This window comes from Lysobacter changpingensis (assembly GCF_017308985.1).
GTDB classification, from domain to species: domain Bacteria; phylum Pseudomonadota; class Gammaproteobacteria; order Xanthomonadales; family Xanthomonadaceae; genus Lysobacter_J; species Lysobacter_J changpingensis.
Genome location: NZ_JADWPE010000006.1, coordinates 224,278 through 339,620, shown reverse-complemented (window position 1 = coordinate 339,620; position 115,343 = coordinate 224,278). Strand labels below are relative to the sequence as shown.

Genomic DNA, 115,343 nt, shown 5'->3' with positions numbered 1-115,343 from the left:
CCTTCGACCGGATGCGTCTTGCGATGCGTGACGCTGGGCGTGGAGGTGTAGACCAGGCGTGCGATGCCGTGCGCGCGGCAGGCGTCGATGACGTTCCGCGTGCCGACGACGTTGGCCAGGTGGTAGCTCTCGTAGCTGCCCCACGCGCCGGCCTTGGCGGCGTTGTGGAAGATCGCCTCGCAGCCGGCCGCGGCGGCGGCGACGGCGTCGCGCTGCGCGAGATCGCCCTGCACCTGGGCCACGCCGAGCCGGTCGAGCGCGTCGTATCGGCCCCGGTTGAAGCTGACGACCTCATGCCCCCGTTCGCGCAGGCCGCGGCACAGCGCCTGCCCGAGGAACCCGCCGCCACCGGTCACCAGGATCTTCATCGGGCGTCTCCGTTCGCAAAGGGGTCACACCATAACGGGGCCGGCGGCAGGTTCCAACGCCCGGCCCGGTGGGCGCGAGGGCCGTCGCAACCCGTCCTTCATGAATCTTCATTCGCATTTCAGGCGCTTCATACGCGCATCGGCGCCAATGGCCGCTCCACCACCGGAGTCCGCCCGATGCGTCGCCTGCTCGCCCTGCCGTTCCTCGCCCTGCTCGCCGCCACCGCAAGCGCCGCACCGCCCACCGCGCGGGACGATGGCTGGCGCGTGGCCGATCCCGCCCGCGCGGGCTTCGACGTCGCCACGCTCGCCGCCCTGGAAACCGCGGTCGTAGGCGGCGAGGCGCCCGACACGACCAGCGTCCTGATCGCCCGCGACGGCCGCCTGGTCTACGAGCGCTATTTCGGCCAGGGCGGACCGGACGTGCTCAACGACACGCGCTCGGCGACCAAGTCCGTCACCGCGCTGCTGGTCGGCGCGGCGGTCGACCGCGGCTTGATCGATGGCGCGAAGGCGCCGGTCTACGGATTCTTCGCCGATCGGCAGTGGGACCATCCCGACCCGCGCAAGAGCGCCTTCACCGTCGAGGACCTGCTGACGATGAGTTCGCAATGGGAATGCGACGGCGACAACCAGTTCTCCGCCGGCAACGAGGAGCGCATGTACCTCAGCGCGGACTGGACGCAGTTCGCGCTCGATCTCCCGATCAGGGGCTACGCGCCGTGGACGAAGCGGCCGGAGGACAGCCCGCACGGGCGCGCGTTCGCGTACTGCACCGCCGGTTCGTTCCTGCTGGGCGCGATCGTGGAGCGCGTGAGCGGGCGGCCATTGGCGACATTCGCGCGCGACGTGCTCGAAACACCGCTGGGAATCACCGAAAGCCAATGGCAACGTTCGTCGGAAGGCGTCGGCATGGGCGGCGGCGGCACGCGTTACCGCAGTCGCGACCTGGCGAAACTCGGGCAACTGCTGCTCGATGGCGGTCGATGGAACGGCAAGCAGGTGATTTCCGCCGACTGGATCCGCGCGATGACGACGGTGCAGGCCCAGGCACGCGACGACGCGGATTACGGCTATTTGCTGTGGCGATTCCGATTCGACGCGCGCGGCACGGAACACGCGGCATGGGCGATGTCGGGCAACGGCGGCAATTACGTGTTCGTCGTGCCGTCCGAACGCCTGGTCGCCGTGATCACGCGCACGCGCTACAACCAGCGCGACATGCACGCGCAGTCGCAGCGGCTGATGTCGGAGTACATCCTCAAGGCGCTGCGCTGACGTCCAGCTTGCGCGCGCGAACCGCCTCGCGTTCGCGCGCGATGGCCGTGTCGATGGCCGCGATCAGCGCATCGAATCGCGGCGACCTGCGCACATTCGCGAGCAGCGGCGTCGCGCGCAGGTAGGCCGCGTCGCGATAGCCCATCGCCACTGCATCGGAGAGTGCGACGATCGCGGCATCGCGGTCGTCGATCATCGCCAGCAACAATGCGGCGTCGAGCCCATCGAACGGATCGCTGCCGGCGCGCAGCCCCGCGCGCAGCGATTCGGCACGTGCGCGGAGCAGGTGCGCGGGCGGCTGCACCGGCGACATAGACCACAGCACGGTCCTGGCGAAGCTGCCCTGCGGCCGAAGTTCCGCCGCACGCGAGGCTTCGCGCCAAGCTGCATCGCGGTCGCCCCGCGCCCACGCGAGTTCGGCCGCGAGCAGATGCAGGCCCGCGTGATCGGTGCCGCGCTTCATCGCCTCGTCGAGCGCGACCTGCGCTTCGGCGTTGCGGCCGTGGCGCATCAGGAACGACGGCCACGCGAGGTTGGAGAACACGTTGTCGGGATACAACTGGAAGCTGCGGCGATAGCGCGTCTCCGCTTCGGCGGCATAGCCCAGCAGGTCGAGATTGGCCGCGATCTGGATCTGCAGGAACCGCGCGCGCGACGGATCGCGGACGGCGAGGTTGGCGGCCAACGCGTCCGCGAGGCGTCCGCGTCGTTCGTACAGATACGCCGCCGAGGCACGCGCACCGTCGTTCGATGGATCCAGCGACAGCGCGCGCTCGTAGCCACGCAGCGCGTCGTCGATGCGGCCACGGCAGTCGAAGGAATACGCGACCGCGGCATGCGCGGCGGCATGGTTCGGATCCACGGCGATCACACGCTCGGCCAGCGCCTGCGCGCGATCGATCTGCGCGGCCTCGCCGTTGTAGAGGCACACCTGCGCGCTGAACGCACGGCTCAGGCCGACGAGTGCGTCGCGATCGTCGGGCGCTTCCTGCAGGCGTTGCCGATAGAGCGCGATGGCGCGCTCGTTGTCGTCGCGCTGCCCGATGCCGGCGTAGTACGCGGCACGCTGGAGCAGCGGCGAAGGCGGTTGCGCGTGTTGCTCGTCCCCGCGTTGCAGCCACCACGCCACCGCACCGACGACGAGCAGCACGACCGCGATGCCGACGTAGACGGGGTTGCGTTTTGCGCTGCGACGAAGCGTCGTGTCGCCGCTGGTGTCATCGATGCGCTGCGGCGGCACACACAGCTGATAGCCACGCCCGCGCACCGAGCGCAGGTATCGCGGATTCCGCCCGTCATCGCCCAGCGACTGGCGCAACAGGCGTACGCGCTGCGTGACGGTCTCCTCGTTGACGACGGCCGGCGCCCACACGCGCTCGATCAGCTCGTCGAAGCCGACCACGCGCTGGCCCTGCTCCAGCAGGAATTCCAGCAGCCGGAAGCTCAGCCCGCCGACGTCGAGCAGCACGCCATCGCGCTCCACGCGCTGGCGCGGCACGTCGATGAGGAGATCGTCGAGCCGGTAGCGCGTCGTCATGCGTCAGCGCACGCGGCCCGCGGCCCAGACGGCGAGCTTCTCGCGCCCGATCTTGGCGTTGTGGCGGATGTCGACCGGGAATTTCGGATGGCGCAGGAACGTGTCGATGCGCGCCGTATGCGCGTGGCGCGAACCGATGTCGCGCAGCTCGCGCTCGATGCGCGGCCATTCGCGATCATCGTTGCCGTTCGCCAGCTCGACGCACAGCACCGGCCGCTGCGCACCCATCGGACCGACCCCCACCAGCGCGGTGCGGCGCACATCGGCGTGCGTGTTGAACACCGGTTCGACCTGCTCGGTGTACAGCGGGCCCTGCGCGGTTTCGACGCGATGCGATTTGCGCCCGCAGAACCACAGCCGGCCTTCCGCATCGAGATAACCGACGTCGCCCATGCGATGCACGACGCGTTCGCCGCCGTCGCCAACCGGCTCGCGGATCTTCGCGGCTTTCGTCTGCGCGGGACGATTGAAGTAGGTGTCGGTTGCGGTGGGACCGGCGACGGTGATCTCGCCGACCACGCCCACTTCCACGATGCGCGCGTCGCGCCAGTGCGCGATCGCGTTGTCGGTGATCGCGATGATGCGCACCTCGTTAGGCGCGACCGCGCGACCGACGCAGGTGCCGGCGCCGGCCTCGGTGGCCGCACGCGTGGATTGCAGTTCGCGGCTTTCGATCACCGCGACGGGCAGGCATTCGGTCGCACCATAGGGCGTCCAGAAGCCGGCGTCTTCGGGCAGCAGTTCGCGCATCTTCGCCACGACGTCGGCCGGCACCGGCGCGCCTGCGGAGGTCACGCGTTTCACCGTCGGCAGCTTCGCGCCGAAGTTCGCCAATACCGCCATCAACGCGGGCGAGCCGAACAGCTGGTCGACGTCGAAGCGCGCGATGGCGTCGTGCAACTTGCGCGGATCGGCAAGCGCGGGCTTGGTCGGGTCCATGTCGGGGATGATCGAGGTGAGCCCGAGCGCGGGATCGAACAGCGCGAACGGCGGGAACGTCGGCAGGTCGACGCCGCCCGCCTGGATGCCCAGCGCGTCGCGCAGCATGGCGATCTGCGCGACGAAGTGGCGATGCCGGTACACCACGCCCTTCGGCATGCCGGTGGAGCCGCTGGTGAAGAGGATCGCGGCAACGTCGTCGGGTTGCGTCGCGGCGAGCTGCGAGCCGGCGTTCGCGCCATCGCGTTCGATCTGCGCGAGCGTCGCATCGCTCAGCCATGCGCGCGTACCGGTCGTGATGCGGATGCGCGCGGACGTCGCCCAGCGCAGCACGGTCCGCGCGACGTGCGCGAGCGGGATGCCGATGAAGGCCTCCGGCTGCGCTTCGTCCAGACACTGCTTCAGCGCGCGCTTGTCGATGCCCGGATCGACCAGCACCGGCACGGCGCCGGCCTTGAACAGCGCGAACATGAGCAGGAAGAACTCCGGGGACGGCCGCACCATCACCACCGTGCGGGTGCCACGAACGATGCCGCGCCGCGCCAGGCCGGCGGCGATGGCGTCGCTGCGGGCGTCGAGATCGCGGTAGGTCAGGGTCAGGTCGAAGCGGGCCAGGCCGTCGGGGCCGCGCGTGCCGGGGCAGCGCATGGCGATGCGGTCGGGGAAGCGGGCGGCCAGCCCGGGCAGGGTCGCGGCGATGTTGCACGGCTCGTTCATGCATTCATTTTCGCCCGAACGGCGCCGCGCTTGCGCCTGCCGCTGGAAGCCTCAGAATTCCGCACCCGCCCCATGTCTCCGGACCCCGCGACGGTCCACCCATGCGCCACCCCTGCCTGACCTGCGGCGCCTGCTGCGCCTTCTTCCGCGTGAGTTTCCACTGGTCGGAGGCCGACCCCGAGCTCGGCGGCCAAGTGCCCCCCGAGCTGACCGAAAGCCTGCGCACCCACGAACGCGTGATGCGGGGTACGTCGCAATCCAATCCGCGCTGCGTCGCATTGGACGCGGACATCGGCCGCTACAGCCGCTGCACGATCCACGACCGCCGTCCGTCCGTCTGCGCGCTGGTGCCGGCGTCGTGGGAGTTCGGGCAGGCGAGCGCGCAGTGCGACAAGGCGCGGCTGGCGCACGGGCTGGCGGTACTCACGCCGGAGGATTGGGTGGGCGTGGACGAGGGCGAGAAGAATCCGTTGCCGGAGGTTTGAAAGCCGCCGCTTTTCCAACGCGGGCAAGCGAAGCGCGCCCGGGGAGGTGGCCGGTGCCCCGGGTGCGCTTCGCTTACCCGGGCTACAAGAACATCGTCATCCGGCGCGAGAACATCGTCATCCCGGCGAATGCCGGGATCCAGGCTGATGGCGTTTCAGCGAAAGCGGGTGTCGGTGATCGTCGATGCAACGCACGTCCCTACTCCACCCCCGGAGGGAGAGGGGCTCAACGCAAAAGCCCTAAGGCCAAAGGCGGAAGGCAAAGCCAACGCTCAAAGCGGATTCGAATCCAGGAACGCCCGCATCTTCGGCACCAGCAGGTCGCCCTTGTCTTCCATCACGTAATGCCCGGCGTCCTCGAACGCGTGCACCTGCGCGTTGGGCAGCGCATCGGTGAAGCCTTGCAGGAAGTGCCTGTCGAACACGAAATCGCGCAACCCCCATGCGATGAAGGCCGGCCGATCGGCGTACTCCGGCAGTTTGCGGCCCATCGCCTGCACCAGCGGCCACGCGGCGTCGCCTTCACCCAGCGGGATGTCCTGCACGAAGCGCGAGGTCGCGATGCGGTTCGCCCAGCTGTCGTACGGGCCCACGTAGGCGCGGCGCACGTCCGCGGGCATCTTCTTCTCGACGCCGACGAAGGACGCCACCGACGAGAACGCGTTGAAGCCGCGGATCAGCAACGTGCCCAGGCCCGAGTCGCGGCCGAACTTCAGCGACTTCGGCAGCGGCTTGCTCGCCGGCAGCGGGAACGAACCGGTGTTGGTGACGATGAGCCGGCGGATACGGTCCGAATGCCTGAGACCCCAGCCGAAGCCGATGCCGCCACCCCAGTCGTGCACGGCCAGCGTGACGTCGCCCTTGATGCCGAGGTGATCGAGCAGGGTTTCCACGTCATCGATGCGCGATTGCAGCGTGTAGCGGTAGCGCTCGTCGGTCGGCTTGTCGGACAGCCCCATGCCGACATGGTCCGGCACGATGCAGCGGTAGCGTTCGCGTAGACCGAGCACCAGCTTGCGCCAGTAGAAGCTCCACGACGGATTGCCGTGCAGCATCACCACCACTTCGCCGTCGCGCGGGCCTTCGTCGAGATAGCTCATCGTGATGCCGGGGCGCACGTCGAAACGCTGCGGCGTGAAGGGGTAATCGGGAAGCGGCAGATGGATCGTCATCGGTGTTTCCTGCTCGTCGTTCCGCTTGTGCGGAATTCCCGGGCGCCTCGGTGGATCGCTGGGCCCCGCCTCGCGGGACGACGCTGGATGTTCGGTGGATGGTGCGGTGCGCGGCATCAACGGGCGCCGCTCAAGAAAAACCCGGCGCGCGGCCGGGTTCTTCGTACTGCGTGCGCGTCGCTTACCAGACCACTTCGGCCATCGAGCAGTTCAGGCCCGAGCCGATGCCCAGCAGCGCGATGCGCGTGCCCTTCTTCACGCGACCGCCCTCGCGCAGCTTGCTCAGCACGATCGGCACCGACGCCGGGCCGATGTTGCCGTGCTCGCCGAAGATGGTCAGGACCTTCTTCGGGTCGATGCGGAACGCCTTCAGGAAGGCCTTGGTGTGCGCCTTGCTGACCTGGTGGATGACGAATTCGTCCAGCTCTTCCACCACCCAGCCGAGCGCGGCGCGTGCGGCGGCGAAGGTCTTCTGGCCAAGCTTGAGGCCTTCGATCATCAGCATGCGGCCGTCGGCGATCATGCGGTCGTGCACGAGGTCGCCGCGGCAGAGCTGGTTCCACTCGGTCGCCGAACGCGTGACGCTGCCGCGGTAACGCGGCGCGCCGGGGGCGAGTTCGCTGCGCGCCAGGACCATCGCGGCGGCGCCGCTGCCCAGCGTCAGCGTGGCCATCTCGTCGCGGAACTGCTCTTCGGTGACGTCGTCGCGGCTGAGGCGGTCGAGCGTCTTCTCGTAGGCCAGTTCGGCCGTCTCGCCGTTGACGACCAGTGCGTAGTCGATCTCGCCGCGTTCGATCATCCGGCTGGCGATGTCCATGCCGTTGAGGAACGCCAGGCACGCGTTGGCGACGTCGAAGTTCTGGCAGGTATCGGGCAGGCGCAGGTTGCCCGACACGATGGACGCCGTGGACGGCTCCAGGTAGTCGCGGCTGACCGAGGTGTTGACCAGCAGGCCGACGCGATCGGCGTCGATGCCGGCGTCGGCCAGCGCCTTGACGCCCGCAAGCGTGGCGGCGTCGGAGGCCTTGACCTCGCCGTCCCACAGGCGGCGTTCGCGCACGCCGGCGACTTCTTCAAGCACGTTGTACTTGATGCCCAGGCGATCGAGCGTGGGCTTGAGGCGGGCGTGGATTTCGTCCGAGGTCAGCCGGCGGGGAGCATCGATATGGGCAAGACCGGCGATGGCGACGTGCTGGAACAACATGGGCGGCTGACCGGAAACGGAAACGAACACGCCATGTTAACGCTTAATTTCCCTCCGCCGCCATCCGGTTGCGTATGGTGGGTGCGCTCCTGGCGACGGACGGCGGCTGGGATTCAGCGGTGTGATGAGGGCTGCGGCCCCGGGGCCGGCGCTGGCACCCACTGGATGCCTCGTCGTCTGGCGGAGCTGCCACTTGCTCGCGGGCCGCCTGACAGGAACCACTGGGGGCTGCCCTCCCCCCGCGCCGGCCAGGCTTGCCCGCCGTCAACCACCCAGCGGATAGGTCTGCGCGCTACCCGTGGTCTGCGCCGGAGCCGGCACGACCGCGCCGCGTCGCGCAGCGCCGCAGCGCCAGGCGGCGAACCGCTGCGAACCGTTGATCGGGCCACCCATCGGCTGCACGGTGTCGGCTTGCAGGCCGAGCGCCTCGTTGCGGGCCAGGGTTTCCAGCTCCTCGCGCACGCGCAACTGGTTGCGCTCGTAGAAGGCGACCTTGTTCTTGACGGTCACCTCGACCTCGCCGCGCTTCTCGCAACCGGCCGGCGGGCCGTTGCCGTCGATCACGCGCACCGACGAGGCGCCAGGGGCCATGTCGACCCACGTGCAACCGCCGGCGACCAGCGCCCCGAGCAGAACCATCCCGAACATCGACTTGCGCATCGTTACCCCGTGTTTCGCGCGACGCGGTCGCCGCGCTTGAATGGACGGGCGCGATTGTCGCCGCACCGGCCACCGTTGTGAACGCCAGGCAGTGAACCGCGACTGAGGCCTTTGTCGCGGTTCGACTGTTTGCAGGTGTCGCGTTCTGCCAGATGCGCCGTCACGGCGAGGCGATGACGCCACCCGTCATGGCGTGCTCGTCACCTTGTTGCCGTCGGCGTCGAGCACCTGCACCTCGCCCAGCCTCAGCGCGCGCACGGGCTTTTCGATCTGCTTGAGGTCGCCGACCACCACCCAGGTCAGCGCGTTCGGATCGAGCGTCGCCGCAGCGGCCTTCACCTGCTCCGGCGTGAGCGCCTCGATCTGCGCCTTGCGCTGGAACACGTAATCGTCCGGACGGTCGTAGCGGACGATGCCGCTGATCGCGCCCATCACCGACGAGGCCGTTTCGAATGCGCCCGGCAGGCTGCGGATTTCCGTCGCCTGGATCTTCGCCACTTCCTCGGGCTTCGGCGGTGCCTTGCCGCTGGCGTAATCGGCGATTTCGCGGCTGAGTTCCTTGAGCGAGTCGGCGGTCCTGTCGATCTGCACCGGTGCGAACGCCATCCACGGGCGCTGGCCCAGCGCGTTGGCCGAGAAGCTGTAGGCGCCGTAGGCCCAGTGCTTGTCCTCGCGCAGGTTCATGTTGAGACGCGAGGAGAACTCGCCGCCCAGCACGGAATTGGCGATGTCGAAACGGACCGAGTTCTCGTCCTTCGTCGACGGCACGACTTCACCGGCGAAGATGTTCGCCTGCACCGCGCCGGGCTGGTCGATCAGATACACGCGTGGCTTCGCCGGACGTGCGACCTCGCCGATCTGCGGACGCGCCGGCGCATCGCCCGCGGGCTTCCAGTCGCCCAGGTGCTTGTCGAGCAGCGGCACGATTTCCTTCAGCGTGGTGTCGCCGACCACGATCAGCGTCGCGCCGTCCGGGCGCACCCAGTCGCGGTGGAAGGCGACCAGATCGTCGCGGGTCAGCGCGGCGATCGAAGCCTCGGTGCCGCTGCCGCTGAACGGAATCGCATATGCGTGGCCCGCCCCGTACAGCAGCGGCGGCAGCACGCGCATCGCCGCGCCGTTCGGGCGCGCCTTCTCCTGCTTGATGCCGGCGACCCAGCTCGCCTTCACGCGGTCGATTTCCTTCTGGTCGAAGCGCGGATCGCGCAACATCTTCGCGAACAGCGCGACCGACGGATCGAGGTTCTGCTTCAACGCCGACAGGTAGGCCTTGCCGCCATCGAGCGACGCGCCGGCACCGAGGTTGGCGCCCAGCGACTCGGCGCGATCGCCGAAGGCCAGCGCGTCCAGCTCGCCCGCGCCTTCGTCCATCATCCCCATCGCGAAGCTCGACGTGCCCAGCTTGCGGCCCTGGTCGGCGCTGTAGCCGCCGGCGAATTCGTAGCTCATCTGCACCACCGGGATGTCGTGGCGCTCGGCCAGGATCACCGTGGTGCCGTTCTTCAGCGTCGCGCGCTGCAGCTGCGGGAATTTGAGGTCGGGGAACTGGCTGGTCTTCGGCGCGCCGGCGCTGCGGTCGACGGTGGCCGGAAGCGTCGTGTACTTCGGATCCACCGCCGGCAGCTGCATCGGCGCCGGCGTGACCGACGCGTCCTCGGCGACGATGGTGCGATCGCCCGGCACCACGACCAGCGTGTGGCTGCCCTTGGTCAACCAGTTGCCGGCGACGGCGGTGAGGTCGCGGGCGCTGGCGGTGTCGATGATCTTGAGGCTGTCGCGGAAGCAGCCCGGATCGCCGGTGTAGACCGTGCATTCGGCCAGGGCGTCGGCCTTGCCGCCGAAACCGCCGATGCGCTCGATGCCGCGCACGAAGCCGGCCTTGAACACGGTGCGGGCCTGTTCCAGCTCGCTCTTCGTCGGACCGTCCTTGAGCAGGCGGGCCAGTTCCTCGTCGATGATCGCCTCGACCTTCGCCGGGTCGACGCCCTGCTTCACGTCGGCGGTGATCACGAAATTGGAGCTCAGCTGCATCGCGTACGCGGCGGCGGAGACGTTGTCGACGAGCTTGTCCTCATGCAGCAGGCGCTTGTCCAGGCGCGAGGACTTGCTTCCGCCCAGCACCTGCGCGAACAGCTGCAGCTTGTCGAGGTCCGGCGTGCCGGCCTGGGCGACGTTCCACACGCGGTGGATGCGCGCCTGCGGCACCTTGTCGGTCATGGTCGCGCGCGTGGATTTCGCGAGCGGCGCGACATCGACCTGCGGCTGCGCCATGGTCGGCGTGGCCGGGATGTCGCCGAAGTACTTCGCCACCTTCTGCTTCGCGGTGGCGACGTCGATGTCGCCGGCGAGCACCAGCACGGCGTTGTTCGGCCCGTACCAGGTGCGGAACCAGCCCTTCACGTCGTCGAGCGAGGCGGCGTCGAGGTCCGCCATCGAGCCGATGGTGCTGTGGTGGTACGGATGCGATTTCGGGTACAGCGCCTTGCCCAGCGCGTCCCAGACCTGGCCGTAGGGCTGGTTCTCGCCCTCGCGCTTCTCGTTCTGGACGACGCCGCGCTGCTCGTCGAGGGTCTTCTGATCGATCGCGCCGAGCAGGTGGCCCATGCGGTCGGACTCCATCCACAGCGCCATGTCGAGCGCGGTGCTGGGGACGTTCTGGAAGTAGTTGGTGCGGTCGGAATTGGTGGTGCCGTTCATGTCGGTGGCGCCGACCAGTTCGAACGGCTCGAAGTATTCGCCGCGATGGTTCTCCGAACCGTTGAACATCAGGTGTTCGAACAGGTGCGCGAAGCCGGTGCGTCCGGCCGGTTCGTCCTTGCTGCCCACGTGGTACCACAGGTTCACCGCGACGATCGGCGCCTTGCGATCGGTGTGCACGACCACGCGCAGCCCGTTGGGCAGGGTGAATTCCTCGAAGGGAATGTCGACCGTCGCCTTCGGCGCGGCCCACGCGTGCGCCGGGGCGAGCGCGACGCCTCCGAAGGCGGCGGCCAGGGCGAAGGCAAGCGCGGCGATGCGCGGGCGGGACGAAGCGGGCATGGGGGACTCCTGTGGTTCGAACGGGCATCCTAGCCGCCGCCCATGAGAGGGGGCACTAGGCCACAAGTCCCACCGGCCGTAGGAATTTGGCTCGCGTTGGGGTGGGAGGCCGTCGTCGGACGCTCACGCTCCGGCCCCTACACTGGCCGCCCCTTCCCGCCGGAGCTTCGCGATGACGCCTGCGCACCCGCCTCGCCGCAGCCTGGTCACCGGCGCCAATCGGGGGTTGGGACTGGAGTTCGCCCGGCAACTGCTCGCCCGCGGCGACCACGTGGTCGCGACCTGCCGACATCCGGGCAAGGCGAACGCACTCAACCAGCTGGTGGGCGAACATCCGGGACGCCTCCACGTCCTGCCGCTGGACGTGGCCGACCCCCGGTCCCACGCCGAACTGGCGCGCGAGCTGCCGCTAGTGATGGACGGCATCGACCTGCTGATCAATAACGCCGGCGTGCTGCATTCGGGCGAGCGCTTCGGCCATGTGCCGGCGGCGAACCTCGACGACAGCCTCCGCACCAACGCGACCGGCCCGTTCCTGCTCACCCAGGCGCTGGCCGAACGCCTCGTCGATGGCGCGAAGGTCGCGAACCTGTCGTCGGTGCTCGGTTCGGTGGCGTCGGTGGAGGGCTTTCATACGCCCAGCTACGCGATGTCGAAGGCCGCGCAGAACATGGCGACGGCCCTGCTCGCCTCGGCGATGCGCGAGCGCGGCATCGCGGTGGTCGCGCTGCATCCGGGGTGGGTGCAGACCGACATGGGCGGCAGCGGCGCGCAGATCGCGCCCGCCGAATCCGTGCGCGGATTGCTAAAGGTCATCGACGGCCTGCGCATCGCCGACGCCGGGGCGTTCTTCGATTACCGCGGAAAGCCCGTGCCGTGGTGACGTGGGCGCGCGTCGCGGCGATCATGCACGCATGTTCGACGTCATCCTCTTCCAGCCGGAAATCCCGCCCAACACGGGCAACGTGATCCGCTTGTGCGCCAACACCGGCGCGCGGCTGCATCTGATCGAACCTCTGGGCTTCACGCTCGAGGACAAGCAGCTCAAGCGCGCGGGACTGGATTACCACGAGTACGCGACGCTGCGGGTGCATGCGGACCTGACCGCGGCGCTGGCGTCGATCGCCGCCGCCAACGGCGCGCCGCCGCGGCTGTTCGCGCTGAGCACGCGCGGCACGGTGCGCTTCGATACGCCGCGTTACCAGGCGGGGGATGCCTTCCTGTTCGGGCCGGAAACACGCGGATTGCCGGCGGACGTGCTGGACAGCGTGCCGGCCGCGCAACGCCTGCGGCTGCCGATGCGGCCGGACAACCGCAGCCTCAATCTTTCCAATGCGGTGGCGGTGTGTGTGTTCGAGGCGTGGCGGCAGCGAGGGTTCGAAGGCAGCGCCTAGGCGCTGACGCCGTCCCGTCCAACCCTTCCCTTGAAGGGGAGGGCGTCGAAGCGCTACGTCTCAGCGCGCGTCGGCGACGGCAGCGCCCTGCGTAGGTGAATGCAGGTAATCCAGCGTCACCTGCAACAACGCGCGCAGGCCGAGGTCGAGCGCGGATTCGTCCAGCGCGAACTTCGGCGAATGGTTGCTCGGCGCGGTCACCGGATCGATGCCCTTCGCCGTCGCGCCGACGAAGAAGAACATCGACGGCACTTCCTTCGCGTAGTACGAGAAGTCCTCCGCGCCCATCTGCAGCGGCGGTTCGATGACGTTGTCGGCGCCGGCGACGGCCTTCAGGCTCGGGATCATGCGCGCGGTCAGCGCGGGATCGTTCACCGTCACCGGATTGCCGTCCTGGTCCGGCACGCTCGCCTCGGCGGTGGCGCCGTTGGCGACGCTCACGTGTTCGGCGACGTTCTTCAGGTCGGTGAAGATGCGCTGGCGCATGCCCTCGTCGAACGTGCGGATGGTACCGACCAGCTCGACCTCGTCGGGAATGATGTTGTAGCGGATGCCACCCTTGATCGCGCCGAAACTCACCACTGCCGGGAGCTTGGCGATATCGGTGCGGCGGCTGACGATGGTCTGCGCGGTGCCGATCACGTCGGCCGCGGCGACGATGGGATCGATGCCGCCCCATGGCCGCGAACCGTGCGTCTGGCGGCCCTTCACCTTGATGGTGAATTTGTCCGACGCCGCCATCAGCGGCCCCTGGCGAACGCCGATCTGGCCGGCCTGCAACGTCGAGAACACGTGCAGGCCGAACATCGCATCGGGCTTGAAGTCCTTGAACAGGCCTTCTTCCAGCATCAGCGACGCGCCGCCTTCCTCGCCATCGGGCGCGCCCTCCTCGGACGGCTGGAACACCAGCATCACCGAGCCCGGCAGGTCGGCCTTCATCTTCACCAGCGCATCGGCGATGCCGAGCAGGATGCCGGTGTGCGCGTCGTGGCCGCACGCGTGCATGACGCCGACGGTTTCGCCACGGAACGTCGCCGTGGCCCTGGACGCGAACGGCACATCGACCTGTTCGGTCACCGGCAGCGCGTCCATGTCGGCGCGCAGCGCGACCTTCGGGCCGGGCTTGCCGCCTTCGATGATCGCCACCACGCCGTGATGCGCGATGCCGGTCCTCGGCTTCAGGCCGAGCGCGCGCAGGTGTTCGGCGACCTTCGCCGCGGTGCGTTGCTCGCGGTTGGAGAGCTCCGGATGCTGGTGGAAATCGCGTCGCCACGCGACGACCTTCTGCTGCACGCCCTTCGCGGCGGCGGCGACTTCCGGCCGTTCCTGCGGCGCGGCAGCCTGCGCGTGGACGAACAACGGCGTGGCAAGCAGGGCGCTGCTCAGCAGCGCGGGCATCAGGCGCATCGACGGTGACTCCCGGAGTGATGCGCCGATCCTAACCCAGCGGGGGTTTGCGGCGATGGGCCGCCCGCACGCATTTGCAGCCGGGTCAGCGAAGCGAACCGCGCCTCGGTGCAACTCGGTTGCGGTAGTGATGAACGCGCCGCAGCGCGTTGCACCATCAACGTGCAGGCGTCCTTGTGGAACTCGCCACGGCAACCCGGGTGCGCTTCGCTTACCCGGGCTACAGAAGCGGGCTCAGCTTTTCTTTGCCTTGGCGAACGCGGCTGCCAGCGCGTTGTTCATCGGTGGCGGCGTGTTCGCGCGTGCGGCGTTGAAGCCGCCGCGTGCATCGCGTCCGCCACGCGGTGCGCCGCCGCGCGGTGCATTGCGATCGTCGCGATCGCCACGCGGCGCCGGCGCGCTGTCGTCGAGCCGACGCGTGAGCGCGATCCGCTTGCGCGCGACGTCGACCTCCAGCACCTTCACCTTGACGATGTCGCCGGCCTTGACGACTTCGCGCGGGTCCTTCACGTACTTGTCCGACAGCGCGGAAATGTGGATCAGGCCGTCCTGGTGCACGCCGATGTCGACGAACGCGCCGAACGCGGCGACGTTGCTCACCACGCCTTCCAGGATCATGCCTTCGCGCAGGTCCTTGATGTCTTCCACGCCGTCGGCGAAGCGCGCGGCCTTGAACTCCGGACGCGGATCGCGGCCCGGCTTTTCCAGCTCCTTCAGGATGTCGCGCACCGTCGGCACGCCGAAGGTTTCATCGATGAACTGCTCGGCCTTGAGCGAACGCAACAGCGACGCGTCGCCGATCAGCTGCTTCACCTCGCAGCCGCACTGCTTGAGGATGCGCTCGACCACCGGATAGGCCTCCGGATGCACCGACGAGGCATCCAGCGGCTGGTCGCCATCGGCGATGCGCAGGAAGCCGGCGCACTGCTCGAACGTCTTGTCGCCCAGGCGCGGCACCTTCAGCAACTCCTTTCGCGATTTGAACGCACCGTTCGCATCGCGATACACGACGATGTTCTGCGCGATCGTCGACGACAGGCCCGACACGCGTGTGAGCAACGCCGCCGAGGCGGTGTTCACGTCGACGCCGACGGCGTTCACGCAGTCCTCGACCTTCGCATCGAGCGCGCGCGCGAGCTTGAACTGGTCCACGTCGTGCTGGTACTGGCCGACGCCGATCGCCTTGGGTTCGATCTTCACCAGTTCCGCCAGCGGATCCTGCAACCGGCGTGCGATCGACACCGCGCCGCGGATCGACACGTCGAGGTCTGGGAACTCCTTCGCCGCGAACTCCGACGCCGAATACACCGACGCGCCGGCTTCGCTCACGACGATCTTCTGCATCTTCAGCTCGGGCGCGAGCTTGATGAGGTCGCCGGCGAGCTTGTCGGTTTCGCGCGACGCGGTGCCGTTGCCGATGGCGATCAGCTCCACCGAATGCTTCGCGCACAGCGCGCGCAGGATCATCAGCGACTGGTCCCACTGGCGCTTGGGTTCGTGCGGATAGATCGTCGCGCTATCGACGAGCTTGCCGGTGCGATCCACGACGGCGACCTTCACGCCGGTGCGCAGGCCCGGATCGAGGCCGAGCACGGCCTTCGGCCCGGCGGGCGCGGCGAGCAGCAGGTCCTTCAGGTTGTCGCCGAAGACGTCGATGGCCTCGGCCTCGGCCTTTTCGCGCGCCTGCGAGAACAGGTCGAGCGTGAGGTGCAGGTGCAGCTTCGCCTTCCACGTCAGGCGGCACGAATCCATCAGCCACTTGTCCGCGGCGCGCCCCTGCGCCTTGATCCCGGCGTGGTGCGCGACGCGGCCTTCGCCCTGCAGGTGACCGGCGTCGGCATCGGTGCCCGGGTCGAGGTCGATGAACAGGAATTCCTCGCGACGACCGCGGAACAGCGCGAGCAGTCGGTGCGACGGGATCTTCGACAGCGGTTCGGCGTGATCGAAGTAATCGCGGAACTTCTCCCCGGCCGCTTCCTTGCCTTCGGCCACGCGCGAGCGGATCACGCCGACCTCGCCCAGCCAGGTGCGCAGTTCGCCGACCAGCGCGGCGTCTTCGCCCCAGCGCTCCATCAGGATCGCGCGCGCGCCATCGAGCGCGGCCTTCGCGTCGGCGACGCCCTTTTCGGCATCGACGAAACCGGCGGCGAATTCCTCCGGAACGAGCGCCGGGTCGGCCATCAGTCCATCGGCGAGCGGTTCCAGCCCCGCTTCGCGCGCGATCTGCGCGCGCGTGCGGCGCTTGGGCTTGTACGGCAGGTACAGGTCTTCCAGGCGCGCCTTGCTGTCGGCAGCGATGATGTCCGCGCGCAGTTCGTCGGTCATCTTGCCCTGCTCCTCGATGCTGGCGAGCACCGCGACGCGGCGGTCTTCCAGTTCGCGCAGGTAGGTCAGGCGCGTTTCGAGGTTGCGAAGCTGCGTGTCGTCGAGGCCACCGGTGACCTCCTTGCGGTAGCGCGCGATGAACGGGACGGTGGCGCCCTCGTCGAGCAGCGCGATGGCGGCCTGCGCCTGCTGCGGTTGTGCGTTGATTTCCTCGGCGATGAGGCGGGCGATCTTTGCGGCGACTTGCTTGGTGTGCTGCATTGCTTCCAATCGTCAAAGCCCGGCGAATCCGGGAGAGGGGCGATTGTCGCAATGTGCACCGCGGCGCGGTACCCGTTGACATCGCCGCGCGCCCTCATTCGGACAGGTCCAGCACCGGAAGGCCGTATTCAGCGCACCAGGCCTCGTACGCGCGGCGTTGCGAATGCGCGTCCGCGCGGGATGTCACGCTGTTGTCCGGGCCGAGGAACTCCACCGCGCCGATCACGACCACCAGCGCGGTCATCTCCTCGTCGCCGGTCACGCGCCACCAGTCGGTGTTGCCGGGCGGCTCGTAGACGTAATCGCCCGGGCCGATCACCTCGCCGGTGCAGAGCGTGCGCGTGCCGGCGAGGTTGTAGGCGTGGATCTCGCCGGTGTGGCGGTGCAACGGCATGATCGCGCCGGGCGCCATGCGCAGCAGCTCGACGAAGCCGCGACCGCCTTCGAGGAAGCGCAGCGGTTTCCAGGATTTCTGCGGCGACATCGGGATCCACGGCGTGCCCGCCGCGGCGGCGACGCGAGCGGGGAGGAAGTCGTCGAGCGGGCGATGGCGTGCGGTCATGGGGCGCTCCGGATGCGGTGGTCGATGTCGATACCGTAGGCTTCGACTGGACCCATCGGCGGACCAGTTGCGATGACCTCTACAGAACCAGTTTTCGAGTTCCCCCTGGACCTGGGCGGGATCGCGGCGACCGGCCGCACGCGGGCGCTGCACGAGGCGCTGCGCGCGGCGATCCTCGACCGCCGCCTGCGTGCCGGGACCGGGCTGCCGTCCACGCGTCGCGTCGCGAACGCCTACGGGATCGCCCGAAATACCGTCATCGCCGCGTACGACCTGCTGGTCGCCGAGGGGTACGTGATCACCCGCGCGGGGGCGAAGACGGTCGTCGCGGAGGTCGCATCCCGCCCGGCGGCGCGGGCCCCGCGGCTCGCCGACGGCCACCTGCGCGCGCGCTGGCAGCCGCCGGCGTGGAGCAGCGCGGTGTCGAGCGGCGATGCGTGGACGCCCGGTTTCCGGCTGGGCGTGCCGGACCATCGCGAAGTGCCGTTCGACGTGTGGCGCCGGCTGCTCGCGCGCGCCTTCCACCCGCGTCACGGCGCCGCCTTCGGATACCAGCCGCCGCACGGCCGGCCGCGCCTGCGCGAGGCGATCGCCGGACACGTGTCGTTCGCGCGCGCGGTGGCGTGCCGCGCCGAGGACGTGGTGGTGACGTCCGGCGCGCGGCAGGCGTTCGACCTGCTCGCGCGATTGCTGGTGGTGCCCGGGCGCACCGTGGTCGCGGTCGAGGACCCGGGGTATCCGACCGTGGGCGCGACCATGGCGGCGGCCGGCGCCGATGTCGTGCCGGTACCCGTCGACGACGAAGGCCTGCGCGTGGACGCGCTGCCGCGCGAGGCGCGCATCGTCTACGTGACGCCGTCGCACCAGTATCCGACGGGCGTGGCGATGTCGATGGCGCGCCGCCGTGCGTTGCTGGATTTCGCGCGCGAACGCGATGCGCTGGTGATCGAGGACGATTACGACGGCGAATTCCGCTACGGCGCGCGGCCACTCGATGCGTTGCAGACGCTCGATCGCGAAGGTCGCGTGGTGTATGTCGGCACGTTCTCCAAGAGCCTGTTCCAGTCGTTGCGCATGGGCTACGTGGTGGCGCCGGAATGGCTGCGCGACGCGTTCGCCGCCGCGAAGGAACGCGCGGACACCTGCGGCAACGTGCAGGTGCAGGACGCGCTGGCGGAGTTCATCCTCGAAGGTCATCTCGCGCGGCATGTGCGGCGGATGCGGCGCGTGTATGCGGGCCGGCGGACGGTGTTGTTCGAGATGCTGGACGGGCCGTTGTCGCGGTGGTTCGAAGCGGTGCCCTCGGAAGCGGGGATCCACGTCGCGGCCCGGTTCGTCGATGCGGATTCCGCGGACGCGTTGCTGCCGCGCGTGCGTGAGCATGCGGTGGGCGCGATGCCGCTACGGACGTTGTCGCGCCGGGAAGATGCACTGCATGGGGTGGCGTTCGGGATCGGGTGCGTGGATGAATCGATGATCCGGGAGCGGTTGGAGGTGCTGGCGGGGGTGCTGCGGCGATGACAGGCGGCATTGCTTGTCCCCCTCCCCTGCCTGCAGGGGAGGGAGTGCGTGTGTCACGCGGCGATCGCCGCCAGATGACGCTCGAACGACGCATCCACCGCCGCGCGACCATTCCCGATGATGTTGCGACCCCACGTGAAGCCATATACGTCGGCGAAGTCGACGCCATCGAGCAGCGCGCGCATCGCATGCACGTCGCGCGTCTTCATCGGGATGTAGTTCGGATAGCTGTACATGAAGGTGACATGCCGCCGGTCGAGCACGACCTGCAACGCGTCGCCCGGGAAGAGCGCGCCGCCTTCGCGCGGGCCGCCGTTCCAGTGCAGCGCCGTACTGCCGTCAAAGTGGCCGCCGACGCGCAGCAGCGTGACGTCGTCCGACAATCGCAGCGCATCGCCGCGCCAGAACCCGATGCGATCGGAGGGACGCTGGACCCACGCGCGATCGGCTTCGTGCAGCAGGATCGGCACGCCGCCGAGCGCCTCGCTCCACTCCACCATCGCACTGTAGAAATGCGGATGCGAGATGACGATGCGATCCACGCCGCCGCGCGCGTTCAAAGCGGCGACCGCCTCATCGGTCACCAGGCTCACGCATTCCCACATCAGGTGGCCGGCGCCGGTGGGCAGCAGCAGCGCGCGTTGCGGGATCGCGAAGTCGCCGGCGATGCCGATGCCGAGCAGGCCCGCGTCGTCCTCCATGCGCAGCTTGAAGCGACGCGCGAGTTCCTCATGGGTGGTCCAGCGCTGGCCATGCCAGCCGACGTACTGGCGTTCGTCCTCGCAGATGGGGCAATGCGACGGCGGCGTGGCGCCTTGCGCGAACTGGGTGCCGCAGGTTTCGCAGATGAAGCGGGGCATGGTCGTGGCCTCGATGATGTCGGGGCCAGACTAGGAAGCGGGCGGTGCAGCGCGTGGGCCAGTTCGTGCGGAATGGCAGGAACCAGTCCGTCGTCGCGCCGTTGTAGCCCGGATAGGCGGAGCGATCCGGGGCTTGGGACGTCGGGGAAACCCGGGTGCGCTTCGCTTACCCGGGCTACAAAAGCTTCATTGCGGAGGTGCCAGCAGCTCCCGGGTATCGAGGAAGCCATCGCGATTGCCGTCCTGCCGCCCGAACCGCTCCGCCACCGTCCGGCGATGATCGGCGAGGCTCACCGGCCGGCCGCGTCCGCCGGGCAGTTCGTCGGGTGTCAGCACGCCGTCGCCGTTCGCATCCATGCGCGTGAAGGCGTAGCTGAGCCAGTCCTGGTATTCGGCAAGGGACACGCGTCCGTCCCCATCGGCGTCCATGCGAGCGAGGTAATCGGTGCTGGCGTCCACCGGACCGGCATTCACCGGCGCGACCGGTTCAGACGGAGCCGCAGGCGCTGGCGCCGCCGGCGCGCGATTCAGGCGCAACGGGATCGATTGTGCCGACGCGTCGAACGCGCACGCCAGCGCGAGGCACAGCAAAAGGCCCGCGCGTTTCCGCGCGGGCCTGCGTGTGGCGATGCGATCCATCGCGATCACCGGCAACGACCTCAGGCCGTGCGTGCCGGCACGATCGCGTAGCCCTTCAGGCGCGCGGAGAACTGCTGCAACGCCTGGATGCCGCTGGCTTCGGCTTCGGTGCACCACGCGTGCAGCTTGGCGAGCGTGGCCTGCGCGTCGTGCGAGCGGTCGTCGAGCACCTGCGCCAGGCGCTGGCGGAATTCGGCCAGCGTGGCCATCTTCGGGCGCTCGGCGAGCCACGCCTGCAGCTTCGCGCGCTTGTCCTCGTCGAGCCAGCGGCCGTCGTCGGCGAGGCCCTGGCGCATGTGGCGCGGCAGCTTGAGCTTGGCTTCACGCAGCGCGGGCAGGGTGACGTTGCGGTAGTAGTCGGTCATCGCCTGGAAGCGGATCGCCAGCAGCGCCTTGAGCGTTTCGCCGTCGGGAATGGCGATGTTCGGGCGCACGTCCAGCGTCGGCGCGACGCGCAGCACCTTCGCCAGGCGCACCTTTTCCAGCAGCTTGATCGCGCTCCAGCCGATGTCGAATTCCCACTTGCGCAGCGCGAACTTCGCCGACGACGGGAATGCGTGGTGGTTGTTGTGCAGCTCCTCGCCGCCGATCCAGAAGCCCCACGGCGTGAGGTTGGTCGCGGTGTCGGTGGTCTCGAAGTTGCGATAGCCCCACCAGTGGCCCAGGCCGTTGACCACGCCCGCGGCCCAGAACGGGATCCACAGCATCTGCACGGCCCACAGCGCGACGCCCCACATGCCGAACAGGACGAAGTTGACCAGCAGCATCAGCACCGGGCCCATCGTCGCGTGCGGCGTGTACAGGTGGCGCTCGATCCAGTCGTCCGGGCAGCCCTTGCCGTACTTCTCGATGTCCTCGCGCTGCGCGCGCGCCTCGCGGTACAGCTCCACGCCGCGCCACATCACCGTGTCGATGCCCTTGAACTGCGGGCTGTGCGGATCTTCCTCGGTCTCGCACTTGGCGTGGTGCTTGCGATGGATCGCCGCCCACTCGCGCGTGATCATCGAGGTGGTGAGCCAGCTCCAGAAACGGAAGAAATGCGCGAGCACGGGATGGAAATCCACTGCGCGATGCGCCATCGACCGGTGCAGGTAGAGCGTGACGGAAAAGATCGTCAGCTGGGTGACCACCAGCAGGTAGATCAGCAGTTCACCCCAACTGGCCTGCAGGAGGCCGGCGGCGATGAAATCGAGCAGGGACAGGGACATTCTTCGACTCCGCGAACGCCGGCGCAGCGCGCTTTCCGGCAAGGATTCCGACCGGGCTTGCGCGCGGCCTGGAAGGATGATGCCAGCCGTGCGCCACCGTTCGCGCCGGTATGGCGTGGTTGTGTGATGGGGTCGTTCAGTCCGTCGTGCAAGCGTCGCGGCGTTCAGCCACGTGACGCGCGATGCGCCGGCGCGCGCGCTGCAACGCCGGTTGCGCGCGCTCGCGCAGCGAGTGGCGATCGTCCTTGCTGAACGGGGAATCGCGGCGGCAATGGTCCAGCAGCAGGGCGAGGTCCTGCGCCTGCCCGAGGCGATGGGTGGTCTGCCGGTCGAAACGGTCCGAATCAGGCGGAACCGGCATGCCGACGGCCTCCAGCGCGCGGCGCTGGTGCGCGGCACGGCGGGCCCGGCGACGCCAGCGGTGCCAGTCCTCGTCCTCCCCGCTTTCGCAGGCGCGCAGGCGCGCTTCGTGCGAACGCAGGTCGCCGTCGGCGATCGCCATGCGCAGGCCGGCGGGCGTGGATCGCGTCCAGTCCAGCGCGGGCAGCGCGGCGCCGAGGACGTCGAGCATCGCGCGCCGCGCGTGCAGGCCCGGGTCCGAACGCGTGGCCGCTCCGCCGATGCGCGCACGCGCGGCGATGGCGGCCTCGCGGGCGCGCTGCAGCACCTTGCGCGTGTCGTCCTTGCGTTCGCGGGCGAGCAGCCGGTCGAGCACCTCGACCAGCGCGTGCGCGTCGCGCAGGAACGACAGGCTGCGATTGAGCGTGCGCAGTTCGCGATCGATCAGCCCCCCGCCGGGCCCGAGCAGGCCGTCGCCCAGCGCGAGGATGGCCCGCGCGCGGCGGATCGCCTTGCGCGCCTGGTGGACGCCTTCGTGAAGGTCGGGATCGGCCAGCGATTCGCGTGCGCTTTCCAGTTCGGCGCACGCGAGAGCGCACAGCGCCGGCCCCGGCACCGCCGGAGGCGTCGCGGACGCCTTGTCGAGCGCACTTGCCGCACCCATCCATCGGACTCCGGTCGCAGGCGGACAGCACGCAACCGATAGTACCCTCGCCCCGATGCCCGAACTTCCCGAAGTCGAAACCACCCGTCGCGGCCTCGCGCCGCACGTCGAAGGCCGTCGCGTGACCGGCGTCGTCCTGCGCCGGCCGGACCTGCGCTGGCCGATTCCCTACGAGGTCGTGAGCCTGCTCCCCGGCCAGCGCGTGCAGGCGGTGCGCCGTCGCGCCAAATACCTGCTGCTGGACACCGCGGCCGGCAGCGCGCTGCTGCACCTGGGCATGTCCGGCAGCCTGCGCGTGCTGCCCGCCGACACGCCGGTGCGCGCGCACGACCATGTCGACATCGAGCTCGATGCCACCGGTCGACAAGGCGCGCGCGTGCTGCGATTCAACGACCCGCGCCGCTTCGGCTGCCTGCTGTGGCAGCCGCCGGGCGAAACCCACGAACTGCTCGCCGGGCTGGGCCCGGAACCGCTTTCGGACGAGTTCGACGGCGATTACCTGTTCGCCCTGAGCCGAGGCCGCAACGCACCCGTGAAGACTTTCCTGATGGACCAGCGGGTGGTTGTCGGCGTCGGCAACATCTACGCGGCCGAGGCGCTGTTCGCCGCGGGAATCTCGCCGCTGCGCGCTGCCGGCAAGGTCTCGCGCGAGCGCTACCAGCGACTCGCCGACGAGATCCGCCGCGTCCTGGGCCACGCCATCGAACGCGGCGGAACCACGCTGCGGGACTTCCTGGCCCCGGACGGCGCGCCGGGCTACTTCGAGCAGGAACTCTCCGCCTACGGCCGCGGCGGCGAACCCTGCCCGCGTTGCGGACGGCTGCTGAAACAGGCGTCGATCGGCCAGCGCACCACGGTCTGGTGCGGCCATTGCCAGAAGTAGGTCGGACTCGACAGCGGTTCCGGACGGGCATTCCGACAGGAGCCTGTCGGAAAAAACTGAGGGTATTTCGAGTGAAATCCTGACGCGACTATTTCGTGGTGACAGTCACGGAAAAGCGTATAGTCCGGAGCACTGCGCACGGGGCTGCCCATGGCCGATACCGCCGATATCACGCTGCTGCTGGATGCCGCACGGGAAGGGGACCGTGGCGCCCTGGATCGCGTCCTGGCGACGCTCTACCAGGAACTGCACACGATGGCGCGCCGGCAGCTTGCCGGCCAGCATGGCCAGACGCTCGACGCGACCGCGCTGGTGCACGAGGCCTACCTCAAGCTGATCGGCCGCCGCGAGGCGCAGTTCGACGATCGCGCGCATTTCTTCGCCTATGCCGCCTCCGCCATGCGCAGCGTGGTGGTCGATTACGCGCGGCAACGCCTGGCGCAGAAGCGCGGCGGCGACCTGCATCGGGTGACGGAGCTTCCCGACGACGTCGAGGGCGGCCTGCGCCTGGACGAGGACACGCTCGGCCTCGACACCGCGCTGACCAAGCTCGCTGCCGTCGATCCGCGACTGGCGCAGGTGGTGGAACTTCGTTATTTCGCCGGACTGTCGGAACTGGAAATCGCCGCGCTGCTGGAACGTTCCGAGCGCAGCATCCGCCGCGACTGGCAGAAGGCGCGGTTGTTTCTGCTGGCATCCCTGAAGGAGTAACGGCGGGGAACGAGTGCGGAGGAACGTGAAACGAGTAAGTGCGCCTGCGCCGGCAGTGCCCCGGTTCGTGATTCCCCGATCGTCTCCCGCTCCTCGTTTCTAGTTCCTGAGCCCCCATGGATCCCGAGCGCTGGCAACGCATCTCCCCGCTGCTCGACGCGCTCTTCGAACTGGAGCCGCCGGCGCGCGAGCTGCGCCTGGCGCAATTGCGCGATGAGGATCCGGCGCTCGCCGATGAGCTGCAGACGCTCATCACGCTCGACGAAAGCCACGAGGATTTCCTTTCCGAACCGCTGATCCCGCCGCTGTCGGCGCTGCGCGCCGGCGGCGAGGTCGGACCGTATCGCCTGGAGCGCCTGCTCGGCGAAGGCGGCATGGGCCAGGTGTGGCTGGCCGCGCGCGCCGATGGTCTTTACCAGCGCCGCGTCGCGCTGAAACTGCTGCGCCCGGGCCTGGCCGACAGCAACCTGCGCCTGCGCTTCTCGCGCGAACGGCAGATCCTCGCGCGCCTCGCGCATCCGCACATCGCGCGCCTGCTCGATGCGGGCATCAGCAGCGACGGACTGCCCTATCTCGCGCTGGAGTACGTCGAAGGCGAACCGATCACCGATTACTGCCGCAACCACCTGCTGCCGCTCGAGCACCGGTTGCGCATGTTCCACCAGATCTGCGACGCGGTGAGCCACGCGCACGCGAACCTCATCGTGCATCGCGATCTCAAGCCGTCGAACATCCTGGTGACGCCCAGCGGCGACGTGCGGCTGCTGGATTTCGGCATCGCCAAGCTGCTCGATTCCGATGCGCCGATGATCGAGCAGACGCGCACCGGCGTGCGCGCGTTCACCCTGCACTACGCCGCGCCCGAACAGGTGCGCGGCGAGCCGGTCACGACGATGACCGACGTGTACGCGCTGGGCGTGGTGCTGTTCGAACTGCTCACCGACACCAAGCCGTATCGCCTCAAACGACAGACCGACGCGGAGTGGGAGGAGGCGATCCTCGCCGCCGATCCGCAGCGGCCTTCGCAGACCGTGCTGCGTAGCGCGGAGGACGCCGGCGCCGACGTGCACGCGCTGCGGCGTCAGGCGCGCATGCTCGCCGGCGACCTCGACAACATCGTGCTGAAGACGTTGTCCAAGCGCCCGGAACAACGCTATCCGTCGGTGGAGGCGCTCGCGCTCGATCTCAGCCGCTACGAAGCCGGGCGCCCCGTGCAGGCGCGTCCGCAGAACGTGGGCTACCGTTTCGGCAAATACCTCCGCCGGCATCGCTGGTCATTGGCGACCGGCGCGCTGGTGGCGATCGTGCTGAGCGCGGCGCTGGCGATCGTCGCCTGGCAGGCGCGCCAGGCGGTGGCCGAAGCGGGTCGCGCGCAGGCGATGCAGGACTTCATGGTCGGCGTGTTCGAAAGCGCGCGCGGCACGCCCGAAGGCCAGGCGCTCGACCTGCGCGGGCTGCTCGACGGCTCGCTCGAACGCGGCAATCGCGAACTCGCGCTACAGCCGCGCGCACGCGCGGAACTGCTGGGCGTGATCGCGCGGCTGCGCATCGGCCTGGGCGATTACCGCGAAGCGCTGGCGCTGCTGAACCGCCAGGCGGTGATCCTGGACACCGCCGCGGACGTGCCGGTGAGCCTGCAACTGGAATCGCTGACGCAACGCGGACAGGCGCTGCGCCTGCTCGGCGAGGCGCGGCAGTGCATCGGCCTGATGCAGCCCGCGCTGGCGACGGCGCGTCGCGAACAGGCGCAACTGCCGCCGCAGGTGAGCGAGTTCTACTCGCAGCTCGGCCGCTGCCGCCGCGACAACGGCGAGCGCCAGGGCGCGCGCCAGCTGTTCGAACGCTCGCTTGCGTTGCGGCGCGATGATCGCGACGACGTGGGCACCGTCGAGAACCTCATCGATCTTGCGAACCTGCAGGCCGACGCCGGTCAGTCGGGCGCGGCGTTGCAGGGCTACGAGCAGGCGCGCGATCAGCTTCAGCAGAAGGTCGGCGCGCGGCATGCGCTGATGGTGGAGATCGGATCGCGCATGGCGTCGCTGCGCCAGGGCCTGGGCCAGACCGACACCGCCGAACGCTCCGCCGCGGACGCCTTCGCGCTGGCACTGGAGGTGTACGGCGCGCAGCATCCGGCCACCCTTTCGCTGCGCCGCCAGCTCGCCGGCCTGCACATCGAACAGGGCCGCTACGCGCAGGCCGAGCGCGAACTGCGCGAGGCGATCGCCATGCAGAAGCGGCGCGTGGGAGTCGAAGGCGATCCGGGCGAGGCGCGACGCGGCGCCAGCGAACTGGGACGACTGGAGCGGCAACTCGGTCGGGTCGCGTGGGAACGCGGCAACGTCGCCATGGCGCTGGCGTCGATGCAGCGCGCGGTGACGCTCGCGCGCCGCGAAGGCGATGAGATGCGGCTGGCCGACGCGTTGTTCGACCAGGCACGCCTGCTGCATGCGAGCGGGCGCGATCGCGCCGCGCTCACCTCGATCGGCGAGGCGCGCGAACTCCGCATCGCGCAGTTCGGACCGCGCCATGCGCTGGTCGGCGACAGCGACCGGCTGCTGGGGCAGATCGAACTGTCGCTCGGCCAACACGACCAGGGCATGGCGCACCTCGCGCAGGCGGTCACGCTCACCCGCAGCGGTTATGGCAGCACGCATCCGAACACGCGCGAGGCGGAACTCGCCCTCGCCCGCGCGCAGGCGCTGGACGGCGACGATGGCGCGCTGACGCGGCTCGACGCACTCGCCGGCCTGTCGCACAGCGACCTCGACCTGCGCCGCACCGCGTGGCGCGCGCAGGCCTATGCCGCGCAGCTGCGCTGCCACGGACCCGATCGCGATCCGGCAATGGCGCGGCTGGACACCTTGCAGGAACAGCTGCGGGACGCACAGCCGGACGGCGGGGCGATTCCGCGGGAAGTGGCGGCGATCGTGCGCGGGTGTGGGTGATCTCGTCCGAGCGGCGCGAGTCGCGGGAAAATGTCGCCTCGACTATTGAATCAAGGCAGCCGACCTTGCGGACTTCATCGCAAGGAACGGGGTGTGCATGGCTGCTCAATCCGAAATCCGATTCCGATTCGAAGTTCCTGGCGGGCCCGTATTTGACGTCGTCCGGTTCGAACTGAGAGAAGGGCTTTCCGAACCATTCCGTCTGGAACTGGAGCTGTCCAGCGCGGATTCCGACATTGATCTGGATTCGCTGCTTGATGTCGACGCGACCTTTACGATCGAGCGGGACGACATGGCCGTGCGGGCGCTTCACGGAAGCGTGTCGTTGTTCGAGCAGTGCGTGGCCGGATTCAGACGCACGCGCTACCGCGTAGTCGTCGAACCGTCTCTGGCGAGGCTGCGCCTATGGCATGGCAGCCGCATTCATCAGCAACTTTCCGTTCCGGACATTCTCAAGATCCGGTTGAAGGACCGCGGCCAACAGGGTCGCTTCGTGGCGTCGCGATCGCACGAAGTGCGCGAGTACTGCATTCAACACCGCGAGACGGACTTCGCGTTCTTTGCCCGACTCGCAGCCGAGGAGGGCTTCGTCTTCTTCTTCGACGCTTGCGCGCAGTCGCAGCTGGTGCTGACCGATTCACTGTTGGCGGCTCCGCGACTCCCCGATCCGGACGATATCGGCAAGGTGGTGTACCAACCCCAGGCCGGTGGCGATGCGCCCGAACCAAGGCTGTGGCAGTTCGCGCTTCGTCGGGAACTTGCGCCGACGCAGGTCACCCAACGCGACAATACATTCAGGAATCCGGACTACTCGCTGGAACACGCCAGCATCGCGCGCGATGCGATCGGCCGGTACGAACACTACGATTTCCCCGGAAGATACAAGCGCGATCAATCGGGAAAACCCTTTACCGCGACGAAGCTGCAACAGCTTCGCACCGGTGCAACCATCGCCACGCTCGCGGGCGACGATGCGCGTCTCTGGCCCGGGCTCGCGTTCCTGCTGGAAGGACACCCGGGCGACGCGCTCAATCGCGACTGGCGCGTCATCGCCATGCGCCACTCCGGCCGGCAGGACGTCTCGCAGGAAGAGGACGGCGCGCAAGCGAACCAGGGAACGTATTACGAGTACACCGCCGAGGCCGTCCCCGGCCACATGGAATGGCGCCCTCCTGCATTGCCGCGCCCGGTGATGGACGGGGTACAGATCGCCCACGTTGTCGGCGAAAAAGGGGAGGAGATCTACCCGGACGAGCACGGCCGCGTGAAAGTCTGGTTCCCGTGGGATCGGCAAGCGCCCATGGAGAACAGCTCGTGCTGGATCCGCGTCTCGGAGAACTGGGCGGGGGCCGGCTTTGGTACGTTGTTCCTGCCCCGGGTGGGCCAGGAAGTCATCGTCGACTTTGTGAACGGCGATCCTGATCAGCCGATCGTAACCGGACGCACGTTTCATGCCGCCAATCGGCCACCCCTTGCCCTGCCTGGCCTCAAGACGGTCAGTACGATTCGCAGTCGCGAACACAAGGGCAGCGGTCATAACGAGCTGCTGATCGACGACACGAGCGGCGAATTGAAGGCACAACTGCACAGCAGCCACGGCGCGACGCAGTTGAACATCGGCAATCTCACCCACGCGCGAACACCCGACGGGCGTGGTGAGCCACGCGGCGAAGGCTTCGAGCTGCGCAGCGATCAGGCCGGAGCGCTGCGCGCCAGCTCGCTGCTGTTCAGCGCCTATGCGCGTGAACTCGCCCGAGGCCGTCAGCTCGACGTATCCGAGCTGCTGGACCTCCTGCACAAGTTCAACGAAAACGTTGCCGCCCTGTTGGATACGGCCGCACAACATCAGGCACCCGCCGCCGATCACTCGGCCCGATCAACGGCACTGGATGCGATACGACAGCTCGGTGCAGGTGCCAACGATCGGCCCGGGGAAGCCGGCGCCAAGGCGATCATCGCGCTCGGCGCTCCCGACGGCATCGTCGCGGGCACTCCGCAAACCATGCTGCTTGCCGCCGGTGAGAACATCGAGGTCTCCGCTCAGCACGACATGAGTGCGACGGCCAGTCAGCGCATTCGCATCACGGCAGGTCACGGCATCAGCCAGTTCGCCTACGACGGCGGCATCGCCCAGATCGCCCACCGCGACGACATCGACTTTCAGGCGCAACACGGCCACCTGCGCGCGCAGGCGGCCGAGAACATGCAGCTGGGCGCGAAGCACGTGGTCGTCCACGGCGCCGAGCGTCTGACGTTCATGTGCGGTGGCGCCTACCTGACCATGTCGGGCGGCAACATCGAGTTGGGATGCCCGGGCAAGTTCACCGTCAAGGCCGACGTCGATCGTACCGGCCCGGCATCGCTGGAAGAGGCGCTCGCCTCGTTCGGCCATGTGGACACCGCCGGCCGATTCGGCCTGGTCACGCCGGATGGAACGCAGCCCATCCCCGATCGGCGATTCCGGATCACGCTGGACGACGGTGCAGTCATGGAGGGCCGCACCGACGCGCAAGGATTGACGCCACTGCTGCAACGCGACGCGCTGCGCATCGCACAACTGGAGGTGTTCGATGACGAAGCCGAATGACGCCGCACCGGTGGCGACCGCGAAGCTGTGCACGCTCCCGGGCGGCACCACGGTGAAAGTACCGCTGCCGCTGCCCAAGCCGGGCATCGTGATCCTCATCCATGGCGTCAACGACGTCGGCGAAGCCTACGTTGAGCAGGAGAAGGGCCTCTGCCAGGGGCTTGGCGAACGGCTCGATCGGCAGTATCCCGGCATCCAGCTGCGCCCGGCGCAGTACCGTGTGCCCACCGCGAAGGACCGCGACGCGAGCGATCCCGACGCGGTGTACTTCCGGCGCGACCACACGAAGGGCGAGGTCAACAGTCCGGTCATTCCGTTCTATTGGGGATTTCGCGAAGAAGAAGGCGGCTACACCGACAAGAGCGGTCGATTCATTCCATGGATCGACAGAAGGCAGCGCCACGGCGAATACCTCGACCGCTACGGGAATCGCCTGGACAAGGACGGCGCCAAGAACGGTGGGCCGTTCGCCAACGCCACCACGACCGTGCCCGACATGTGGCAGCCCGGATTCAGCGGGAAGATGGGCCCGACGCCGATTTCGTCGAAGCACGTCAGCCCCGGCGCCACCCGTCCTCTGCTGCAGGCTCCATCGCGGCACTACATGGTGCTCGCGGCGCAGCGCCTTGCGATGCTGGTCCGCATGGTGCGCGGCAAATCGCCGGACGACACGATCAACGTCGTCGCACACAGCCAGGGCTGCCTGATCACCCTGCTCGCCAACGCCTTCCTGGAGGAGTCCGGCGACCGCCCCATCGATACGCTGGTGATGAATCATCCGCCCTACGGCTTGTTCGAAACGTTCGCCGAGGGCATGGAGCTGGGCCAGTTGCAGCAGACGACGCCTGCCCGGCTCGCCACGTTGCAGAACATCGTGCGCTTCATGACGGGCACGCAGCATTCACAGCCCGCCTTCGCGCGGCTGGGCGGACCGGGCTGCGCGAAGGGCGTCGTCGCGGGCGGCCAATGGCAACCCAACGCCGCCGTCAAACGCGTCGAGGGCAGGCCGGTGCCGTTCGTGGAGCGCGACAACCGCGGCAAGGTGTACCTGTACTTCTGTCCCGACGATCAGACCGTCGCCTTGTTCAACGTCCAGGGCATCGGCTGGCAGGGCGTACCGGACGAAGTCCAGGCGCTGGATGCCGCCGCGTACCAGCGGTGGGAGCAGGCGCGGCTCTACGGAACGGCGCCGCCGGCGGCGGAGTCCTACGCCCGCAAGGTGTCGGCCTTGCCGACGCTGGGCGAGCGCTTCCGCCAGCGCTGCTTCACCCGCCGCGTGCGCGACGGCCGTCCGCTGCTGGTCGGGGCGCCACCCGGCCCTTACGTGCTGGAAACCTGGAACGAGAACGCCTGGACCGGCACCACGCTGACCGCAACGGACAAGGCCGGTCGCGGCGGCTTCTGGTCCGGCCAGCAGGTGCGCATCACCGGCGAAGCACTGTCGCCGCCGCTCAAACCGCACCTCGGGCCGGCGTGGCAGGAACTCTCGCCGATCGACGCCTCCATCGCCATCACACAGGATCTGAAGCCGGAAGAGACCCCGGAACAGGGCCGTCGACGCTGGATGGACACGCAGGGCACCGACGACAACAAGAACTCCTTCCACTCCAGCATCGTCGCCAATGCGCAGCACAGCCGCTATGTCACCGCATACGACCTGGCGATCGGGCAGGCGAAGGCGATCGATGATCCGGTGTATCACCTGTATTTGTGTCTGGTGGCGGATTGGAGGACGGATTGGCACACGCGAAACGAACTAGATGAAAGGGCGGATCTTTCCATTACCGAAAGGAATCTGTACATCGCGGCCTTCGATCTGCGATCAAAAGAGTCCCAACAGGCTCGCGCGCTGATCGACGCAAACTTCGGCTACCGGAAGACGGGGCAGCTACCCGAGAAATGGGCCAAGTGCGATCTACCACCACTGGTGGTGAGCCAGACGCTCGCCGATCGCGCGGGCGGCCACGAACCGTTCACCGGCGACACGCGTCGTGCCACGACCGAGAAACACGCCGCTGACGAGCAGGCCCGCCTGGCCGCCCTACGGGAACAACACGATGCCCGCATCGCGGCTGACAACGCCGCGATCGACCACTTGCTGCGTGGAGGTTCAGGCGATGCGTGAGTCTCTGCGGCTGCTGTGGTTACTGCTGCTCTGCCTGGCCGCGTGCACCCCGGCCAGTTCCATGAACGACGACCAGCGTGCATGGCTGGCTGCGGCAGAGCGATGGAAACCCGATCCGCTGGCTTTCGATCGTGCATCGCCGCGCCCATCCGACTACGACCCTAAGCAATTGCCCAATGACTTCGCCGGCCTGAGCCACGCTTGGCCCGGCGCGCCGCGCCCCCCGCGCATTCCCGAGGCCCCACACATGAGTGCACAAGAACGGTTGACCACGTTGGACATTGTCGGCGTGGGCTTGTCGGTGGAGATGTTCCGGCAGGGCGACGTCTGGAATGAGGTCAAGAAGGCGCAGGTCTTTCATCAGAACGTGCTACCTCCGAATGAGGATCCCCGATGGGAGTACGCAGGCGGACCCGGAGTGGCAGAAAAGCGAAATGCCGACACCTTGGAGATGGCGCTATACGACATGGTCGAAGCATGGCCAATTCCGGCAGTAATGGTGTTTTCGCAGGAACAGATAAACCCGGAATCCGCGGGCTACAAGTACCGGCAAGCCAATTTTCCCAACGCAGACGCGGAATACCTAGATGGGTTGCGCATGCCCGCCGGCCTGCACTGGAGCAAGATCAGCCAGATCGGCACGGTGTACAGCAACACACCCGATGAAGTCGTCGAGGGCATCTTCCGGACGTTCGAGCGGCATCCCGACATGCCCGTGTTGCTCGTGTTTGCCAGTGGCGGCATCGCACCTACCCAGTCGTATGCCGCCCTGCTCCTCGCCCGTCGCGAACGCGTCGAATGGCTGCGCCCGTTCGTGCCTTACGTTCACATCAACTCGGAGCCGTTGAATCCGCTCTTCAACGGTTGGCGTGTGCCGCCGCCGCGTCCATTCAAGCCGACCCCTTCCTTTTCCGAACCGTGGACGCACAGGCAGTTCAAGCAATGGGACGAGATGCCCACTCTCGCGACGCTGCACCGCCCTGTCGTCGCGCGGCGCGTTGATGAACACGACAAGCCGCTCAGGCAACGCGAGCAGCAGGCCGCCTTGGAGCAAGCCTGGGCCACGATGGTCCAGACCGCCGCACCCGCACGCGTGTTCTTCGACGCCGGCCGTCCGGGCGCAGGCATGGCGGAGCTGGCACCGGTGCTGCGGCAGGCCGGCAGTCCGCTGGATCTGACCGAACCCGACGAGGGCATCGACGTGACCGCGCGCCTGGGCGACACCGGCACCGCCGCACCCTTCGTCGCCTTGGCATTAGCGACCATGGCCACCGCCGAATCCGGCTCGCCCAGTGCCATCATCCCGCTGCGACGAAAGGACGAAGCGAGCTTCTTCCTGATCACACCCGCGCAGGCGCAACCCGAAGGCCACTTCGAACCGAAACTGCGCCCGCAGCAGTCCACCGAACCCGACTTGCCCCGCAAGCGTGAAGCCGAAGTGTCGCGCGAGCCCATGATCTATCCGGATCGCCGCCTCATCGATGGCGAACTAGATCCGATCAGGATGCTGGGCGCTGGTAACGATGCCGATCCGGTCGCATAAGCGCAGGAAGGCGCTCGCAATTCCACCTTCGCGGAATGGCGAGGCGAACGCCGTCTGGGAACACGCAAGCGCAGCGACGAAGGCGTCCCTGCCTTCGCTTTGCCACCGCGGTTACTTCTTCAGCTCGATCACCAGCGTGCGCACCGGCTTGTCGCCCGCGTTCAGCGTGTCGTGCGTGGTCGGTGCGCTCCACGCGACCTCGCCCGCCTTGCGCGTCAGCGTCTTCGATTCGCCGTCGGCGCCGGTCTGCCGCGCGGTGCCGTCGGTGAGGAACACGACGAGCTGGTCGGTCTTGTGCTCGTGCTTGCCGGTGCTGGCGCCGACGGGCATGTTCAGTTCGATGACGCGCACATCGGCGTTGTCCAGCACGACCTTGGCGTTGCTGCCGGCGGTCTGCGCCAGGTCCTGGGCCGCGACGGTGCCGATGCACCCCGCGCAGGCGACGGCGCAGGCCATCGCGATCGGATGTTTCATGGCTGAGACTCCCTGCTCATTGCGGCGAGCGGGAACGTCCGGGCGTCAGGGCATGTCGCGGGGCAGGCCGGGCAGCATGTCGGTGGGTCGGTGCGCTCGCCAGCGGTGATCCCGACGTTGCGCTGCCCCGCGCGGGTCGGGTGGCCGCGCGGACGTGGAAGCAAACGCGGCACCGCACGCGGGCCGGCCGTCAGCCGATGCCCGATTCCTCGATGATCTCGTCCTCGAACTCGACGAAACGCTGCAGGTCCAGCCGGTCCAGCCGCAGCCGCTGGGTCGCCGTGGAGAACGCCATCGTCGCCAGGACCCGTTGCGGGTCGCGCGCCCATGGCGGCACGTACAGGGGCGGCGCGATCAGGCCGTTCTCGCGGTAAGGCGCCAGTTCGATCACGTCCGCCGTGGTCAGCCGCCCGGCGAACAGCATCGGCAGCAGTTCGCCGCGCCCTTCCTGCAGCGCCTTGCGCACGAACACGTGCACCAGCATCACGCCTTCCAGGTACGCACCGTCCTTGGTGAAGCACACGCGCCCGCGCACGTCGCCGCCGCGGAACACGCGCGCGGCGCTGCAGAAGCTTTCCTTCTCGCTCTGCCCGGCATCGAGGAAGCCCTTGAACACCTCGATGAAATCCGCGCCGTCCAGCGCCTGCTTCACCATCACCACGCGCAGCGCGATGCGGCGAAGGCGCGCGATGTCGAGCGCGCCGGTGACGATCTCGGAGAACGTCGCCAGCCCTTCCTGCACGCGCGTGGTGCGCGGCGCGCCGATGCCGAGCGAATGCACGTGCGGTTGATGAATCCCGTTGAGCAGGGTCGCGGTGTGGATGAAGGCTTCGTGCTCGACCAGCTGGTGCAGGTCGCGTTCGGAGAACATCGCGCTGGAGCGCAGCTTGATGCGACGGCTCCCGGCGGTGGCTTTCGACGGAAGCTCCGGATCGAGCACGACCTCGACATCGTCATGGTGGAAGAACGGCACGATGTGCTCGCGCAGCAGCCGCGCGAACTCGTCGGCGGGAATGTCGGCCGGCACGTCGGGCAGCAGGCGGCTGTCGATCAGTTCGTCGGTGATCGACAGCACTTCGCGCGCGCTGTCGACGTTGGTGATGTCCTGGCTGCGGTAGCGGTAATCGGGCCGCCCGTAGAGCAGCGCCGAGCAGCGGGTGAACTCCGGCGAACCGATCGCACCGAGCATCTGCGCGGCGACGTTGTAGCTCCACGCGGTCTTGTAGAGCCAGCGGCCGACGGGATGGCGGCGGTCGATCTCGCGCATCAGCGCACGCAGGCCGTCGAGGGTCGCGGACAGGTCGACCGGCTGCGTCGGCGGTTGGGGCAGTTCGGGCCGGCCCTGGCGCCACTGCTCGAGGAACTTCGTTTCCAGCGATGCGGGCCAGCCGATCGCCTTCAGCACGCAGACCTGGCGCCCCAGCGCGACCAGCGCGGCGTCCTGTTCCAGCAGCCGGGCGATCCCCGGCTCGTCCAGCACGGAAGCGAAGTGCGGATTCGCGTTCATGGTCGGCCCCGATCGATGCGCCCGGCTGGGTAGGAGAGCATCAGGATCGTTTCGGTGCCGTGAGGTTACCCGCCGCCACGAAGTCCTCACCGTTCGGGTAACGGAGCGTCAGGAGCAAAACCACAGCGCCTTGCTGCACTGCTGGTTCGCCGCGCTCACGCCGTTGCCGCAGCTCTTGTAGCCCGGGTAAGCGGAGCGCACCCGGGGTGCTTTCGGCGTTGACGCGCTTCGTCCCGGGTGCGGCCTTCGGCCTTACCCGGGCTGCAAATGCGCGTGATGCGGCCTCGCACGATGCAGCCAGCCGCCGCCATTCCTTCTTCGCCCCCGCTTGTCTTTGCCGCCCCTTCGTATCAGGACGATGCCGATGAATACGCGGTACTTATCGCGTGGCGAAGGGCTGATCGACTCGCGGCGCTGTCGCCCCTCGCCCCCACCCACTCTCCCCCAGGGAAAGAGGCTTGGCCCTCACGCCTTCGGCCGCGGCGGCGCCGTCGATCCCCGCACCACCAGCTCCGGGCTGAACCCCTCGTTCGGCACCGGCTTCGGCGCGTGTTCGCGGATTTCCTGCAGCAGCCGGTGCGCCGCGTGGCGCGCGATGTCCTGCGTCGCCTGCTTGGCCGTGGTCAGCGCCGGCCAGCTCTGCTTCGAGAACGGGCTGTCCTCGAAGCCGGCGATCGACAGGTCGTAGGGCACGTTCATGCCGCTGGACTTGGCCGCCGCCAGCACGCCGGCGGCGATCTCGTCGTTGCTGCCGAAGATCGCGGTCGGGCGGTCGGGCAGTGCGAGCAGGCGGCGCGCGCCGCGGAAACCGTCGTCGAAGGAGTAATCGCCCTCGACCACCAGCTCCGCATCGAGCGGGATGCCGTACTCGCGCAGCGCGTCCTCGTAGCCCTTGTAGCGCTCCCACGAGGAACCGTGCGACTTCCCGCCCCACAGGAAGCCGATGCGGCTGTGGCCGAGCTGGATCAGGTGCTCGGTGATGTCGTAAGCGGCGTCGCGGTCGTCGACGTAGACGCAGGCGCTGCCGTCCTGCGGATCGGCCGCCGCCGAGACGATGCGCACCAGGCGGATGCCGTGCGCGACCAGCTCGGTCACCAGTTCGTTGCGTTCCGACATCGGCGGCGCGAGGACGAGTCCGGCCAGGCGCGAATGCTGCACCAGCTCGATGAGCTCGCTGGCGAGGTTGGGCGAGGACGAATCGCAGGGATGGATCTGCAATCCGTAGCCGGTCTCGCGGCACACCGACAGCACGCCGTTCTGCACGGCGATGACGTAGTACGGGTTCGGGTTGTCGTAGACCAGCCCGAGCGCGTACGGCTGCGCGCTGCGCAGGCTGCGCGCGGATGGATCGGGCTGGTAGCCCAGCTCGGCGATCGCCTGCCGCACGCGTTCGCGCGTGCGTGCCTGCACGCTGGGTTCGTCGTTGATGACGCGAGAGACCGTCTTGAGCGACACCTCGGCGCGCTCGGCGACGTCTTTGATCGTGGGTCTGCGCACCGGAGCCTCGCGTGGTCCCGACTTCATGGCGATTCGATGGGAACGACTAGCCTAACCACCGCCATCCACGATGGGAATGACGTGCGGTGGCGTGTGGTCGGGCGGTCAGCCATCACCGGAATGCGGAAGCGGTCAGCCATGTTGCGAAGCGGCGGCGCCGTTCACCACGTCGTGCCGCTGCCCGGCTTTGTGGCCGCGCTTGGCGAAGTACAGGATGTAGAGGTAGCACGGCACCATCAGCGCGACGAACACCAGCTGGAAGTCGTGGTCCTGCTTGAGGTGCACGAACAGCTGCGGGATGACCGCGCCGCCGGCGATGCCCATGATCAGCAACGCCGAACCGTATTCGGTGAAGCGGCCCAGGCCCTGGATCGCGAGCGGGAAGATCGCCGGCCACATCATCGCGTGCGCGAAGCCGAGCGCGGCGACGAAACCCACCGACACGTACCCCTTCGTCAGGAACGCACCGACCGCCAGCAACGCGCCGAGCACGGCGGAGAAGGTGAGATAGCGTTCCTGCGAGATGAAGCGCGGAATCGCGATCAGGCCCACCACGTAGCCCAGCAACATGCCGAACAGGGTGAAGGAGGTGAAGAACTTGGTGCTGTCCACCGGCAACCCGAAGCCCTGCCCGTAGGTGCCGATGGCGTCGCCCGCCATCACTTCCACGCCCACGTACACGAAGATGCACAGCGCGCCCAGCCACACGTGCGGGAACTGGAACAGGCTGGTCTTGCGCGTGCTGCCGGTGTCGCCGTCGGCGTTGACGTCCTCGGCCTTGATCTCCGGCAGCGGCGAGAACACGATGCCGACCGCCAGCAGCGCCAGCAGGCCCGCCATGAACATGTAGGGGTCGTGGATGCGCGCGGCGAATTCGTTGAGCAGCTGCTCCTTCCCCGCCGCGTCCGCGTTGGCCACCTGCGTCGACAGGTCGCCCATGCCGTGCATCACCAGCGTGCCGATCACCAGCGGCGCGAGGATGCCCGCGACCTTGTTGCAGATGCCCATCACCGCGATGCGCTGCGCCGCGCCTTCGATCGGCCCGAGGATGCTGATGTAGGGATTGGACGCGGTCTGCAGGATCGCAAGGCCCGCGCCGATCACGAAGATGCCGGTCACCGCGCCGCCATAGACGCGCGCCGTCGTGTACTGGCCGAACACCACCGCGCCCACCGCCATCAGGAACAGGCCCAGCGCCATGCCCTTCTTCATGCCGGTGAGCTTGAGGATCACCGACGAAGGCAGCGCGAGCACGAAGTACGAGATGTAGAACGCGAACGGGATCAGGAACGCCGCCGATTCGCTCACGTTGAAGGCGAGCTTGGCGAAGGTGATCAGCGGACCGTTGAGCCAGGTGACGAAACCGAAGATGAAGAACAGCGCGCCGATGATCGCGATGGACCCGTAATGGCTGCGCGAGGCGGGCGTGGACGTGGACATGCGGATTCCCCTCCCAAGGAATGCGGTGTTGGATGGCGACCGGCTTGGCCTGCGCGACATCCGGTGGGCCAACGTTGTCACAACTTCCGTCCGCAAGCCAGCGAAGGGCTACAAAGTCGCTGCCGCGCAGCGATGGCGCCTTTTTCGCTGCTGCGGCGCAGCATGGATTTGGCCGTTCGTCGGGACTGACACCGGTGTTTCTGACAAATTTGTAACTTCCGGTTGACAACGTTGTCAGAGGCGCGCCAATCTCGGCCGCGCCGGCTGGGAGCCGGCGTGAGCGGAGGAACCATGCGGTGGGATACGAAGGAAGCACGAGACCGGTCATGCCACTCGAACGCGCAGCCTCCGCGCGCGTTGCGCGGATGAGCGCCGTGCCGCCGCTGACCCGGGTCGACACCCGCTTCCTGGCCGCCGACGTCGGCGGAACCCACACCCGCGTGGGTCTGGTCCGCGCGGGCGGCGCGGACGAATCGGCCGTCGTGGTGCTCGCGCACCGAAAGTACGTGTGCGCCGAATATCCGAGCCTGGGCGCCATCCTCGCCGACTTCATCGCCAGCCACGGCGCGTGCGCGGGCATCGACCGGGTGACCATCGCCTCGGCCGGCGTCGTGCTGGACGACGTGGTCATCAACGCCAACCTGCCCTGGCGCATCTCGCTGTCGCAGCTTCGCGGCGAACTGCGCCTGAGCGAGCTCCACTACATCAACGATTTCCAGGCCGCCGCGCATGCCGCGCAGTGCATGGATCCGGCCGACTCGCTGCTGCTCACGCCCGGCGTGAGCGCGGGCGCGGCCGGTCCGGTGCTGGTCGTCGGCCCCGGCACGGGCCTGGGCGCGGCAGTGCGCATCCCGCATCGCGGCGGCACGGTCGTGCTGCCGACCGAAGCCGGCCACATCGCCTTCGCCCCGGGCAACGCGCGCGAGACGGCGATACTCGAATGGACGCGCGGGCGCGGCTTCTCGCACGTGCCGACCGAGCGTTTCGTCTCGGGCCCGGGCCTGGTGAACCTGTACGAGGCGATCTGCGCGATCGACGGCATCGAGCCGCAACTGCGCGCGCCGGCCGCGATCACCGAAGCCGCGCGCCGCTTCGACGCGCCCGCGCGCGAGGCCGTGCTGACCTTCTGCGCGTTGCTGGGCAGCGTGATCGGCGACCTCATCACCGTGAGCAGCGCCAAGTCGGTGTTCATCGCCGGCGGCATCCTGCCGCAGCTGAAGGATTTCCTGCCGCACAGCGAATTCCACGCACGCCTGCTCGACAAGGGCGTGATGCACGCCGCGCTCGAGCGCGTGCCCGTGCGGCTGATCGAGAACGACCGGCTGGGCGTCATCGGCGCCGCCAGCTGGACCCTGGAACACCTGTCGCAAAGCAGCCTGTCGCAGTGCGGGCCGTCGGGAGGCGGTGGCGCGTGAGCGCGGTCGCCAACCACGCCACGAACCACACAAGGAATACGGCCGCGCGCCCGTTTGCGCCGGCCAGGAAACGGGCTTCGTAACGCCGGCAGGCAAGAACCGGCACTGCGGAGTCGTACATCAACCCGTGGGAGGGAGAGCAATGAAGCTTCGCAAGACAGCACTATCGGCCAGCATCGTGTTCGCGCTGAGTATTGGCGGCAATGTGGCGGCGCAGGAACAGGCCACCACCGCGCAGCAGAGCGCCACGTCCTCGCAGGCCACCGACCTCGACACCGTCACGGTCACCGGCATCCGCGCTAGCCTGATGAAGTCGATGGACACCAAGCGCAGCGCCGACGCCGTCGTCGAGGCACTGACAGCGGAGGACATCGGTGAGTTCCCGAATACGAACGTCGCCGAGGCGATGTCGCAGATTCCGGGTGTCACCATCGACCGCCGCTTCGGCCAGGGCGAGCGCGTCAGCATTGACGGCACCGACCCGAGCCTCAACCTGACTTTCCTCGACGGTCACCCGGTCGCGCAGTCGATCTGGCTGTTCGGCGAGCAGCCCAACCGTGGCTTCGACCAGACCCAGATCGCGTCCGAGATCATCGGCCGGCTTGAAGTGTTCAAGTCGCCTGAAGCCCGCCTGCCCGAGGGCAGTCTCGGCGGCACCGTGATGATGTACACGCGCAAGCCATTCGACATGGACGCCAATTCGATCAGCGGCTCCATCGGCTACAACTACAGCGACCAGGCGAGCGAAGGCAAGCCGAGCGCGTCGATCCTGTACAGCTGGAAGAACGATGCCGAGACCATCGGCTTCAACATCGCCGCCCAGCACTACGAGGAGCAGGTCGATCGCCAGGGCATCGAGATCTTCGGCTACGTTCCGGCTTCCTCGTTCCCCAACGTCACCAACGTGCCGGGCGACGCGCAGGTTCCGAACTTCATCAATGCCGCGTGGTTCCAGCAGGAGCGCAAGCGCGACAGCATCGCCGCGAACCTGCAGTTCAAGGCGACCGACGACCTCGAGTTCAACCTCAGCGGTCTGTACATCAAGGAAGACTTCGACAACTACAACCAGTCGATGTACAACTTCCTGACGTTCGACGCCGCCTCCGTCGACGGGTTGAACGTGGGGCCGAACGGCATCGTCACCAGCGGCCACGCCGGTGCGAACGCTCCGGTCTTCTACGACAACAACGCCCGCGAATCCGAGCCGACGACGAAGGGCCTGGACCTGACGTTCGACTATGAAGGCGGCGGCTGGGGCCTTTCCGGCCAGATCGGCCAGAGCAAGGCCGACAACGATCTGGTGCAGTACTTCATCGAGCCGGTGTTCCGCGGCGCGTACAGTTGGGACATCAACAAGGGCATCACGTTCGACGATCCGGAAGCCGCACGCGATCCAGCGAACTGGGTGGGCGAAGGCTTCTTCGGCAACAACGGCATATTCGAGACCGAGTCCGAGGACACCTACGGCCAGCTGGACTTCAGCAAGAAGTTCGACAGCCCGTTCTACGAGATCCAGGCCGGCGTGCGTCGCCACGAGCACACCGAGGACTTCTCGCTCAACGTGTATCCGATTTCGCCGGTCGGCAGCCTGGCGGATGTGGGCACCATCGGCTTCGCCGACACCATGGGCGGCTTCCCGGGCTTCTCGCGTGACCACGGCAACCACATCTACGCCGGTCGCGACAACGTGATCAACTGGGTGCGCAACAGCCCGCCGAACTTCGCGGCGCCGGACGCGGCGAGCTTCCTCAACAACACCTATTCGCTCGAGCAGACGAACACCGCAGCCTACGTGCAGGGCAACTTCTCCTACGACCGCGTGCGCGGCAACGTGGGCCTGCGCTACGTGAAGGCGGAAATCGAAAGCTCCGCGTACGTGCTGAACGGCGACGTTCCCACGCTGCCCGCGCAGCCGGAGTGGTGGCTCACCCAGAAGAACGACGACGACTACTGGCTGCCGTCGTTCAACCTGGCCTACGAGGCGACCGATGACGTCATCCTGCGCTTCGCGGCAGCCAAGGTCGTGGCGTGGGCTCCGTACAACCAGATGGCGCCGAACCTGTTCCTCAACGACACCACGTTGACCGGCAGCGGCGGCAACGCCGAACTGGGTGCGTACGAGTCGACCAACCTCAACATGACGGCCGAGTGGTACTTCGACGAAGGCGCGCTGGCCGCGCTGTCGGTCTTCTACAAGGACATCGACAACTTCATCGAAAGCGATGCGCAGATCGAGCGCCAGTTCAACTCGATCAGCGACGATCCGGATCCGGCGCAGTTCCTCGCGCTCGTGGCCTCCGGCGCCTGCACCACCGACGGCTTCTGCGATTACAGCATCATCCGTCCGCGAAACGCCGGAAAGGGCAAGGTCAAGGGCGCGACGCTGAGCTACCAGCAGGTATTCGGCGAAAGCGGCTTCGGCCTCAACTCCAGCTACACCTACGCCGACGGCGAGACCGCGAATGGCAATGACCTGCCGTACCAGTCGGAGAACCAGATCAGCTTCAGCCCGTACTACGAGAAGGGCCCGCTGTCGGCCCGCCTGACGTACAGCTGGCGCAGCAGCTACCTGGCAGGCGGCTTCGTGGCCGGCGCACCGCCGGTGAGCGTGGATGCGTACGGCGATCTGGGTGCGAGCCTGGGCTGGCGCTTCAACGACAACTGGCAGGTGACGTTCGACGCGCAGAACCTGCTGGACGAGGAGTACTTCCAGTACTTCGGCAGCAAGAGCCAGCCGGCCAACCGTTACCTGACGGGCCGCCGCTATGCGCTGACGCTGCGCTTCAACTACTGATGGTCGTAGTGGTCGAAACCACATCGGATCGAAATCCGGTGTAAACACAGCGGGCCCGGTCATGCCGGGCCCGCTTGTTTCCGGCGCCCGGCGCGGCGCACGCGACAGAGAGTGAGGGAACGATGAAACGGCAATTCATGCTGGGCGTCGCCGCGGTGGCGCTGACGATGGGACTGTCCGCCTGCCAGCGCGGGGACGCGCCGAAGGCGGACGCAGCGAAGGCCACCGCCGCGACACCGGCGGACACGACGGCGGCAACGACGATCTCCGCAAGCGCCGCCGCAACGCCGGTGATTCCGCGCCCGGCGAAGGTCGAACTGCGCGAGGGCCGCTTCGCGTTCGGCCCGCAGTCGCGCATCGCCGTCGCCGGCGGAGATGCGGAAGCCACGCGCATCGCCCGCGATTTCGCATCGCGCGTGCAGCAGGCGCGCGGCTTCGCGCCGCCGGTCGAAGGCGCAGCCGAGGGCGCGGCGGTCGTGTTCGCGATCGATCCGGACATCGCGCCGGCCGGCGACGAGGCCTACGTCGTCGACATCGCGGCGCAGGGCACGAAGATCACCGCGCGCAAGCCCGCCGGCCTGTTCTACGGAGCGGTGACGCTGTGGCAGCTGCTCGCCGACGGCGCGCAGGGCGAGGCGTCGATCGCCGCGCAGCGCATCGAGGACGCGCCGCGTTTCGGCTGGCGCGGGTTGATGCTCGACGTCGCGCGCCATTTCCGCACGCCGGACGAAGTGAAGGTCGTGCTCGACCAGATGGCGCTGCACAAGCTCAACACCTTCCACTGGCACCTGACCGACGACCAGGGCTGGCGCATCCAGATCAAGCGGTACCCGAAGCTCACCGAAGCGGGCGGTTGCCGCATTCCCGCCGGCGCGGCCGGGCGCGATGCGGACGGCAAGCCGAAGCCGTACTGCGGCTTCTACACGCAGGACGAGATCCGCGACATCGTGAAGTACGCCGCCGAGCGCTACATCACCGTGGTGCCGGAAATCGACCTCCCCGGCCATGCGCAGGCGGCGATCGCCTCGTATCCGGAGTTCGGCGTGACCGGCCAGGCGCCGCCGGTGTCGCCGGACTGGGGCATCCACACATGGCTGTTCAACGTCGACGACAACACGTTCGGGTTCCTGCAGAACGTGCTCGACGAAGTGATGCCGCTGTTCCCCGGCCGCTACGTGCACCTGGGCGGCGACGAGGCGGCGAAGGACCAGTGGGAGCAGTCGGCCACGGTGCAGGCGAAGCGCAAGTCGCTGGGCCTGAAGGACGACATGCAGTTGCAGAGCTGGTTCATGGGCCGGCTGGGCAAGTACATCGAAGGCCACGGCAAGCGCCTGATCGGCTGGGACGAGATCCTCGAAGGCGGGCCGCCGGCCGACGCGACGGTGATGTCGTGGCGCGGCACCGACGGCGCGATCGAAGCCGCGCGCGCCGGCCACGACGTGGTGCTGTCGCCTTCGCCCGACCTCTATCTCAACCACGTGCAGAGCGACGCCGGCGACGAAACGCCGGGGCGGCTGGAAGTGAAGTCGCTCCGGAACGTGTACAACTTCAAGGTCGTGCCGGCGCAGCTGAGCGCGGAGCAGGCCACGCACGTGCTCGGCGCGCAGGGCAACCTGTGGACCGAGCACCACCGCACGATGCAGCGCGTCGAACGTGCGTTGTTCCCGCGCGGCGCCGCGCTGGCCGAAGTCACCTGGTCACCGGAATCGCGCCTGGACTGGAACGATTTCCTCCAGCGCATGGCGTTCCAGATGACGCGCTATCGCCTGACCGGCTTCGACGCGGCCGACAGCGCGTTCGCGGTGCGCTTCACGCCGCAGCCGATCGCTAACGGCAAAGGCTCGCTCGCGCTGTCGAACCAGAGCGGCTTCGGCACGATCCGCTACACGCTCGACGGCAGCGAACCGACCGCGACCTCGCAGGCGTACACGCATCCGCTCGAGCTGGCGTTGCCGTCGACGATCAAGGCGAACGCCTTCGCCGACGATCGCGTGCTCGCGGCACCGCGCGCGTTCGCGCTCGACGTGCGCGGCCTGCGCGCGCGCGGCAGCCACGCGCTGCGCTCGTGCCGGAACGACCTGACCCTGCGCATGGAGGACGACGCCCCGGCCGGTGGCGGCAACGCCGATCGCCAGCTGCTGACGGCGGACGTCTTCGATCCGTGCTGGATCTACGACGAGGCGGAACTCGACGGCATCGCGACGGTGGAAGTGCGCGTCGGCCAGCTGCCGCACAACTTCCAGCTGTGGAAGGAGGCGGGCAAGGTCGTGACGCGTCCGGCGAAGGTGCCCGGCGGCGCGCTCGAAGTGCACCTGGACGACTGCGAGGGCAAGCCCATTGCCGTCCTGCCGCTGGCCCCGGCCCGCAAGTCCGACGGCCTGACCACGCTGACCGCGCCGCTGCCGGGCCAGGCCGGCCGTCACGACCTGTGCTTCCGCTTCGCCTCGGGCGAGCACAACCCGATGTGGGTGCTGGACGAGGTGGCGCTGCTGCCCGCGGCGCGCTGATCCGGGTGTATGGGAACGCCCCTGCGCATGCAGGGGCGGGGCGTCGCCGGCTCACGGGCCGGCGAATGCCATCGGGTCCCGTTTGATCCCCTGCGGGCTTCGAAGCGGGGCGGCCACGGCGCCGCCCCGCTTTGCCGAACCGGCCCTCCAGCTCGCCCCGACCCCGTCGATAACCCGGAATGGGACGTCACGACGCCGCGATTCCGCCCAGGTACGGGTTAGGATTGCTGCGTTGCACAGGGGGATTCACAGATGCTCAGTCGCACTCTTCTCGCGACGGCCTTGCTGGCCGTCTCCGGCGCCGTGTCGGCGCAAAGCCTGCCGCGTCCGTCGGAGTTCTATTTCGACGCGGACGCGAACACCGTCAAGCCGGTGGTCGTCGTACGCGAATCCGGCGACGCCGCGACCGAGAAACTGGTCAAGGCGATCGAACGCAATCCGCGCGCGAAGGGCGAGGTCGCGCAGCTCGCGCACATGGCGATGGACGCCGGCCGCACCGACCTCGGCAAGCAGCTGTACGAACGCGCGCTGGGCGCGATCGACCGCAGCGATGCGCTGTGGCGTTCCGTGGTCTGGAACTACGGCTGGGACCTGTATCGCACCGGCGATTTCGAAGCCGCCTTCGCGCAGTGGCGCACGCTGGTCGAAGCGCGTTCGGTGACCGCCTCGTGGATGCCGCCGACGCTGGCACTGTCGTTGTGGTCGCTCGGCCGCAAGGAGGAAGCCGTGCAGTGGTACGCCGCCGCCGTGCGCAGCGAACCGCAGCAGTGGAACAGCACCGCGCAGTTCGCGCGCCTGCTGCCGGAGTGGCGCGACGCGGAACGTTCGACGCTGGCGGAAGTGCAGGCTGCGTGGGCGGCGAATCCGCCCAGCTGGCCGTAAGCGATCCGGCTGCCATTCCCTCTCGGGATGGGATGGTCTACTCCTCTCCCACCGGGACAGGGGTCGGGGCATGCCGTGCGGTGATGCGGTTGCCGTTCCTGCAGCCCGGGCAAGCGAATTGCACCCGGGTGTTGCGTCTCCGGTGACGCTGCCCCGGGTGCGGCCTGCGGCCTTACCCGGGCTACGCAGGCTGTGTACGTCATGCCTTCCCAACCCCGCGGCCATCGGGGATGAAGAGCCAAGGCGTGCCCCAATCACACACGCCTGCGTACTGCGGAACCAGCCGATCCCGCACGCCCCATCGCGCTAGGATGCACCCTCACACCGGGGATCCATGCACCTCATGCGCCTGCTGTTCGCCACCGCCCTGCTCAGCCTGCCCATCACCGCCATGTGCGCCGACTGCATCACCGGCAAGCCCTTCGCCACCCGCAGCGAGGTCTACGCCCCGCATGCGATCGCCGCCACCTCGCACCCGCTCGCCACGCAGATCGCGCTGGACGTGATGAAGTCCGGCGGCAGCGCGGTCGATGCGGCCATCGCCGCCAACGCCGCGCTCGGCCTGATGGAGCCCACGGGCAATGGCATCGGTGGCGATCTGTTCGCCATCGTCTGGGATCCGAAGTCGAAGAAGCTCCACGGCTACAACGGCTCCGGCCGCTCGCCGAAGTCGCTGACGCTGGCCGAGTTCCAGCGCCGCGGCCTGAAGGACGTCCCGCCGCACGGCCCGCTGCCGGTCACCGTGCCGGGCACGGTCGACGCATGGTTCGCGCTGCACGAACGCTTCGGCCGCAAGCCGATCGCGCACGACCTCGCGCCGGCCATCCGCTACGCGCGCGAAGGCCATCCGGTGCACGAGGTCATCGCGTATTACTGGAACCGCAGCGTGCCGGCGCTGTCGAAGTGGCCGGGCTACGCGGAGCAGTTCACCGTCGCGGACGCGAACGGCAAGCGGCGCGCCCCGCGCACCGGCGAGATGTGGAAGAACCCCAACCTCGCCAACACGCTGGAGAAGATCGCCAGCGGTGGTCGTGACGCGTTCTACAAGGGCGACATCGCGCGCACGATCGACGCGTATTTCAAGGCGAACGGCGGCTTCCTCAGCTACGACGACCTCGCCGCGCACCACGGCGAATGGGTCGAGCCGGTCAGCACGAACTACCGCGGCGTCGACGTGTGGGAGCTGCCGCCCAACGGCCAGGGCATCGCCGCGCTGCAGATCCTCAACCTGCTCGAACCCTACGACCTCAAGTCCTACGGCTTCGGCAGCCCCGAGCACGTGCACCTGTTCGCCGAAGCGAAGAAGCTCGCCTTCGCCGACCGCGCCGCCTCGTATGCGGACCCGGACTTCTACAAGACCCCGACCGCGAAGCTGGTTTCCAAGCCGTATGCGCGCGAGCGCGGCAAGCTGATCTCGATGGACAAGGCCGCCAGCGCGGTCGAGCCCGGCGTGATCCCGCAGCTCAACGAAGGCGACACGATCTATCTCACCGTCGCGGATGCGGACGGCATGATGGTCTCGCTCATCCAGTCGAATTACCGCGGCATGGGCAGCGGCATGGCGCCTCCGGGCCTGGGCTTCATCTTCCAGGATCGCGGCGAGCAGTTCGTGCTCAGGGACGGCCACCCGAATTCCTACGCGCCCGGCAAGCGGCCGTTCCACACCATCATTCCCGCCTTCGCGACGAAGGACGGCAAGCCGTGGCTGAGCTTCGGCGTGATGGGCGGCGCGATGCAGCCGCAGGGTCACGCGCAGATCATCATGAACCTGGTCGATTTCGGCATGAACCTGCAGGAAGCCGGCGACGCGCCGCGCATCCAGCACGACGGCAGCACCGATCCGGCCGGACAGGCCACCGCGATGAGCGACGGCGGCGAGCTCGACCTGGAATCCGGATTCCCCTACGAAACCGTGCGCGCGCTGATGCGCAAGGGCCACAGCGTGCGCTTCGCCGACGGCCCGTACGGCGGCTACCAGGCGATCATGGTGAACCCGAACGGCGGCTACATCGGCGCCAGCGAATCGCGCAAGGACGGCCAGGCCGCGGGCTACTGATGAACGGCGCCGACGCCGACGTCGTCCCGCTGCTGCGCCGCGCATGGGCCGCGTTGCAGCAGGGGCAGCCGGCGCCCGCGCGGTCCGATTGCGAAGCGGCGCTGCAACGCGCGCCGCATTCCTTCGATGCATGGCGCATGTACGCGATGGCGTTGCAGGCGCTCGGTGAAGCGGCCGACGCGCGCACGGCCCTTCAACGCGCGCTCGCGCTGCGTCCGGACGACGGCGCGACCGCGCTCGATCTGGGCACGATGCAGCTGCATGCGGGCGAGATCGAAGCCGCGCTCGCATCGCTGCGACTGGCGATGCAACGCCTGCCGCAGGAGCCGCGCGCCGCGTTCCGTTACGGCACGGCGGCCTTCCATGCCGGCGATCACGCGCAGGCGGCAGCCGGTTTCGAAACGGCTGCACGGTTGAAACCCGACTGGACCGAAGCCTGGAACAACCTCGCCGCCGCGCTCGGCAAGCGACAGGACTACGTCGCCGCGATCGCCGCCGCGCGCAACGCGCTGCGCCTGCGCCCGGACGATGCGAACGCACACCAGGCACTGGCCGCGCTGCAGTCCAACCTGTTCGATCGCGCGTCGCTGCAGGAAGGCCTGCACCATGCGTTGCGCGCGCTGCAACTGGATCCCTCGCTGGGCGAAGCCCATCGCAACGCGGCGATCCTCTCGCGCAAGCTTGGCGACCCGGCGGGTGCCGAAGCGCATGCGCGGCGCGCGCTCGAACTTGCGCCGCACGACATCGACGCGATCGACACGCTCGGCGAGCAGCTCCAGCTCAACGGCAATACGGGCGAAGCGGTGTCGGTCTACGCGAACGCGCTGGCGACCGGCGTGGAATCGCCGACGCTGCACCGCCAGCACGGCATCGCGCTGCTGCACGACGGGCGGCTCGAGGCAGCGCGCGACGAACTCGCCGACGCGCTTCGCCACGCGCCCGACGACCAGCGCGCGATCGCGCACCTCGGCGTGGCCGTCGCGCAGGACGATGCCGCGCGCGCGGCGCAGTGGCTGGGGCTGCATCGGCACGTGCATGCGATCGCATTGCCCGTGCCCGACGGTTTCACTGACGCGCACGAATTCCACGTCGCGCTCGCGGACGACATCCGTCGCCACAGCCAGCAGCGCTGGGAGCCGGCCGGGCTCGCGGCACGCAATGCGTACCTGAGCGGCGACCTGCTCGCCGACCGCACGCCCGCGATCACCGGCCTCGAGCAACGCCTGCGCGAGGCGATCGACGCGTTCATCGAACGCTGTCGCGCGGCACGTGCGGGCGACGGTTCGCTCGGCGGGGATGCGCTGGCGAACGATGTGTTCCTGCGCAATCTGCCGGCCCGTTACCGCATGCATGTGTGGGCGACGCAGGCCGCCGAACGCGGCTTCATCGACACCCACATCCACGAGGATTCGTGGCTTTCCGGCGCGTATTACGTCGAATTGCCGCCGGCGACCCATGACGACGACGACACGCACGCGGGCTGGATCGAGTTCGGCCGCCCGTTCGCGAGCCTTCCGCAGCCACCCGACGCCGCGCTACGGCACCTGTGCCCGAAAGTCGGCACGCTGCTGCTGTTCCCCTCATACCTGTTCCACCGCACGCTGCCGTACACCGGCAGTGGCGAGCGCATCAGCATCTCGTTCGATCTCGCGGCGGTGTGATCAGCCTTCGCCCTGCTCGATCGGCTCGCCCTTCGCCTCGCGATACGCCGCATCGACGAACGGCTGCGTCCAGTAGCGATCGAACCAGCGCTTGAGCCAGTCGTCGTCGCCGGCGAAGCGCGCGCGATCGGCGGACAGGTCGATGCGCTTCTTCGCCGCATCGGCGCCGACGCCCTGCTTCGCCAGCGGCGCGACGGCGTCGCGCGTGTGCTGGATGAGCTCGATGACGCGCCCGACGTAGGCATCGTCGCGCATCGGTGCGCCGTGGCCCGGCAGCCACATTGACGGACGTTGCGCCTGCATCGCGCGCAGCGCGGCCTGCCACTGGGCGGGATACGCGTTGAATCCGAACGGCACCGGCGCGACCAGCAGATCGCCCGTCGCCATCACGCGCTGGCGCGGGAGCCACGCGATCAGGTCGCCGTCGGTGTTGCCGCGACCGGGATGGCGCAGTTCGACCGGATGCGTCGCGTCGTCGAGCTTCAGCGACTCCACGAAGGTGCGCGTCGGCAACGCCAGCACGAGATTGCGCGTGTCCTCGCGGTACTGCGCGAGCAGCCGCTGCGATGCCTGGAAACCTTCGCGCTCGCGCGTCGACAGATCCGGTTTGGCGAGCGCGTCGCGGAGCGAGGTTTCCGCCCCGTCGAGGCGCTGGTCGAATGCGGCCTGCAGCGCGGCGTCCGGCGCGCCTTTCGGGTAGGCCTTCATCGAACGGCCGCGAAGATGCGCGGCGGTGACGTCGGTGGCGATGATTTCCGCTGTCGGCCACGCCTGCACGATCGACGCCACGCCGAGCACGTGGTCGCCGTGCCAGTGCGTGATCGCGATGGCCTTCACCGGTTTGCCGGTCACCGAGCGCACGAGGTCGACGATGCGCCGTCCCGCGCCGGGCGAACCGCCACCGTCGATGAGCACGACGCCGTCGGATTGTTCGATCACCACGACGTTGCCGATGGGCTGGATGTGGAACGGCTGCGGCTGCGCGATCAGCCACACGCCGTCGTCGACGCGCGCGATCGTCTGGAAGTAGCCGTCCTGTGCGATGGGACGCGATGGCGCTGGATTCTCGAACGCCGGCGCCGCACCCGGCAGGCACAGGCAGGCCGCGAGCGCGGTGGCGAGGACACGGGGTAACACGCAGGCCATGGCGGGCGCTCGGTGGAAACTCGCCGCATGTTCACGCCGGCGCGCGCGCCGCGCGTGGCCCGGAGGTCACGGCCTCGATCGGCCTTGCGGATGGCATGGCCATTGGTCGAGCTTGAGGCGGTGCGTCGCAGCGGTGACGATAGTGCCTTCGCCTGGGAAGCGCTCCATGGCCTTCGACGCATTCGCCCTCGTCCTGACGATGCTCGCGCTGGGCTATCTGTTCCAGCGCCTGCGCGTTCTGCCCGGCGATGCGGCGCAGACGCTGAACCTCGTCGTGCTCTACGTCTGCCTGCCGGCGGCGGTGTTGCGCTACGTGCCGCGACTGCATCTGGAGGCCTCGCTGCTGGGCGTGATCGCGGTGCCGTGGCTGCTGCTGGGCGCGACCGTGGTGGCGGTGGCGGGGCTGTCGCGCTGGTTGAAGTTCCGGCGCGACGAGACCGCGGTGCTGATGCTCACCGTCGCGCTCGGCAACACCAGCTTCCTCGGCTATCCGCTGACGCGCGCGCTGGTGGGCGACCATGCGCTGCCCTATGCGGTGGTGTACGACCAGTTCGGCACGTTCCTGATCCTGTCGACGTTCGGCCTGTGGGCGCTGGCGCGCTACGGCGGCGAGCATTCGCCGTCGCCGCGCGAGATGGCGCTGCGCGTGGCGAAGTTCCCGCCGCTGTGGGCGCTGGTCGCGGGCTTCACGGTGATGCCGGCCGATCCGCCGGCGTGGCTCGACGGCGGATTGCAGCGGCTGTCCGACGCCCTGCTGCCGCTGGCGATGCTGACCATCGGCCTGTCCGTGCGCCTGGCGCTGCCGCGCGACGAACTCAAGCCGCTGGCGATGGGGCTGGTGCTGAAGCTCGCGATGATGCCGGCGATCGCGTTGCTGCTGGTGCCCCTGCTCGGACTGGAGGGACCGATGGCCCGGGTGACGGTGCTGGAGGCGGCCATGCCCTCGATGGTGACCGCCGGCGCGCTCGCCATCGCCCACGGACTGGCGCCGCGGCTGGCGGCGGCGATGGTGGGCTACGGGCTGCTGCTGTCGCTGGCGACCTTGCCGCTGTGGTCGGCTGCGCTTGCGAGGGTGCTGGGCGGGTGAGGCTTACGGTCCGTCGCGGAGTTCGCCTACCGGGTGACGCGCCCTTCGCCCGGCCCGGGCGGGCGTCCGGCGCATGGTTCCGTCGCCCGGCCCCGTGTACGCTGCGGCTTCCATCCAGAGGGGAGTCCGCATGAAGACCGTGCTGGTGGCCAGTTCCAAGGGCGGCGTGGGCAAGACCACGATCGCCACGCACCTCGCCGCGCAATCGGCGCTCGAAGGCCTGCGCACCGCGCTGGTCGATGCCGATCCGCAGGAATCCTCCACCCGCTGGGCGCAGCGCCGGGCGGGGCTGGAGAGCGCGGTGCTGCCGCTCGACGGCACCCGCCGCAAGGCGTGGCGCAAACAGTTGCCCGACGACACCCAGCGACTGGTGATCGACGCCGCCGCCGGCGCGATGGCCGACGACCTCGACGCCTTCCTCGAGGACGCCGACGCCGTGGTCGTGCCGGTGCAGCCGTCCGCGCTGGACATCGAGGCGACGGTGCCTTTCCTGGATTCGCTCGCGAAGCACCCGCGCGTGCGCAAGGGCCAGCTGCGGGTCGGGCTGGTGGGCAACAAGCTCAAGCCGTGGACCAACGCCTCGCAGCAGGCGCTCGACCTGCTCGCGGCGTGGCCTTATCCGGTGGTCGCGCAGCTGCGCGACAGCCAGGCCTACGTGGTGCTCACCGGGCTGGGGAAGAGCCTGTTCGACTACCACTCCGCACAGGTGCGCGAACACCAGGACGATTGGCAGCCCTTGCTCAAATGGCTCAGGAAAGCCTGAGCCATCACGTCGTTACGTGATAATGGCGGCCATGAACCCGCCTGTCCTCGCCGAACCGGAGCCGCCCGCGCATGCGTGAACTGATCCTGCTACGACACGCCCACGCGGAACCCGCCGGCAACGGACAGGCCGATCTGGACCGCCCGCTCTCGGCCGAAGGACTGGCCGAGGCCGAGGCCGCCGGTCGCTGGCTCGCCGAGAACAAGCTGATCCCGGACTGCATCCTGTGCTCGCCCTCGCGCCGCACGCGCGAGACGCTCGAAGCGGTATTGGCGGCGATCGGCTACGTCGACCAGCGCATCGAGCCGTCGATCTACGAAGCCACGCCGGGCACGCTGATCTCGCTAGCCGACGCGCACGGCGAAGCCGAACGGCTGATGCTGGTCGGCCACAATCCCGGGCTGGAGCGCCTGGCGGCACTGCTGCACAGCGGGCAGTCCGGCGATTACCGCGGCATGCCGCCGGCGGGGATCGCGGTCCTGACGGTGCCTGCGGACGCCGGCCTGGAGCCCGGCTCGGCGCAGCTCAGCGCCTTCTGGTGGCCGTGAGGGAACGCCCGCCGCGCCTGTCCTGCATCGCGCTGCTGTCCCTGCTGGCCCTCTGGCCGGCATGGGCGCAGGAGCCGGTCGCCGTCGAAGGCACGCCCCCTGCCGTCTCCTCCCGGTCCTTCGATCCGCACTTCACCCGCTTCGGCTTCGAGCTGCGCACCCGCTGGGGGCAGCGGGTGTCGGGGATCTTCCCGCAGTACGAAGGCGAAGTGACCACCCTCGCCGACGGCCGCCGTCGCGTACGCATCGTGCTGCGCACCGACGGGGTGATCGTCGCTGGTTCCGATCGTTACACCGCGCTCGCGCGCGGCCCGAGTTTCTTCGATGCACAGCGTTTCCCGACCATTGAATTCGTCTCCGAACCGCACCCCGATTCCCTCATCCGTACCGGCGGGCGCATGCGCGGCCGGCTGTCGATGCACGGCATGACCCGGATGGAGACGTTCACCATCAACCGCGCCGACTGCGACGCGCCCGGCCGGGATTGCGACGTGGTCGCCAGCGGCAGCATCAGCCGCGACGACTACGGCCTGGACGGCTGGCGCTTCGCGCTCGTCGACCGCGTCCGCTTCATGCTGCGCGTGCGCCTGGTGGAGGCCGCGCCGTGAGAGCGATCGTGCGGTTGGGCGTGGCCGTGCTGTCGCTGGCGCTGGGCGCCTGCGCCTCGCTGTCGCACACGCAGCGCGACCATGCGACGGCGATGGTGGTGCAGGCGCGTTCGACGCAGGTCGATTGCACCCGCCTGGACGCCTGCGCCCAGCGCTCGCCGCTGCGCGAACTGGCCACGCGGGCGCTGGCCGAATCCACGCCCGAAGCGCCGGCGCATTACGCGCTGATCCTCGACCGCGGCCCGGACGCGCTGCTCGCGCGCGTGAACCTGATCCGCAGCGCGACCACCGCCATCGACCTGCAGACCTACATCTTCGACGAGGACGACGCCGGGCGGCTCGTGCTCGACGAACTGCTCGCCGCCGCGCGCCGCGGCGTGCGCGTGCGCGTGCTGATCGACCAGCTTTCCGCGCTCAAGCACGTCGACACGCTGGCCGCACTGGCCGGCGCGCATGCGAATTTCGAGCTGAAGCTGTACAGCCCGGTGCTGGATCGCGCGCAGATCACCTACCCGCAGTACGCGCTCGCGGCGGCGTGCTGCTGGCGCAAGCTCAACCAGCGCATGCACACCAAGCTGCTGCTGGTGGACGGCGCGGTCGGCATCACCGGCGGGCGCAATTACCAGGACGACTATTACGACTGGGACGACGAGTACAACTTCCGCGACCGCGACCTGCTCGTCGCCGGTCCCGTGGCGCGGGTGATGCGCGATGACTTCGCGCTGTTCTGGAACGATCGCCGCAGCGTGCCGGTGGAGCGGCTCAACGACGTCGGCGCGCGGCTGCTCGCCCAGGGCGTCCCGGCGCTGCCGCCGGCGCAGTTCGAGCGCCCGGAGCGCGCGAAGGCGATGCTGCGCGACGCGGGCGATCGCGCGCTCGTCGAGGAGCGCCTGGCTTCGCGGGCGATGCGCGTGGGCGAGGTGCGCTACATCTCCGACACGCCGGAGAAACACCACGCCGAAGACGCCGACCAGCAGGCGGTGGCCTCCGGTTCGCTGCGCGGGCTGATCGAATCGGCGCAGGAGGAAGTCGTCCTGCAGACGCCGTACCTGGTGCTGTCCGATGCGGCGCAGGACCTGTTCCGGCAGCTGCACCAGCGCCCGTTCGAGCAGCGCCCGAAGATCATCATCTCCACCAACAGCCTGGCGGCGACGGACGCGTTCATCGCCTACGCGCTGTCGTACAAGTACAAGCGCCGCTACCTGCGCGAGTTCGGCTTCAACATCTTCGAGTACAAGCCCTTCCCGACGGACGCGCCGATCGACATCGCGGCGACCGGCGCGCTGCCGGACCTGTTTCCCGACGGGAACGCGCCCGACAACGGTTCCGATGCCGACCCGGGTTCGATCTCGCCCAGCCGTGCGCTGACCGGCGAAAGCGGAGGCACCGCGGCGTCGTCTTCGGCCCGGCCCGACGACGAGGCACAGGACGTCACGCCGGTCGATCGGGGCAAGGTCCATCGCGAACTGCGCGACCGCTACGACCGCCGCAGCAGCGTCGAGCGTGCGCAGTACCAGCGCGCGCTTTCGCGCGAATACACCGCGCTGCGCTACAGCACGCGTCGCGCGAACCAGCCCGTGCCGTTGCAGCGCGCGGGCGTGCGCATCGGACTGCATGCCAAGTCGATGGTGATCGACGGGCGCATCGGCGTGGTCGGCACGCACAACTTCGATCCGCGCGGCGATCACTACAACACCGAGAGCGCGGTGGTGATCGAGGACCGCGACTTCGCCCAGGCGCTGCGGGCGAGCATCAAGCGCGACATCGCGCCGGCCAATTCGTGGGTGATCGCGCGCCGCGACAAGCCGCCGGTGTTTTCGGGGCTCAACTACTCGATCGGCAAGATGTTCGAGGCGATGCCGATCCTGGACCTGTGGCCGATGCGCTACGCGACCAGCTACGAATTCGTGCGCAGCGAGCAATGCCCGCAACCGCTGCTGCCGAGCGATCCGGATTTCCGCGCGTGCTACCAGCCGGTGGGGGATTTCCCGGAAGTGGCGGTGGGGTTGAAGGGAATCACGACGCGGATCTTCACCGCGTTCGGGGCGGGCTTGGCGCCGATTTTGTAGGGGTTGTTTCTCCCTCTCCAGCTTGCAGGGGAAGGAGCCGAACCTGCGCTTTTCGCGCACTGGCCGCTGCGCCCCCCATCCGCGGCCGCGCAGCCAGCTTCCTGAACGTGACGGTTTTCACCCTCCCTCTCGCCCCGGTCAGAGAGCGCCGGGCGCGCCTGCGCGGCCGGCGGAATCCCCCCTGCCATCAGTCATGGCAACGGAACGCCAGAAATGTCCATCTATATCAGCGAGTTCCGGCTGCGGCCGTGCCTCGCCAAGGTAGGTCTTCGGTGGGGTGACTTCTGGCCCATGGCGGAATAGATCTGGTGTTGTACTTTACCAACACACCGAGGCACTACCCCACCCCACGAAGGACCCCGCCATGAACGCCCTGAACACTTTCGCTTCCTCCGCCAAGTCGGTTCCGGTTTCCCCGCTGGCCCTGATGAACGCCCCGTCGCGCAACCACCGCGAACGCGATTTCGGCGTCGGTTACGGCTCCAGCAGTGGCTATGCCAGCAACCGCCGCTACACGACCGAGTGGGCGCCCCCGCGCTTCCGCTTTGCCTGATCCCCGCAATTCCGGACTCCAGGACACCGCCATGAACGCCTTCCTTGCCATCCCGACCAACCCGAACGCCCCGCGCGCGAACGTCGTCGTCCCGCTGCCGGTGCGCCACGTCCATCGCGATCGCGACTTCGGCGTGGGCTACGGCAACAGCAGCGGCTACGCCGCCACCCGCCACTACGCCCGGGACTGGATGCAGCCGCGCTTCCGTTGCGCGTAAGCAGGATCGCGACAAGGTAGCGGTGTCCCAGCCGCACGCCCGACACGCCCGCAAGGGCGGCACCACCCGCACAGGACCATGCCCGAACCCCATCGCTTCCCCGTCGTAAGAAGTCATCTCCATTTCCCCCTGGCCCGGAGCCGGTGCGTCGGACTCTCTCCGTAACGACGCACTGACTGCCGGGCCCCTTTTTGCCCGGACGCTCGGCTAAGGTGTGGCGATGGATACGCCCCGCTCCCCATTCCGCACCCCGCCCGACCTCGCCGCGCTGAACGCGCTCTCGCGCAACACCGCGATGGAGCCACTGGGCATCGTGTTCACGCAGGTCGGGCACGATTTCATCCGCGCGACCATGCCGGTCGACGAACGCACCCGGCAGCCCTATGGCCTGCTCCACGGCGGCGCGTCGGTGCTGCTGGCCGAGACGCTCGGCAGCAGCGCCGGCATGCTCTGCGTCGGCGAGGACGAGGCCTGCGTCGGCATCGAGATCAACGCCAACCACCTGCGCGGCGTGCGCGAGGGCACCGTCACCGGTACCGCACGACCACTGCACGTGGGCGGGCGCACGCAGGTGTGGGAGATCCGCATCGAGGACGAACGCCAGCGCCTGGTGTGCATCTCGCGGATCACGCTGGCGGTGATTCCGCGGCCCTGAGCCTTCGCGCCGTCGATCGCGCCGGCGGCTCCCTGCCCGCGCATTGCGGAACCTGTCTGGACGGCACGTCGCATCCCGCGCGCGGCGCTGGTGGCGGCCTCGCGGCTTAGGTATCGTGCGTTCAATGAATGCGCCGTCCCCCCACGCCGGCGCGACGGCGCCGGCCACGGCGCCCGCCGCGCGCGCGCTCCGTTATCTGATCCGCGTGCCGCTGCTGCTGTGGCACGTGTTCGTCGACCTGCCCCTGACCCTGCTGACGACCACGCCGCTGACCGGAAACGTCCGCGTCGGCGACGAGCCGCTGGAGCACCGCGCGATCCGCGCCTGGTCGGCCGGCCTGATGTGGATCTTCGGCTTCCGCCTGCGCCGCGTCGGCACGCCGCTGCCGGGCGCGGCGATGTTCGTCGCCAACCACGTCAGCTGGATCGACATCGAAACCCTGCACAGCCAGCGCATGATGGGCTTCGTCGCCAAGCGCGAGATCGCCAGCTGGCCGATCGTGGGCTGGCTCGCCTCGCGCGGCGAAACCATCTTCCACGCGCGCGGCAGCACCGAGTCGCTCGGCGGCGTGCTGCACGAGATGCTCAACCGGCTGCGCGAGGGCCGCAGCGTCGGCGTTTTCCCCGAAGGCGGCACGCGCGGCGGGCGCGAGATCGGCCCGTTCCACGCGCGCATCTTCCTGGCCGCCGTCGAAGCCGGCGTGCCGGTGCAGCCGGTCGCGCTGCGCTATGGGGAGCATGGCGACGCGCAGCACGTGGTGGCGTTCCAGCCGGGCGAGAGCTTCCTGGCGAACTTCCTGCGCCTGCTCGGCGAACCGCCGCGGCTGGCGGAGGTGCATTTCCTCGAACCGATCCTGCCCGGCGAAACCGACGGGCGCCGCCGCATCGCCGAAACCGCGCGGGCGCGGATCGTCGAGGCCATGAAGAGCTGAACTTCACGTTGGCAGGTGTAAGGCAGTAATGCGATCCGAGGCGCCATGGCTTCCGGCATGCTGAACGCGTCCGACTACCGTCCGCCGCGCTGGCTGCGCAACGCGCACGTGCAGTCGGTGCTGGGCTCCAGTCCGCTGCGCCGTCGCCATGGCGAGCGCAGCCTCGCGCAGCTCGACGCGGTCAGCACCCTGCACACCGTCGACGCCGGCGACGGCGTGCGCCTGCAGGGCGTGCACACCGCCCTTCCCGAAAAGCCCTCGCGCGGGCTGGTCCTGCTGCTGCACGGCTGGGAAGGCAGCGTGGATTCCAGCTACATGCGCCTGACCGCGGTGGAGCTGCTGCGCGAAGGCTTCGAGGTGTTCCGCCTCAACTTCCGCGACCACGGCGACACGCACCACCTCAACGAAGGCCTGTTCCACTCCAACCGCATCGACGAAGTGGTGCGCGCGGCGGTGCAGGTCACGCAGCTGTATCCCGACCGCCCGATGGCCGTGGCCGGCTACTCGCTCGGCGGCAACTTCGCCCTGCGCCTGGCGCTGCGCGCGCCGACCGCGGGCCTGCGCCTCGCGCACGTGGCCGCAGTGTGCCCGGTGCTGGATCCGGCGCGCACGATGGATTCGATGGAGCAGGGGCTGCCGGTCTACCTGTGGTACTTCGAGCGCAAGTGGCGCGGATCGCTGGCGCGCAAGCGCGCGTTGTTCCCGCAGACGCACGCCTTCGACGACCAGGTGCTCGGCCTGCGCATGCGCCCGCTGACCCAGTGGATGGTCGAACGCCACACGGATTTCGGCACGCTGGGGCGCTATTTCGACGGTTATTCGATCGCCGGCGATCGCCTGGCCGCATTGCAGGTGCCGGCGAGCATCCTCATGGCCGAGGACGACCCGGTCATTCCGATCGACGCCTTCCGCAAGCTGCAGCTGCCGGCCGGCGCGCTGCTGGAGATCTCGCCGTGGGGCGGCCATTGCGGCTTCCTCGAAAGCGCGAAGCTGGACGGTTTCGCCGAGCGCTGGATCGCCGGGCGCATCAGCAGGATGCTGGGCCGCTGAAGGCGCGGGAAGGCACGCCATGCGTCATCCCGACAGCCAGCATTCAACCCGTCATTGCTAGCGTCGCGCGGTCGGCGACGCGCCTTCGCCACTTCCACAGGGGTCCTGCATGAAACGCGATGCCATCCGCGCCGCCCTGTTCGCCCTCGCCGCATGCGCGAGCACGGGCGCCATCGCGCAGGACGAAGCCGATCCGCCCGCGCTGGACCTGAGCGTGCCGGCCGAACGCATCCACTTCGCCAGCACCGATCCGGGCGCGAACTACCGCAACGATCCGCCTGGCACCTGGTACGGCGACCATGGCGGCCCGGGCGTTCCGGAAGAAACCGCCGTCGACACCGCCAACGGCGACTGGCAGGTGCACGGAGCGGTCGAAGCGGGCGTCGGCTGGTCCAAGGGCGCCGGCAGCAGCCAGTGGCAGGCGGTCAACCTCAACCTGGACAAGACCACGACCGACGACGACGGCGACACGCGCCACGTCAACATCGACATCAACGTCGGTCGCGCCGACGGTCCGGCGTTCGGGCCGGGCGGCTACCACGGGCCTGGCTACTACGGGCCCGGCACCTATGGCCCCGGCTACCACGGAGCGGCGGAGGCGCCGATGCCGCCTCCGCCGGGGATGCCCGGGCGGGGTCCGCTGGTCCGCTGAAACCGGCTTCCGGCGCCCGTCCGGCACGCCCGGGCGGCCCCGCGCATGCGGCTACAATCGACGTTTTCGCCTAGACGAGCGTCCGAGTAGTCCATGCACGAACCCATCATCGATGCCCTGCGCCGCGGCGCCGCCCCCGAAGCGCTGGCCGCCGCGCGCGAGGCCGTCGCCGCGCAGCCGCAGGACGCCAACTCGCACCGCCTGCTCGCCGCCGCGCTGCGCCTGGGCGGCGAACGCGAGGCCGCGTTGTCGGCGATCGACCAGGCCATCGCCCTGGCGCCCGAGGATTCCGATCTCCACCTCGAACGCGCCGGCCTGCTGCTGCACGAACGCCAGCTCGACGAAGCCCAGGCCGCGCTCGCCCGCGCCACCGGGCTCGATCCGAACCAGTTCCCCGCGTACATCATCCAGGGCCACCTCGCGCTCGGCCGTGGCGACCTGGAGGAAGCCGCGCGGCTGGCGCGCACCGCCTCGCGCATCGCGCCGGAACACCCGCACGTGGCCGCGCTGGAAGGCGGCGTCGCGATGCGTCGCGGCGACGTCGACCGCGCGCTGTCGCTGATCAGCACCGCCGCCGAGCGCGCGCCGAACGATCCGCAGCTGCGTCATTCGCTGGGCTTCGCCTACCTCGCCAAGGGCCATTTCGCCTTCGCCGAACAGGCGTTCCGCCGGCTGCTGGAGCAGGACCCGACCTCGCGTCCGCTGCGCGTGCTCGTGGCCGACCTGCTGCGCCGCCAGGGCCGTCCGGGCGAAGCCGCGGACGAACTGGCGCCGCTGCTGGAAGGCGCCGACACGACCGTGCCGATGCAGCGCCTGGTAGGCGAGCTGGAGCTGCAAGCCGGCCGCAACGATCGCGCGCTCGCGCTGCTGCGCCAGACCTTCGCCGCGCAGCCGCTGGATCGCCGCAACGTGCTGCCGCTGCTGGAAGCCTGGCGTCGCGAGAACCTGTTCGACGAAGCGCGCACCACGCTCGACGCCGCGCTGGAGGAACACCCCGAGGCCGCCGATCTGTGGCGCGCGCGGTTGCTGTTCGAGGAATTCGCCAGCGACGCGGCGCGCGAGGTGATCGAACGCTGGCGCGCGGCGATGCCCGACTTCGTCCCGGCGCTGGAAGCGCAGGGCACGCTGCACGACCGGCTCGGCCAGGCCGATGAAGCCGAAGCGATCACCCGCCGCATCACCGAACTCCAGCCCGGCCACACGCAGGCCGAGCTGCGCCTGATCGACGGCCTGCTCAAGCGCGATCCCGACGCCGCCGTCGAGCGCGTGGAAAGCCTGCTCGCGCAAGCGCCGGACCCGAACGTGAAGCGCTCGTTGCGCCAGTTGCTGGGCCGCTGCTTCGACATCGCCGGCCAGCCCGATGCCGCCGCCGCGACCTGGGCCGAACTGCACGCCGAGGTGGTCGACCAACGCCTGCCGCTGCCGGAGATCAGCACCGCGGCCCTGCGCCTGCCGGACCTCGCGCCGCTGCCCGATCCGGCCTCCGCCGTGCTGCTGCTGTGGGGCGCGCCGGGTTCGCTGGTCGAGCGCCTGGCAATCACCTTCCAGCACGCCGGCGCGCCGCTGCGCGCCGACCGCTTCGGCGCGCAGCCGCCGAACGATCCGATGCAGCGCTACACGACGGTGCCGGGCCTGGTCGACGGTTCGCTGGACCCGGCCTACATGGTCGAACTGTGGCGCGCGGCGCTGCCCTCGCGCGGCATCAACGACGGCAACGTGTTCGACTGGCTGCTGTGGTGGGACAACGCGCTGCTGACCGGCCTGCGCGCGCACCTGCCGGAGGCGGTGGCGATGATCGCGGTGCGCGATCCGCGCGACATGCTGGTGGACTGGCTGGCCTTCGGCTCGCCGGTGCCGTTCGCGCTGTCCTCGCCCGAAGCGGGCGCGCGCTGGCTCGCGGCGACGCTCTCGCAGATCGCCGACCTGCACGAGCAGGACCTCTTCCCGCACCGGCTGATCAAGTTGGACGACATCGCCAACGACCCGACCGCGGTCGCGCAGGCCGTCGCCGACGCGTTGCAGATCCGCGTGGCGGTCGCGCCGCAGCAGGCATTCGGTCCGGCGCATCTCGATCCCGGCCACTGGCGCCACTTCCGCGACGCGCTGGGCGACGCGTTCGACCTGCTCACGCCGGTCGCGCGGCGCCTGGGGTATCCGGCCGAGTGATGTCGCGCGCCCCTCGCATCGCGACGGGGCCGTGACGCGCGCGTCCGCGTTCCTTCCAATCACCGGAGACGAGTGCCATGCAGATCCGCAGCAACAGCTTCCAGCATCGCGAACGCCTGCCGGCCGAATTCGCCGCCGGACAGCCCACCGACGACGGTTTCGGCTTCGCGCCGAACCGTAATCCGCACCTGGCGTGGGACGACGTGCCGGCCGGGACGAAGTCGTTCGCGCTGCTGTGCATCGATCCGGACGTGCCGACGGTGGCGGAGATGGTCGGCAAGCCCGGCGTCGAGATTCCCGCCGACCAGCCGCGCACCGACTTCGTGCATTGGGCCGTCGCGGACATTCCGGCCGACGTGCGCGAGATCGCCGCGGGCAGCTGCAGCGACGGCGTGGTCGCCCACGGCAAGCAGAACCCGCCCGGCCCGGCCGGCGTGCGCCAGGGTCTGAACGACTACACCGGCTGGTTCGCCGGCGACGCCTCGATGGCCGGCGACTGGCACGGTTACGACGGCCCGTTCCCGCCGCCGAACGATCTGCGCCTGCACCGTTATTTCTTCCGCCTGTACGCGCTGGACGTCGCGCGCCTGGATCTGCCCGAACGCTTCACCGCGAAGGACGTGCAGCGCGCGATGCACGCGCATGTGCTGGACGAGGTGGCGATCTACGGGACGTATTCGTTGAATGCGTCGGTGAAGGGCTGAGCGGCCGAGGTTGTCGTCGCCGCCTTTGCCGCCGTTGTAGCCCGGGTAAGCGAAGCGCACCCGGGAACGCGGTCGCCTCTCCAACCCGGGTGCGCTTCGCTCACCCGGGCTACAGAAGCACCGCGTCCTCCGCCAGGCTGGGACGACGGCGCCCACGCGCCGCCACCCATGCCACCCATTACCGCCGCGGCGCCGCTCCCGGCGTGACCTCGCTCTCGACCACCATGTCGAGCACGTACGCCACCTGCTCGCCCTCGGGCCGGTTTCCGGAGACGAAGCGCTTCACCCGCACGACATTGCGCTCGCCTTCGACGTGTTCGAAGCCCTCGATGTCCTGGTACAGCGGCTGCCATTGCGCCGGTGAACCGGTGCGGATGCCCTTCTCGTCGAAGTGCACCTCGCGCACCTGCAGGCATTGCCGGTTCGGCACGTCCGGATGCGTGCACGGCTTCGCGTTCGGCGCGATCTCCAGGAACACCGTCTCGCCCGGCCCGCCGAAACGCGCCTGCGCCGTCGGTTCGCCGCGGAAGGTGAGCACGTCGCCGCCGGCGTTGGTGAGCTTCAGCGTCGGCGAGGCGCCGCCCTGCAGCGCCGCCGTCTGCGTGCCGCGCAGGCGTTCGCCGACGGCGCGGTCCAGCGCCATCAGCGTCTGGTCGGCGCAGGCCATCATCGTGGAGGCCATGTCGCCGATGGTGAGCTTCGCGCCCTCCACCGTGTAACGGCCCGACATGCGATTGCAGGTGTTGGACACCGCCACGCGGCCGTCGCTGAAATCCAGGCGCACCGGCTTGTCGGCGTGCGCGAGCAGCGCGTCGATGCGCTGGCCGTTCGCGTCGACGGCGGTGTCCAGCGCCCAGTGATGGCCGCCGAGGACGGCGGTGTCGAGCGCCGCCGCATCCGCCGCGGGCGTGGCGGTCGCCGTGGGGTTGCCGGTCGCGGGCGATGTCGAAGCCTCCTGCGGCGAACGCGTGCAGGCGGCCAGTGCGAGGGTGAGGGTGAGCAGGGCGAATCGCTTCATGGACGTCTCCTCCGGTGGCCGGGTCCGTCCTGGCCCGGCATTGGGAACTCAATGGAGCGCGCGTCGCGAACGCCGCCGCGGCTCAACTGCCGGCCGGCACCAGGTACAGCAGCGCCGCGCCGAGGACGAAGCGGTAGATCGCGAATGCGGTGAAACGGTGGCTCTGGATGTAGCGCAACAGCCATTTGACCGAGATGAAGGCGGTGATCGCCGAGGCCACGAAGGCCACGCCGAGGTCGCCCCAGTCCTCGTGCCCGGCCTGCCCGCTGCGCACCACGTCGATCAGCTCATAGGCGGTGGCGGCGAACATCGTCGGGATGCCCACCAGGAAGGCGAATTCCGTCGCCGCCGCGCGCGAAGTCGTGCCGGCCAGCAGCGCCACGAAGATCGTCGCGCCCGAACGCGAGGTGCCCGGGAACACGCCCGCCACCACCTGCGCGATGCCGACCAGGATCGCCACCGTCCAGGTGATCGTCGCGCGCTCGCCCAGCGCCGCCGCGCGCTTGGCCGCGAAGTGTTCGGCCACGATCATCCACAGGCCGCCGAGCACCAGCGCCCACGCGATCGGCGTGACCTGCTCGGGCAGTTCGAAGCCCAGCTTCTTCACCACCAGGCCCAGCACCGCGGTCACGCCGAACGCCGCCGCCAGCTTGAAGGCGTAATCGCGCGCCTGCGCGGCGTCCATCGGCATGCCGGCCGGGCTGTGTTCGGCCAGCGCGCGCCGCCCCAGGAATCCCATGGCCAGGTCCCACAGGCGCTGCCGGTAGATCAGCACGACCGCGAGGATCGCGCCGGCCTGGATGGAGATGTTGAACAGATCGCTGCGATGTCCGAGCCAGCGTTCGGCGATCAGCAGGTGGCCGGTGCTGGAGATCGGCAGGAATTCGGTAATGCCTTCGATGATGCCGAGGAGCAGGGCGGCTAGCAGGTCGGTCATTGGGGAGCTGGGATTCGGATGGGGGATCGGGATTCGTGGAACCGCGGACGTGTTCTTGGCGGCCAGGCACGAAACGGCGCAGCATACCGGACGGGCCTGCGTGCACCATGTCGACGCAATCGCATTGCTTCACGCACTGTTCTGGTGCAAGGCGATCAGGGCGCCAGCCGCTGGCTCTTTCGAATCAATGCGTTAGCACCGCGTGAACGTTGGCACGGCCCATGCTTGTGAATGAGGGTCACCGCGAACGCGGCCGGCTTTCCCCATACCGAATCTCCAATCCCGAATCCCGGAGTTACCCCATGTCGATCGATCACGTAGAAAAGCTCATCAAGGACCACAAGGTCGAGTTCGTGGACCTGCGCTTCGTCGACATGCGCGGCGTGCAGCACCACGTCACCTTCCCCAAGTCGATCGTCGAGCCGAGCCTGTTCGAGGACGGCAAGATGTTCGACGGCTCCTCGATCTCGGGCTGGAAGGGCATCAACGAGTCCGACATGGTGCTGCTGCCCGACGCCAGCACCGCGTTCCTGGATCCGTTCACCGCCGATCCGACCCTGGTGCTGACCTGCGACATCCTCGATCCGGCCACCATGCAGGCCTACTCGCGCGACCCGCGCGGCGTCGCCAAGCGCGCCGAGGCCTACCTCAAGGCCAGCGGCATCGCCGACCAGGCGTTCTTCGGTCCGGAGCCGGAATTCTTCATCTTCGACTCGGTCCGCTTCGCCAACGACATGGGCCACACCTTCTTCCACATCGATTCGGAGGAAGCGCACTGGAACTCCGGCCGCGAGTACGACGGCGGCAACACCGGCTACCGTCCGATGGTGAAGGGCGGCTACTTCCCCGTCGCGCCGCTGGACACGCTGCACGACATCCGCGCCGAGATGTGCAAGACGCTGGAACAGGTCGGCATCGAGGTCGAAGTGCACCACCATGAAGTCGCCAACGCCGGCCAGTGCGAGATCGGCACCAAGTTCAACTCGCTGGTGAAGAAGGCCGACGAACTGCTGACGACCAAGTACGTCATCAAGAACGTCGCGCACCGCAACGGCAAGACCGCGACCTTCATGCCCAAGCCGATCGTCGGCGACAACGGCAGCGGCATGCACGTGCACCAGTCGCTGGCCAAGGGCGGCGTGAACCTGTTCTCCGGCGACGGTTACGGCGGCCTGTCGCAGATGGCGCTGTGGTACATCGGCGGCATCTTCAAGCACGCCCGTGCGATCAACGCCTTCGCCAACTCGACCACCAACAGCTACAAGCGCCTGGTGCCGGGTTTCGAAGCGCCGGTGATGCTGGCCTACTCGGCGCGCAACCGCTCGGCGTCGTGCCGCATTCCGTACGTCGCCAATCCGAAGGCGCGCCGCATCGAGATCCGCTTCCCCGATCCGATGAACTCCGGCTACCTGATCTTCGCCGCGCTGATGATGGCCGGCCTGGACGGCATCAAGAACCAGATCGATCCGGGCGCGCCGTCGGACAAGGACCTGTACGACCTGCCGCCGGAAGAAGAGAAGAACATCCCGACCGTCTGCCACAGCCTGGACCAGGCGCTGGAAGCGCTCGACAAGGATCGCGAGTTCCTCAAGGCCGGCGGCGTGTTCACCGATGACTTCATCGACGGCTACATCGCGCTGAAGATGCAGGAAGTCACGCGCTTCCGCGCGGCGACGCATCCGCTGGAGTACCAGATGTACTACACGATCTGACGATCGGACGGCCCGGGGCGGATGCTCCGGGCCGTGTTGTTTGGCGTCACGAAAATCCGCTCCGAGTTCGATCCCTCTCCCACGGAGGTTCGCGATGGAGATCCGCACCGGCGGTCTCGATCATCCCGACGTCGTCGCGCTGCTGCAGGAACACCTGCGCGGCATGGCGGAGCTGTCTCCACCGGAAAGCATCCACGCGCTGGACCTGGACGGCCTGCGCCAGCCGCCGATCACCTTCTGGTCGGCCTGGCAGGACGATGAACTGATGGGCTGCGGCGCGCTGAAACAGCTCGATGCCGCGCACGGCGAGATCAAGTCGATGCGCACCGCATCACGGCACCGCCGCAAGGGCGTGGCCGCCGCGATGCTGGCGCACATCCTCGCCGAAGCGCAGCGTCGCGCGTACACGCAGGTGAGCCTGGAAACAGGCTCGATGGCGGGATTCGAAGCGGCACGCACGCTGTACGCGCGCCACGGCTTCGAACCCTGCGGTCCGTTCGCGGACTACACCGACGATCCGAACAGCGTCTTCATGACGCGGGCCGTGCAAGCGCGGCCGTAACCGCTCCACCGCAACACAACGCACGAGGTGAACAAAAACGACGGGCCGCCGCCCGCCGCAAGGCGAGTGCGTCCCGCGCGATCCGGGCACCGGCGAATCGCCCGACATCGCAGAGCACGAACACCAATGACCGGGGAGGGGCCACCGCTTATGAGGAGCCTGCGTCATGTCGTCTCGCATCCATGCAAGCAAGTCCGCTGCATCGTTCGCCACCGTCGTGCTGGCCGGCGCGCTTTCGTTCGCCCTGCCCAGTGAGGCGATCGCCGGCGTGTCCGGCTCGGTCGCGCTGACGAGCGACTATCTGTTTCGCGGCATCTCGCAGAACAACACCGAACCGGCATTGCAGGCCGGCATCGAATACGCGGCCGACAGCGGCTTCTACGTCGGCGGCTGGGGCAGCAACGTGAGCTGGCTCTCCGACACGCCGGTGTTGGACGACGACATCTCCAACAGCGTCGAACTGGATTTCTACGGCGGCTATCGCGGCAGGTTCAGCGACGCGGTCGGCTTCGACGTCGGCGCGCTGTACTACTGGTATCCCGGCGACTATCCGTCCGGCTTCAACAGCCCGGACACCGCCGAACTGTACTTCGGCATCAGCGCCGGCGTGTTCGCCGCCAAGTATTCCTACGCCCTCACCGACCTGTTCGGCTACGCCGATTCGGATGGCTCGGGCTATCTCGACGCCGCGGTGAACTGGGAGTTCGTGCCGACCTGGACGCTCAACGCGCACGCCGGCAAGCAGTGGATCGAGAACAACGAGGACTTCGAGTACGTCGACTGGAAGCTCGGCGTCACCAAGTCCTTCGACGGCGGCTTCGCCATCGCACTGGCCTACAGCGACACCGACGCCGAGGAAGCCCTCTACACCAACGTCCACGGCAACTACCTGGGCGACGACACCGTCGTGCTGACGCTCACGAAGACGTTCTGAACACCCACCCACGGAGCTGCGAGATGAAACTGATCACCGCGATCATCCGGCCGTTCAAGCTCGACGAGGTGCGCGAAGCGCTCACCGAAGTCGGCGTGTCCGGGATCACCGTCACCGAAGTGAAAGGGTTCGGCCGGCAGAAAGGCCACACCGAGCTGTACCGCGGCGCCGAGTACGTCGTGGATTTCCTGCCGAAACTGAAAGTGGAATGCGCCGTCGCGGAAAGCTCGCTGGAAGCGGCGCTGGAAGCGCTGGCCAACGCCGCGCGCACGGGCAAGGTCGGCGACGGAAAGATCTTCGTGCAATCGCTCGAGCGCACGGTGCGGATCCGCACCGGCGAGCTCGATGACGATGCGTTGTGAGGGGGCGGCCATGACGACCTCCCATACCGATCACATCGGCGCGTTCATGCCGTCGTTCCCGCGAAGGCGGGAATCCATCGACCCGATCGCCGCAACTTCGACGAAAGAAGGAAACCTCACCGTGATGCATGCACAGATGGATCCCCGCCTTCGCGGGGACGACGATACGCACGCGCGGACGCACGCGGTTCCGACAAGCGAGGATTCTGGAAGCACCGGCTTCGAGATCGCGCCGCGGGAAAACGCGGACACCTTGCATGCCCGCGCAATCGCACGCTTTCGCACGCGCACGCCCGCACTCGCCGCGCTGGCGACGCTGGCAGCCCTCGCCACGCCCGCCCTGGCCTTCGCGCAGGACGCCGCCGCACCCACCGCCAACAAGGGCGACATCGCCTGGCTGCTGGTCTGCGCCGCGCTCGTGATCTTCATGACGCTGCCGGGCCTGGCGCTGTTCTACGGCGGCCTGGTGCGCAGCAAGAACGTCCTGTCGGTGCTGATGCAGTGCCTGCTGGTGTTCTCGCTGGTGGCGATCCTGTGGGCGCTGTACGGCTATTCGCTGGCGTTCACGCCGGGCAATCCGTTCATCGGCGGGTTCGACCGCGTGTTCGCGAAAGGACTCGACGCCAGCGCGATGGGCGCGACGTTCACCAAGGGCGTCTACATTCCCGAACTGGTGTTCTTCGTGTTCCAGGGCGCGTTCGCGTGCATCACCTGCGCGCTGGTGATCGGCGCGTTCGCCGAGCGCGTGAAGTTCGCCGGCGTGCTGCTGTTCACCGTGCTGTGGTTCACCTTCGCCTACACGCCGATGGCGCACATGGTGTGGTTCTTCCCGGGCCCGGATGCGTTCACCGGCAACGACGCGGTGCCCGGCGTGCTCGCGCAGTCGGGCTTCCTGTTCGCGCGCGGCGCGCTGGATTTCGCCGGCGGCACGGTGGTGCACATCAACGCCGCCGTCGCGGGACTGGTGGGTTCGTACGTGATCGGCCGCCGCGTGGGCTACGGGCGCGAGGCGATCAAGCCGCACAACCTCACGCAGACGATGGTGGGCGCGTCGATCCTGTGGGTCGGCTGGTTCGGCTTCAACGCCGGTTCCGCGCTGGAAGCCAACGCGGTCGCCGCGCAGGCGTTCGTCAACACGTTCCTCGCGACGGCCGCCGCGGTGCTCGGCTGGACCGCGATGGAATGGATCAGCAAGGGCAAGCCGTCGATGCTGGGTGCGGCGTCGGGCGCGGTGGCGGGGCTGGTGGCGATCACGCCGGCCGCGGGCTTCGTCGGATTGTGCGGCGCGATCGTGATCGGCGCCCTCGCCGGCGCGGTGTGCCTGTGGGGCGTGAACGGTCTGAAGCGGCTGCTCGGCGCCGACGACGCGCTCGACGTGTTCGGCGTGCACGGCGTCGGCGGCATCCTCGGCGCGCTGCTCACCGGCGTGTTCGCGTCGCCGTCGCTGGGCGGCGCGGGCATCTGGGATTACGTCACCGAAACCGCGCTACCGGAGTACAGCATCGCCTCGCAGGTGTGGATCCAGTTGCAGGGCGTGCTGGTGACGGTGGTGCTCTCCGGCGTGGTCGCGCTGGTCGCCTTCGTGGTCGTGAAGTACACGGTCGGCCTGCGCGTCAGCGAGGAATCCGAACGCGAAGGCCTGGACATCACCTCGCACGGCGAATCCGCCTACGAGACCTGAGCCGTCGCGAACCAGGGCAAAGGCGTGCGTAACCCCTCCCGCGCACGCCGCGGCAGCGCGCGACGGCTCACACCGTCGCGCGCTTTTTTCCGCGATGACGCCGCGCCAGCTCGCTCGCCAGCGCGATGCCGGCGGTCAGCGCGGCCATCGACAGGAACTGCCCGCGCGTTTCGCCGTTGGCGAGCAGCAGCGCGAAGATCAGCGCCAGGATCGCCAGCGCCGCGCCGGTCAGCCACGGGAAACCGCGCATGCGGAACGGCAGCGGCGTGCCCGCGCGATCGGCGCGGCGACGCAGGATCAGCTGCGACACCAGCGAGATCGTCCACACCAGCAGGCACGTCGAACCGACGATGTTGAGCAGCACCGGCAGCACGCGGTCCGGATACCACAGCTCGCACACCGTCGCGACGAAGCCGAACACCACGCACGACAGCACCGCGAGCACCGGCACCTGGCGGCCGTTCACGCGCGCCAGCCAGTGCGGCGCCTCGCGGCGCTGCGCGAGCGAGTAGATCATGCGCGAGGCGCCGTAGAGGTTCGCGTTGAGCGCCGACAGCAGCGCGATCACCGCGATCAGCGTGATCGTCGTGGACGCATACGGGATGCGCGCCACTTCCAGTACCGCGGCGAACGGCGAGCGCAGCGCTTCGCTGGTCCACGGCACGACCGCGATGATCACGCTGATCGAGCCGATGTAGAACACCAGGATGCGCCAGGCGACGGTGCGGATCGCGCGCGCGAGGCTGCGCGAGGGATCGGAGGTTTCGGCCGCGGCGACGGCCACGATCTCGGTCCCGCCGAACGCGAACACCACCACCAGCAGCGCCGCGCCGATGCCCGCCCAGCCCTTCGGCGCGAAGCCGTCGTGGCCGGTGACGTTCGACAGCCCCGGCGACGGCACCGCCGGCAGCAGGCCGAGCAGCAGCGCGGCGCCGATCGCGATGAAGGCGAGGATCGCGACGACCTTCATGATCGCGAACCAGAATTCGAATTCGCCGAAGTTCCGCACCCCCATCAGGTTGATGAAGGTGAAGAACAGCATGAAGGCGAGCGAGGACAGCGGCACCGGGATCTGCGGCCAGATCGTCGCGAGCAGGCCGGCCGCGCCGACCGATTCGGCGGCGACCACGATCACCACCTGCGCCCACCACAGCCAGCCGACGGTGGCGCCGGCGGTCGCGCCCAGCGCGTCGGCGGCGTAGACCGAGAACGCGCCGCTGGCCGGCTTGGCCGCGGCCATCTCGCCCAGGGCGTTCATCACGATGATCACCAGCGCGCCGGCGATGAGGTAGGACACCAGCACCGCCGGTCCCGCCGCCTGCACGCCGACGCCGGAGCCCAGGAACAGCCCGGCGCCGATCGCGCTCCCCAGGCCCATCATGATCAGCTGGCGCGGCTTGAGGGCGTGTCCCAGTTGCGGCGCGGCGTTCGGGAAAACGGTGGCTTCGGACATCGGCATCTTGGCGGCTTCGAGGGGCGACACCATACCGCGTCGCGGGATGGCGGCACCGTGCCGGTGGAGGGATCACGCGCGCCTGCCACCGGCCGCGCTACCGTCGCCGCATGGACACACGCACCCAGACCCTGCCACCGGGCTGGCGGATCGAAGCGAGCGGCCCCTTCCCCGGCAGCCGCGCGTGCGTGCTGCGCCTGGTCCATGCCGACGGCGCGGAGGCGCGGTGGCAGATCGAGGAAGGCACGCCGCAGTCCGAGGCGGTGAAGCAGCTCGCGGCGGCGATGGCGCTCACCGGCGAGAGCTATCGCGAGGACGACGAAGCCCGTCCGGGGCCGCTGCTGTCCACGTGATCGCGTCGGAGGGACTTCGCCTCGGCGCCGGATGGGCAGCCGACTGGAGTTCGGACGGGGAGGTCCGAGGGGAAGAGGATCGGCCTCGGCGCCGGGGCCCGTTCAGTCTGCGGGGCATGGTGGCCGGGCGCTGTCGGGGAATTCGGAAGACGGCGTCGGAGCAAACCCGACACGTCGGCGCGATCCATGGCGACCGCACGGAGGGAAGTCCGGCCATTCCCGAATCCTGCCGCCGGCCTCTACAGTGGACCCATGACGATCCAGGACCTCCTCGGCATCACGCTCCCCATCGTGCAGGCGCCGATGGCCGGGGTGCAGGGCGCATCGCTGGCACTGGCGGTGACGCAGGCCGGCGGCCTCGGTTCGCTGCCGGCGGCCACGCTCACGCCCGAAGCGCTGCGTCGGGATCTCCACGCGATGCGCGAACGCGGCAGCGGGCCGATCAACGTCAACTTCTTCTGCCACGCGCAACCCGGCGCGGATGCCGAACGCGAGGCCGCGTGGCGCGCGGTGCTGGCGCCGTACTACGCGGAGTTCGGGCTCGATCCCGCGGCACTCGTCGCCGGACCGGCGCGTGCGCCCTTCAACCATGACCTCGCCGACGTGCTGGCGGAACTGCCGCCGGCGGTGGTGAGTTTCCATTTCGGCTTGCCGTCGTCGGAGCTGCTCGAACGCGTGCGCGCGACCGGCGCGAAGGTGTTCTCGTCGGCGACGACGGTCGAGGAAGCGCGTTGGCTGCAGGCGCAGGGCGTGGACGCGATCATCGCGCAGGGGCTGGAGGCCGGCGGGCATCGCGGGCATTTCCTCTCCGACGACCTCGACGCGCAGTCCGGCACGTTCGCGCTGCTGCCGCGCATCGTGCACGCGGTGCGCGTGCCGGTCATCGCGGCGGGCGGCATCGCCGACGCGGCTGGCGTCGCCGCGGCCAAGGCACTGGGCGCGGCCGGCGTGCAGGTCGGCACCGCTTACCTGCTGTGCCCGGAAACCACGACCAGCCCCGTGCACCGGTTGGCGTTGAGCACCGACGCCGGCGAGTCGACGGTGCTGACGAATCTCTTCACCGGACGTCCCGCGCGCGGCATCCGCAACCGGCTGATGCGGGAACTCGGTGCGATGCGCGATGACGTGCCGGCCTTCCCGCTCGCGGCCGGCGCCGTGTCGCCGCTGCGCGCGAAGGCCGAAGCGGCGGGCAGCGGCGACTTCTCGCCGCTCTGGGCCGGACAGAACACCACCGGCTGCCGCGCGGTGCCGGCGGCGGAGGTCACGAAGGAACTCGCGCGGGGCTGGTGAGGAAGCGCCGGGTGTGGCGTGTGGCGAGCGCAGGGTTTGCGGCGCGTGCGTTGCGTTCGCGTAGCAGGGAGCCGAGAAGCCGAGGGCTTTTGTAGCCCGGGTAAGCGGAGCGCACCTGGGGGCGACGGAGCTCCGGGCACACCGCCGCCAATGCCCTCGCCGCGCCATCGCTCCGCATCACCCCTCACCGATGTCATCGCGTCGCAAAGCGGGGCCCCGGGCCGATATCGCATCCGAATCGCATCGCGCCCCCGGGTGCGCTCCGCTTACCCGGGCTACAAGAGCTGCAACAGCTGGATCCGACCTTTGAACGTTTGTTTCGATGTCGGGCATCCCGCGCAGAGAACGATTCGCTCGCCGGCTGGGCGATCGCGATCGCGCATCCGCTCGGTGTCGCCGCCGTGGCCGCTTACGGCCGTGCACACCGCCCCTGCCGCGCCCCCACCGGCCCTCACGCGACATCGCGCGGGCCGTCGGCAGAATGCAGGACAGTCCGACGACACGTCGCTGCATGACCTCGATCAACGTCCTGACCGTCAACATGCACATGGGGTTCAGCCTGCTCAACCGCAGGTTCGTGCTCCCCGAACTGCGCGAAGCGATCCGCGGCGTGTCGGCCGACATGGTGTTCCTGCAGGAAGTGCTCGGCGAACACGCGCGCCACGCGCAACGCCATGCCGACTGGCCGTCCGGCCCGCAGTACGAGTTCCTCGCCGACACGCTGTGGACCCAGTTCGCCTACGGCCGCAACGCCGCATACCCGCACGGCCACCACGGCAACGCATTGCTGTCGAAGTTCCCGATCGCGTCCTACCAGAACCGCGACGTCTCCGTGCACGGCCACGAGAACCGCGGCCTCCTGCACGCCATCCTGCGCGTGCCCGACGAGGACACCGGCCAGGAAGCCGAGGTGCATACGATCTGCGTGCACCTGGGCCTGCGCGAATCGCACCGGCAGCGGCAGATCGGCCTGCTGTGCGACGTGGTGTCCGGACAGGTGCCGCACGATGCGCCGCTGATCGTCGCCGGCGACTTCAACGACTGGCGCGTGCGCGGCCATCGGCTGGTCCGCCGCTGCGGGCTGGTGGAAGCGTTCGAACACACGCGCGGACGGCTGGCGCGCACCTTCCCCTCGCGCTGGCCGACGCTGCCGGTGGATCGCATCTACGTGCGCAACGCGCGCGTGGTCGAAGCGCGCGTGCTGGCCTCGCGTCCGTGGTCGCACCTGTCCGACCACCTGCCGCTGCTGGCGAGGGTCCAGCTGTGAAGTTCTGGCGCGTCATGGATTCGTGCTGGCGGCACGGCCACCGCGCGCGCCTGCTGGAGAACGGCGAGGCGTATTTCGCGCGCGTGTTCGAGGCCATCGACGCGGCGCAACGCGAAATCCTGCTGGAAACCTTCATCTGGTTCGAGGACAAGGTGGGCATCGCGCTGCAGCAGCGGCTGATCGAGGCGGCGCGGCGCGGCGTGCGCGTGCATTTCCTGGTGGATGCGTTCGGCTCGCCCGATCTGTCGGAGGATTTCCTGCGCGCGCTCACCGAAGCCGGCGTCCAGCTGCGCATGTTCGACCGGCAACCCACGCTGTTCGGCATCCGTCTCAACGTGTTCCGGCGCATGCACCGCAAGCTGGTCGTGATCGACGAACGCATCGGCTTCGTCGGCGGCATCAACTATTCGGCCGACCATCTCGAAGACTTCGGTCCCACCGCCAAGCAGGATTACGCGGTCGAAGTGGAAGGCCCGGTCGTCGCCGACATCCATGCCTTCATGCGCCACGCCATCGCCACGCGCGGCACCGGCGAGCGCTGGGAGCCGGACACCACGCACGAGACCGGCAAGCCCGCCGGCAACGCCGACGTCTGCTTCCTCCCGCGCGACAACGGCCGCCGTTCGCGCAGCATCGAACAGGCCTATCGCGAAGCCTTCCGCGCCGCGCGGCAGGAAATCGTGATCGCCAACGCCTACTTCTTCCCCGGCTACGGCTTCCTGCGTGACCTGCGCGACGCCGCGCGGCGCGGGGTGAAGGTGCAGCTGATCTTCCAGGGCGAGCCCGACACGCCGATGGCGCTGATCGCCGCGCGCTGGCTGTACCGCCATCTCGTCGATGCGGGCGTACGCATCCACGAGTACTGCCAGCGCCCGTTCCACGGGAAAGTGGCGGTGATCGACGACGAATGGAGCACCGTGGGTTCCAGCAACCTCGACCCGCTCAGCCTCTCGCTGAACCTGGAAGCCAACGTGTTCATCCGCGACCGCGAGTTCGCGGGCGATCTGCGCCGCCGCCTCGGCACGCTGATCGACAACCACTGCAAGGAAGTGGACCCGGCGGACGTGCCGCGCGGTAGGTTCTGGCAGCCGATCACGCGCCCGCTGCTGTTCCATGTGTTGCGCAAGTTCCCCGAATGGGCCGGCTGGCTGCCCGCGCACACGCCGCGCACGGCGCTGGTACGGCCCGACGATTCCGAGGACTCGTCGAAGTGACCGCGCACCGCCACCGCTGGCGTCGCGCCCGGCGCATCGCGTTCTATGTCTTCCTGGCACTGGTCGCGTTCCTGCTGGTGCGTTACGCGCGCTCGGTCGACTGGGAACAGGTGGGCGCCACGCTCGCCGGCTACGGGTCGGGCACGCTGGCGATCGCCATCGCGATCACCGTCGGCAGCTACCTGCTGTACTCGTGTTACGACCTGGCCGCGCGCCGCTACGTGCGGCACCCGCTGCCGGCACCGCGGGTGATGGCGATATCGACCGTCTGCTACGCCTTCAGCCTCAACGTCGGCGCGCTGGTCGGCGGCGCGGGCTTCCGCTATCGGCTGTATGCGCACGCGGGGCTCGGGCTGGGCACGATCAGCCGCATCGTCGCCTTCACCGTCGGCACCAACTGGCTGGGCTACCTGCTGCTGGCGGGCGCGTTGTTCGCGTCGGGACGGGTCGTGCCGCCGCCGCACTGGCCGGTATCCGGACGCACATTGCCGTTGCTCGGCGCTGCCATGCTGGTGGCGGTGGCGGTGTATCTCGTCGCCTGCCGCGTGACGCACGGCCGGGTTTTCCACCTGCGCGGCCACCACTTCCGTCTGCCTTCGGTGCCACTCGCGCTGGTCCAGCTCGCCCTCGCCGCGACCAACTGGTCGCTGATGGCCGCGCTGCTGTTCGTGCTGATGCCGCCGCACGTGTCGTACGCGTCGGTGCTCGGCGCGCTGCTGGCGGCGGCGGTGGCATCGGCCATCGCGCACATCCCGGCGGGCATCGGCGTGCTGGAGGCGGTGTTCATCGCGCTGCTCGGCCACCAGGTGCCGCCGCCGCAGATGCTCGCGGCGCTGCTGGCCTATCGCGCGTGCTACTACCTGGGGCCGCTGCTGCTGGCCATCGCCGGCTACGCCGCGCTCGAAGCGCGCGTGCGCGGGGGCGATCGCGGCCACGCGCAGGTGCCCGCCGACCCATAGAACACGCCAATCCCCGTGAACATCCCGTCATCGGCGCTGCGATAAGCTCGGGTGATTTTCCGCGAAGCCGCAGTGCATGGGGGGGATGTTCGGGTGACCACGGAAACGAAATCGCGCCGTTCGCCATCGGCGCGCAAGGCGAAGCCGTCGCCAGCGAAGGCCGTCGCGACGGCACCGAAACGGCGCGCGCAGGCCGAGCCGTTGCGCGAGCCCCTGCGCGATCCGCCACGCGATCGGCTCGACGTGATCATCGAAGCGATGGACGCGGTGCGCGCCGGCGACTTCTCGGTGCGCCTGCCGCTCAACTGGCAGGGACAGGAAGGCCAGCTCGCGCAGATCCTCAACGAGATCATCAACCACAACCGCCGCCTCGCCGCCGAACTGGCGCGCGTGGGCGAAGCCGTCGGCCGCGAAGGCCAGACCCGCCAGCGCATCGTGCCGGCCAACCGCGAAGGCCAGTGGCTGGAGATGGAGGACTCGGTCAACGCGCTGATCGACGACCTCGTCCGTCCGGTGGAGACGATGAGCGAGGCGATGGCCGGCGTCGCCAAGGGCGATCTCACCCGCACCGTGCCGCTGGAAGCCGACGGCCGTCCGCTCAAGGGCGAGTTCCTGCGCTCGGCGAACATCGTCAACCGCATGATCGCGCAGATGGGCGAGTTCAGCTCGGAAGTGACGCGCGTCGCACTCGAAGTGGGCACTGCCGGACGCCTCGGCGGCCAGGCCAAGGTGAAGGGCGTTTCGGGCGTGTGGAAGGACCTGACCGACTCGGTCAACCAGATGGCGTCCAACCTCACCGCGCAGGTGCGCAACATCGCCGACGTGACCATCGCGGTGGCGAACGGCGACCTCTCGCGCAAGATCACCGTGGACGTGCGCGGCGAGATCCACCAGCTCAAGGAAGCCATCAACACGATGGTGGACCAGCTGCGCGGTTTCGCCTCGGAAGTGACGCGCGTGGCGCGCGAGGTGGGTACCGAAGGCCGGCTGGGCGGCCAGGCCGTCGTGCCCGGCGTCGCCGGCACGTGGAAGGACCTGACCGACTCGGTCAACGCGATGGCGTCCAACCTCACCTCGCAGGTGCGAAACATCGCCGAGGTGACCACCGCCGTGGCCAAGGGCGACCTGTCGCGCAAGATCACCGTGGACGTGCGCGGCGAAATCCTCGAACTGAAGAACACCATCAACACGATGGTGGACCAGCTCAACGGTTTCTCCTCCGAAGTGACGCGCGTGGCGCGCGAGGTGGGCACCGAAGGCAAGCTCGGCGGCCAGGCGCAGGTGCCCGACGTCGCCGGCACGTGGAAGGACCTCACCGACCACGTGAACTCGATGGCGTCCAACCTGACGCTGCAGGTGCGCAACATCGCCGAGGTGACCACGGCGGTGGCGAAGGGCGATCTCTCGCGCAAGATCACCGTGGACGTGCGCGGCGAAATCCTGGAGCTGAAGGACACCATCAACACGATGGTGGACCAGCTCAACGGTTTCTCGTCGGAAGTGACGCGCGTGGCGCGGGAAGTCGGCACCGAAGGCCGCCTGGGCGGCCAGGCCGTCGTGCCGGGCGTCGCCGGTACGTGGAAGGACCTGACCGACTCGGTCAACGCGATGGCGTCGAACCTGACCTCGCAGGTGCGAAACATCGCCGAAGTGACCACGGCCGTGGCGAAGGGCGACCTCTCGCGCAAGATCACCGTGGACGTGAAGGGCGAAATCCTGCAGCTGAAGGACACCATGAACACCATGGTGGACCAGCTCAACGGCTTCGCCGCCGAAGTGACCCGCGTGGCGCGCGAGGTGGGTACCGATGGCAAGCTCGGCGGCCAGGCGCAGGTGCCGGGTGTCGCGGGCACGTGGAAGGACCTCACCGACAACGTCAACTCGATGGCGTCCAACCTCACCGCGCAGGTGCGCAACATCGCCGAAGTCACCACCGCGGTGGCGAAGGGCGACCTGTCGCGCAAGATCGCGGTGGACGTGAAGGGCGAGATCCTCCAGCTGAAGGAAACCATCAACACGATGGTGGACCAGCTCAACGGTTTCGCCGCCGAGGTGACGCGCGTGGCGCGCGAAGTCGGCACCGAGGGCAAGCTCGGCGGCCAGGCGCAGGTGCCCGGCGTGACCGGCGCTTGGAAGGACCTCACCGACAACGTCAACTCGATGGCGTCCAACCTCACCACGCAGGTGCGAAACATCGCCGAAGTGGCGACGTCGGTGGCGAAGGGCGACCTGTCGCGCAAGATCGCGGTGGACGCGGAAGGCGAAATCCTCCAGCTGAAGGAAACCATCAACACGATGGTGGACCAGCTCAACGGCTTCGCCGCCGAGGTGACGCGCGTGGCGCGCGAGGTCGGCACCGAAGGCAAGCTCGGCGGCCAGGCACGCGTGCCGGGCGTGGCCGGTACGTGGAAGGACCTCACCGACAACGTCAACTCGATGGCGTCCAACCTCACCACGCAGGTGCGCGGCATCGCGGCGGTGGTGACGGCGGTGGCCAACGGCGACCTGCACCGCAAGCTCACCGTGGAAGCCAAGGGCGAAGTCGCCGAGCTGGCCGACACCATCAACAACATGACCAACACGCTCGCGATCTTCGCCGACCAGGTGACGACCGTGGCGCGCGAAGTCGGCGTGGAAGGGCGCCTGGGCGGCCAGGCGAAGGTGCCGGGCACGGCGGGCATCTGGAAGGACCTCACCGCCAACGTGAACCAGCTCGCGGCGAACCTGACCAACCAGGTGCGCGCGATCGCCGAAGTGGCCACCGCGGTGACGCAGGGCGACCTCACGCGTTCGATCCAGGTGGACGTGCGCGGCGAAGTGGCCGATCTGAAGGACAACATCAACGCGATGATCGCCAACCTGCGCGCGACGACCGAGTCGAACCGCGAGCAGGACTGGTTGAAGACCAACCTCGCCAAGTTCTCCTCGATGATGCAGGGCCAGCGCGACCTGCTCACGCTCGGCCAGATGCTGCTGTCGGAACTCGCGCCGCTGGTGGATGCGCAACAGGGCCTGATCTACATCGTCGACGAAGGCGCCGACGGCGAGGTGCGCCGCCTGCGCCAGCTCGCCGGCTACGCCGACAGCGCGCCGATGGCGAGCCGCACGCTCGACTTCGGCGAAGGCCTGGTCGGCCAGTGCGCGGCCGAGGCGCGGCTGATCCTGCTGGAGAACATCCGACGCGACGACGACGCGCACGGCGTGCGCATCCAGTCGGGCCTGATCGAAGCCGCGCCGCGCAGCGTGATCGTGCTGCCGGTGCTGTTCGAGGACCAGGTCAAGGCGGTGATCGAACTGGCGACGCTGCACGAGTTCACTCCGTCGCAGCGCGCGTTCCTGGAGCAGCTGTCGGGCAGCATCGGCATCGTGCTCAACACGATCGAGGCGACGATGCGCACCGAGCGCCTGCTGTCGCAGTCGCAGCAGCTGGCCGGCGAATTGCAGACGCAGCAGAACGAACTGCAGCAGACCAACGAGGAAATCGCGCTCAAGGCCTCGCTGCTGGCCGCGCAGAAGGCGGAGGTCGAACAGAAGAACCTGCAGATCGAACACGCGCGCCGCGCGCTGGAGGAAAAGGCGGCGGAGCTGGCGCAGACCTCGCGCTACAAGTCCGAGTTCCTCGCCAACATGTCGCACGAGCTGCGCACGCCGCTCAACAGCATCCTGATCCTCAGCCAGCAGCTGGCGGAGAATCCGGAAGACAACCTCAGCGAGCGCCAGGTCGAGTTCGGCCGCACCATCCACGCCGCCGGTACCGACCTGCTGCACCTGATCAGCGACATCCTGGACCTGTCGAAGATCGAGTCCGGCACGGTCACCATCGACATCGAGACGATCAGCTTCGCGCACCTGCGCGAGAACCTGGAACGCGGTTTCCGCCACGAAGCCGAACGCCGCAAGCTCGATTTCGCCGTGGATTTCACCCGCGACCTCGGCCCGACGCTGCGCTCGGACCCCAAGCGGCTGCAGCAGATCCTGAAGAACCTGCTGTCGAACGCGTTCAAGTTCACCGAACAGGGCAGCGTGCGGCTCAGCGCGCGTCCGGTCACGCGCGGCTGGAGCGAGGACCACCCGGTGCTGTCGCGCGCGCCGGTGGTGGTCGCCATCGAAGTCACCGACACCGGCATCGGCATCTCGCCGGACAAGCAGCGCATCGTGTTCGAAGCGTTCCAGCAGGCCGATGCGGGCACCGCGCGCAAGTACGGCGGCACCGGCCTCGGACTGGCGATCAGCCGCGAGATCGCGGGCCTGCTCGGCGGCGAACTGCGCCTGCACAGCGTGGAGGGCGAAGGCAGTACGTTCACGCTGTACCTGCCGCTCAACTACGTCGGCAACAATCCCGGCAGCGGACAGGACCGCACCCTGCCCGAGGCGGGCCGCAGCGCGAACCGCGTGCGTGTGGAAGTGCCGGTGCCGGCCGAGCACGTCGCCGCCGCCGACATGCCCGCGACGGAGCGCCTCGAGGACGACCGCCACGCGCTGGTGGCCGACGTGCCGACGCTGCTGATCGTCGAGGACGACGCGCACTACGCGTCGGTGCTGCGCGACCTCGCCCGTTCGCGCGGCTTCCAGGTACTGCATGCCAATCGCGGCGACGAAGCGCTTCGCCTCGTGCGCGAATACAAGCCGACGGCGATCACGCTCGACATCTTCCTGCCCGACATGCTCGGCTGGACCGTGCTCGCACGACTGAAGCAGGACGCCTCCACGCGCCACATCCCGGTGCAGATCGTCACGGTGGAGGAAAGCCGCCACCACAGCATCGAGCGCGGCGCGTTCTCGTACCTGGCCAAGCCGTCCACGTCGGAGACCATCGGCGAGGCGTTGCAGCGCATCAAGGATTACGCGACGCCGCGCGTGAAGCGCCTGCTGGTGGTGGAGGACGACGCCAACGAGCAGATGAGCATCGTCGAACTGCTCCGCCACGACGACGTCGAGATCGTCACCGCCGGCTCCGGCGAGGACGCGCTGCGCAGCCTGCTCGAAGGCGAGTACGACTGCGCGGTGCTCGACCTGCGCCTGCCGGACATGACCGGCTTCGAGCTGATCGACCGCATCCAGGCCGAGGATTCGCTCAAGCACGTGCCGATCGTGGTGTTCACCGGCAAGGACCTCAGCGCGGATGAAAGCGAACGCCTGCGCCGCGTCGCGCGCAGCGTGGTGATCAAGGGCGTGGAATCGCCCGAACGCCTGCTCGACGAGACCGCGCTGTTCCTGCACCGCGTGATCGGCAACCTGCCACCGGCCAAGCAGCGCATGGTGCGCAGCCTGCACGAATCCGACGACGGCCTGCGCGGCAAGAACGTGCTGGTGGTGGACGATGACGTGCGCAACATCTTCGCGCTGTCCAGCGTGCTCGAACGCCACGGCATGCACGTGCACACCGCCGGCAACGGCCGCGATGCGATCAGCAAGGTCGGCGAGATGCCGCAGCTCGACCTGGTGCTGATGGACATCATGATGCCCGGCATGGACGGCTACGACACGATGCGCGAGATCCGCGCGCTGGGCGATCGTCGCACACTGCCGATCGTCGCGCTCACCGCCAAGGCGATGAAGGGCGATCGCGAAAAATGCCTGGAGGCCGGTGCCTCCGACTACCTGGCCAAGCCGGTCGTCACCGACCAGCTGCTCGGAGTCCTGCGTCAATGGCTGCAACGTTGAACGATGCCGCGGCAGCCACGGCCGCCGCGCCGGTCAAGATCCTGCTGGTCGACGACCAGCCCGGGCGCCTGTTGACCTATCGCACCATCCTGGAGCCGCTGGGCGAGGAGCTGGTCGACGCGCGCTCGGGCATGGAAGCGCTGAAGCTGCTGATGGAGGACGAGTACGCCGTCATCCTGCTCGACGTGAACATGCCGGTGATGGACGGCTTCGAGACGGCGACGATGATCCACCAGCATCCGCGCTTCGAGAACACGCCGATCATCTTCGTCACCGCGGTCAACCTGAGCGATCTGGACCGCCTGCGCGGCTACAAGCTCGGCGCGGTGGACTACGTGATGGTGCCGGTGATCCCGGAGATCATGCGCACCAAGGTGTCCGTGCTCGCCGAGCTGCACCGCAAGCGGCGCCAGCTGCAGGCGCTCAACGCGAACCTGGCGACCGCGCATCGCGAACTGCAGGCGGAGAAGGCGCGCGAACTCGAACGCCTGAACGCCTCGCTGCGCGCCGCCAATGCGGAACTGGAACTGCGCAATCGCGAGCTGATCGCCGAGAACAAGGAACGCACGCGCGCCGAACGCCGACTGCGCGAGGCCGACCAGCGCAAGGACGAGTTCCTCGCCACGCTCGCGCACGAACTTCGCAACCCGCTGGCGCCGTTGCAGAACGCGCTCGCGGTGCGCCGCCTGCGCGAACCCGACGACCACGATCCGCTGCTGGCGATGATGGAGCGCCAGCTGTCGCTGCTGGTGCGGATGATCGAGGACCTGCTCGACATCGCGCGCATCACGCGCGGCAAGCTGACCCTGCGTCCGGCGCCAACGGTGTTGCAGGACGTGATCGCCGCCGCGGTCGACACCGCGCGACCGCTGATCGAAGACGGCGGCCACACGCTGCACCTGCAACTGCCCGACACCCCCGTGCCGCTGGAAGCGGACCACGCGCGGCTGGCGCAGGTGTTCGCGAACCTGCTCAACAACGCGGCGAAGTATTCCGATGCGCAGGGCCGCATCGAACTGGGCGCCGCGCTCGACGGCGACCAGGTGCAGGTATGGGTCAGCGATTCGGGCATCGGTCTCACGCCCGAGCAGATGGAGACCGTGTTCGAGATGTTCCACCAGGTGGACACCACCGTGGAGCGTTCGCGCGGCGGACTCGGCATCGGGCTCACCCTGGTGCAGCGCCTGACGCAGATGCACGGCGGGCGCGTGGAAGTGCACAGCGACGGCCCCGGACGCGGATCGACGTTCCGCGTGCGGCTGCCGTGCGCGGGAACGTCCGTGTCCGCCATGCAGGAAGCCGCACCCGCGCCCGAAGCGACCGCGGCGACGCGTCGCGTGCTGGTCGTCGACGACAACCACGACGCCGCCGACACGCTGGCGATGATGGTGCGCCTGCTCGGCCACGAAACGCGCGCGGTGTACGACCCGCAGGCGGTGGAGGACGAAGTGGCGTCCTTCACGCCGGAGGTCGTGTTCCTCGACGTGGGCATGCCCGGCCGCAGCGGTTACGACGTCGCGCGTGCGCTGCGCACCGCGCACGGCGACGCGCTGGTGATCGTCGCCGTGACCGGCTGGGGCCAGCCCGAGGATCGCCTGCGCACGCTGCAGGCGGGCTTCGACCATCACCTGGTGAAGCCGCCGGACATCCAGGCCATCACCGACATCTGCAGCAAGGGACTGCGTCCGCTCGCGGAGGACACATCGCCATGACCGGTTCCAGTCCGTCCTGGATGAGCAAGTGGGCGCACGACCTGCGCGGCCCGCTCGCGCCGATCCAGTCCGCCCTGTTCCTGCTGCGCCACGGCGGCAACGACGTGAACGAACGCGACGAGCTGTTCGAGCTGATCGATCGGCAGATGCGCCGGCTCACCGGCATGATCGACGAGATCGGCGACTGGGTGCGCGCCGACCAGGGCCGGCTGCTCACGCGCAGCGGGCCGATCGACCTGGCGCTGATCGTCGAGGCCAGCCGCGGCCTCGGCGCCGACGCGGTCGAGGTGCGTTACGAGAACGACGCCGAGAACGCGCTGCTCGAAGGCGATGCATCGCGCCTGGCGAACCTGCTGTCGACGTTCTTCTGGCTGGTCTCGGCGCCGCGCGACGGCGCGGCGGCGAACGGCACGCAGCCGTCGGCGACCATCGCGATGATCGACGGCTGGGTGCAGCTCACCGGGCCACTGAGCCCGGCGCTGCGCGCGGGCAGCAACGTCGAGACGCTGTTCACCGAGCCGCAGGTGGCGCCGGCGGGCGATGGCCTCGGGTTGCGGTTGCTGATCGCATGCGCGATCGCGAAGGGCCACGGCGGCGAGCTGGGCACGCGTGCGGGGGATGGGGATCCGGTGGAGGTGGTGCTGCGGTTGCCGGTGCGGAGGTGACAGCTCCCTCCCCCTGCTTGCAGGGAGTGAAGTGCACAGCTCGGCAACGCCGATGAAGCATCGCCGCATCGTTACCTCGCACGCCCCGACCCTGCCCGGCCCGAACGCACACCGTTCGGGCGTTCGAACGCGCGCGAACCGGTGGTTCGCAAGCGGCGCCTTCTCGCCCCCAACCCTCTCCCGGAGGGAGAGGGTGCCCGGCAGCGCTGAAGCGCCAACTCACCTCGGCGCCAACCGCTCCGCATTCCCATAGGCGCGATCCTTCAGCGCCCCGTCGCGAATCCAGTCCACCAGCATCGCGTAGTACCCGTCCGCATACCGCAGCCCCGTGCGCTCGCCATCCGCCCCGGTCTCGAACTCGATGATCCCGTGATCCGTTCCCGGGAACTCGACCACGTCCACGTTCGGATTCACCCGCGCCACCGACAGCAACCGGCGTCGCGTCTCCTCCGGCGGCGCTTCGGCATCGCTGCCGGCGATGAGCCACAGCAGCGGCACCTTCATCGCGCGCAGCGGCGGCATCGGGTCGTGGCGCCAGGTCGTGCCCTCCTCGCGCATCGGGCCGAACAGGCGCAGCATCATCGGCGAATGCGTGACCAGGTCGCGCGTGTATTCGCCCTTCATCGCATCCCACCATGGCTCCTTGCCGTACTTCGCCTTCAGCGCCTCGAGGCGGTCGTAGCCGTCCTTGAAGCCGGACGCCATCACCTCGCCGGTCGCGTCGGTCACTTCGCGCGCCTTCGCCAGCGCGTCGCCGCTGAAGCCTGCTTCGATCAGGTCGAGCTGCACCTGGTCGCGATCCTCGGCCAGCGGGCTGTCGGCGAGGCCGTAGCTCACCGCGACGAAGTCCGGATCGCTGCGCTGCGCCGCCAGCGGCTCGATCCATCCCGCCTGGCTGCCGCCGCTGTAGCCGACGCGATCGGCACGCGCTCCGGCCAGACGGCGCGCTTCCTTCAGCGCGGCGGCGGCGTCGTCGGCGAGCAGGTGGAAGTCCTGGCTGTAACGCCCGGTGCTGTCGCCGGTACCGCGCTTGTCGTACACGAACACACCGATGCCGTGCGCCGGGAAGATGCGCTGGAACGCGTTGAACGTGCGCGCCGAGTAGCGCTCGGAGCCGTGCACCATCACCGCGATCGGCACCGGCCCCTTGCCCGGCGGCATCACCAGCCGGCCGGCGAGCGTTTCGTCATTGCCCTGGAAACGCGTTTCGACGGCGGGGAATTCGAGCTTCGTGCCGCGATGCCCTTCGAAGGCGAACGCCGGCGATTCGCAGCTGCCCAGCGAGACCTGCGTCGTGTCGGGGCGCTCGCTCCAGCCGACGGTGCCGCTCCACTTGCCGGCCGCGTCCTGGACCATCCTGCCGGTGCGCCCGTCCATCGCGCGCCAGCGCAGGCCTTCGTCGGAGACCGGCGCCACGTCGACCAGGCGCCCGTCATCGAGCCTGTAGATCCCCACGTGGCAGGCCATGCGCGGATCGAGCGGCTTGTCGCGCTCCGGCCGGGTCCACCAGAACACCGCGGCGGCTCCCGCCGCGACCAGCACCAGCACCGTCACCAACACCTTCCGCATGGGCGATCCTCCGTCGGCCGCGCCGACTGTACGGCATCGGGCGATGCCACGTCGGCTGGGATGCGCGAGGTAGCGTGGCGGTTTGAATGCGCGTTCGGCGAGCGATGCATGCGCGCGCGTTCGTGCATCGACATCCGCCTCCGCGTTTGTAGCCCGGGTGAGGCCGAAGGCCGCACCCGGGATGACGCGCGAACCAACCTTGCACAGACCCCGGGTGCGCCTCGCTAACCCGGCCCACAAGAGTGGGAGGGTGGCCGTGCACGACCGCTTCACCCCGCCTTCACGCCACGTTGAGAAGGCTGAGCCCCGCTTGAATGCATTCCCGGCCGCAGCGCGCGCTCGTGAATCCCGCCCGGCCGAGCAAGGACACCCAACGCAGAACGCCCCCGGTCTGCGTCCCGACGGAGGTTCGCATGCCCGCCATTCGAAGCCGTTTGAAAGTCCGCAATCTCGCCATCGCCATCGGCGCCATGCTGCTCGCCGCGCCGGCGTTCGCGCAGGAATCGCTGCCGTTCCCGCCCAACCCTTCCGGCAGCAAGGCGGGGCCGACCATCGCGCAGTCCACCTACAGTCCGCTGCCGGCGAAGCCGCACCTGCCCGCGAACGCGCCGAACATCGTGGTGATCATGCTCGACGACGTCGGGCCCGCACTGCCCGGCACGTTCGGCGGCGTCATCGACACGCCGACCCTGAGCCGCCTGGCGAAGCAGGGCGTGTCGTACAACCGCTTCCACAACGCCGCGATGTGTTCGCCCACGCGCGCGTCGCTGCTGACCGGTCGCAACCACCATCGCGTCGGCAACGGGCAGATCGCCGAACTCGCCAACGACTGGGACGGCTACACCGGCCGCATCCCGCGCACCTCGGCCACCGCGGCGAAGGTGCTGGGCTATTACGGCTATTCGACCGCCGCGTTCGGCAAGTGGCACAACACGCCGGCGAACGAGACCACGGCGATCGGCCCGTACACCGACTGGCCGGCGGGCGAAGGCATCGGCTTCGATTACTTCTACGGCTTCCTCGCCGGTGAGTCCTCGCAGTGGGAACCGGCGGTGGTCGAGAACACCGTGCGCATCGATCCCTCGCACGGCAAGGAGAACTACCACTTCACCGAAGACATGACCGACAAGGCCGTGGCGTGGATGAAGCAGGTGCACGCGCTCGCGCCGGAACGGCCGTTCTTCATGTACTGGGCCCCGGGCGCGGCGCACGGGCCGCACCATGTCGCCAACGAATGGGCCGACCGCTACAAGGGCAAGTTCGACGCCGGCTGGGACCAGATGCGCGAGGACGTGTTCGCGCGGCAGAAGAAGCTCGGCTGGATCCCGAAGAACACCGAGCTGACGCCGCGTCCGGACTCGCTCGCCGCGTGGTCGGACATTCCCGAGGACGAAAAGCCCTTCCAGCGCCGCCTGATGGAAGTGTTCGCCGGCTACACCGAGCATGCCGACCACCAGGCCGGCCGCATCATCGATGCGCTGGACGAGATGGGCATCCGCGACAACACGCTGGTCTTCTACATCTGGGGCGACAACGGCTCCAGCGCGGAAGGCCAGAACGGCACGATCAGCGAACTGCTCGCGCAGAACGGCATCGCCACGCAGATCAGCGACCACATCCGCGCGATGAACGAACTCGGCGGCATGGAGGTGCTGGGCTCGCCGAAGGCCGACAACATGTACCACGCCGGCTGGGCATGGGCCGGCTCGACGCCGCACCGCTCGACCAAGCTGGTCGCCGCGCATTTCGGCGGCACGCGCACGCCGCTGGTGGTGTCGTGGCCGGGCACGATCAAGCCCGACAAGACGCCCCGCACGCAGTTCCACCACGTCAACGACATCGTGCCGACGATCTACGACGTGCTCGACATCACCCCGCCCAGGCTCGTCGACGGCATCACCCAGGACCCGCTGGACGGCGTGAGCATGGCCTACACCTTCGACGCGCCGAAGGCGGCGGGACGCAAGAAGGGCCAGTACTTCGAGATCATGGGCAGCCGCGCCTACTACGAGGACGAGTGGATCGCCTCGGTGTTCGGCCCGCGCATTCCGTGGAAGGCGGGCGTCGATCCGGCGATCATGACCTGGTCGCCCGACAAGGACGCGTGGGAGCTGCACGACCTGCGCACCGACTATTCGCAGGCGAAGGACGTGGCGGCGCAGCATCCCGACAAGGTCGCCGCGCTGAAGCAGTCGTTCGATGCGCAGGCGAAGGCGAACAAGGTGTGGCCGGTCGGCGGCGGCCTGTGGTCGGCGGTGTTCCATCCCGAGGATGCGCCGTCGAATCCGGCCACGCAGTTCAGCTACACGCAGGAAGTCTTCGCGGTGCCGGAGTTCACCGCGCCCAAGCTCGGCGCGCGCAGCAACCTGGTGACGATCGAAACCGAACTGAAGCCCGATTCGAAGGGCGTGCTGTACGCGCTGGGCGCGTTCTCCGGTGGCCTCGCGCTGTGGGTCGAGGAAGGCAGGTTGAACTACGAGTACAACCTGTTCGAGGTCGAACGCACGAACTTCGCGTCGTCCGCGCCGCTTCCCACCGGCAAGGTGAAGATCGAGGTGGAAACGCGCAAGGCGGACGAGAAGCACGCCGGGCCGCTCGACGTCGAAGTTCGCGTCAACGGCAAGGCCGTCGCGCAGGGCCGCGTGCCGCGCTCGGCGCCGCTGACGTTCACCGCCAACGATGCCTTCGACGTCGGTCGCGACAGCTATTCGCCGGTGTCGCAGGCGTACTTCGACCGCAAGCCGTTCGCGTACAACGGCACGATCGACAAGCTCGACGTCGAGTACCTGAAGTAAGCGCCGCTTCGTCGCAGGGAGGAAACGCCATGAGGCCGATGACGCGTTGTGCATTCGCCCTGCCGCTGGGCCTGCTCGCCTGGTCGGGCACCGCGGGCGCGCAGGATCGCTGGAACTGGATCGTGGCGCCCTACGTGTGGGCGGTCGACATCAGCACGGACCTGGAGACACCGCCGCCGGCGTCGGCGGCGATCACCCGCCGGCTGAGCTTCGGCGATGTGGTGGACAAGCTCGACGGCGCGTTCCAGATGCACGCCGAAGGACAGGGCGAGCACTTCGGCGCGTTCGCCGATTTCACCTACCTCGGCCTGTCGCAGGATTCCTCGCGCCGGCTCTTCCAGGCCGAATCCGACCTCGACACGCGCCTGTTCGAGGCCGCCGCGGTGTGGAGCCCTGGCGGGCAGCGCTTCACGGGCGGCGAGGTGTTCGCGGGGCTGCGCTATCTCGATCTCGACATCGCCAGCACCATCACGCCGACCGGCCCGCTCGGCGTGCCGCAGATGCGCGCGGACCTGGACGAGTCCTTCAGCGATTTCATGCTCGGCGCGCGCTACACCTGGTCGTTCGCGGAACGCTGGGGGTTGACGCTGCGCGGCGACGGATCCTGGGGCGAGACCGAGGGCACGTGGAACGCGAGCCTCATCGCGAACTACCGGATGAAGTCGGGCGCGTGGTACTTCGGCTACCGCTATCTCGACGTGGACGCGCAGGCGCGCGACGTGTCCACGGACCTGGTGGTCAAGGGTCCGGCCATCGGCTACGGCTTCGCGTTCTGACGCGCGGGACCGGCGGCATGGCGCGAGGGGCGAACCGGCTGCGCGTGCTGCGGCACGTGCTGTTCGAACGTGGCGTGTCGCGGCTGATCTTCGAGCACGCGCGCAACCTGGTCGTCGCCACGCTGGTCCTGGCCGCGGGGCTGGAGGCGACCCGGCACGACCCGCGCGAGATCGGCCCCCTCGCCTTCCGCTCGACCGGTTATCTCGTCGCGGCGATCGGCGCGGCGCTGGTGTTGCTGAACCTCGCCGACGGCATGCACCGGCTGTCGAAGGCGCGCCTGCCGCGCCGCTGGCACACGCTGCTCGTCGCCGTGTACCTGGTGCTGTTCTGGCGGGTGGCGCATCTGATCCTGCTGTACCGGTGATGCGCTCGCCGGGAGCGCTTCGGATTGCCGGCGTTTGCAGCCCGGGCAAGGCCGCAGGCCGCACCCGGGCTGATGCGCGTCGACGTCGAAGCGCACCCGGGTTGCCGTGGCGAGTCCCCAGGAACGCGCGCGCGTCTAGGGTGCAGCGCGCTGCGGCGCGTTCATCACTACCGCAACTGAGTTGCACGGAGGCGCGGTGCGCTCCGCTTACCCGGGCTACGCAACCGGGCGTATGCTCGCGGCGACGCGATCGATCACCAATGGAGGGCAGTCGATGCATCCGCTTCTGACGGCAGCGTGCTTGGTCGTGGGCTGTATCGCCGCGCCCGCGTGGGCGCAGGAGCGCGCGATCACGCTGGAGACCTATCAGGTCGCGCTGCAGCAGGCGCAGGGCCATCCCAACGAACTTGCGCGCTGGCACGGCCTGTGGGCCTACGACAACGGCCGCATGGAAGAGGCGCGGCAGCAGTTCGAGCGCGCCGCGTCCTATGGCGACAAGCTCTCCCGGCACCTGCTCACGATGATGTACTGGAACGGCGAGGGCGTGGATCGCGATCCCGTGCAGGCCTACATCTGGGCCGACCTGGCGGCCGATGGCAGCGACAACCCCGACCTCGCCGGCATGCGCGAACGCATCTGGTCCGCGCTCACGGCGGAGCAGCGCGCACAGGTGCTGGAACAGGGCCCGCGCTTCTACGAGCGCTACGGCGACGAGGCCGCACGCGAACGCACCAACCGCGAGCTGCGCCGGTTCGCGCGCAACCAGACCGGCAGTCGCACCGGCCAACTGACCTCGCCGCTCACGGTGAGCCTCGGCCGGCCCGAGTTCTGGGCGGGCGGCGGCGGCACGCGCCCGGGTCCGGCCCGTTCAGACGGCACCACGTTCTACGCCGACCAGCGCATGCGCCCGGATGCCTACTGGGCCCAGGAGGAACTCGACCTGCGCGCGCTGATGAAGCGGATCGGCGCCGGCACCGTCAACGTCGGCGAGGTGGACAAGGTGACCGCACCCGCGCCGGACGAATCCACCCCGTAGAGGCGCATTCGCCGGGCGCGCCTGCACTAACATGGTGCAATGCCCGTCCCGCCCTCGCCCGAGACCGCCCGCCCCGAGCTCGACGTCCTGACCACGCCGGTCGCGTGGAGCGACGAGGAAGGCGCGATCGTCGGCTGCAACGCGGCGTTCTCGCGCTGGCTCGGGGTCGGCGCGCGCCGCCTGATGGGCTGGCCGCTGGCGGGGCTCGATGGTGGCGAAGGGCGTCTTGCCGACGCGATGGGCCGGCTCGACGCGACCGACGCCCCGCTGCGCCTGCGCCGGAGCCGCCTGCGTTACGCCGATGGCGAGGAGTGCTTCGCCGACGTATGGCTGAGCCGGCGCGATGACGGCGGCTGGCTGCTGGAGGCGCATCCGGTCGATGAATTCCCCGGCGACGATCCGGCGCTGCTGCTGCCGTCGGCGCTGTCCGCGTCGCTGAAGGGACTCGCGCACGAACTGCGCAACCCGCTCGCCGGGCTGAAGGGCGCCGCGCAGCTGCTCGCGCGTCGGCTCGACGGCGAGAACCACGGCGATTCGCGTGAACTGGTGGCGATGATCGGCTCGGAAGTCGAACGCCTCACCGCGCTGGTCGATCGCCTGCTCACGCCCGCGCCGCCGCGTCCGCACGCACCGCTCAACATCCACGCGGTGCTCGAACGCGTGCTGCGCCTGGCCGAAAGCGAGGCGGGCTGGGCCGTGCGGCTGGTGCGCGATTACGACCCGAGCCTGCCCGAGTTCGCCGGCGATTCCGACCGCCTCATGCAATCGGTCTGGAACCTGGTGCGCAACGCGATCGAGGCCGGCGCGGCGAACGTCACGCTGCGCACGCGCGCCGAACACGCGGTGCGCATCGCCGATGCGGTGCATCCGATCGCGCTGCGGCTGGAGATCGTCGACGACGGACGTGGCGTTCCGGAAGAACTCAGCGAACGCCTGTTCCTGCCGCTCGTGTCCGGCCGCGCGGAAGGCAGCGGGCTCGGGCTCGCGCTCGCGCAGCAGGTCGCGCGCGAGCATCGCGGTTCGCTCGCGTACCGCTCGCGCCCGGGCCACACCGTGTTCACCCTGCTGCTGCCGATGCACGTCGAGGAATCGCCCGAATGAGGTTGCCCGAATGAAGCCGCACGACGCGAACGACGCCCGCATCTGGGTGGTCGACGACGACCGCAGCGTGCGTTTCGTGCTGGCCACGGCGCTGCGCGAGGCGGGCTATCGCGTCGACGGCTTCGAGAACGCGCGCGACGCGCTCGATGCGCTCGCCGAACGCGGTGCGCCGGACCTGCTGTTCACCGACGTGCGCATGCCTGGCGACGACGGCCTGGTGCTGCTCGACAAACTCAAGGCGCAAGCGCCGAAGCTGCCGGTCATCGTGATGAGCGCCTACACCGACGTCGCCAGCACGGCGGGGGCGTTTCGTGGCGGCGCGCACGAGTTCCTTTCCAAACCGTTCGACCTGGACGAAGCCGTCGAGCTGGCCGCACGCACGCTCGCCACGCGCGAAGCGCCGGCCGCGCCGCCGCGCGAAACGGCGGCGACCAGCGACGACGCGCTCATCGGCGAAACGCCGGCGATGCGCACCTTGTTCCGCGCGATCGGCCGCCTCGCGCAGGCGCCGCTGTCGGTGCTGATCACCGGCGAAACCGGCACCGGCAAGGAGCTGGTCGCACGCGCGCTGCATCGCGAATCGCCGCGCGCGCAGGCGCCGTTCGTCGCGCTCAACACGGCGGCGATTCCGGCCGAACTGCTGGAAAGCGAGCTGTTCGGCCACGAGGCCGGCGCGTTCACCGGCGCGCAGCGTCGCCACATCGGCCGCTTCGAGCAGGCGCATGGCGGCACGCTGTTCCTCGACGAGATCGGCGACATGCCGCTGCCGTTGCAGACGCGCCTGCTCCGCGTGCTGGCTGAGGGCGAGTTCTTCCGCGTGGGCGGGCGCGAGCTGATCCGGGTGGACGTGCGCGTGATCGCCGCGACGCACCAGGACCTGGAAGCGCTGGTCGATGCGGGACGTTTCCGCGCCGACCTGCTGCATCGCCTCGACGTCGTGCGCCTGCGCCTGCCCGCGTTGCGCGAACGCCGCGAGGACGTGCCGCGCCTGGCCGAACGTTTCCTGCGTGCGGCGGCGGCGCGGTTCGACGCGCCGGCCAAGCGGTTTTCGCCGGCCGCGCTGAAACGCCTGGTCGCCTACGACTGGCCCGGCAACGTGCGTCAGCTGGAGAACCTGTGCTGGCGGCTGGCCGCGCTCGCGCCGGGCGACGCCATCGCGCGCGAGGACCTGGACGAAGCGCTTGCGGCCACGCCCGGCAAGGACGATGTCCACGGCGCGGGCGATGATGACTGGGATCGCCGCCTCGCCGCGTGGGCGCGGGCGCAGCTCGAACTCGGCCGCGACGACATCCACGCGCAGGCGCGCGAGCGGTTCGAACGCGCGTTGTTCGATGCCGCGCTGGAACACACCGGCGGCCGCCGCACCGAAGCGGCGGCGCGCCTGGGCCTGGGCCGCAACACGCTCACGCGCAAGCTCGGGCCGGGGCGGCGGCGGCCTTCGTGACGGCGGCGTTCACCGCCGGGCCACCGCATCGCCGCTAGCCTGCGGGGCCGCGTTCCGCTTCCGCCGTTCCCGGCCGCATCCGCGGATCGGCGAAGCACCACCCGATACCGTTGTCCGTTTCGCAAGGAGAAGCCGATGAAGACCACCCTCGCCACCGCCCTGCTCGCCGTGTCCGTCGTCGCCTTGTCGGCGTGCAGTTCGACGCCGATCGACACCGGCGCGACGCCTGCCCCGTCGTCCACGCCGGCGGCACCGGCCCCGCAATCGACGGCGCAGTCGACCGCGAAGTCCGCCACGGTGAACCTCGCGTCGGCCTCGGGCAGCCTGGTGAGCGGCAAGCTGACCGTCGTGCCGATGGGCGACGGCGTGCACCTGACGGGCGAGGTCGGCGGGCTTTCGCCGGGCAGCACGCACGCGATCCACATCCACGAGAAGGGCGACTGCAGCGCGGCCGACGCGAGCAGCGCCGGCGGTCACTTCAACCCGTCCGCGCAGCCGCACGGCAAGGTCGGCAGCGGCGCGCACCACGGCGGCGACATGGACAACCTGGTCGCCAACGCCGAAGGCGTCGCGCAGGTCAACGCGCACGCGCAGGGCGTGACCCTCGGCGGCGGCGCGGCCAACGATGTCGCCGGCAAGGCGGTGATCGTGCATGCCGCGGCCGACGATTACCGCACCCAGCCGACCGGCAATGCGGGCGGGCGCGTGGCGTGCGGAATCATCACGGTCACGAAATGACGGAACAAGCGCGCATGCACCAGAACCCGGTGTTGCGCGGACCGGTTGCTTGCACTCCACCAGGTTCTCGTTCCTCCCGCCTCGTCCCTTGAACATGACCCTCCGCATCCGCCCCGCCCACGCGAACGACCGCGACCTGCTCGCGCGTTGGGCCCTCGCGATGGCACTGGAAACCGAGCACAAGCAGCTCGACGAGGCCACCGTGCGCGCCGGCATGGAGGCGGGCATCGCCGATGCGGGCAAGGCGCGGTACTTCATCGCGATGCACGAATCCACCGTCGCCGGGCGCGAGACCATCGCCGCGCCCGCCGGCACGCTGATGCTCACGCGCGAATGGAGCGACTGGCGCAACGGCGACTGGTGGTGGATCCAGAGCGTCTACGTGCCACCGGAGTTCCGCCGGCAAGGGGTGTTCACCGCGCTGTACCGGCATGTCGAGACGCTCGCGCGGGAAACGCCCGGCGTGGTCGGGCTGCGGTTGTACGTGGAGCGCGAGAACACGAACGCGCAGAAGACCTACACGGCGCTGGGAATGGTGGATGCGGGGTATTCGATTCTGGAGGCGGAGTTCTAGCCCCTCTCCCACCGGAGAGGGGTTGGGGGTGAGAAGGCTCCGCCCAGGAATCGCCGGTTCGCGCGCCTTCGAACGCCCGAACGCTGTGCGTTCGGGCCGGGCAGGGTCGGGGCGTGCGTTGCAGCGGTGCGAACGACGCATTCGGGCACCGCGCTTTGCTCTCGTCCGACGCTGACGCCGGACACTTCACCTTCCCGGCCCTTCCCCGCATTCGCAGGGGAGAGGAAGCGCAGCAAGCGTCACATCCCCCGCTATCCTTTACACCCTGAACACGCCCCCGGGCGCACGGTGCGCCGCATACGCGGCCCCGCCCGTCCACGACAAGGAGAAACGCCATGACCCGCCGCATCCTGTGCATTGCCGCCATCGCTGCCGCCGCTTCGCTCGCGGGCTGCGCTTCCGCGCCGCCGGTCGCGGGCGGGCCGAGCGTTCCGAGCGGCAAGTGCAACGCCGAAGGCGCACGCTGGGCGATCGGCTCGGCGGTCAACGACGACGTCGTCAACCGCATCCTGCAGGGCACCGGCAGCCGCGACGCGCGCGTGCTGCGTCCGGGCCAGCCGGCGACGATGGACTTCCGCGAGGATCGCGTGAACATCGACGTCAACGACCGGGGCGCGATCACCGGCCTGCGCTGCGGCTGATTCCGGACAACGCAGCCGCGCGCCAGCACTCCCGATAGCGATACGACATGCGCCGCTCCCATTCCATCTGGCTGCTCGCGATCGTCGCCCTCCTCGGCCTGTGGCTGTGGACGAAGCGCGCGGGCGACGGCGAGCTTCGTCCGGCCGACGCGCCGCCGATCTCCGCGCAGCAGGCGGCGGAGATCGCGTATCCGGCGTTCCTCCCGGTCGAGGCGCACGCGGTGCTCGACCGCATCGCCAGCGGCGCGGCGCATCCGTACCGGCAGGACGGCAGCGTGTTCCAGAACCGCGAAGGACGCCTGCCGCCGCAACCGCGCGGCTATTACCGCGAGTACACGGTGCCGACGCCCGGCGCGGATTCGCGCGGCACGCGGCGGATCGTCACGGGCGGCGATCCGCCGGTCGAATACTGGTACACGGCCGATCATTACCGCAGCTTCCGCCGCTTCGAATGGCATCCCCCGGAGGCGCGATGAACGCCGTCGACCTGCGCACGATCCTCGCCGACCCCGATCACAGCGGCGCGTACTTCATCGACGTGCGCGATACAGAAGCGATGGCGCAGACCGCCGCGGCGCTCGACTTCGCGGTGATGCGCGTGGATCTGTCCGGCTGCGACGACAAGGCCGGCCTGATGGCGCGCCTGGCGAAGGCCGGCGGTTTCCCTGACGGTTTCGGCGAGAACTGGGACGCGCTGTCGGACGTGCTGCGCGACATGTCCTGGCGCGTGGCGCCGGGTTACGTGTGGCTGATCGAAAACGCCGCCGACTGGCGCGATGCGAACGGCGAGGATTTCGACACGCTGCTGGAGATCCTCAACGAAGCGGCCTTCGAATGGGCGCACGCCGATGTGGCGTTCTGGGCGCTGCTGCCGTTCCCCGGCGACCGGCTGACGGCGCTGGAAGACTGATCGCGCCGATACGACGCGCCGGTCAGATCCGGTCGTCGATGCCGGTGATGCCGGAGTGCTTCGCGCAACTGGCGCAGCAGTAGAACTTCCCGTCGTGTTCCGCGCCGTGGCCGATGATGCGGCAGCCGCAGTGCTCGCACGTGGGCGCGAGCTTGTGGATCGCGCATTCGAACGAATCGAACGTGCCGCTGCCGTGCGGCATGGTGACGGTGAACGCCTTGTCGTAGTCGTTGCCGCAGGTATCGCACTTGGGCATGGCGGGAATCCTCGTTCCTGACGGGAACCCCGAGTCTGGCGTCGCGGTGCGCGATCGCCGGTGAAGTCGGCGGCAATGCGGCGTTAACGGCGCTCCGGTAGCCCGGGTAAGCGCAGCGCACCGCGCCTCGGTGCAACTCAGTTGCGGTAGCGATGAACCCGCCGCAGCGCGCTGCACCATCAACGTGCACGTGTGCTTCTGGAACTCGCCATGGCACCCGGGTGCGCTTCGCTTACCCGGGCTACAAAGGCGCTCAGCCCGGCTCGACCGCACTCGCAGCAGGCGCCTCCGCCGGCGCCCGCGCATACCGCCACGCGATGCCCACGGCGATCGCCAGCAGCAGCCCCGCGATCAGGAACGGCGCGCCCGGCAGGTGCACCGGCGCGCGATCGTCGATGAAGTAGCCGAAGCTGCCCGCGAACACGACCGGGCCGATGATGCCCGCCAGGCTCACCAGGCTCATCAGCGCGCCCTGGATGCGGCCCTGCACTTCCGGCCCGACCTGGCGCGTGATCAGCGCCTGCGTCGACGGCGCGGCCAGGCCCCACACCGCCGAGATCGGCAGGCCGACGAGGAACATCCAGCCCACCTCGGCGAAACCGTAGATGCCGAAACCGATCGCGCCGCAGCCCAGGCCCAGCATCAGCGCGCGCCGTTCGCCCAGCGCATGCACCGCCTTGCCGACCAGCCCCGCCTGCACGATCACGTTGAGCACGCCGACGATCGCCAGCACGTAGCTCACCTCGCGCGGACCCCACTGGTACTGGTAGTCGGCGAACAGCACGAACACGCTCGGGTACACGTAATGCGCGAGGTTGGCGATGAACACCACCGCCGCCAGCCCGAACACCTGCGGGTAGCGCCTGAGCAGTCCGAGCGACGCGCCCGGAATCGTGTGCGCCCAGTCGAAACGCGCGCTGCGACGCTCCTTCGGCAGCGATTCGGGCAGCACGAACAGGCCGTACGCGAAGTTGAGCAGCGCCAGCGCGGCAGCGAACCAGAACGGCAGGCGCAGGTCGATCTCGCCCAGCGCACCGCCGATCAGCGGCCCCACGATGAAGCCCACGCCGAACGCGGCGCCGAGCAGGCCGTAGCTCCTGGCGCGCTTCTCCGGCGGCGTGACGTCGGCCACGTACGCGTTCGCCGTGGTGAAGCTCGCCGACGTGATGCCCGAGATGATGCGGCCCACCAGCAGCCACATCAGCGACGGCGCCAGCGCCATGAACACGAAATCCAGGCCGAGGCCCAGGCACGAGAGCAGGATCACCGGCCGCCGTCCGAAACGGTCCGACAGCGCGCCCTGGATCGGCGAGGTCACGAACTGGATGCCCGCGAACAGGAAACCGAACGCGGCCACCCAGTACGCCGCATGCGCGGTATCGCCGCCGGTGAACTGTTCGATCAGGTGCGGCAGCACCGGAATGATCAGGCCGAACGACAGCACGTCGATCAGGATGGTGATGAAGATGAAGACGAGCGCGGCACGGCGGCGCGCACCCGTGGCGGGAGCGGTATCGGTCACGGGGGCCGGGAGGATTCTGGGAAGGCGGGAAGTTTAGCGCTTCGGTTTCTCCTCCCACTGCCCGTAGCTCTTGTAGCCCGGGTAAGCGAAGCGCACCCGGGATGTGCGTCCGTAAGCCATGCGGCGCGGTTCCCCGGGTGCGGCCTCCGGCCTTGCCCGGACTACCAGAGCATCACGCGCACCGCTCGCGCGAATGGTTTCACCCGTTACCAAACGCCTCCGCATGTCGCGCACTTTTCTCACTGCGATCAGGCACTTGAAGGCCTGCACGCGCGATTTCTCCGGTGGCGCGGAAGACAAATTGCCGCATCGCACAAAGTGTGATTTATTCGGTTGAACCAGGGTGGTGAGGCAGGCCGGACCGCGCGAGCGGACCGTCTTCGTCGTCGCCGCAATCCTGGGCTCGAGAGTGCGTTTGCCAGGTTCGTTGTCGTGTTTCGCACAGCAACCCAGCGGTGAAATCCGCGATGGAGCGACGATGCAGCAACAGGTCCGTCCCGATCCCGTCGGCCTCTACGACCCGCGCGACGAGCGCGATGCGTGCGGCTTCGGCCTGATCGCGCAGCTCGACGACGCGCCCAGCCGCGCCATCGTCGATCGCGCGATCGAGGCGCTGGTGCGCATGACGCACCGCGGCGGCATCGCGGCCGACGGACTCAGCGGCGACGGCTGCGGCCTGCTGATCCGGCAACCGGACGCCTTCCTGCGCGCGCTCGCGCGCGAGTCGGGCATCGCGCTCGGCGCGCATTACGCCTCGGGCCTGGTGTTCCTTCCGCACGATGAAACCGAAGCGGCGCGCGCGAAGGACGAGTTCGCCGCGCAGCTGCAGCGCGAACGCGTGGACGTCGCCGGCTGGCGCGTCGTGCCGGTCGATCTGGCCGCATGCGGCGAGCTCGCCAGGCGCACGATGCCGCGCATCGAGCAGATCTTCGTCAAGCCCGCCGGCGCGTTCGATGCCGCGAGCTTCCAGCGCTCGCTGTTCCTGGCGCGCCGTCGCGCCGAGCAGCGCCTGCGCGAGCTTCCCGACTTCTACGTCGTCAGCCTGTCCACGGCGAGCATCGGCTACAAGGGCATGGTGCTGCCGAACCGGCTTTCGCAGCTGTATCCGGACCTGCAACGCAGCGACCTGGCCGCCAGCGTCGTCGTGTTCCACCAGCGATTCTCGACCAACACCACGCCCCGCTGGCCGCTCGCGCAGCCGTTCCGCCTGCTCGCGCACAACGGCGAGATCAACACCATTTCCGGCAACCGTGCCTGGGCGCAGGCGCGCGCGCACGTGTGGCGCACGCCAAACCTCGAGCTGACCGAGTTCGATCCGGTCATCACGATGGACGGCTCGGATTCGCAATCGCTCGACAACATGCTCGAGCTGCTGCAGGCCGGCGGCATGGACCTGCTGAAGGCGATGCGCATCCTGATCCCGCCGGCGACGCAATCGCTGGAATACAAGGACGCCGACCTCGCCGCGTTCTATGAGTATTACGCGCTCAACACCGAACCGTGGGACGGCCCGGCCGGCATCGTCACCGTGGATGGTCGCTACGCCGCGTGCACGCTCGATCGCAACGGCCTGCGCCCGGCGCGCTGGATGCGCACGCGCGATCGCCATTTCCTCATCGCGTCCGAAGCCGGCGTGTGGGAGCGCCCGGCGGAGGAAATCGAGGCCAAGGGCAAGCTCGGGCCGGGCGAGATGATCGCCGTCGATCTTTACCTGGGCGAAGTGCTCGACAGCGAGGCGATCGACCGCATCAACCGCGCGCGCGCGCCGTACAAGCGCTGGCTCAAGCAGGGCGTCACTTACCTGCAGACTGAGCTGATCGATCCCGCGCTCGCGGCCGAGCCCTTCGACAGCGAGACGCTGACGCGCTTCCAGAAGCTGTTCCAGCTCACGCGCGAGGAGCGCGAGCAGGTGCTGCGTCCGCTCGCCGAAACCGAGCAGGAAGCGGTCGGCTCGATGGGCGACGACGTGCCGATGGCCGTGCTGAGCCAGCAGGTGCGCCCGCTGTACGACCAGTTCCGGCAGGCGTTCGCGCAGGTGACCAACCCGCCGATCGACCCGTTGCGCGAGGACTGCGTGATGTCGCTGGCGACGCAGCTCGGTCGCGAGGGCAACGTGTTCGTCGACGGCCCCGGCAACGTCGACCACATCCATCTCAACTCGCCCGTGCTCTCGCAGCGCAAGCTGCGGCAGATGCTGGCGATGGAGCAGTACGAGAACGCGCACGCGCTGATCCACCTGCATTACGCACCGGAGGAAGGCCTGAAGGCCGCGCTCGAACGCATCTGCGCCGAGGCCGAAACCGCCACGCGCGAAGGCAAGGTGCTGCTGGTGCTGAGCGACCGCTATCCGGTCGAAGGCCGGCTCATGGCGCACGCGCTGCTCGCCACCGGCGCGGTGCACCAGCACCTGGTGCGCGCGGGGCTTCGTTGCGAATCCAACCTCATCGTCGAAACGGGCACCGCGCGCGATCCGCACCATTTCGCCTGCCTGATCGGCGTCGGCGCCACGGCGGTGTATCCGTACCTCGCGTACCAGACGCTGCACGACCTCGGCGTGCGCGGCATCCTCAAGACCAAGCACGGGCAGGTCGCGGAAATCGGCCGCAGTTACCGGCGTGGCATCAAGAAGGGCCTGCTGAAGATCATCTCGAAGATGGGCATCAGCACCATCGGCAGCTATCGCGGCGCGCGGCTGTTCGAGATCGTCGGCCTGGATCGCGAAGTGGTGGACCTGTGCTTCGCCGGCACGCCGTCGCGCATCGGCGGCGCGGGGTTCGCCGAACTGCACGAGGATGCCGTCACGCTCGCCGAACACGCGTGGAACGCGAACGCGCTGCCGAACATCGGCGGCCTGCTCAAGTACACGCCCGGCGGCGAATACCACCTGTTCAATCCCGACGTGGTGATGAACCTGCAGCGCGCGGTGTCCACCGGCGACTGGAATGACTGGCAGCGTTACGCCGCCGCGGTGAACGAGCGCCCTACCGCCGCGCTGCGCGACCTGCTCGATGTCGACACGTCTGATGCCACCGCGATTTCGCTGGACGACGTCGAGCCCGTTTCCGCCATCGTGCGCCGCTTCGATTCGGCCGCGATGAGCCTCGGCGCACTGTCGCCCGAGGCGCACGAGGCGCTGGCCATCGCGATGAACCGCCTGGGCGGGCGCAGCAATTCCGGCGAAGGCGGCGAGGACCCGGCGCGTTACGGCACCGACAAGGTGTCGAAGATCAAGCAGATCGCGTCGGGCCGTTTCGGCGTGACGCCGGAATACCTGGTCAACGCCGAAGTGCTGCAGATCAAGGTCGCGCAAGGCGCCAAGCCCGGCGAAGGCGGCCAGCTGCCGGGCCACAAGGTCAACGAGCTGATCGCGCGCCTGCGTTACGCGATGCCGGGCATCGGCCTGATCTCGCCGCCGCCGCATCACGACATCTATTCCATCGAGGATCTCGCGCAGCTGATCTTCGACCTCAAGCAGGTCAATCCGCAGGCGCTGGTATCGGTGAAGCTCGTGTCACACGCGGGCGTGGGCACGATTGCCACCGGCGTCGCGAAGGCCGGCGCGGACCTGATCACCATCTCCGGCCACGACGGCGGCACCGGGGCGAGTCCGATCTCGTCGATCCGCTACGCCGGCACGCCGTGGGAACTCGGTTTGTCCGAAGCACGCCAGGCGCTGGTGTCGAACGACCTGCGCGATCGCGTGATCCTGCAGACCGACGGCGGCCTGAAGAGCGGCCTCGACGTGGTGAAGGCCGCGCTGCTGGGCGCGGAAAGTTTCGGCTTCGGCACCGCGCCGATGATCGCGCTGGGCTGCAAGTACCTGCGCATCTGCCATCTCAACAACTGCGCGACGGGCGTGGCGACGCAGGACGACGCGCTGCGTCGCGAGCATTTCACCGGCCTGCCCGATCGTGTGGAGAACTTCTTCCGCCTGCTCGCCGAGGAAGTGCGCTTCTGGCTCGCGCAGCTGGGCGTGCGCACGCTCGGCGAGCTGGTCGGCCGCACCGATCTTCTGAAGCAGCTCGAAGGCGACGGCGCGCGTCAGCACAAGCTCGACCTCGCGCCGCTGCTCGCCGGCAGCGGGCTCGCGCACGGCGGTCATTGCGGCGTGCCGCAGCCGTCGGCCGATGCCACGGGCCTGGCGGCGCAGCTCGATGTCGACCTGGCCGAGGCCATCGCGAGCAAGCGCGGCGGCGCGTATGCGTACACGATCCGCAACACCGACCGCAGCATCGGCGCGCGCCTGTCGGGCCGCATCGCGCGGCTGCATGGCGATCGCGGCATGGCCGATGCGCCGATTTCGCTTCGCTTCGACGGCACCGCCGGCCAGAGCTTCGGCGCGTTCAACGCCGGTGGTCTGCAATTCGAACTGCACGGCGAAGCGAACGATTACGTCGGCAAGGGCATGGCGGGCGGACGCATCGTGATCCGTCCGCCGATGGGCGCACGCTACACCGCACACGAGACGCCGATCATCGGCAACACCTGCCTGTACGGCGCGACGGGCGGCGAACTCTATGCGGCCGGCCGCGCGGGCGAGCGCTTCGGCGTGCGCAATTCCGGGGCCACGGCGGTGGTGGAAGGCGCGGGCGATCACTGCTGCGAATACATGACCGGCGGCGTGGTCGCGGTGCTCGGCCGCACGGGCCTGAACTTCGGCGCGGGCTTCACCGGCGGCATGGCGTACGTGCTCGATACCGAGCGCGATTTCGTCGATCGCTACAACCACGAACTCATCGACATCCTGCGCATCGCGTCCGACGGTTTCGAGAACCACCGCTCGCACCTGCGCGAACTGCTGGAGGCGCACGTGCAGCTCACCGGCAGCGTGTGGGCGCGGAAGATCCTCGACGAGATGCGCGATTTCCTGGGCAAGTTCTGGCTGGTCAAGCCTAAGGCGGCGAGCCTGGAATCGCTGGCCGAAAACCTGCGGAGAGCGGCGTGATGGTCTCTTCCTGCTGCGCTGCTCCCTCCCCTGCTTGCAGGGGTGAGGAGCGACGTTTGCGCGCCATGGCGCGCGTCGCGACGAACGCCATCGGGCTATGCCCGATAGCTGCGGGGTTGGGGAGGGGTGCCGTGCACGGCGCGGCTTCGTTCGGCGCGACAGCGCAACCTCGGCGCTGGCGCGCCTCGAACCCCCTCCCAACCTCCCCCTGCGGGCAGGGGGAGGGGTTCAACAGCATGCGGAGTGCGATGTGAGCAAGATGGACAGCAAGAAGCCCGTGTTCGCCTTCCGCGAGACGCCCCGGCAGATGCCGTCGCGTATCCCGCTGGAACTGCGCCGCAGTGGCGACTGGGGCGAACTCTACGGCCGTTTCGGCGAAGCCGAGGCGAAGCACCAGGCCAGCCGTTGCCTGGACTGCGGCAACCCATACTGCAGCTGGAAATGCCCGCTGCACAACTACATTCCGAACTGGCTGGAACTGGCGCGCGAAGGCCGCATCTTTGAAGCCGCCGCGCTCGCGCACGAGACCAATCCGCTGCCGGAAATCTGCGGCCGCGTGTGTCCGCAGGATCGCCTGTGCGAAGGCAGCTGCACGCTCAACGACGGCTTCGGCGCGGTCACCATCGGCGCGGTCGAGAAATACATCAGCGACCGCGCGCTCGCCGACGGCTGGCGACCGGACCTGTCGAAGGTCGCCGCCACCGGCAAGCGCGTGGCGGTGATCGGCGCCGGCCCGGCTGGTCTGTCGTGCGCGGACCGGCTCGCACGTGCGGGCATCGAAGCGGTCGTGTTCGACCGCTATGAGCAGATCGGCGGCCTGCTCCACTTCGGTATTCCCAGTTTCAAGCTGGAGAAGTCGGTGCTGCAGACGCGACGCGACGTGCTCGAAGGCATGGGCGTGCAGTTCCGCCTCGGCGTGGAGATCGGCCGCGACGTGGGGCTCGACGACCTGCTCGCCGAGTTCGACGCCGTGTTCCTCGGGCTGGGCAGCTATCGCTACACCGACGGCGGCCTGCCGGGACAGGAGCTGAAGGGCGTGCTGCCGGCGCTGCCGTTCCTGGTGCACAACGGGCGCTTGGTGCATGGCGACGACGAAGCGCAGGGCAAGCCGATCGCCGGCTGGGAAGATCGCGTCGCCCTGCCGGACCTTCGCGGCAAGCGCGTGGTGGTGCTCGGCGGCGGCGATACCGGCATGGATTGCGTGCGCAGCGCGGTGCGACTGGGCGCGGCGCGCGTGACGTGCGCGTACCGTCGCGACGAGGCGAACATGCCCGGCTCGGCGCGCGAAGTCGCCAACGCGCGCGAGGAAGGCGTGCAGTTCCTCTTCAACCGCCAGCCGCTCGCGCTGCTGGGCGAAGACGGCGAGGTCACCGGCGTGCGCGTCGCCGAAACGCGCCTGGGCGAGCTCGACGCGCTGGGCCGCCGCAATGCGGAACTCGTGCCCGGCAGCGAATCGGTGCTCGCGGCGGACGTGGTGATCATCGCGTTCGGCTTCCAGCCCGACCCACCGCAGTGGCTGTCGGCGCACGGCATCGAGCTGGAGAAGAACGGGCGCATCCGGGTGACGCAGCCGGTTTCGGGTTGCGGGTCGCGGCGTGCGTCCAGCGACGTGGCGGCGCTGCCGTTCCAGACGACGAATCCGCGCGTGTTCGCGGGCGGCGATGGGGTGCGCGGGGCGGATCTGGTGGTCACCGCCGCGTACGAAGGTCGCGAGGCGGCGGCGGGCATCGTGCGGTCGTTGCTCGGTTAGCCGCTCTCGTAGCCCGGGTAAGCGAAGCGCACCCGGGAACGCGGTCACCTCTCCGGCCCCGGGTGCCTTCGCTTACCCGGGCTACAAAGGCGGCGCCGACGTCAGGCCAGCGCGGCGCGCCCCTCGTCCGTGCAGTGCACGAAATTCACCGGAATCCCGTGCGCGCCCAGCACGGCGGCGATCTGCCGCTGGCGGGCCTGGAAATGGCGGTGCTGCTGCTCCAGGCGCGCGCGGCATTCGGGCGTGTCGCAGGGCGCCTCGGTCGCGTAGCGGGTTTTCCAGGCGCGCGGTTCGAACATCGCGATGCGCGCCTCGCCGTCGGCGTAGTGCACCAGCGGTTCCGGCGGGGCATCGAGCCAGTGCTCGCCTTCCGGTTCCAGCAGCGCGGTTTCCAGCAGCGGCCACAGCGGCGACAGGCCCGCATGGTCGTACTGCATCGCCATCATCGCGGCGAGGTCGTGCACGGTGAGATAGCGCGCATGTTCGACCTGCAGGCCGAACGCCTGCTGCGCCGCCAGCGCGGTCGCCGCGCCGGCCATGCCGCGCTCCAGCAGCTCGCGTTCGAACGCCTCGCCCACGCGTGCCGCCGCTTCCTCGCTGCCGCCGAGCACGAACGGCACCAGCCGGAACGGCCCGCCGACGTGGTCGGCCGACGGCGTCAGCGCGCCGGGCAGCTGGGTGTCGTGCGCGCCGAAGGCGATGATCCGGCCCGTGCCCGGCGCGATGCCGGCGCGCGGGGCGCGGGCGGCGAGCTGGTCGAGTTCGCGATGCAGCGGCCAGCCCGGTCGCAGCAGTTCCACCGGGTCGTAATGCGCGCCGACGGTGATCAGGTCCAGCGATGCGGCTTCGGGGACGAACCCGGCCAGGTCGGACGCGATCAACTCCGCCAGCGCGCCCACTTCGCCCTGCGCCAGCGCCTGGCGGGCGACGGGGGCATCGCCGCGCAGCTCCAGGGCGAGCGCCCCGAGCACGTGCAGGGTGACGGGCGGGGTGGGCATGGCGATCTGTGCTGGAGTCATGGCTTCCTGTATCGAGGATACGGTGGCGTGTGGTCGCGCCGGGGAGGCGGCGCTACACTTCGGGCCATTATGCCCGCCCGGCCGTAAAGGCTTTGGCGACTCCCCCGTGACCCCGGTCCGTGTGTCCTGCGAGGTGTAGCGATGCGTCCTGCCCGTCCCGTTGCCGTGCTCGGTGGCGTCCGAATCCCGTTCTGCCGCCAGAACACGGCCTATTCGGACGTGGGGAACCTCGGCATGTCCGTGCGCACGCTCGGCGCGCTGGTCGAGAAGTTCGGCCTGCACGGCCAGCAGCTGGGCGAAGTCGCGATGGGCGCGGTGATCAAGCATTCCAGCGACTGGAACCTGGGCCGCGAAGCCGCGCTGTCGTCCGGCCTGTCGCCGCTGACGCCGGGCATCACGCTGCAGCGCGCGTGCGGCACCTCGCTGGATTCGATCATCACCATCGGCAACAAGATCGCCGCCGGCCAGATCGACGTGGGCGTGGGCGGCGGCTCGGACACGACGTCCGACGTGCCGATCGTCTACGGCCGCAAGCTGCGCCACCGCCTGCTCGAGGCCTCGCGTGCCAAGACGCCGCGCGACAAGCTGGCCGCGTTCAAGGGCTTCCACCTGCGCGAACTCAAGCCCGAGTTCCCGGGCGTGGCCGAACCGCGCACCGGCAAGTCGATGGGCGAACACTGCGAGGACATGGCCAAGCAGTGGAACATCTCGCGCGATTCGCAGGACGAATGGGCGCTGTCCTCGCACCTCAAGCTCGCCGCCGCCTACGAGCGCGGCTTCTTCAACGACCTGGTCGTGAGCTTCCGCGGCGTGGCGCGCGACAACATCCTGCGCGCCGACAGCACGCTGGAGAAGCTGGCCTCGCTGAAGCCGGCCTTCGACAAGACCTCCGGCCGCGGCACGCTGACGGCGGGCAATTCCACGCCGCTGACCGACGGCGCGGCGGCGTGCCTGCTGTCCTCGGACGAATGGGCGCGTTCGCACGGCCTGGAACCGCTGTGCTACCTGCGCGACGCGCAGGTCGCGGCGGTGGACTTCGTGCACGGCGAGGGCCTGCTGATGGCGCCGACCATCGCCGTGCCGGAGATGCTCAAGCGCAACGGCCTGACCCTGCAGGACTTCGACTTCTACGAAATCCACGAGGCCTTCGCCGCACAGGTGCTGTGCACGCTGCGCGCGTGGGAGAGCGAGGACTACTGCAAGGGCCGCCTCGGCCTGGACGCGCCGATGGGTCGCATCGACGTAGCGAAGATCAACCCGAACGGGTCCTCGCTGGCGGCCGGTCATCCGTTCGCCGCGACCGGCGCTCGCATCGTCGCCACGGCCGCGAAGGAACTGAAGCAGCGCGGCGGCGGCCGTTGCCTGGTGTCGATCTGCACCGCCGGCGGCATGGGCGTGGTGGCGATCCTGGAGCGTTGACGCCCGGTCCGTTCGTCGCGCTCCGACGAACGGCGCCCCTGAAAGTGGAACGCAGTTCGCGCTCGCCCTAGGATCGACGCGCGGGCCAGCCGGTGTGGGGACACCGGTGGCGATACGGCCCGCGAACGCTCCCGGCGGGCGTATCCGCTGGCATTGCGGTCCAGGGGGAAAACCGATGTCGACGTTGAATCCGTACCAGCCGCCCACGACGCGGCTGCGCGATGCGCTGTCCGCTGAAGTCGGCGGCGATTGCTGGCGCGACGGCAAGGAACTGGTCGTCCGGCCCGGCTGCACGCTGCCCGGCCGCTGCATCAAGTGCAACGCGCCTGCGGAACTGCCGATGCGGCATGCGCGTTTCTACTGGCATCACCCGGCGCTGTACCTGGCGGTGTTCGCCGGGTTGCTGCTGTACCTGGTGATCGCGCTGTTCGTGCGACGCCGGACGCCGGTGACGATCGGCCTGTGCGCGCGGCACGTCCAGCGCCGCCGCGCGAGCCTGGCCCTGGCGTTCGCCGGCATGGCGCTTGCGATCGGGTTGATCGTGATGGGTGCGCAGCGCGAACGGTTCGACGTGCTGTTCGGCGGCACCGCGGTGCTGCTGGCGAGCGTGATCGTCGGCATCATCGGCTCGCGCCTGCTGGTGGTGACGCGCATCGGCGAGAACTACACGCGCTTCCGCGGCGCGGGCGCGGAGTTCCTGGCGACGTTGCCGGCGTTCTATCGGACGCGGTGAGGGCCGTCGTCCCGCGGCTTTTGTAGGCCGGGCAAGCCAAGCGCACCGCGCCTGCGTGCAACTCCGTTGCGGTGGTGATGAACGCGCCGCAGCGCGCCGCAGCACCGACATGCGCACGTCCTTGTGGACTCGACGCGGCAACCCGGGTGCGCTTCGCGCACCCGGGCTACAGGAGCGGCATCGTCATCGCGGGAAGGTCGCCGTCCCAAGAACGTCGTCATTCCGGCGAAGGCCGGGACCCAGGCCCAGCGTGCGGGCACTCCTGCCGGCACACCACATCACGTCCAGCGAAAGCTGGAACCCATTTCGCTGTTGCTTCTGACGTGCGCCCCGGGTGCGCTTCGCTTACCCGGGCTACAAAAACGCTTGCGGTTGCTGGCGAACAGTCCATCCGGGCGCCGCACAGGATATACGGCGGTTAGCGCTGAGCCATCGAGGGGCGATTCGTCGAAATCACCGCGACAGCACGCACTACTCGCGCAGACGCGGCATCCCGTGCGCATCGCGCTCTTCCACCACCGCCTGGTCGAAGATCGTCTGCCGCATGTCGCGGCCCGGCAGCGGTTCCGTCGCTTCGCCGCGCGCGGCGCGCAGCGCGTTGGCGTAGCAGTGGCGCGCGAGCTTTTCCTCGCCGGCCGTCGCGAAACCGTCGCCGAGTTCTTCCCACGCTTCGCTGTTGGCGCCCTGTGCCAGCGCGCGATGCAGGTACTGTTCGGCTTGCGGCCATTGACCCTGGGCGCGCGCCAGCCGCGCGAGCGTGAGCAGCAGCGCCGGGCTCGCCGGATGCGCCTGCAACCAGCGCTCTGCCGTGGCGCGGCGCTGGTCGTAGCGATTCACCGGCAGGCGGCCGTACAGCGCGACCAGCGATTCGTCCCAGTTCGTATCGAGCGCCTGCTCGACGCTGCGCGTGGCCGCTTCGTCCCAGCGCATCGCGGCGGCGCGTTCGGCATAGGCGGCGACGGTGGCGGGATCGGTGCGAAGCGGTTTCGGCAGCGCTTCCCAGCGATCGGCGAGCACGTTCGCGTCGGCCGCTTCGCGCAGCGACGCCGCGGCCCATTGCGCTTCCAGCGCGGACAGGCGTTCGTTCGACAACGCCTGCTGCTGGCGCAACGCGCCGAGCGTTCCGTACGCTTCGCCGCTGCGGCCGAGCGCCGCCAGCGCCTCGCCGCGCAACACCAGCCCGCGCGGCGGCAGTGGCGTCGCGGACGGCGCATCGAGGATCGACAGCGCGTCGCCCGCACGCCCCTGCGACATCGCCAACTCGGCTTCGGCGACCGCGCGTGAGGCGGGATGATCGGTGCCGATCGCGGCCAGATGCGCGCGCGCCGCGGCTTCGTCGCCGCGCGCCCACGCCGCGCGCGCGGCATGGATGCGGCCGACGGCGAGCGCATCGCGCTCCTGCGACGCCTGTTCGAGCAGCTTCTCCGCGCGGCTCCATTCGCCGCGGTGCACCGCGTCGAAGCCGTCGATCAGGCGCGCGCGCGACTGCCGGCGGCGGTGCCGGCGCATCGCCACGAACGGCAGCGTCACCAGCTTCCACAGCACCCACAGCACCGCCAGCGCGACCACCAGCAGCGCGATCGCCTTCGGGACATTGGTGGTGTAGTCGTTGCCGCCGTAGCGCACGAGCACGTAGCCCGGATCGAGCACCAGCAACTGCGCGACCAGCGCGCCGACCAGCGCCAGCACGATCCAGAACAGCACGTTGCGGAACAGGTTCATGGGCGGCTCCTTGTCGCGGGGTCGTCGATGTGTTCGTGCGTGCCGGGGCATCCGGCGAAGAGCGCGGGCGCGGCTACGATCAACCCGCGGCGCGCAACTGGCGCAACTGCTGCAGTGTGCTGCCCAGCGTCGGAAGCGCGAGTGAAAGCTCGCGCGCGCCGATCGCGTGCAGCTGCGCGCGCTGCCTGTCGAGCGTCGGCGACGGCGGCCACAGGCGCGTCATCCATCCGTCGGCGCGCTGCAGTGCGGTGCGGAAGCCGGCTTCGTCGCGGCGTTCGGCTGCGGCACGCGCGAGCGAGATCTCCAGCTGCAATCCCGCCGCCGCCGCGATGCGATCGGCCGGCTGCACGGCGACGGTGCGGTCGCTCGGCTGCACGTCGATCAGGGTGGCGAACGCACGCCGCCACCACGGCGCATCGACGGGCATGTTCGTCCGCGCTTCGACGGGCGCGGTGCTGATCGTCCGGGCGAACGCATCCAGTTCGGCCATCGCGCGCACGCGCGGCTCGGCCGCGAGCGCGTCGAGCGCGGCGCGTTCCTGCTGCAGGGTCTGGCGCAGGCTGAGGTAGGCAGGATCGTCGATGCCGTCGAGCACGTTGCCGGCCAGCACGTAGGCGCGACGCGCGCCTTCCAGGTCGCCGGCGATCAGCAACCGCTGCTGCGCCATGTTGAGCAGCAGTTCGGTTTCGTCCAGGCGCAGCGCCTGCTCGCCATGGCGATCGGGATCGGCGAGTTTCGAAACGGTGTCCTCGATGAGCGAGGAACGCTGGCCGATGCCGAGCACTTCATCGCGCAATACGCGGTTGGTCGCATCGGCCTGTTGCAGGCGTTGCAGCTGCGAGCGCTGGTCGCGACGGATCGCGTCGATGCGGCCTTCCAGCGCGTCCAGGCGCTGGCCGGCGTCGGCCTGCTGTTCGCGGTCGAGCGCGCTGCGCGCCTGCCATTCCTTCCAGCCCCATGCACCCGCCGCGACGGCGAACACGACGACGAGCAGCCACGCGATCCAGCCATGGGAACGGCGGACGGGCGGCTCGGTCGGGGTGGGGGTGGCGGACACGGCGGGCTCGGCGAACGGAAGGCGCCATGCTACCGGATGGCGACGCGCGTCACTTCGTGGACGGGCGCGCCGCGGCTTCGATCAGGTCGGCCGGACGCGCGCTGCGTGCGAGGACGATGTCGGTGAAACCCTGCGCGCGGGCGAGCTCGGCGAGGCGTTCGCTGGCGGCGATGGCCTGCGTGCGGCGAAGGCGATCGCGCAGCGGTTCGGGCAGCGCGTCCATGACGAGCTGGAGCGCTTGCGCGCTCGACAGCGCGAGTTTCGCCGGTGCGTCCAGTTCCGCCAGTCGTGCGAGCGGGCGCGGCGACAGCGTGACCGCCTCGCGTTCGTACACGTCGGCGCGAATCACGCGCGCGCCGCGCGCTTCCAGCGCCGGCACCAGCACGCCGCGTCCGCCGGGTGCGGTGACGAAGCCGACGTCCTGCCCGTGAAGCTCCGCGAGCCCGGGCAGGGACAGCAGGCCTTCGCTGTCCATCCGCTGCGGCGCGTCGACCCCGGCCACGCCGGCGCGCCGCAGCGCCATCGCGGTGCCGGCGCCGACGGCAAACCAGCGTTGCCCGTCCAGCGTGCGCAGCGGTTGCAGGCGCCGCGCGGCGCGGACCGCGACGGGGCTGGTGAACACCACGCGCGGCGCGGCCAGCGCTTCGCGCAGGCGTTCGCGCGTGGCGGCGTCGTCGCGCAGGAGCAACCGCCAGGGCGAAATCGCGATCAGTCCCGCACCCGCCTTCGCAGCCGCGGCGCGCAGCGGCGCGTGCTCGCCGCGCGCGCGCAGCGAGATCACGTACCATCCGGGCGTCGCGGGATCGGGCATCGCACCAGCATAGCGGCCCGACCGCGCCGACCGTTCGTCATTCCCCCACGATCCGCATGCCTTCCGATCCGCATACCTCCGCCGGCGACGCCGGCCTCGATCATTCCGACGCCCTCGCCCGCCTGCACCGGCATTACCAGTCGATGCCGCCCGTCGCGGCGATGGACGTCGTCGTCGCCGGCTATGACGGCCACCGCCTGCGCCTGCACGCGCCACTGTCCACGCACGTCAACGACAAGGGCTGCGCGTTCGGCGGCAGCCTCGCGTCGATGATGACGCTCGCCTCGTGGGGGCTGGTGTCGCTGCACGTCGAGGAGGCCGGGCTGGAAGCGGAGGTCTTCGTCGCCGACAGCCAGATCCGCTACCTTGCGCCGCTGTTCGCCGACCTGGACGTGGAGGCCGAACTCGCCCCCGACGCCGCGTGGCCGAGCTTCATCGCGACCCTGCGCGAACGCGGCCGTGCCCGCATCGGCCTGGTCGCCCGCGCGAAGCTGCCCGACGGCGGAATCGCGACGGAGTTCACCGCCCGCTATGTCGCCATCGCCAAACCGCGGGCCACGGCCACGCCGACCGGCTAGGATGGCCGTCAGTTCGAAGGGGGAACGCCCGATGCGCCTGACCGTAACGCTGATCGCGGCCCTGCTGGCCGCGCTGTTCGCCATCACCGGCGTCGCGGCGCCGCGCGGGAAGATGGACAAGCTCCAGGCCAACCAGTACGCCTGGTCCGGGGCGATCCGCTGGGGCGACTTCGAGGGCGCGCTGAGCCTGATCGAACCGGGCTACCGCGAGGAGCATCCGGTCTCCGACCTGGAACTCAAGCGCTACGAACAGGTGCAGATCACCGCCTATCGCGAGCGCAACAGCTCGGCCGACAAGAAGGGCGGCGTGGCGCTGCGGGACGTCGAGATCGGCGTGGTCAACCGCCATACCCAGGCCGAGCGCACCGTCCGTTACCGCGAGGAATGGCGCTGGGACGAAACCTCCAAGAACTGGTGGCTGGTGACCGGCCTGCCGGACCTGTGGGACGGCGAGTAACGCCGGATGGCTGGAACGAGTGGGAAGCGGAAAGCGCCCCAGCGGTCGACGGTGTCCCCTCGTTTCTCACTCCTCCCCACTCGTTCCTGGCTTTTTTGCGACAATCCCGCCCCCTGATTTCCGCCGCGTGATGCCGTGACCTTCCAAGACCTGCTGGCCTTCGCCGAGCGCCACCTCTATCTCTCGCTCGCGCTCGCCGGCCTGACCCTGGCGATCCTCTACACCGAGATCGCGCGCCTGTTCCGCGGCTACAAGGCGCTGCGCCCGGCCGAGCTGACGGGGCTGATGAACCGCGAGAACGCGCTGGTGATCGACCTGTCGGCCAGCAACGACTTCGAGAAGGGCCACATCGCCGGCAGCAAGTCGGTGCAGCCCAGCCAGTTCGATCCGGAAAACAAGCTGCTCGCCAACGCGAAGGAGCTGCCGGTGGTGGTGGTGTGCCGCAACGGACAGGGCTCGGCGGATGCCGCCAAGCGCCTGAAGAAGGCCGGCTTCAAGCAGGTGTACTGGCTGGACGGTGGCATCGGCGCCTGGCAGTCGGCCGACCTGCCGCTGGTGAAGGGCCGCGCCTGATCGCGCGACTTTGCCGCGCCGCGCAGGGGTTGATCGACGCCGCGCGCGCCCCAACACCGGTCATTGGGGACAGCCTTCGGGCTCGTCGGGGCGCCCTCGCCCACGCAGTCTGAACAGCCGGGCACGCCGTGGACGCGTGCCATAATCGACCACTTTCCGCATTTTTAATTGCCTGGAGTCACGAGATGTCCGAAGAAAACGTCAACGGCAATGCCGCGTCCGCCGACAACACCGGCCCGGCGTTCACCGTCGAGAAGATCTACGTCAAGGACGTCTCCTTCGAGGTTCCGGGCGGCCCGGCGATCTTCAACGAGCAGGCCCAGCCGCAGCTGCAGATGAACCTCAACCAGAGCGTGCAGCGCCTGAACGAGAACGCCTTCGAGGTGGTCCTCGGCATCACCCTGACCTGCACCGCCAGCGACAAGACCCTGTACGTGGCGGAAGTGAAGCAGGCCGGCGTGTTCGGCCTGGTCGGCTTCGACGCGCAGACGCTGGACGCGATGCTCGGCACGCACTGCCCGAACGTGCTGTACCCGTACACCCGCCAGCTGATCAGCGACCTGATCCAGGCCGGCGGCTTCCCGCCGTTCTACCTGCAGCCGATCAACTTCGACGCGCTCTACGCCGAAGGCCTGCGCCAGCGCGCCGCGCAGCAGCAGTCGGGTCTGGCCGACGCCGAGACCGCCGGCAACGCCTGATCGCGCCCGCGGCATGGAAGCGAACGCACTTCCGCGCGTTGCGGTGCTCGGCGCGGGTTCCTGGGGCACCGCCCTGGCGGCCCTGATCGCACGGCATGGTCATCCGACCGTGCTGTGGGGTCGCGATGCGGACTGCATCGAGGCCATCGACACCCGCCACGAGAACCCGCGCTACCTCCCCGGCATTCCGCTGCCGGCGTCCCTGCGCGCGACCACCGACCTCGCCGGCTCGCTGAAGGACGCCGACTTCGTGCTGGTCGTCGTGCCCTCGCACGCCTTCGCGCAGACGCTGCGCACGCTCGCGCCGCATCGCCCGGCACACGCGGGCGTGGCCTGGGCGACGAAGGGTTTCGAGCCCGGCAGCGGCCGGTTCCTGCATGAAGTCGCCGAAGAGGTGCTCGGTCCCGACGTGCCGCTGGCCGTGGTGACCGGCCCCTCCTTCGCGAAGGAAGTCGCGCAGGGCCTGCCCACCGCGCTGACGGTGCACGGCAACGACGCGCGGTTCGCGCAAGGCGTGGCCGATGCGCTGCACGGCCCGGCGTTCCGCGCGTACACCGGCAACGACATGCTCGGCGCCGAACTCGGCGGCGCGATGAAGAACGTCCTCGCGGTCGCCACCGGCGTCGCCGACGGCATGCAGCTGGGCCTCAACGCCCGCGCCGGGCTAATCACCCGGGGCCTCAACGAGATGCTGCGGCTGAACCATGCCATCGGCGGCAAGGCGGAAACACTGATGGGCCTGGCGGGGCTGGGCGACCTGGTGCTCACGTGTACGGGCGACCTGTCGCGCAACCGGCGTCTGGGCCTCGCGCTCGGTCGCGGCCAGTCGATCGAGGACGCCGTCCGCGAAATCGGCCAGGTCGTCGAATCGGTGCAGACCGCCGACGAGGTCATGCGCCAGGCCGAACGTCACGGCATCGAGCTGCCGATCTCCAGCGCGGTGCGATGCGTCCTGCATGGCGCCATCACGCCGGGCGAAGGACTGAAACTGCTGCTGTCGCGCGAACAGAAGCCTGAGTATCCGCGCAACCTGTTCGGCTGATCGCTGGCACTGTCATCAACAAAAGCCCGGCCAAGGCCGGGCTTTTTCGTTGCGGTGAAGTTCCTAGAAACTCGCGCGCACGCCCACGCCGAACATCGCCGTGTCGCCGCCGCCTTCGGCTTCGGCCACCAGGCCCCAGTTGCGGGTGAGCTTGTATTGCAGGCCGGCGCTGGCGCTGAAGGCGCCGTCGTAGACGTCGCCATCGGTGTAGTTGCCCTTCACCCACAGCTCGACGTTGTCGGCGATGAGGTGTCGCACGCCGACCGCCGCGCGT

Annotated in this window: 92 protein-coding genes and 1 pseudogene (2 of these 93 only partly in view); 63 read left to right on the top strand and 30 right to left on the bottom strand. The window is 69.1% G+C overall.

Annotated features, from left to right (window positions below; all coding sequences use genetic code 11):
* Nucleotides 1-368: the beginning of a 2-alkyl-3-oxoalkanoate reductase gene (oleD, locus tag I4U41_RS15500; RefSeq protein ID WP_206862058.1), read on the bottom strand. Its footprint begins 628 nt before the window's first position; the window shows 368 of its 996 coding nt (coding positions 1-368); the start codon lies at nucleotides 366-368; its stop codon lies off the left edge, out of view.
* 177 nt (nucleotides 369-545) lie between these two features.
* Between oleD and I4U41_RS15495 the strand changes: the two genes are divergently transcribed.
* Nucleotides 546-1,646: a serine hydrolase domain-containing protein gene (locus I4U41_RS15495; protein ID WP_206862057.1), complete on the top strand. Its 1,101-nt coding sequence runs from the start codon at nucleotides 546-548 to the stop codon at nucleotides 1,644-1,646.
* Here the strand turns inward: I4U41_RS15495 and I4U41_RS15490 are convergent.
* Both I4U41_RS15490 and oleC read right to left on the bottom strand, forming a co-directional pair.
* The gene (locus I4U41_RS15490; RefSeq protein WP_206862056.1) at nucleotides 1,630-3,183 is read right to left on the bottom strand and encodes a winged helix-turn-helix domain-containing protein; all 1,554 of its coding nucleotides are present in this window, start codon (nucleotides 3,181-3,183) and stop codon (nucleotides 1,630-1,632) included. The genes I4U41_RS15495 and I4U41_RS15490 overlap by 17 nt on opposite strands.
* Before the next feature lie 3 nt (nucleotides 3,184-3,186).
* Nucleotides 3,187-4,839, bottom strand: coding sequence for an olefin beta-lactone synthetase (oleC, locus tag I4U41_RS15485; RefSeq protein ID WP_206862055.1), 1,653 nt, complete (start codon nucleotides 4,837-4,839; stop codon nucleotides 3,187-3,189).
* 101 nt (nucleotides 4,840-4,940) lie between these two features.
* Here oleC and I4U41_RS15480 point away from each other — a divergent pair, with 101 nt between their 5' ends.
* Entirely contained in the window at nucleotides 4,941-5,324 is a 384-nt protein-coding gene (locus I4U41_RS15480) for a YkgJ family cysteine cluster protein (protein WP_206862054.1), read from the top strand.
* Nucleotides 5,325-5,596: 272 nt separating this feature from the next.
* Here I4U41_RS15480 and I4U41_RS15475 read toward each other — a convergent pair whose 3' ends face one another.
* The 4 genes and pseudogenes from I4U41_RS15475 to I4U41_RS15460 all read right to left on the bottom strand — a co-directional run bounded on the left by I4U41_RS15475 (nucleotide 5,597) and on the right by I4U41_RS15460 (nucleotide 11,399).
* Nucleotides 5,597-6,496 carry an alpha/beta fold hydrolase gene (locus I4U41_RS15475; RefSeq protein ID WP_206862053.1) on the bottom strand — a complete coding sequence of 300 codons (900 nt, stop codon included), beginning with the start codon at nucleotides 6,494-6,496 and terminating at the stop codon, nucleotides 5,597-5,599.
* Nucleotides 6,497-6,677: 181 nt separating this feature from the next.
* Nucleotides 6,678-7,700, bottom strand: a complete 1,023-nt coding sequence (locus I4U41_RS15470; RefSeq protein ID WP_115844387.1) for a 3-oxoacyl-ACP synthase III — start codon at nucleotides 7,698-7,700, stop codon at nucleotides 6,678-6,680.
* Between the two features lie 345 nt (nucleotides 7,701-8,045).
* Nucleotides 8,046-8,339, bottom strand: a pseudogene (locus I4U41_RS15465) (DUF4156 domain-containing protein); the annotation flags it as partial.
* Nucleotides 8,340-8,546: 207 nt separating this feature from the next.
* Nucleotides 8,547-11,399: a M16 family metallopeptidase gene (locus I4U41_RS15460; RefSeq protein ID WP_206862052.1), complete on the bottom strand. Its 2,853-nt coding sequence runs from the start codon at nucleotides 11,397-11,399 to the stop codon at nucleotides 8,547-8,549.
* A 172-nt stretch (nucleotides 11,400-11,571) separates the two neighbouring features.
* Here I4U41_RS15460 and I4U41_RS15455 point away from each other — a divergent pair, with 172 nt between their 5' ends.
* Together I4U41_RS15455 and I4U41_RS15450 are read left to right on the top strand one after the other, a co-directional pair.
* Nucleotides 11,572-12,282 carry an SDR family oxidoreductase gene (locus I4U41_RS15455; protein WP_206862051.1) on the top strand — a complete coding sequence of 237 codons (711 nt, stop codon included), beginning with the start codon at nucleotides 11,572-11,574 and terminating at the stop codon, nucleotides 12,280-12,282.
* A gap of 31 nt (nucleotides 12,283-12,313) precedes the next feature.
* A complete protein-coding gene (locus I4U41_RS15450) occupies nucleotides 12,314-12,793 on the top strand; it encodes a tRNA (cytidine(34)-2'-O)-methyltransferase (RefSeq protein ID WP_206862050.1) in 480 nt (159 codons plus the stop codon).
* Nucleotides 12,794-12,853: 60 nt separating this feature from the next.
* Here the strand turns inward: I4U41_RS15450 and I4U41_RS15445 are convergent, their stop codons facing one another.
* The 3 genes from I4U41_RS15445 to I4U41_RS15435 form a co-directional block, all read right to left on the bottom strand.
* Complete coding sequence (locus I4U41_RS15445; protein ID WP_206862049.1) at nucleotides 12,854-14,200, bottom strand: M20 family metallopeptidase; 1,347 nt, start codon at nucleotides 14,198-14,200, stop codon at nucleotides 12,854-12,856.
* A 234-nt stretch (nucleotides 14,201-14,434) separates the two neighbouring features.
* Nucleotides 14,435-16,786, bottom strand: coding sequence for a Tex family protein (locus I4U41_RS15440; protein ID WP_206862048.1), 2,352 nt, complete (start codon nucleotides 16,784-16,786; stop codon nucleotides 14,435-14,437).
* A gap of 94 nt (nucleotides 16,787-16,880) precedes the next feature.
* Nucleotides 16,881-17,348, bottom strand: a complete 468-nt coding sequence (locus I4U41_RS15435; protein WP_206862047.1) for a cupin domain-containing protein — start codon at nucleotides 17,346-17,348, stop codon at nucleotides 16,881-16,883.
* A 72-nt stretch (nucleotides 17,349-17,420) separates the two neighbouring features.
* Between I4U41_RS15435 and pdxR the strand changes: the two genes are divergently transcribed.
* The gene (gene pdxR, locus I4U41_RS15430) at nucleotides 17,421-18,869 is read left to right on the top strand and encodes a MocR-like pyridoxine biosynthesis transcription factor PdxR (RefSeq protein WP_206862046.1); all 1,449 of its coding nucleotides are present in this window, start codon (nucleotides 17,421-17,423) and stop codon (nucleotides 18,867-18,869) included.
* A 53-nt stretch (nucleotides 18,870-18,922) separates the two neighbouring features.
* On the opposite strand, the gene I4U41_RS15425 is transcribed toward pdxR, so the two are convergent.
* The 4 genes from I4U41_RS15425 to I4U41_RS15410 all read right to left on the bottom strand — a co-directional run bounded on the left by I4U41_RS15425 (nucleotide 18,923) and on the right by I4U41_RS15410 (nucleotide 22,579).
* Nucleotides 18,923-19,729: an MBL fold metallo-hydrolase gene (locus I4U41_RS15425; protein WP_206862045.1), complete on the bottom strand. Its 807-nt coding sequence runs from the start codon at nucleotides 19,727-19,729 to the stop codon at nucleotides 18,923-18,925.
* Nucleotides 19,730-19,915: 186 nt separating this feature from the next.
* Complete coding sequence (locus I4U41_RS18590) at nucleotides 19,916-20,188, bottom strand: EF-hand domain-containing protein (RefSeq protein WP_320415208.1); 273 nt, start codon at nucleotides 20,186-20,188, stop codon at nucleotides 19,916-19,918.
* Between the two features lie 200 nt (nucleotides 20,189-20,388).
* Entirely contained in the window at nucleotides 20,389-21,576 is a 1,188-nt protein-coding gene (locus tag I4U41_RS15415) for a DesA family fatty acid desaturase (protein ID WP_206862043.1), read from the bottom strand.
* A 136-nt stretch (nucleotides 21,577-21,712) separates the two neighbouring features.
* Nucleotides 21,713-22,579 carry a CHAD domain-containing protein gene (locus tag I4U41_RS15410; RefSeq protein WP_206862042.1) on the bottom strand — a complete coding sequence of 289 codons (867 nt, stop codon included), beginning with the start codon at nucleotides 22,577-22,579 and terminating at the stop codon, nucleotides 21,713-21,715.
* Between the two features lie 55 nt (nucleotides 22,580-22,634).
* Here I4U41_RS15410 and mutM point away from each other — a divergent pair, with 55 nt between their 5' ends.
* From mutM to I4U41_RS15380, 6 genes are all read left to right on the top strand, one after another.
* Nucleotides 22,635-23,462, top strand: coding sequence for a bifunctional DNA-formamidopyrimidine glycosylase/DNA-(apurinic or apyrimidinic site) lyase (gene mutM / locus I4U41_RS15405; protein ID WP_206862041.1), 828 nt, complete (start codon nucleotides 22,635-22,637; stop codon nucleotides 23,460-23,462).
* A gap of 150 nt (nucleotides 23,463-23,612) precedes the next feature.
* Complete coding sequence (locus I4U41_RS15400; RefSeq protein ID WP_115844418.1) at nucleotides 23,613-24,173, top strand: ECF-type sigma factor; 561 nt, start codon at nucleotides 23,613-23,615, stop codon at nucleotides 24,171-24,173.
* A gap of 116 nt (nucleotides 24,174-24,289) precedes the next feature.
* Nucleotides 24,290-27,118 (top strand): serine/threonine-protein kinase, encoded by a 2,829-nt coding sequence (locus I4U41_RS15395; protein WP_206862040.1) that lies wholly within the window; start codon nucleotides 24,290-24,292, stop codon nucleotides 27,116-27,118.
* A gap of 97 nt (nucleotides 27,119-27,215) precedes the next feature.
* Nucleotides 27,216-29,705 (top strand): type VI secretion system Vgr family protein, encoded by a 2,490-nt coding sequence (locus I4U41_RS15390; protein WP_206862039.1) that lies wholly within the window; start codon nucleotides 27,216-27,218, stop codon nucleotides 29,703-29,705.
* Nucleotides 29,689-31,830 carry a T6SS effector phospholipase Tle3 domain-containing protein gene (locus I4U41_RS15385; RefSeq protein WP_206862038.1) on the top strand — a complete coding sequence of 714 codons (2,142 nt, stop codon included), beginning with the start codon at nucleotides 29,689-29,691 and terminating at the stop codon, nucleotides 31,828-31,830. Before I4U41_RS15390 ends, I4U41_RS15385 begins: the two co-directional genes overlap by 17 nt.
* Nucleotides 31,823-33,373 carry a type VI lipase adapter Tla3 domain-containing protein gene (locus I4U41_RS15380; RefSeq protein WP_206862037.1) on the top strand — a complete coding sequence of 517 codons (1,551 nt, stop codon included), beginning with the start codon at nucleotides 31,823-31,825 and terminating at the stop codon, nucleotides 33,371-33,373. Before I4U41_RS15385 ends, I4U41_RS15380 begins: the two co-directional genes overlap by 8 nt.
* A 111-nt stretch (nucleotides 33,374-33,484) precedes the next feature.
* Here the strand turns inward: I4U41_RS15380 and I4U41_RS15375 are convergent, their stop codons facing one another.
* The 4 genes from I4U41_RS15375 to I4U41_RS15360 form a co-directional block, all read right to left on the bottom strand.
* Entirely contained in the window at nucleotides 33,485-33,847 is a 363-nt protein-coding gene (locus I4U41_RS15375; protein WP_206862036.1) for a cupin domain-containing protein, read from the bottom strand.
* 190 nt (nucleotides 33,848-34,037) lie between these two features.
* Nucleotides 34,038-35,354 carry a peptidase MATCAP family protein gene (locus tag I4U41_RS15370; RefSeq protein ID WP_206862035.1) on the bottom strand — a complete coding sequence of 439 codons (1,317 nt, stop codon included), beginning with the start codon at nucleotides 35,352-35,354 and terminating at the stop codon, nucleotides 34,038-34,040.
* Between the two features lie 465 nt (nucleotides 35,355-35,819).
* Entirely contained in the window at nucleotides 35,820-36,851 is a 1,032-nt protein-coding gene (locus I4U41_RS15365) for a LacI family DNA-binding transcriptional regulator (protein WP_206862135.1), read from the bottom strand.
* Nucleotides 36,852-36,983: 132 nt separating this feature from the next.
* Complete coding sequence (locus I4U41_RS15360) at nucleotides 36,984-38,291, bottom strand: sugar MFS transporter (RefSeq protein ID WP_206862034.1); 1,308 nt, start codon at nucleotides 38,289-38,291, stop codon at nucleotides 36,984-36,986.
* A 365-nt stretch (nucleotides 38,292-38,656) separates the two neighbouring features.
* On the opposite strand from I4U41_RS15360, the gene I4U41_RS15355 reads away from it, so the two are divergent.
* The 6 genes from I4U41_RS15355 (at nucleotide 38,657) to I4U41_RS15330 (ending at nucleotide 49,606) form a co-directional block, all read left to right on the top strand.
* Entirely contained in the window at nucleotides 38,657-39,706 is a 1,050-nt protein-coding gene (locus I4U41_RS15355) for a glucokinase (RefSeq protein ID WP_206862134.1), read from the top strand.
* A gap of 142 nt (nucleotides 39,707-39,848) precedes the next feature.
* On the top strand, nucleotides 39,849-42,500 hold the full coding sequence (locus I4U41_RS15350; protein ID WP_206862033.1) for a TonB-dependent receptor: 2,652 nt from the start codon (nucleotides 39,849-39,851) through the stop codon (nucleotides 42,498-42,500).
* 122 nt (nucleotides 42,501-42,622) lie between these two features.
* Nucleotides 42,623-45,007 carry a family 20 glycosylhydrolase gene (locus I4U41_RS15345; protein WP_206862032.1) on the top strand — a complete coding sequence of 795 codons (2,385 nt, stop codon included), beginning with the start codon at nucleotides 42,623-42,625 and terminating at the stop codon, nucleotides 45,005-45,007.
* 252 nt (nucleotides 45,008-45,259) lie between these two features.
* The gene (locus I4U41_RS15340) at nucleotides 45,260-45,889 is read left to right on the top strand and encodes a tetratricopeptide repeat protein (RefSeq protein WP_206862031.1); all 630 of its coding nucleotides are present in this window, start codon (nucleotides 45,260-45,262) and stop codon (nucleotides 45,887-45,889) included.
* Nucleotides 45,890-46,232: 343 nt separating this feature from the next.
* Nucleotides 46,233-47,945, top strand: a complete 1,713-nt coding sequence (gene ggt / locus I4U41_RS15335; RefSeq protein ID WP_206862133.1) for a gamma-glutamyltransferase — start codon at nucleotides 46,233-46,235, stop codon at nucleotides 47,943-47,945.
* A complete protein-coding gene (locus I4U41_RS15330; protein WP_206862030.1) occupies nucleotides 47,945-49,606 on the top strand; it encodes a putative 2OG-Fe(II) oxygenase in 1,662 nt (553 codons plus the stop codon). The genes ggt and I4U41_RS15330 overlap by 1 nt, the downstream gene beginning before the upstream one ends.
* Here I4U41_RS15330 and I4U41_RS15325 read toward each other — a convergent pair whose 3' ends face one another.
* A complete protein-coding gene (locus I4U41_RS15325) occupies nucleotides 49,607-50,752 on the bottom strand; it encodes an MBL fold metallo-hydrolase (RefSeq protein ID WP_206862029.1) in 1,146 nt (381 codons plus the stop codon).
* A gap of 166 nt (nucleotides 50,753-50,918) precedes the next feature.
* On the opposite strand from I4U41_RS15325, the gene I4U41_RS15320 reads away from it, so the two are divergent.
* The 13 genes from I4U41_RS15320 to I4U41_RS15260 all read left to right on the top strand — a co-directional run bounded on the left by I4U41_RS15320 (nucleotide 50,919) and on the right by I4U41_RS15260 (nucleotide 62,755).
* Nucleotides 50,919-51,839 (top strand): AEC family transporter, encoded by a 921-nt coding sequence (locus I4U41_RS15320; RefSeq protein WP_206862028.1) that lies wholly within the window; start codon nucleotides 50,919-50,921, stop codon nucleotides 51,837-51,839.
* Between the two features lie 130 nt (nucleotides 51,840-51,969).
* Nucleotides 51,970-52,602 (top strand): ParA family protein, encoded by a 633-nt coding sequence (locus tag I4U41_RS15315; protein WP_206862027.1) that lies wholly within the window; start codon nucleotides 51,970-51,972, stop codon nucleotides 52,600-52,602.
* 71 nt (nucleotides 52,603-52,673) lie between these two features.
* Entirely contained in the window at nucleotides 52,674-53,150 is a 477-nt protein-coding gene (locus tag I4U41_RS15310) for a SixA phosphatase family protein (protein ID WP_206862026.1), read from the top strand.
* Nucleotides 53,147-53,758 carry a YceI family protein gene (locus tag I4U41_RS15305; RefSeq protein ID WP_206862025.1) on the top strand — a complete coding sequence of 204 codons (612 nt, stop codon included), beginning with the start codon at nucleotides 53,147-53,149 and terminating at the stop codon, nucleotides 53,756-53,758. Before I4U41_RS15310 ends, I4U41_RS15305 begins: the two co-directional genes overlap by 4 nt.
* On the top strand, nucleotides 53,755-55,827 hold the full coding sequence (locus tag I4U41_RS15300; protein ID WP_425492597.1) for a phospholipase D family protein: 2,073 nt from the start codon (nucleotides 53,755-53,757) through the stop codon (nucleotides 55,825-55,827). Before I4U41_RS15305 ends, I4U41_RS15300 begins: the two co-directional genes overlap by 4 nt.
* 364 nt (nucleotides 55,828-56,191) lie before the next feature.
* Complete coding sequence (locus tag I4U41_RS15295; RefSeq protein ID WP_206862024.1) at nucleotides 56,192-56,380, top strand: hypothetical protein; 189 nt, start codon at nucleotides 56,192-56,194, stop codon at nucleotides 56,378-56,380.
* 31 nt (nucleotides 56,381-56,411) lie between these two features.
* Nucleotides 56,412-56,597: a hypothetical protein gene (locus I4U41_RS15290; RefSeq protein WP_206862023.1), complete on the top strand. Its 186-nt coding sequence runs from the start codon at nucleotides 56,412-56,414 to the stop codon at nucleotides 56,595-56,597.
* 220 nt (nucleotides 56,598-56,817) lie between these two features.
* Nucleotides 56,818-57,252, top strand: coding sequence for a hotdog fold thioesterase (locus tag I4U41_RS15285; RefSeq protein ID WP_206862022.1), 435 nt, complete (start codon nucleotides 56,818-56,820; stop codon nucleotides 57,250-57,252).
* A gap of 124 nt (nucleotides 57,253-57,376) precedes the next feature.
* Nucleotides 57,377-58,183, top strand: a complete 807-nt coding sequence (locus I4U41_RS15280; RefSeq protein ID WP_206862021.1) for a lysophospholipid acyltransferase family protein — start codon at nucleotides 57,377-57,379, stop codon at nucleotides 58,181-58,183.
* 60 nt (nucleotides 58,184-58,243) lie between these two features.
* Nucleotides 58,244-59,233: a YheT family hydrolase gene (locus tag I4U41_RS15275; RefSeq protein ID WP_206862131.1), complete on the top strand. Its 990-nt coding sequence runs from the start codon at nucleotides 58,244-58,246 to the stop codon at nucleotides 59,231-59,233.
* Nucleotides 59,234-59,342: 109 nt separating this feature from the next.
* Nucleotides 59,343-59,885, top strand: a complete 543-nt coding sequence (locus I4U41_RS15270; RefSeq protein WP_206862020.1) for a hypothetical protein — start codon at nucleotides 59,343-59,345, stop codon at nucleotides 59,883-59,885.
* Nucleotides 59,886-59,978: 93 nt separating this feature from the next.
* Nucleotides 59,979-62,051 (top strand): tetratricopeptide repeat protein, encoded by a 2,073-nt coding sequence (locus tag I4U41_RS15265; RefSeq protein ID WP_206862019.1) that lies wholly within the window; start codon nucleotides 59,979-59,981, stop codon nucleotides 62,049-62,051.
* 77 nt (nucleotides 62,052-62,128) lie between these two features.
* Nucleotides 62,129-62,755, top strand: a complete 627-nt coding sequence (locus tag I4U41_RS15260; protein WP_206862018.1) for a YbhB/YbcL family Raf kinase inhibitor-like protein — start codon at nucleotides 62,129-62,131, stop codon at nucleotides 62,753-62,755.
* Nucleotides 62,756-62,933: 178 nt separating this feature from the next.
* Here I4U41_RS15260 and I4U41_RS15255 read toward each other — a convergent pair whose 3' ends face one another.
* Nucleotides 62,934-63,773, bottom strand: a complete 840-nt coding sequence (locus I4U41_RS15255; protein ID WP_206862017.1) for an META and DUF4377 domain-containing protein — start codon at nucleotides 63,771-63,773, stop codon at nucleotides 62,934-62,936.
* Between the two features lie 82 nt (nucleotides 63,774-63,855).
* The gene (locus I4U41_RS15250; RefSeq protein WP_206862016.1) at nucleotides 63,856-64,710 is read right to left on the bottom strand and encodes an undecaprenyl-diphosphate phosphatase; all 855 of its coding nucleotides are present in this window, start codon (nucleotides 64,708-64,710) and stop codon (nucleotides 63,856-63,858) included.
* Between the two features lie 302 nt (nucleotides 64,711-65,012).
* On the opposite strand from I4U41_RS15250, the gene glnA reads away from it, so the two are divergent.
* From glnA to I4U41_RS15225, 5 genes are all read left to right on the top strand, one after another.
* Nucleotides 65,013-66,422, top strand: coding sequence for a type I glutamate--ammonia ligase (gene glnA, locus I4U41_RS15245; protein ID WP_206862015.1), 1,410 nt, complete (start codon nucleotides 65,013-65,015; stop codon nucleotides 66,420-66,422).
* 94 nt (nucleotides 66,423-66,516) lie between these two features.
* Entirely contained in the window at nucleotides 66,517-66,984 is a 468-nt protein-coding gene (locus I4U41_RS15240) for a GNAT family N-acetyltransferase (protein WP_206862014.1), read from the top strand.
* Between the two features lie 166 nt (nucleotides 66,985-67,150).
* Nucleotides 67,151-67,918 carry a TorF family putative porin gene (locus tag I4U41_RS15235; protein WP_206862013.1) on the top strand — a complete coding sequence of 256 codons (768 nt, stop codon included), beginning with the start codon at nucleotides 67,151-67,153 and terminating at the stop codon, nucleotides 67,916-67,918.
* 23 nt (nucleotides 67,919-67,941) lie between these two features.
* Nucleotides 67,942-68,280, top strand: a complete 339-nt coding sequence (locus I4U41_RS15230) for a P-II family nitrogen regulator (RefSeq protein WP_115842812.1) — start codon at nucleotides 67,942-67,944, stop codon at nucleotides 68,278-68,280.
* A 268-nt stretch (nucleotides 68,281-68,548) separates the two neighbouring features.
* Entirely contained in the window at nucleotides 68,549-69,961 is a 1,413-nt protein-coding gene (locus I4U41_RS15225; protein WP_425492604.1) for an ammonium transporter, read from the top strand.
* 67 nt (nucleotides 69,962-70,028) lie between these two features.
* Here I4U41_RS15225 and I4U41_RS15220 read toward each other — a convergent pair whose 3' ends face one another.
* Entirely contained in the window at nucleotides 70,029-71,420 is a 1,392-nt protein-coding gene (locus I4U41_RS15220) for an amino acid permease (RefSeq protein ID WP_425492603.1), read from the bottom strand.
* 104 nt (nucleotides 71,421-71,524) lie between these two features.
* On the opposite strand from I4U41_RS15220, the gene I4U41_RS15215 reads away from it, so the two are divergent.
* The 8 genes from I4U41_RS15215 (at nucleotide 71,525) to I4U41_RS15180 (ending at nucleotide 84,538) form a co-directional block, all read left to right on the top strand.
* Nucleotides 71,525-71,767, top strand: a complete 243-nt coding sequence (locus I4U41_RS15215; RefSeq protein WP_206862012.1) for a hypothetical protein — start codon at nucleotides 71,525-71,527, stop codon at nucleotides 71,765-71,767.
* Nucleotides 71,768-72,019: 252 nt separating this feature from the next.
* Complete coding sequence (locus I4U41_RS15210; protein WP_206862011.1) at nucleotides 72,020-73,057, top strand: NAD(P)H-dependent flavin oxidoreductase; 1,038 nt, start codon at nucleotides 72,020-72,022, stop codon at nucleotides 73,055-73,057.
* 511 nt (nucleotides 73,058-73,568) lie between these two features.
* Nucleotides 73,569-74,324 carry an endonuclease/exonuclease/phosphatase family protein gene (locus I4U41_RS15205; RefSeq protein ID WP_206862010.1) on the top strand — a complete coding sequence of 252 codons (756 nt, stop codon included), beginning with the start codon at nucleotides 73,569-73,571 and terminating at the stop codon, nucleotides 74,322-74,324.
* The gene (gene clsB / locus I4U41_RS15200) at nucleotides 74,321-75,538 is read left to right on the top strand and encodes a cardiolipin synthase ClsB (protein ID WP_320415207.1); all 1,218 of its coding nucleotides are present in this window, start codon (nucleotides 74,321-74,323) and stop codon (nucleotides 75,536-75,538) included. The genes I4U41_RS15205 and clsB overlap by 4 nt, the downstream gene beginning before the upstream one ends.
* Nucleotides 75,535-76,497, top strand: a complete 963-nt coding sequence (locus tag I4U41_RS15195; protein ID WP_320415206.1) for a lysylphosphatidylglycerol synthase domain-containing protein — start codon at nucleotides 75,535-75,537, stop codon at nucleotides 76,495-76,497. Before clsB ends, I4U41_RS15195 begins: the two co-directional genes overlap by 4 nt.
* Nucleotides 76,498-76,590: 93 nt before the next feature.
* A complete protein-coding gene (locus I4U41_RS15190; protein WP_206862008.1) occupies nucleotides 76,591-82,161 on the top strand; it encodes a HAMP domain-containing protein in 5,571 nt (1,856 codons plus the stop codon).
* Entirely contained in the window at nucleotides 82,146-83,873 is a 1,728-nt protein-coding gene (locus tag I4U41_RS15185) for a response regulator (protein ID WP_206862007.1), read from the top strand. Before I4U41_RS15190 ends, I4U41_RS15185 begins: the two co-directional genes overlap by 16 nt.
* Nucleotides 83,870-84,538, top strand: a complete 669-nt coding sequence (locus tag I4U41_RS15180; RefSeq protein ID WP_206862006.1) for a sensor histidine kinase — start codon at nucleotides 83,870-83,872, stop codon at nucleotides 84,536-84,538. The genes I4U41_RS15185 and I4U41_RS15180 overlap by 4 nt, the downstream gene beginning before the upstream one ends.
* A 219-nt stretch (nucleotides 84,539-84,757) precedes the next feature.
* Here the strand turns inward: I4U41_RS15180 and I4U41_RS15175 are convergent, their stop codons facing one another.
* A complete protein-coding gene (locus tag I4U41_RS15175; protein WP_206862005.1) occupies nucleotides 84,758-86,107 on the bottom strand; it encodes an alpha/beta hydrolase family protein in 1,350 nt (449 codons plus the stop codon).
* Nucleotides 86,108-86,520: 413 nt separating this feature from the next.
* Between I4U41_RS15175 and I4U41_RS15170 the strand changes: the two genes are divergently transcribed.
* The 11 genes from I4U41_RS15170 to I4U41_RS15120 all read left to right on the top strand — a co-directional run bounded on the left by I4U41_RS15170 (nucleotide 86,521) and on the right by I4U41_RS15120 (nucleotide 96,487).
* The gene (locus I4U41_RS15170; RefSeq protein WP_206862004.1) at nucleotides 86,521-88,902 is read left to right on the top strand and encodes an arylsulfatase; all 2,382 of its coding nucleotides are present in this window, start codon (nucleotides 86,521-86,523) and stop codon (nucleotides 88,900-88,902) included.
* A gap of 29 nt (nucleotides 88,903-88,931) precedes the next feature.
* Complete coding sequence (locus I4U41_RS15165; RefSeq protein ID WP_206862003.1) at nucleotides 88,932-89,678, top strand: hypothetical protein; 747 nt, start codon at nucleotides 88,932-88,934, stop codon at nucleotides 89,676-89,678.
* A gap of 17 nt (nucleotides 89,679-89,695) precedes the next feature.
* Nucleotides 89,696-90,043, top strand: a complete 348-nt coding sequence (locus I4U41_RS15160) for a hypothetical protein (RefSeq protein WP_206862002.1) — start codon at nucleotides 89,696-89,698, stop codon at nucleotides 90,041-90,043.
* Between the two features lie 274 nt (nucleotides 90,044-90,317).
* On the top strand, nucleotides 90,318-91,079 hold the full coding sequence (locus tag I4U41_RS15155) for a sel1 repeat family protein (RefSeq protein WP_206862001.1): 762 nt from the start codon (nucleotides 90,318-90,320) through the stop codon (nucleotides 91,077-91,079).
* A gap of 39 nt (nucleotides 91,080-91,118) precedes the next feature.
* Nucleotides 91,119-92,180, top strand: coding sequence for a two-component system sensor histidine kinase NtrB (locus I4U41_RS15150; RefSeq protein WP_206862000.1), 1,062 nt, complete (start codon nucleotides 91,119-91,121; stop codon nucleotides 92,178-92,180).
* Between the two features lie 10 nt (nucleotides 92,181-92,190).
* Nucleotides 92,191-93,624 carry a nitrogen regulation protein NR(I) gene (gene ntrC, locus I4U41_RS15145; protein ID WP_206861999.1) on the top strand — a complete coding sequence of 478 codons (1,434 nt, stop codon included), beginning with the start codon at nucleotides 92,191-92,193 and terminating at the stop codon, nucleotides 93,622-93,624.
* A gap of 135 nt (nucleotides 93,625-93,759) precedes the next feature.
* A complete protein-coding gene (locus tag I4U41_RS15140; RefSeq protein ID WP_206861998.1) occupies nucleotides 93,760-94,362 on the top strand; it encodes a superoxide dismutase family protein in 603 nt (200 codons plus the stop codon).
* A gap of 94 nt (nucleotides 94,363-94,456) precedes the next feature.
* A complete protein-coding gene (locus tag I4U41_RS15135) occupies nucleotides 94,457-94,936 on the top strand; it encodes a GNAT family N-acetyltransferase (protein ID WP_206861997.1) in 480 nt (159 codons plus the stop codon).
* 335 nt (nucleotides 94,937-95,271) lie between these two features.
* Nucleotides 95,272-95,577, top strand: coding sequence for an I78 family peptidase inhibitor (locus I4U41_RS15130; RefSeq protein WP_206861996.1), 306 nt, complete (start codon nucleotides 95,272-95,274; stop codon nucleotides 95,575-95,577).
* Between the two features lie 47 nt (nucleotides 95,578-95,624).
* On the top strand, nucleotides 95,625-96,053 hold the full coding sequence (locus I4U41_RS15125; protein ID WP_206861995.1) for a guanyl-specific ribonuclease: 429 nt from the start codon (nucleotides 95,625-95,627) through the stop codon (nucleotides 96,051-96,053).
* The gene (locus I4U41_RS15120; protein WP_206861994.1) at nucleotides 96,050-96,487 is read left to right on the top strand and encodes a barstar family protein; all 438 of its coding nucleotides are present in this window, start codon (nucleotides 96,050-96,052) and stop codon (nucleotides 96,485-96,487) included. Before I4U41_RS15125 ends, I4U41_RS15120 begins: the two co-directional genes overlap by 4 nt.
* Nucleotides 96,488-96,509: 22 nt before the next feature.
* On the opposite strand, the gene I4U41_RS15115 is transcribed toward I4U41_RS15120, so the two are convergent.
* A complete protein-coding gene (locus I4U41_RS15115; RefSeq protein ID WP_206861993.1) occupies nucleotides 96,510-96,743 on the bottom strand; it encodes a hypothetical protein in 234 nt (77 codons plus the stop codon).
* A gap of 253 nt (nucleotides 96,744-96,996) precedes the next feature.
* Nucleotides 96,997-98,265 (bottom strand): TCR/Tet family MFS transporter, encoded by a 1,269-nt coding sequence (locus tag I4U41_RS15110; RefSeq protein WP_425492596.1) that lies wholly within the window; start codon nucleotides 98,263-98,265, stop codon nucleotides 96,997-96,999.
* Nucleotides 98,266-98,743: 478 nt separating this feature from the next.
* Here I4U41_RS15110 and gltB point away from each other — a divergent pair, with 478 nt between their 5' ends.
* Both gltB and I4U41_RS15100 read left to right on the top strand, forming a co-directional pair.
* A complete protein-coding gene (gene gltB, locus I4U41_RS15105; RefSeq protein ID WP_206861992.1) occupies nucleotides 98,744-103,210 on the top strand; it encodes a glutamate synthase large subunit in 4,467 nt (1,488 codons plus the stop codon).
* Between the two features lie 259 nt (nucleotides 103,211-103,469).
* Entirely contained in the window at nucleotides 103,470-104,960 is a 1,491-nt protein-coding gene (locus tag I4U41_RS15100) for an FAD-dependent oxidoreductase (RefSeq protein ID WP_206862126.1), read from the top strand.
* 101 nt (nucleotides 104,961-105,061) lie between these two features.
* Here the strand turns inward: I4U41_RS15100 and I4U41_RS15095 are convergent, their stop codons facing one another.
* On the bottom strand, nucleotides 105,062-105,958 hold the full coding sequence (locus I4U41_RS15095; RefSeq protein ID WP_206861991.1) for a hypothetical protein: 897 nt from the start codon (nucleotides 105,956-105,958) through the stop codon (nucleotides 105,062-105,064).
* Nucleotides 105,959-106,120: 162 nt separating this feature from the next.
* Between I4U41_RS15095 and I4U41_RS15090 the strand changes: the two genes are divergently transcribed.
* Entirely contained in the window at nucleotides 106,121-107,398 is a 1,278-nt protein-coding gene (locus tag I4U41_RS15090; RefSeq protein ID WP_206861990.1) for an acetyl-CoA C-acetyltransferase, read from the top strand.
* Nucleotides 107,399-107,573: 175 nt separating this feature from the next.
* Nucleotides 107,574-108,131, top strand: a complete 558-nt coding sequence (locus I4U41_RS15085; protein WP_206861989.1) for a hypothetical protein — start codon at nucleotides 107,574-107,576, stop codon at nucleotides 108,129-108,131.
* Nucleotides 108,132-108,602: 471 nt separating this feature from the next.
* On the opposite strand, the gene I4U41_RS15080 is transcribed toward I4U41_RS15085, so the two are convergent.
* The 3 genes from I4U41_RS15080 to I4U41_RS15070 all read right to left on the bottom strand — a co-directional run bounded on the left by I4U41_RS15080 (nucleotide 108,603) and on the right by I4U41_RS15070 (nucleotide 111,691).
* The gene (locus I4U41_RS15080) at nucleotides 108,603-109,853 is read right to left on the bottom strand and encodes a heme biosynthesis protein HemY (protein ID WP_206861988.1); all 1,251 of its coding nucleotides are present in this window, start codon (nucleotides 109,851-109,853) and stop codon (nucleotides 108,603-108,605) included.
* A 79-nt stretch (nucleotides 109,854-109,932) separates the two neighbouring features.
* Nucleotides 109,933-110,910: a uroporphyrinogen-III C-methyltransferase gene (locus I4U41_RS15075; protein WP_320415205.1), complete on the bottom strand. Its 978-nt coding sequence runs from the start codon at nucleotides 110,908-110,910 to the stop codon at nucleotides 109,933-109,935.
* A 49-nt stretch (nucleotides 110,911-110,959) separates the two neighbouring features.
* Nucleotides 110,960-111,691 (bottom strand): uroporphyrinogen-III synthase, encoded by a 732-nt coding sequence (locus I4U41_RS15070; RefSeq protein ID WP_320415204.1) that lies wholly within the window; start codon nucleotides 111,689-111,691, stop codon nucleotides 110,960-110,962.
* 86 nt (nucleotides 111,692-111,777) lie between these two features.
* Here I4U41_RS15070 and I4U41_RS15065 point away from each other — a divergent pair, with 86 nt between their 5' ends.
* The 5 genes from I4U41_RS15065 to I4U41_RS15045 all read left to right on the top strand — a co-directional run bounded on the left by I4U41_RS15065 (nucleotide 111,778) and on the right by I4U41_RS15045 (nucleotide 115,069).
* Nucleotides 111,778-112,299, top strand: a complete 522-nt coding sequence (locus I4U41_RS15065) for a YiiD C-terminal domain-containing protein (protein ID WP_206861986.1) — start codon at nucleotides 111,778-111,780, stop codon at nucleotides 112,297-112,299.
* Between the two features lie 31 nt (nucleotides 112,300-112,330).
* Complete coding sequence (locus tag I4U41_RS15060) at nucleotides 112,331-112,756, top strand: hypothetical protein (protein WP_206861985.1); 426 nt, start codon at nucleotides 112,331-112,333, stop codon at nucleotides 112,754-112,756.
* A gap of 135 nt (nucleotides 112,757-112,891) precedes the next feature.
* Nucleotides 112,892-113,329 carry a rhodanese-like domain-containing protein gene (locus I4U41_RS15055; protein WP_206861984.1) on the top strand — a complete coding sequence of 146 codons (438 nt, stop codon included), beginning with the start codon at nucleotides 112,892-112,894 and terminating at the stop codon, nucleotides 113,327-113,329.
* Between the two features lie 185 nt (nucleotides 113,330-113,514).
* Nucleotides 113,515-114,027, top strand: coding sequence for a protein-export chaperone SecB (secB, locus tag I4U41_RS15050; protein ID WP_206861983.1), 513 nt, complete (start codon nucleotides 113,515-113,517; stop codon nucleotides 114,025-114,027).
* Nucleotides 114,028-114,040: 13 nt separating this feature from the next.
* The gene (locus I4U41_RS15045) at nucleotides 114,041-115,069 is read left to right on the top strand and encodes an NAD(P)H-dependent glycerol-3-phosphate dehydrogenase (RefSeq protein ID WP_206861982.1); all 1,029 of its coding nucleotides are present in this window, start codon (nucleotides 114,041-114,043) and stop codon (nucleotides 115,067-115,069) included.
* A 63-nt stretch (nucleotides 115,070-115,132) separates the two neighbouring features.
* Here I4U41_RS15045 and I4U41_RS15040 read toward each other — a convergent pair whose 3' ends face one another.
* Nucleotides 115,133-115,343, bottom strand: the final stretch of a protein-coding gene (locus I4U41_RS15040; RefSeq protein WP_206861981.1) for a hypothetical protein. 425 nt of this gene lie beyond the right edge of the window; only the last 211 of its 636 coding nucleotides appear in the window; the start codon falls outside the window, past its right edge; the stop codon is at nucleotides 115,133-115,135.

Bases quoted from the DNA above. Each gene is read 5' to 3' on its own strand.
- I4U41_RS15495 (WP_206862057.1), top strand. From the start codon at position 546: ATGCGTCGCCTGCTCGCCCTGCCGTTCCTCGCCCTGCTCGCCGCCACC.
- I4U41_RS15490 (WP_206862056.1), bottom strand. From the start codon at position 3,183: ATGACGACGCGCTACCGGCTCGACGATCTCCTCATCGACGTGCCGCGC.
- oleC (WP_206862055.1), bottom strand. From the start codon at position 4,839: ATGAACGAGCCGTGCAACATCGCCGCGACCCTGCCCGGGCTGGCCGCC.
- I4U41_RS15480 (WP_206862054.1), top strand. From the start codon at position 4,941: ATGCGCCACCCCTGCCTGACCTGCGGCGCCTGCTGCGCCTTCTTCCGC.
- I4U41_RS15475 (WP_206862053.1), bottom strand. From the start codon at position 6,496: ATGACGATCCATCTGCCGCTTCCCGATTACCCCTTCACGCCGCAGCGT.
- I4U41_RS15470 (WP_115844387.1), bottom strand. From the start codon at position 7,700: ATGTTGTTCCAGCACGTCGCCATCGCCGGTCTTGCCCATATCGATGCT.
- I4U41_RS15460 (WP_206862052.1), bottom strand. From the start codon at position 11,399: ATGCCCGCTTCGTCCCGCCCGCGCATCGCCGCGCTTGCCTTCGCCCTG.
- I4U41_RS15455 (WP_206862051.1), top strand. From the start codon at position 11,572: ATGACGCCTGCGCACCCGCCTCGCCGCAGCCTGGTCACCGGCGCCAAT.
- I4U41_RS15450 (WP_206862050.1), top strand. From the start codon at position 12,314: ATGTTCGACGTCATCCTCTTCCAGCCGGAAATCCCGCCCAACACGGGC.
- I4U41_RS15445 (WP_206862049.1), bottom strand. From the start codon at position 14,200: ATGCGCCTGATGCCCGCGCTGCTGAGCAGCGCCCTGCTTGCCACGCCG.
- I4U41_RS15440 (WP_206862048.1), bottom strand. From the start codon at position 16,786: ATGCAGCACACCAAGCAAGTCGCCGCAAAGATCGCCCGCCTCATCGCC.
- I4U41_RS15435 (WP_206862047.1), bottom strand. From the start codon at position 17,348: ATGACCGCACGCCATCGCCCGCTCGACGACTTCCTCCCCGCTCGCGTC.
- pdxR (WP_206862046.1), top strand. From the start codon at position 17,421: ATGACCTCTACAGAACCAGTTTTCGAGTTCCCCCTGGACCTGGGCGGG.
- I4U41_RS15425 (WP_206862045.1), bottom strand. From the start codon at position 19,729: ATGCCCCGCTTCATCTGCGAAACCTGCGGCACCCAGTTCGCGCAAGGC.
- I4U41_RS15415 (WP_206862043.1), bottom strand. From the start codon at position 21,576: ATGTCCCTGTCCCTGCTCGATTTCATCGCCGCCGGCCTCCTGCAGGCC.
- I4U41_RS15410 (WP_206862042.1), bottom strand. From the start codon at position 22,579: ATGGGTGCGGCAAGTGCGCTCGACAAGGCGTCCGCGACGCCTCCGGCG.
- mutM (WP_206862041.1), top strand. From the start codon at position 22,635: ATGCCCGAACTTCCCGAAGTCGAAACCACCCGTCGCGGCCTCGCGCCG.
- I4U41_RS15400 (WP_115844418.1), top strand. From the start codon at position 23,613: ATGGCCGATACCGCCGATATCACGCTGCTGCTGGATGCCGCACGGGAA.
- I4U41_RS15395 (WP_206862040.1), top strand. From the start codon at position 24,290: ATGGATCCCGAGCGCTGGCAACGCATCTCCCCGCTGCTCGACGCGCTC.
- I4U41_RS15390 (WP_206862039.1), top strand. From the start codon at position 27,216: ATGGCTGCTCAATCCGAAATCCGATTCCGATTCGAAGTTCCTGGCGGG.
- I4U41_RS15385 (WP_206862038.1), top strand. From the start codon at position 29,689: ATGACGAAGCCGAATGACGCCGCACCGGTGGCGACCGCGAAGCTGTGC.
- I4U41_RS15380 (WP_206862037.1), top strand. From the start codon at position 31,823: ATGCGTGAGTCTCTGCGGCTGCTGTGGTTACTGCTGCTCTGCCTGGCC.
- I4U41_RS15375 (WP_206862036.1), bottom strand. From the start codon at position 33,847: ATGAAACATCCGATCGCGATGGCCTGCGCCGTCGCCTGCGCGGGGTGC.
- I4U41_RS15370 (WP_206862035.1), bottom strand. From the start codon at position 35,354: ATGAACGCGAATCCGCACTTCGCTTCCGTGCTGGACGAGCCGGGGATC.
- I4U41_RS15360 (WP_206862034.1), bottom strand. From the start codon at position 38,291: ATGTCCACGTCCACGCCCGCCTCGCGCAGCCATTACGGGTCCATCGCG.
- I4U41_RS15355 (WP_206862134.1), top strand. From the start codon at position 38,657: ATGAGCGCCGTGCCGCCGCTGACCCGGGTCGACACCCGCTTCCTGGCC.
- I4U41_RS15350 (WP_206862033.1), top strand. From the start codon at position 39,849: ATGAAGCTTCGCAAGACAGCACTATCGGCCAGCATCGTGTTCGCGCTG.
- I4U41_RS15345 (WP_206862032.1), top strand. From the start codon at position 42,623: ATGAAACGGCAATTCATGCTGGGCGTCGCCGCGGTGGCGCTGACGATG.
- I4U41_RS15340 (WP_206862031.1), top strand. From the start codon at position 45,260: ATGCTCAGTCGCACTCTTCTCGCGACGGCCTTGCTGGCCGTCTCCGGC.
- ggt (WP_206862133.1), top strand. From the start codon at position 46,233: ATGCGCCTGCTGTTCGCCACCGCCCTGCTCAGCCTGCCCATCACCGCC.
- I4U41_RS15330 (WP_206862030.1), top strand. From the start codon at position 47,945: ATGAACGGCGCCGACGCCGACGTCGTCCCGCTGCTGCGCCGCGCATGG.
- I4U41_RS15325 (WP_206862029.1), bottom strand. From the start codon at position 50,752: ATGGCCTGCGTGTTACCCCGTGTCCTCGCCACCGCGCTCGCGGCCTGC.
- I4U41_RS15320 (WP_206862028.1), top strand. From the start codon at position 50,919: ATGGCCTTCGACGCATTCGCCCTCGTCCTGACGATGCTCGCGCTGGGC.
- I4U41_RS15315 (WP_206862027.1), top strand. From the start codon at position 51,970: ATGAAGACCGTGCTGGTGGCCAGTTCCAAGGGCGGCGTGGGCAAGACC.
- I4U41_RS15310 (WP_206862026.1), top strand. From the start codon at position 52,674: ATGCGTGAACTGATCCTGCTACGACACGCCCACGCGGAACCCGCCGGC.
- I4U41_RS15295 (WP_206862024.1), top strand. From the start codon at position 56,192: ATGAACGCCCTGAACACTTTCGCTTCCTCCGCCAAGTCGGTTCCGGTT.
- I4U41_RS15290 (WP_206862023.1), top strand. From the start codon at position 56,412: ATGAACGCCTTCCTTGCCATCCCGACCAACCCGAACGCCCCGCGCGCG.
- I4U41_RS15285 (WP_206862022.1), top strand. From the start codon at position 56,818: ATGGATACGCCCCGCTCCCCATTCCGCACCCCGCCCGACCTCGCCGCG.
- I4U41_RS15280 (WP_206862021.1), top strand. From the start codon at position 57,377: ATGAATGCGCCGTCCCCCCACGCCGGCGCGACGGCGCCGGCCACGGCG.
- I4U41_RS15270 (WP_206862020.1), top strand. From the start codon at position 59,343: ATGAAACGCGATGCCATCCGCGCCGCCCTGTTCGCCCTCGCCGCATGC.
- I4U41_RS15265 (WP_206862019.1), top strand. From the start codon at position 59,979: ATGCACGAACCCATCATCGATGCCCTGCGCCGCGGCGCCGCCCCCGAA.
- I4U41_RS15260 (WP_206862018.1), top strand. From the start codon at position 62,129: ATGCAGATCCGCAGCAACAGCTTCCAGCATCGCGAACGCCTGCCGGCC.
- I4U41_RS15255 (WP_206862017.1), bottom strand. From the start codon at position 63,773: ATGAAGCGATTCGCCCTGCTCACCCTCACCCTCGCACTGGCCGCCTGC.
- I4U41_RS15250 (WP_206862016.1), bottom strand. From the start codon at position 64,710: ATGACCGACCTGCTAGCCGCCCTGCTCCTCGGCATCATCGAAGGCATT.
- glnA (WP_206862015.1), top strand. From the start codon at position 65,013: ATGTCGATCGATCACGTAGAAAAGCTCATCAAGGACCACAAGGTCGAG.
- I4U41_RS15240 (WP_206862014.1), top strand. From the start codon at position 66,517: ATGGAGATCCGCACCGGCGGTCTCGATCATCCCGACGTCGTCGCGCTG.
- I4U41_RS15235 (WP_206862013.1), top strand. From the start codon at position 67,151: ATGTCGTCTCGCATCCATGCAAGCAAGTCCGCTGCATCGTTCGCCACC.
- I4U41_RS15230 (WP_115842812.1), top strand. From the start codon at position 67,942: ATGAAACTGATCACCGCGATCATCCGGCCGTTCAAGCTCGACGAGGTG.
- I4U41_RS15220 (WP_425492603.1), bottom strand. From the start codon at position 71,420: ATGCCGATGTCCGAAGCCACCGTTTTCCCGAACGCCGCGCCGCAACTG.
- I4U41_RS15215 (WP_206862012.1), top strand. From the start codon at position 71,525: ATGGACACACGCACCCAGACCCTGCCACCGGGCTGGCGGATCGAAGCG.
- I4U41_RS15210 (WP_206862011.1), top strand. From the start codon at position 72,020: ATGACGATCCAGGACCTCCTCGGCATCACGCTCCCCATCGTGCAGGCG.
- I4U41_RS15205 (WP_206862010.1), top strand. From the start codon at position 73,569: ATGACCTCGATCAACGTCCTGACCGTCAACATGCACATGGGGTTCAGC.
- I4U41_RS15185 (WP_206862007.1), top strand. From the start codon at position 82,146: ATGGCTGCAACGTTGAACGATGCCGCGGCAGCCACGGCCGCCGCGCCG.
- I4U41_RS15180 (WP_206862006.1), top strand. From the start codon at position 83,870: ATGACCGGTTCCAGTCCGTCCTGGATGAGCAAGTGGGCGCACGACCTG.
- I4U41_RS15175 (WP_206862005.1), bottom strand. From the start codon at position 86,107: ATGCGGAAGGTGTTGGTGACGGTGCTGGTGCTGGTCGCGGCGGGAGCC.
- I4U41_RS15170 (WP_206862004.1), top strand. From the start codon at position 86,521: ATGCCCGCCATTCGAAGCCGTTTGAAAGTCCGCAATCTCGCCATCGCC.
- I4U41_RS15165 (WP_206862003.1), top strand. From the start codon at position 88,932: ATGAGGCCGATGACGCGTTGTGCATTCGCCCTGCCGCTGGGCCTGCTC.
- I4U41_RS15160 (WP_206862002.1), top strand. From the start codon at position 89,696: ATGGCGCGAGGGGCGAACCGGCTGCGCGTGCTGCGGCACGTGCTGTTC.
- I4U41_RS15155 (WP_206862001.1), top strand. From the start codon at position 90,318: ATGCATCCGCTTCTGACGGCAGCGTGCTTGGTCGTGGGCTGTATCGCC.
- I4U41_RS15150 (WP_206862000.1), top strand. From the start codon at position 91,119: ATGCCCGTCCCGCCCTCGCCCGAGACCGCCCGCCCCGAGCTCGACGTC.
- ntrC (WP_206861999.1), top strand. From the start codon at position 92,191: ATGAAGCCGCACGACGCGAACGACGCCCGCATCTGGGTGGTCGACGAC.
- I4U41_RS15140 (WP_206861998.1), top strand. From the start codon at position 93,760: ATGAAGACCACCCTCGCCACCGCCCTGCTCGCCGTGTCCGTCGTCGCC.
- I4U41_RS15135 (WP_206861997.1), top strand. From the start codon at position 94,457: ATGACCCTCCGCATCCGCCCCGCCCACGCGAACGACCGCGACCTGCTC.
- I4U41_RS15130 (WP_206861996.1), top strand. From the start codon at position 95,272: ATGACCCGCCGCATCCTGTGCATTGCCGCCATCGCTGCCGCCGCTTCG.
- I4U41_RS15125 (WP_206861995.1), top strand. From the start codon at position 95,625: ATGCGCCGCTCCCATTCCATCTGGCTGCTCGCGATCGTCGCCCTCCTC.
- I4U41_RS15120 (WP_206861994.1), top strand. From the start codon at position 96,050: ATGAACGCCGTCGACCTGCGCACGATCCTCGCCGACCCCGATCACAGC.
- I4U41_RS15115 (WP_206861993.1), bottom strand. From the start codon at position 96,743: ATGCCCAAGTGCGATACCTGCGGCAACGACTACGACAAGGCGTTCACC.
- gltB (WP_206861992.1), top strand. From the start codon at position 98,744: ATGCAGCAACAGGTCCGTCCCGATCCCGTCGGCCTCTACGACCCGCGC.
- I4U41_RS15100 (WP_206862126.1), top strand. From the start codon at position 103,470: ATGGACAGCAAGAAGCCCGTGTTCGCCTTCCGCGAGACGCCCCGGCAG.
- I4U41_RS15095 (WP_206861991.1), bottom strand. From the start codon at position 105,958: ATGCCCACCCCGCCCGTCACCCTGCACGTGCTCGGGGCGCTCGCCCTG.
- I4U41_RS15090 (WP_206861990.1), top strand. From the start codon at position 106,121: ATGCGTCCTGCCCGTCCCGTTGCCGTGCTCGGTGGCGTCCGAATCCCG.
- I4U41_RS15085 (WP_206861989.1), top strand. From the start codon at position 107,574: ATGTCGACGTTGAATCCGTACCAGCCGCCCACGACGCGGCTGCGCGAT.
- I4U41_RS15080 (WP_206861988.1), bottom strand. From the start codon at position 109,853: ATGAACCTGTTCCGCAACGTGCTGTTCTGGATCGTGCTGGCGCTGGTC.
- I4U41_RS15065 (WP_206861986.1), top strand. From the start codon at position 111,778: ATGCCTTCCGATCCGCATACCTCCGCCGGCGACGCCGGCCTCGATCAT.
- I4U41_RS15060 (WP_206861985.1), top strand. From the start codon at position 112,331: ATGCGCCTGACCGTAACGCTGATCGCGGCCCTGCTGGCCGCGCTGTTC.
- secB (WP_206861983.1), top strand. From the start codon at position 113,515: ATGTCCGAAGAAAACGTCAACGGCAATGCCGCGTCCGCCGACAACACC.
- I4U41_RS15045 (WP_206861982.1), top strand. From the start codon at position 114,041: ATGGAAGCGAACGCACTTCCGCGCGTTGCGGTGCTCGGCGCGGGTTCC.